Origin of the sequence: Ancylobacter sp. VNQ12, from assembly GCF_049445835.1 — a bacterium.
In the GTDB taxonomy this organism is placed as follows: Bacteria; Pseudomonadota; Alphaproteobacteria; order Rhizobiales; family Xanthobacteraceae; genus Ancylobacter.
On sequence record NZ_JBMSDU010000002.1, the window covers coordinates 222,450 to 329,613 of the forward strand.

Sequence of the window (107,164 nt, forward strand, 5' to 3'; positions counted from 1 at the left end):
GAGATAGTTGTTCTGGCCGTCCTTCAGCTTGCGCATCGCCGCCTGCGAGCCGCGATTGGTGTAGAGCTTGGCGCCCTGCCGGAAAGCAGAGGGAAGGTCATAGAAGAGGCTGAGAATCCCGTCGGCGGTAAGCGCGGCGGCGGCGCCGCTATTCACGACCGGGATCGCGCCCCAGGGGTGCTTGGCAGCATTCGTCCCGCCGGTGACGTAGGTCAGGATGCCGAAGGGCTTGTTGACGCCATCGCCCGAGAGGAAGGCGATGCCCTCCTGACGCGCGAACTCGGTGTCGACTTCGCCCGCAAGCCACTCCTCCAGATTGATCGCCGCATCGTCGAGCGAACCCTGCGAGATGGCCGGGTTGGCGTAGATTTCGCCGGGGGTGAAGTCGAGGATGGCGAAGGTCGGCGTGCTGGTCGCGGGACGCGCGGCGGTCTCGCCGACCCAGCCGGAGCCGACCGCACGATCCGTAAACAGCTTCTTGAAGCCCGCCGTGGTGATACTGATGACGCGCGCATTGGCCCGGATCGGCGAAATCAGCTTGAGCTTGCCGGTGATGGTGCGATCCCACTCCACGGGGGCGAGATAGCCACCTTCGGAGTCCGTCCCCTTCGTGATGGCTGCGGAAACATCACCCTTACGCATGTGCGCTTTGAAGGCCTTCACATACTCAGGGTCCGCCGGCAGATCGCCGATGACGCTGCCGCCAGCGGCCTGCGCTGCCATCTTGGCATTCAGGTCGTCGATCGCCTTCTGAAAGCCATCGACCGCCGCATCGATCTTCTGAACCTTCTCGTCCAGAACAACGTCGGCCTTGGCCTTCAGCTTCTCATCATTGGCGGCCTTGAATTCGTCGAACGCCTTCTGCAGCGCCGCGACCATGGCCTTGGGATCATTGGCGTCGGCACGCGGCGAAACGACGACCGCGCGCGGCGGCGTCAGCATGGTGGAGGTCAGATCGATGCGCGGCGGGCGCACCGAGTGAGCGGCGGGCATGGCAAAAATCGCCATGGCGACGCCGGAGGCGGGAAGCGCCTCGGCGGGAAGCAAATGGCCGAGCGCGATCACCGCGGCGAATGCGATCGCCGCATATACAAAAGTCCGCATTGGAAGCTCCTATGAGCGGAGGGTTGCGATAAGGCCGGCGATGCCGGACCAGTCTTCCCCAGCGCCCGGCGTGGGGTCCTTAAGGGCAGCGCCTGGCGTGCCCTTGATCTTGTTGATTCGGGCGCGCGCATCCGAGCGCGTCATGCCCGCGCAGACGAGACTAAGCTCCATCGCGCGCAGATCGTTGATCTGCCTGTCGCTGGTCTTCACCTCATCGTCGCTGACCATCCGGTCGGCGGAGAGCAGGGCTTCGGCGAAGCCACGCTCGATCGCCTGAGAGCCGGACATATAGGTTTCGGCATCCATCCACTTGATCACGTCGCCAGCTTTCTGGCCGGTACGTGCCGCGTACAGATCCACCATGGCCTGGTCGAACGGCTCCAGCCATTCGGACGTTTCGCGCAAGTCGTGCCGGTTGCCGATAGCCACGACCCAGCAATTATGGATCATCAGGAACGACGCCGCGCCGATCTCGATACGATCGCCGGCCATGGCGATGATGGATGCCGCCGAAGCGGCCATGCCCATGACCTTGATCGTGACGCTCTGCGAATGCTCGCGGAGCACGTTGAAGATTGCGATCCCCTCGAACATGTCCCCGCCGGGACTGTTGATTTGCACCTCGACGGGCCGGTCGCCGATGGCGCGCAGCTGCGAGGCGACCCTTTTCGCCGTCACGCCGCCACCCGACCAATAGTCATCGCCGATGACATCGAACATCGTGATGACGTTGTCGCCAACCTCCAGCGCGCGCACACCAGCAGCGTCGGCGGACCAGCGGTCAAAAACCTCGGGCTTCGTGAAAGCATGCACATCCTGGCGAACCGGAAGAGGCATGGCGCCAGGGCGCACGCCCGCCATGACGCGCGGATGGCTAGTCCTCATCGTCGTTTTCCTTCTTGGTGGAGCGCGCCGGCTTCCTCGCCGGGACATCTTCAGGATCATCGAGGGCAGGCCCGCCATTGTGGCCCATGGCGCCTTTTCCAAGCTCGTCGCCACCGTCAATTCGGGGCATGTCGAGCATGTCCCGCACCTCGTTCTGCGTCATGAAAGCGGCCTGGCCGCCCGAGCCGAGCGCCTTGGCGAAGAAATCGCCCTGATCCTTGACGCTGCCGCGCAGTAGCGCGCCGGCATTGAATTTGATCGTCAGAGCGTCCGCCTCGGTGTCCGAGAGGAGGGTTCTTTCGCAGGCTTGCTGCCACGCCTCGAACCACGGGTTTAGCGCGAACTGCACGAAGAAACGGCCAAGCTCGGCGATGCCGGAACCCCAGCTGGTGTCGTCCATCATGAGCAGCGGGCGAGGAACGCCCGTGGCACGGCCGATCTCCTCGATCTGCATTTTGCGGATCTCGATCAGCTGCGCGTCGCGGGCGGTCGAGGAATAGGCTTCGTACTTCATCCCCTCTTCAAGGATGAGATTCTTGCCGGCGTTATCGGCGCCTTCCTTTTCCGCGAGGCTGGCCTTGAGACGATCAAAGGCCGGATCGGACAGCTTGCCGGGGTGCGTGAGCGCACCGCCAACGAAAGAACCGTTCTTAAACATGCGGCCCGCCGCCAGTTGCGCGGCAAGCGCAAGGGCGATCGGCTCGGCCGCCTGCTTGACGGTCGACAGGCCGGAAATACCGTCGAGCGAGAGCCCGCGAAGATGGAGAATGTCGCGCGAGCTGTAGCGGATCCGTGCTCCATTCTTGGGCTGGTAGTCATAGACGACAGACCAGTCATCGAGCTGCTTGACCTCGGTGCGATCGGGATCAAGCGGGACGAGCCCGCTCACCTTCTCCACACCCCGGTTGCGAAGGTCGGTAGAGCGCAGCACCAAGGCGTACCCGTTGCCCTTCACCAAAGCCCGCAACTGCATGAGCGTGCGGAAGTCGAAGGCGGATTGCCAGCCGTTCGGACGCCTATGGAGAACGCGGTACAGGGGATGTTCCGTCGCCTTCTTTTTGGTCTCCTCATGGATCAGCTGAAGCGGAAGCATCCCGATGGCAAAGCTGATCACGCTCACGGCCCGGAACATCGCCGGGTTCTTCAGCGCGCGCTCGACGTTTACTGTGATGCCCGTCGCCGTCACATCGCCAAAGCGCAGGAACTCGACGACACGCGGGTCATCCATCGACAGAAACGACGCGCCCTCGGCATGCGGCGAGGCATGCGCGATCGACGCCGAAGCGGGCGCGCTGCGGCGGAACAGATCCATCAATCCCATCTGCTCACACCATCCGAATGCCACGGGTCTCATAGATGGACGGCCCGCCGCTTGCGGTCGGGTTCCAACTCATGAGGATCGCCGCGCAGAGCATGGCGATGAATGGATCGATTTTGGCCCGGCCGGCGGCCTGCTTGGTCGCCATGTTGCCGTTGCCCTTCACCTCGACTTTGACGTTGCCGACGCACCAGTTCATCAGCGCGTAGCCGGAATGGCTCATGGTGTCGTCGCTGAGCTTGTGTTCCAGCCCCCATAGCGCAGGAGACAGCGCCGGGCCTTGCAAGAGACGGCGAAGCGCCGGGCCTTCGATGCCCCTCTGGGCCAGCGCGTCGATAAATGCCGCGATGTTGTTCGGGTCGAACCCGACACCATCCTTAGCCGGCAGGAGCCCTGCGCTATGGAGGCGCTCGACCGTGCTGGCGATTTCATCGACGTAGGTGCTGACCTCGCAGAAGGTAAGCGACCCCTCTTCCTCGAAATCGGCAAGGCGTGAAGCGATATCTTTGCGTGTTTCCTTCACGCTCGGATGCGCATAGGCATGGTTCCACACCAACCAGCGGCGAGTTTCCTTCTCGCGGCCTATGACGCAGAGCCCGAAAAGATCATCCAGGCCGCCACCGTCACAGCCGACAACTGCAACCTCGCTTCGCGCGATCAGCTCGTCGAGGGTAAGCGTCTTATCGGCGCGGTCGGCCCAATAGTCGCGACCACGCCAGGTGTCGTCGCCCGTGCCAACGCCGATCTCAATATTGAGATGCTGAGACAGCCAGATGTGCTCGGCGTGCTGACTGGCACGACCATTATTCTCGTAGTCATCAATGAGCGCCTGCCGGTCGATTGAACGGTCAAGGTTCGGAAGAACCAGATCCCAGTTCTTCACGTCCCGCCAGAACGCCTGGTCAAGCTGCTGCTCACGGGGAAATTCGTACAGCACTGGCAACATGATCGGTGACAGGCCGCCGACGCCGTCGCGGATCTTGCGCGCCTTCTCCAGCTCCAGCTTCCAGATGCCCGCCGGCTGCTCATCGGACTGAGTGGTGATCATCAGCACCTGGCCGCGCTGCTTCGTGATGCCACCACCACGGATCTGCTGCATCACCGCCGCAGCCTTCGGCTTCTTACCCAGCTCGTGCAATTCGTCGATGATCGTCAGCAACGGGATTTCTCCCGTCACGATCGATGTGTCGAAGGTCTTCACGTCGAGGCGAGTGCCCGTCGTTTTCCGCGTAATGCGGTTCTCGCTGTCCTGCACCTGAAAGATATCGCGCAGGCGCGGATCGATGCGGATCATGCCCTGCGCCTGCTCGAAACATCGCACCGAGATGTTTTGGCTCGGCGCCACGATCATCATCTGCCGGTTGGGCGCATCCTCCATAAAGAGCGCAGTCAGGCCGAGTGCGGCGACATAGGTGGTCTTCGAATTCTTCTTCGGCACCATGCAGAGCAGCTCCCAGACGAGCCGCTGCTTGGTCTCCGCATCCTCGCTGGCGAGGAAAGCGCACAGAACGTCCCGAAACCAGTCGCCGCACGCTTCAGAAAGTGGCGGGTTGCCGGTCACGTCCGGCAAGCGCAGCCGGTTGAAAAACGCCTGCGCCTTGGCGGCGCGTGCAGAGTTGAGCGGCACATCAGCCATGGGCGTCATGCCGGCCTGCATCCGCTCCCACCAGTCCGGGCACGCAAAGCGCGGCAGGGCCTCAATGGCGGGCATTGTGGCTTGCCTCTCGCTCCAGCTCGGCGGTCAGCTCGGCGTCGGCATCCATGGCGCGTTGCTTGTCGACCACCTTTTTGCCCAGCCGCTCCGGCTGCGGCGGGGGTGGACGCTCCGCCATTTCGCGCTCGGCACGCATGGTGTCGTTCTTCTCCACCAGCCGTCCGAATTCACGCATGGCACCGACATTGCCGCCTTCGACCTGCCGCCACAGCAATTCGGCGCGCCGCATGTCGAGCCGGTCACGCGCCACGGCGCGGTACTTCAGCTCGGAAAAATAATGCTTGCGAAACGTCGGCAGAGTGATGCCGAGAGCACCGGCAATCCGGTCATTGGACCAGCCAAGGGCCAGTAACATGTTGACACGATTGCGGTTTTCGAGAGAGGCGGCATGCTTCGGCCTCCCCCGTGTTTCACCGCGAGGCAGGATGGGCATGCCGAAGAGGTCAAATTCCTCGGCCATCGAAAAAAAATCCTCTGAATGACGCCCAAGCCGGTCCGGGGCCCAAGGGGTGCCAGACTTTTGGTACCCCCCGGCCTGAAGGCGGCAACGGTCAGTGCCAGACGCCGCGCTGTTGCAGCGAACCCTGTTCCTCGGCCTGCTTGCGCTTGTCGTGGCACGGCTTGCAGAGCGTCTGCAGATTGTCCTCTGACCAGAACAGCCGCTCATCACCACGATGCGGGCGGACATGGTCGCACACCAGCATGCGCCGCTCGGTGATGAGCACGCTACATCCGGCCATCTTGCAGGTGAACAGGTCGCGGGCGAAGACGGACTGGCGGGTTTGCTCCCAGCGAGCCGTCTTGTACCAGCGCTTCCATGGTGGCGATGAGGGGCGCGCCGATGGCATCGCAACCCTCCAGAAACGACAATGCCCGGCCGCTTTTCAGCTCCGGGCACAGGACTTCATCGTGTATTTCGTACCCCTACCCGTGTTCGTAGAGAGCGTCAATCGTCGGTGTAGACGAAATGAACCTCTTTTTCCTCCCGACCCCACGCCTGCCGCTCCTGCGCCGTGCCCAGCACCCGCACCGGGCGCTTGTGGCCCGCCGCATCCTCCTGCATGTGCCAGAGGCCGCAAAGAGCACTCAGGCCCCGCTTGAGCAATGTCAGCTCTCCCTTGCGTATAATTCGCTCCGGCATGGCTACACCCGTACGCGGTCCCTGCCGGGAGACAAGCAAAGCGCGGCTGGAGCATGGTCGATCATCAATCACGATGGCATCCAACACGCGGCTAATCTCTCGTCCATCATCCAGTTCGCGCAGAACGCCTAGCACGCCGCCGTGCTGCTTGAGCACGCGCTTGCGCATCTCTTCGTCACTCTCCGGCCGCTCCGCCTTGCCGCTCTCGCCACGCCGCCATGCATCCTCATCCACAGGATTTGCGACGACATGACCGAGCGCCGTGCATGTCTGCATCGGCGTCGCCATCACCAGCCGGAACTGCGCCACGAGCGAGCGATAGCGATCCGCCGCCCAATACTGCGCTTCGGAGATCTGCTTGCTCAGATGCAGCCGCCCGATCTCACTCTCGGCCTGCTGGTCGCGCCGCTGCGCATCCGCCAGCCAGCGCCGGTGTGGCTGGTCGAACACCACGCTGCGAACGTCGTTCCGCTTCGTATCCGCCCGCACCTCAGAGTTACGCCGCCTCCCGCAGGGCTTGCGCTTGCCGGGCTTCCTCGGCCTTCCCGCTCGTGCCATGTCCGTTCCCCTCAATTCACAGATTGTCGGCAATGTCGTCGTCACTCGGCCGCTCCAAAGGCGGAGGATCGGCGCCATGCCCGCCGGGCCGTGGCAGCGGGAACATTCGCCCCGGCTCGCTGTAGCCAAACCCGCCGCCGGGCTGCGGCAGGAACTGAGGCTTGCCGCGCATGAACCGATGGCCGTAACCGGTCGCGATGAAGGCCCGGTGCCAGTCCCGCCACGCATCCGAGCCCTCGGCGACGAACACCCAGGACGCCCGATCCGCCTTGTCGCTCAGCGCCCATTCCACCACCCGCTTGAGCGGATCGGTTTCGACAGGACGCGGCGCCGCCTCAGGCTTAGGTGCGGGCGCCGGCAGATTGGCCGTGGTCTTCCAGCGCTCGTCGGCGAGATAGCTCGGCGGGTCCGGCAGGCGGCGCTTGTTCGCCCGGCAATGGTCGACGAAGCGCTGCGCGCCGGCGACGGCCTCCTGTCGGGCAGCCGGCGTCATCCGCCGCCAACGCCGCCGTGTAGCCTTCAGGTTGAACGTCGGGTCCGGCTGGAGGATCGCCAGCAGCGCGTCGAGCAGCGGGTCCGCTGCCCCTTCCTCTTCCCCAATCCCGGATTTGATCTTCCGCGCCACGCCCCCCTCGGGGGGGCTATGGGGGGTTATTTCTTCTTTAGGATCATCTTTAGGATCAGGCCTCGTCACAGTGACAAGGCCCCCTGCGCACTGTGACAAGGGGGCCTTGTCACTGTGAGGAGTACCCCCCTCATCACCATGACAAGGGGGGGTGGTCGGCGCGGGCACAAATCCGACATTGAGACGGATCATGTCCGTGGTGCGCGAGCCATTGTCGCGGGTGCGTTCCTCGCGCGCGATCAGCCCACGCTCCTCCAGCTCGCGCAGCGAGCGGGTGACCGTGGCGAGGCTCAGCTCGGTGTATTCGGCGATCCGGCGGCGAGCCACCCACGCCAGATCGTCGTCATTGGCATAGTTCGCCAGCGCCACGAGCACGAACCGCGTGCTCGGCCCCAGCCTGGTGTCAAGTTTCGACACCCATGTCTGCGCCTCGTGGCTCATTCCGCCGCCTCCAGTTCGGAGGCAGGTTGGCCCGGCCCGGCGCCGCTGTTCATGACCACAGGCGCGGTCATGACATGGCTGGCAAAGGCTGTGGTCCACTGCGCCGCCATCGCCGCAGCGATGCCTTCATAGGTCCGGCTGCGATCCTTCCACCGGTCGGGGCCGGGGCTGGCGCGATGCACCTGTGACCAAGCCTTATGCTCCTCTGTGCCGGCCTTCGGCGGCGTCAGTCGGTTCGTGGCCACAAGTTTCGGCAGGCCCCGCAGATAGAGCCCCGTCGCCTTGAACGCTGGCTCCCCGAACCACCACGGCTGCACCGTCTGAGGCTTGCGCCAGTCACGAACCCGCTCGCGGGCATGGCCGTGCATGACAGGGTTTTCGACACAGATGCGCTCGATCGGCGCATTCCAACACTCGGAGAAAAGTGCCGCACCCTCATCCAGCTTGCGCCACATGAAGGCAAGGCGCGCCTCCCGATCCATGCCTGCATATGCCTCAATCTCAGCAAGGCTATAGGTCTCATTGAGCTTGGTCGGCGGTTCGGTCAGCCAGCGAACGCCGCTGTTGCAGAGCCGCGTGCACGGCGGATGCATCACCGCGAGCAGATCCCAACCCTCGCCGAGAAGGTCGCGCACATCGCCGATGATATGCCGGTTGCTGCGGTCCTCGGCCGGCAGAAGATCGACCGACCACACGTCGTGACCGTAGGCCTCGAAGGCCCGGCGAACGACACCCGATGTCTCGCAGCCGACGAGAACGCGCATGGGAGAGGGGTTGTCCACCTATCCCTCCCCCCGTGCCACGAGGAGATCCACCACCACGCCGATCGGGCCGAGCGGGCGGCCTTCGCTGTCGCGCTGCATGGAGCGCGTGAAGGCCTCCGGCGGCACGCCATATTGCAGCGCGACGGAGAGGATGGCGGCGGCGTCAGAGCCGTTCGTCTCGGCGTCGGAGCCGGACTTTGGGCCGTCGACGAACACTTCGCCGACGCGGCCATCGTCGAAATAGCCGAGCGTGGCGGTGTAGCAGATGCCGCCCACCAGAAAGTCAAAGCTCGCCGCAGCGCGGCGGGAGGGAAGAAACTCGCGCGTCATTCTGCGGCGTCCGGTTTGGAGAAGAGAGGTCCGAAGTCGGGTGCCCTGCCCTCGGCCTCGGCACGGGCCAACGCCCCAGCACGGCGGCGGGCATGGCTGCCGGCGGTGCACAGCGCCATGCGGCGCCGTATATCGGCTTGGAATTTCGGCTCGCGCTCGATCAGCACCGCCTTGCAGCCCTCGCGCCACGCGGCCTCGCCCGTGGTGCCGGTGCCGGCAAAGGGATCGAGCACCGTGCCGCCGGGCGCGCACACCAGCCGCACCAGCCACTGCATCAGGTCGACCGGCTTAACGGTCGGGTGTTTGGAGCCGAGGCGATCATCCGCATCCGCCTTGGCGGAATAGAAGAAGCGCGCGGCCGAGCCGCCGTCGCCTCGCGGCACAGCCCTCCCGCCGCGCGCCGGCATGTCGCCGTAGACATTCGCGAAGGGTGAAGATGGCTCATTGCCGCTCACAACACCCAGCGCGCCGGGCGCAACCGGAAAAGCCGCCACCACCTCGTCGCTGCCGTCATGGATGATGTTGGCCGGGTGCCGGCCCAGCCCGGGGACAGCCTCACCGAAGCGGCCATTCAGTCCATTGCCGAGAATGCCGGCGCTAGGGCCGGCGTCGCAGCCCTTGGTGCCGCCCTCCGTGCCTATCCGGCACCCGTCAATATTCAGCGCGCCGGTGCGATGGGCGAGCACGTTCTCGGCGACAGTGCCGACGAGCGGCTTGCGCGCCAGCACGATCGGTTCCCAGGCCGGCTTCAGCGCCGTACCCCAGCCATCCCAAGCCGCCGAAGCCGCCGAAGTGATGGCGCGCACGAATCCGGGGCGCTCGCCATCATGAGCGACATCCAGCAGAGCCCCGCCGCGAATATCATTCGAGATCCGCTCGTGCCCGACCACCGGCCGCGCATCGCCATTCTGCCGGTCGATCGCCTTGCTGACATTGTGCGACTTGGGGAACCCGGTGCCGTAGACCCACGCCAGCAGCCCCTCGAAGCCGATCAGGTCGGCCAGCCGCAGGAAGGCGTCGAGCTGCGCCGCGTCGAGGCTGTCGACGAAGGCGCGCACGGTCGGGTCAAGGCTGCACGCCTCGGCGATGGAATCGCGCTTTTCAAAGCCCGCATCCTCGATCGCGGAGGCGAGCCGGTGATAGGCCCGCGTGCCGCCGAAGGCGATCACATGCCCGCCGGGCTTGAGCACGCGAAAAACCTTGCGCCAGAACGCGGCGGAGAAGGCCACCTCGCCGGTATCCCAGCTCTGGCCCATGAAGCCGGAGGAGGCGCGGGCATAAGCGTCATTGCCCTTGGCCGGCGCGGCGCCATCCTTGCCGAACCGCTTTCCGATCGACACCAGCGCATAGGGCGGGTCGCACACGCAATGGTCGATGCTGTCGGGCGCCAGCGTGTCGATCACGTCGCGGCTGTCGCCGCAAAACAGCGTCACGCGGCCGTCGAGGAAGGTCTCGCCGTTCATCGTACCGCCTCCGCAACGAACACGGCGCGCTTGCGCGCATGCGCCAGCTGCATGTTCCGCCGCTGAAACATCGGCTTGAGGTGCGCGGGGTTGCAGCAGCGCCGCACCCGGCACTCATGGTCCAGCTGCTCGCGCGGACGCAGCAGGCGCCCGCCGGAGAGCAGCCATGTCAGCTTGTGCGTCGCCCAGGTGGCGCCTCGCCACGTCAGGCGGCCATAGCCGCCGCCGCGCCCGGTCCCGCTGGTCGAGCCGGTCCACAGCCAGCACCCCTTGATCTGGCAAAGCTCGATCTTGCTGGCGATCTGCGCCGGAAGGTCGTGGAGGGAATAGCTCACGCCCCGCCCTCCCGCAGATCTGCCGCCAGCCCGCGCAACTCGGCGTCGAGAGCGGCATCGCTGGCCACCAGCCCGGCGATCTTGCGCACCGCATGCAGCACGGTGGTGTGGTCGCGCCCGCCGAAGCGCCGGCCGATCTCCGGCAGCGAGCGCAGGGTGAGCGTCTTGGCGAGATACATCGCGACCTGGCGCGGGAGCACCACAGTGGCGGTGCGCCGCTGCGACATCAGGTCGGCGCGGGTGACGCTGTAGTGCTTGGCCACGACACGCAGAATGTCGTCGATCCGCACCCGCCTCGGCTCGCGCGCGCGCAGCAGGGTGCCCAGCATCGCGTCGGCGTCGTCCAGCGCCAGCGGCGCGCCGGTCATCTCCGCATGCAGCAGCACGCGGTTCAGCACGGCCTCAAGATCGCGCCCGCTCAGGCCCGGCTGGCCGGCGATGAAGGAAAGCACCTCCGGCCGCACCTGGTGCACCGCCCCGCGCGCCGCGCAGCTCTGCGCAAGGATGGCGTGGCGTAGTTCCGCCTCCGGCGGCAGGATTTCCAGCACCAGCCCACTGCTGATGCGCGAGCGCTGCCAGCTGTCATAGCCCTCAAGCTCGTCCGGCGGCACGTTGGCGCTCAGCACCACATGCTTGCCGGCATCCACCATGGAGTTGAGCGCATTGCCCAAAGCGAGCCGCGCCATGGCGGCGGGGATCAGCTGCACGTCGTCGATCAGCAGCATGTCGACCGCGCGCAGCCGGTCGCGATACACGTCGCCCTGCCGCGCGGCCAGCGCCGCGAGATAGCCGGACTGGAACGCCTCGGCGGTCAGATACAGCGCGGACACGCCCGCCTGCGCCGCGATGGCGTGCAGGAGATGCGTCTTGCCCAAGCCGGCCGCGCTGTGGAGATAGAGCGGGGTATAGGCCCGCGCCGTCTCCGGCCGCTGGATCAGCGCCAGCGCGGCGGCATGCGCCATGCGGTTGCTGTCGCCGATGCAGAACTGCGCGAGGTTGTGGCGCGGGTCCAGCGGCGAGGGGACGACCACCGGGACGGCCGCGGCTGCCTGCGCCTGCGCCGGTGGCGGCGCGGCGCGGGCGGGCCTCGGCACTGCCAGCGGCACGATATTGGTGCGCGCGGTGCCGGTCCGCAGGCGTGTGCGGACCTCGGCATAATGCTGGAGCAAAGCCTCGCGGCTCAGAAAGTCCGGCGGATCGTCCGGCAAGGGGCCGCTCATGGCAACGCCTCCTGTGTTTTCAGGGTGTTACAGTGGGTGTTTCCCGTGGAGCCGGGCGGCGGAAACGGGCGCGCCGTATAGGCATGCGGGTGCTGGCCGACATAGGAGGCGAGCCGGGCGAGCGCGTCGAAGCTCAGCGCGCGCCCGTTCTCGCAGCGCGAGACGGTGGCGGCGGAAACCCCGGCGGTTGATGCCGCCTCGCGCACCGAATGCCCGTTCAGATGGCGCGCCACCCGCACCCCGGCGCCGAGTGTCGCCCAGCACGCCGGCCCGAGCCACGGCGCAAAGGTCGCCAGCGCGTGAAGGCTGACGGGGTCGATGAACAACACGGCGCAGATCGCCATATGCGCGTCGGCGCTGATCGGCCGCGCCAGGGTGGCATTGCGCCAGATGCGGAGATTGACACCGGCCTGCGCCGCGAGCCGCCGCTCGGCATCAAGGTCGAGCCGCAGCCCGGCAATGTGCTCGGCGAGCTTGGCGCGGCGGGCGTCGGGAGAGAGCATCGCCATCGCTCACCCCTCGCCGCGCATGTTCATGATCATCGCGCGAACGGTCGCGCGGGCGCTCTGTACCTGCGCATCGACATCGCCAAGCTCGCGCTCGATCGCGATCAGCTCGTTTGGCGTCAGTTGGTTGTCCGCCAGGGCGGCGGCGATATGGCTGATCGCTTCGCCGCTCTCGCGCGCCAGCCCCGACAGGTGCTGCGGCATGGTGGCGTGCGCGACCACGGCCTGCGTTTGCGGCACCAGATCGAAGCCCAGCCGCTCCGAGAGCGCCGAGGCGATGATCGGCTCCCCCGCGAGGCTGTCGAGGTCGAGCGCCACGTCGAGCGGGATCGACTGGTCGGAATTGATGTCGCCGAAGCGGGACAGCTGCGCCGGAGAAAGCCGCGTCTGGCTCGCCAGCCCGCGCAGCCCGCCGCCGGCCTGCTGGCAGGCGCGGCGCACGGCGTTCTTCAGCGATGCGTAGTCCGCTGCGGTAAAGATGCGCCCGGTCATCGCGACACCTCGATGTACGCGAGCGGGTAAAGATCCGGCCGAAGGTCGTGGCGGCGGCACCAGATATCGAGCGACCCCATAGGGATGCGTTCATTGGCGCTCGACGCACGCAGCATCAGCGTGGAAAGGTCGTTCTCGCCATCGTCTCGATGCCAGCGGCGGATGAAGTCTTCCGCCTCCGCAACACGCACGGAGATATCCGGATGTTCCCCGCCTATTCCTCCACCGAAGCCAACGCCTTCTTTCTCTGCTTCACGCGCGCTTACGAGGCGTACCGACTGCTCGCGATACGGGCACTTGAGGCAGGCGCCGTCAGCGATGCCGACCTGTTCGAGATCGAGCGCGAGGCCATCGCCTTTATCGACGGTCTGGCGCCGGAGAAGCTCGGGCGCGCCCATGTCGGCGAAGCGCGCAAGCTCGCTGCTGTCGAATTGCGGAAGGCGTTCTCGGAAGCGCGGGCACACCGCCGACGCGACGGCGTGCGCGAGCCTGAATAGCGATCGCCTGGCGGGGTTTCTCATACAACGCCCCTTCCGGAGGTTTCATGGTGTTGGAAGGCGGCCGGCCGCACTCTGCGGCGCATCACGCCGCAGGCTGGGGAGCCACCATGGAAGTCGATCAAACGAAGGCGCTGGCCTTCCTGCTGTTCGCCCTGCTCGCCGGCAGGCCGGACGCGGGCCGCATCCTGAACATTCTGGAAGCCGAAGCCGGCTATAGCGGCGTGCCGGTGCTGCTCGCCTTCGTGCAGGCGACCCGCGCCATGGTCGAGGAAAGCGGCGCGGTTCATTGAGCCGGCTCCAGCGTGTCGGAAGGAGCGAGCAGATGCGTCAGGCAGTCGAGCGAGGTCGGGCGGACGGGGCGGAAGGCGTTGACGTTCCACACCGTCCCGCCCGGAAGCTGGGCAAGCTCGATGAACATCAGGCCAAAAGGCCCCGGCGCCACGTCGGCAATGGTGTAGATGCAGCCCTTGACCGGGATCACGCCATCCAGTGTCACCCAGCAGCCGAGCAGGTCGAGGCCGATGGGTGGGATATCGCGGATACAGGCCACCATCTGGCCGGGGCGAAGCCAGTCCTTCATCCCCGCTCTCCCCGGTTTCCACTGGTAGGAGAGAGGTCAGGCCGACATGCATCGGCATCGCCATGCGCGCTAGAGTGGTGGGGATGGCCGTGGTCCAGACGACCATCCCCTTTCAACCCCGCGCGAACCACGCGCACGGAGTGAACGACATGAGCAGAGAACCTTCGCCAGAAGAACAGCGCGCGAACGACATGGCTGCGCAGATCGCGCTGGCGGCAATCACGCGCATCCTTATCGGCGAGATCGCTATGCATCCCGATCCCGCCGAATTCCACGCCCGGCTGCGCCGACTCGACGACGCTGTCACCGGCGACCTGCTGGGCCGGCACATCTGGCCGGACGGCGACGCCGTGGCAGAAACCTACGTCAAGGAAGCGGCCACACGCTGGGCATCGTCGCTCATCGCAGGCATCCGGCATCCCAAGGATCAGGCCCGCGACCGTGAAGCCTAAATCGGTGTCAATGGCGTACAGGCCAGACGCGTCGATAGGCTCGCTCATGGCGCGGCCTCGGCGGTGATGGTGGGGGAAGCGATGGGCGGGGGGGATGGCGCCGGATACAGATCCGGTCGCAGATCATGACGCGAGACGCCGGTAACGCGCTCGACATCCAGCACGCGCTCAGCGGGAACACCGCGCCGGGAATGGTTGAGCCAATACGAGATCAGCGACTGACCAACACCGAGCGCTTTTCCCAGCGCCTCTTGGCTTCCAATCGCCTCTATCGCGCGAACTAATCCGGGTGCGTGTGCCATGGTCGCATGTGAACATCAGAATTCTGATATCGTCAATCAGAACATTGATGGCGACCGCTTAGTCAGCGTTCGGCACATTGCCGGGATGACGGGGAAAGTTGTCAATAAACCGCTAGGTCAAAGAGTTAAGGCCGCGCGCGAGGGGGCGGGTCTCACGCAGGCGCAGCTCGCCGAATCCACCGGCGTCAAGCAGTCGGCTATTGCTGAGATCGAGGGTGGTCGGGTCCGCCGTCCCAAAGGGCTTCACGAGATCTCGATTATTACGGGCCGTTCGATGGAGTGGCTCCTCGGCAAAGAGGATGAACACATCCCTTCCGAGCACATTCTCGCGGACGGCAACAGAGAGCCAGATCACCCCGTCGATGTAGCTGGCAACACCGCAAGAAGGCGAGAGCGGCGCGAGCTTGGTCCGGGCGAATTGCTAGAATTGGATGTCAACGGGTCGGCCGGCCCCGGCGCCATGGGCGAGACAATCATGGTCGACGGCCGCGAGATTGATAGCGTGCGCGCCACTTGGCGGATGCCGGAAGCGTTCATCCACAACGAATTGCGGTCAACAGAAGCCGATATCGACATCTTAGCGGTCGATGGCGATTCCATGATCCCTACGTTGATGCCGGGGGACAGGGTGCTCATTAATCGGCGCCAGAATTCGCCGGCGACGGATGGGCTCTACGCCATCGGGTCAATGTATGGAGTGCAGATAAAGCGACTGGAACTTGTACCGGGCCGCAATGATCCGCCGAAGCTCCGCGTGATTTCAGACAACCAAGCTCACCGTTCATACGAGGTTACCGTCGAAGAAATCCACATTGTCGGCCGCGTTATCTGTCGCATATCGAGGATGTAATCATGAAATCTATCGCTATTGCTGGCGCGATGGGGATGCTCATGATTTCTCCTACCGCAGCCCAAACGGTTGATTGGGGCGGCTGGTATGTTGGTGGTTTTGGTGGCTATGGTCACGCTCGTGAGAATACCCAAGTCACATCTACCACCGCCTGGGCCAGCCCCATGTTCTTCGATGATGGATCGGGGCCGCAGTACGGGATACCTGATCCGATTACGAAGACAGGAAATTGGACATCTGAATCGGCCTACGGGCCACTTTGGGGCGGTCGCGCAGGATACAACTGGCAATCAACAAATGGCGTTGTGATAGGAATTGAGGCGGCAATCGGAAGTATCGATGCAGCCTATTCAATTCATACCCGCACCGATAATGGCCTTCTCGGCTCATTCTATGATCAAGAATTTACCATCGACTGGACCGCGTCTTTGCGTATCCGCACTGGAATAGCTAACGGTCGCTTTCTTACGTACATAACATCTGGCGTGACATTTGCTGATGTAAATTATCAGTTTGGTCGCGGCGAGTACGGCTTTAATTTCGAACGAATATCTTTTATCGACGCCAACGATTCGTATACGGGAATAGGCTTGTCTATCGGAGCAGGCGTCGAGTACGCGATCGACGATAATTGGTCTATTTCGACTGAGTTAACTTACACGAGATTTATATCAGAGAATACATACTCAGCACTTCGTGATTACTTTGGAACGGGCACGTACAATTATTCAGCAGCTGATACGACGATCAGCTTTCCCGACCTTAGGGTGGGGCTGAACTACCGTTTCTGATGCATATCAAAATTCTGATTGACTGATATCAGATTTCTGATTTAGCGTCCTCCCCCATCGCCACCCGATGGGAGAGACGCTCATGCGCCCCAGCACCTTCTTTCAGCCGCAGATGACCTCGCCGCTTTCGGCCGCCGAGGCTGGCGCCATCTGTGACCGCGCCCGCGAAGAAACCACGGCCCGCCTCGCCCGGTCCTATCCCGAGCGCCTGCAGGCCATGGCCCGCGATGTCGAGCACATCCTCGCCCGCCAGGACAGCGTCACCCCCGACGATCTCGCCACGCTCGGATGGACCTCGGCCGAGATCGTCGAGATGGGCACCGAGGCGGTGAACATCGTCCGCTCCCGCGCCACGCGCTACGCGCACTGATCCGTTTCCCGAGCGAGCCTCCTCCTGGAGCCGCCGACTTGCCGGGGCGCGCGTACCCCACTCCTGCCAGCGCGCGCCCCGGTCCTTCTTCCAGCCCATTCGCCGCAATGGCGTCCGGGAAGGTGGGCGGGGTCGCCGGTGCCTGCAGCGCCTTCGTCATGCGGAGAGAACCGGACGGGAACCGAGAGTGCGACCAGCGGTGACAGCCGGAGAGACGGCGCCTCATTCACTCCACGGGAGAGCCGGCATGCGTGCAAGTCGACCCAAGCTGTCAGGCAATGCCCGCATTGCCATCATCCTTTGGCTGATCGCCCTCGGCACCGCCTTCGCGATCATGCTGGCCGCGACCGCCAAGGCCAGCGCCGCCGTGTTGGCCGTGCGCGAGGCGCCGGAAATCCTGCTGATCCCGCCGACCGGCTACCTGCTCGCCGCGCTCATTCTCGCGTCGGCCTCCATCGTCCTGTCGGTGCTCGCCGTCGTCCTCGCCACCATGTCCGCGCGCGCGCCGCGCCGCGGCTTCTGAGGGGCGCGACGATGGCACGCGATCCTGTCGAGCGCTGGGGCACGGCGAGCAAGCCCAAGGCAGCCAAGGTCACCTCGACCAAGGCGAAGGAGACGACGCAGGCGCTGGCCGAGGAGGCCGTGCCCGAGATCCCCAATGACGAGCCCCTGTCGGATGCCGCCGCCGGCTTTGCCAAGGAGCAGCTCAAATCCTTCATCGAGCGTATCGAACGCCTCGAGGAGGAAAAGAAGACCATTGCCGAGGACATCAAGGATGTCTTCGCCGAGGCGAAGGGCACCGGCTTCGACGTGAAGGCCCTGCGCGCCATCCTGAAGATGCGCAGGGAAGACGCCGACCAGCGCGCCGAGCACGAAGCCATCGTCGATCTCTACATGCAGGCCCTCGGCATGATCCCGTTCGAGCACCTGCCGCTTGGCCAGTCGATGGGAGAGCGGTGATGCTGGCGCAAAGCACGCAGGAACTGCGTCGGCGGGTGCGCGACCGCACCGCAACGCTGGCCGATTTCCAGTCCACCAGCCTATGCGTCAACGGGCTTGAGCTTGATCTTGTCTACGAGGCCGAATCCCTGTTTCGCGACGGTCTGATCGATGAGGCGCATCGCCGCCTCAACCTATGGACGGCGCCCAAGTGGGGCCTCTCCGCCGACTGTCAGGAAGCCTACGTGCGCCACATGGCCGCGCAGCACGCCGCCCAATCCCCCGGAGCCACGTCATGAAGCTCATTGTCGAGCGCACCCATCTGCTCGCCGCCTTGAAGGCGGTCGGCCACCTCGCGGATTCCAAGGCCAAGGTGCTGGTGTTGAGCCATGTCCGGCTGCGCACCGAAGGAAGCCGGCTCTTCATCGCCGCCACGGACAACAATGCCTGGGCGGAAGCCGAGATCCCCGCCGAGGTGGAACGCCCCGGCGAAACCACCATCAATGCCGACACGCTGCAGCGCATGGTGACCAATTTCGCCGAGGGCGCGCAGATCTATATCGACGCCGGCGACACCCTCGCCACCGTCCGCGCCGGCCGCAGCCGCTACCAGCCCCATGTGCTGCCAGCCTCCGATTTCCCCGCCGCCTTCGCGCCGAAGGGCAAGGCGGCGACCTTTACCCTGCTGCCGGAGGAAGTGAAGCGCCTGTTTGCCCTGCCGAAATCCGCAGCGGCCAAGGGCCGGCAGGACCGCGCCTATCTTGAAGGCGTCTATCTCCACACCACGGCAGACGACGCCACCCTTTGGGGTGCGGCTTGTGATGGCTATGTGCTGCTCGCGGCCGACGTGCCGGCGCCGGAGGGCGCCGCAAACCTGCCGAAGCTGCTGGCGGCGGAGGCCGACCGTGCCGGTCGTCCGCGCGGCCTCATGGTGCCGCTGGAATCGGTCGGCCACCTCATCAAGCTCGGCGAAAGCGGGCTGGAGATCCGCGCCGACACCAACATCCTCGCCGCCTCGGCGGGCCTGCCCTCCAGCGCCGTCAAGATCAGCTACGCCACCCGGCTCATCGAGAACCGCTTCCCGGCCTATGAGCAGGCCGTGCCGCCGCTGGAAGGATCTGTGCTCACTGTCGAGGCCGGCGCCTTCAGCGCTGCGGTCAAGCGTCTGGCCGACATGGCCGGCAATGACGAGCGCGCCGTGGCGATCGAATGGGGCGAAGACGGCGACCTCTCGCTCTGGCTCGATGACCACGCGGACGGCATTTACGGCAGCGAGGCGATCGAGATCGAGAAGCGCTCCGGCGTCGGCCGCCTCGGCATCCGCAGCGGCTTCGTCATGAAGGCCGTCGATGCGGTCGGCCGCGGGCATCTGGAAATATGGTTCACCGGCGAGGACAAGCCGGTACGCATCCGCAACGTAGATGATCCGAGCCTCATCGCCGTCGTCTGGCTGCAGGTACTCCGCCGCCGCCCCGAACAGGGCGCCGTCCTCCCGCGCGAGGAAGCGGCATGAGCCTCGATCTCTCTGATGATCTGATGGAGCGGCTGGACGCTTGTGGCAAACGGACGGCCGCAAACGGGCTGGATACAGCGAACATTTTCTTCGAGGCGCGGGATCGCATCGCCCGCATGGAGCGTCGTGAGCAGGAGCTGATCAATGTGCTGGGTCCCTTCGCCGACGTGGCCGGCGAGGGTAACGAGGACTATCCCGACGACACCAAGTGCGTGGCGAAAGTTGGCCACTGCACCTACTACGCATTGACACTCGGCGATTTTCGTCGGGCGTCCTCCGTCGTGTCGACTGATCCGACTGCCCTCGCCGTCGATGCCGGGGCAGCTTCCCCGGGGAGCGAGCCCCTAATATGGCGACCGGCAAGCGAAGCCCCTTGCGGGCGCTGGCTGGTGACGTACCGGGCCGGCGAGAAGGGGTGGACCAGATCGCTCCGTGGCACGGAGCAGGATGGCAGCGCTTCTGATGAATGGTGCGCTCCGGACGGTCGGAGTACCATCACCCATCACAGCTACGCGGCGCCTACGCACTTCCTCGATGTCGAGATCCCCGAGCTTCCGGCGGGCGAGGATGCATGATGGCGAGCGCCACGATACCACCCGCAGTCGCCGCAACCGCTCCCCTGCGTCTCACCGTCGCCGCGAGCATCGCCTTTCCGGATGGCAGTATGTCGGCCTCCGGCCTCCGCCGTGAGGCCGCACAGGGCCGGCTTGCCATCATGCGCATTGCAGGCAAGGATTACACGACCCTCGCCGCGATCGAAGAGATGCTTGAACGATGCCGCGTCCATCCAAAGGCGCCCGCCTCTGGCTCCAGCCAGACGAGCTTAGCGGCGACGGCTCGATCCGGAAGCGCTCAGTCTGGGTTATCCGAGACGGCGCACGAAAGGTCAGCACTGGATGCGCTCCTGGCGATCGTGCGGGAGCCGAACAAGCCCTCGCCCAGTTCATCACCGCGAAGCACCAGGCGCCGCGCCTGCGCGGACGTCACCCCTCTGAGATCCTGATCGCCGACGTACTCACTATCTATGTCACCGATGTCGGGCCGCAGGTTGCGCGGTACTCCGAGCTTAAGCAGCGCGTGGCGCAGCTCGCGGAGTGGTGGCAGCTGCGCAAGCTGATCGATGTCAACGGCCGCTCGTGCCGCGACTATGTCGCGTGGCGCATCAAGCAGCCCGTTAGGTCCGCCAAGCCGGAGAAGACCGGAAACCCTGCACGTCTCGTGTCGCCGGCGGCGGCGCGGCGCGAGCTGGAAGACTTGCGCGCCGCGATCAATCATCACCGCAAAGAGGGGCTGTGCTCCGAGGTGGTGGAGGTCGTGTTGCCGGCGAAGCCCCTGCCGCGCGAGCGCTGGCTCACCCGCTCGGAGGCCGCCCGCCTGCTATGGGCGGCATGGCGCTATCGTGAAATACAGAAGGGCGTGCCGACGGATCGTCGCTCGCGGCGCCACGTCGCCCGCTTCATCCTCGTCGCGCTCTACACCGGCACCCGCTCGGCCGCCATCTGCGGCGCCGCGCTTGCGCCGGAACCTGGCCGCGGCTGGATTGACCTCGACGGCGGTGTGTTCTTCCGCCGCGCCATAGGCGTGCGCGAGACGAACAAGCGCCAGACTCCGGTGCGCCTGCCGACGCGCCTGGTCGCCCATATTCGTCGCTGGCAGGAATCGGGCGCGTCGCGTCATTCGGTCGTGGAGTGGAACGGCGAAGCCGTCACCAGCGTGAAAAAGTCCTTCGGCCGGGCAGTCGCGGACGCCGGGCTCGGGCCGGAGGTAACGCCCCATATCCTTCGGCACACCTGCGCCACATGGCTGATGCAGGCCGGCGTCGATCTATGGGACGCCGCAAGCTTCCTCGGCATGACCGTTCAGCAGCTCGAAGCCACCTACGGCCACCATCATCCCGACTTCCAATCTGCCGCCGCCGAAGCGCTAGGGGGACAGAATGGGGACAGAAACAACGGGAACAAAACGAGACGGCCGGCCTCGAACGTCACGCAGTTAAGCGCCTTTGCGAAGGCTTCCGGCTAGAGCAAAACGTTCGGGACGAGGGGGTCGCAGGTTCAAATCCTGCCACTCCGACCATTCAATTTCCCGAGACTTCCCAAAAACTTCATCGTCGCAGCGCCCACGGCCCCCACCGGGGGCGGCGTGCCGCATGGCAGCTTCCCTTACGTCTGGAAAATGCCGCAAGGCGACACCACATTACGCGGATGCGCTTGCCCCGGTCTTCCGCTTGAACCCATCCCCGTTCCGGCCGCTGCCCCGCGCCCTCGACGATGCCGGCCGGCCGCGCCGCGTCGGGCTCGAACTCGAATTCACCGCGCTTTCCGAACGGCGCGCCGCCGCCGTGCTGGCGCGCTCCTTTGGCGGGGAGGTCGAGGAGGAGGATCCGCACGCCTTCCACCTCGTCGGCTCCGCGCTCGGCAAGCTCAGCGTCGAACTCGACCTGCGCCACGTCCATCCCCATCGCAGGCTGGGGCATCCCGCGCCCTGGCTGCGCCCGCCGGCCTCGACCTGGCTCGGCGCGGCCGCCAGCATGATCGTGCCGCGCGAGCTGGTGACGGAACCGATCGAGCCGGCACGCTTCGGCGAGGTCGACCGCGCCGCCGGGCTGCTGCAGTCGGCAGGCGCGCAGGGAGCGGGCGTGACGGCGTTCGGCTCGCTCGGCCTGCACTTCAACGTCGCGCCGGCTTCCCTCGCGCCAGCGACGATCCTCGCCACGCTGCAGGCCTATCTCGTGCTGGAGGACTGGCTGCGCGCGCAGACGCTGAACAGCCGCGCGCTGCGCTTCTTCGCGCCGCCGGTGTTCCCCGCCGCCTATCGCGACCGCGTGCTGGCGCCGGACTACCGGCCCGACCTGCCGTTGCTGTGCGAGGACTATCTCGCGGCCAATCCCACCCGCCAGCGCGGGCTCGATCTGCTGCCGTTGTTCCTCGACCGCCTCGGCAGCCGAATCGCCGGCCGGATCGTCGACAAGGTGAAGCCGCGCGCCGTGCTGCATTACCGGCTGCCGGTCGCCTATGTCGGCGTTCCCGGCTGGAGCGCGGCGCAGGACTGGAACAACTGGATCGAGGTCGAGCGGCTGGCCGGCGATGCGGAACGGCTCGCCCGCCTCGCCGCACGCCGGCGCGAGGGCAAGCCCGTCGACGCCGCCGACGACTGAAGTCGTCGTCCTCGGCTCAGGCCGCGCTGAAGGTTCCGTCGGGCTGCAGGCGCTCCAGCACGCCGGTGGCGACGGCGAAATAGGCGCCGTGCAGTTCCAGCCGGCCGTCGTCGACGCGCTCCTTGAGCCAGGGGAAGGTCTCGAGATTGCGCAGCGACAGCTTCACGCACTGATGCTCGACGATGCGCCGGCGCTCGATCGGGTCGTCGCTCAGCTGGAGCGCGATGTCGCGCGCCGGCGCGGCGATGCTGATCCAGTCCGGCAGGAAGTCGCGCGCCAGTTCCGGCGTGCCGTCGATCAGCGCACCCGCGCCGCCGCACAAGGCGTGGCCCATCACCACCACCTGCTTGACCTCCAGCACGCGGACGGCGAACTCGATCGCCGCGCTGGTGCCGTGGTGATCATGATCGGGCTGCGTGTAGGGCGGCACCAGATTGGCGACGTTGCGCACCACGAACAATTCACCCGGCCCGGCGTCGAAAATCATGCTGGGATCGACCCGGCTGTCGGAACAGGCGATGACCAGCGTCTGCGGGCGCTGGCCGCGCGCCGCCAGTTTTTCGAACAGCGCCTTGCGGTCCGGCCAGGATGTGGCGCGAAACCGGCGGTAGCCTTCCAGAAGATCGTCCATGCGTTCCCTCTTGGCCGTCACATTCCTCGCCGCGCGCCTTGCTGAATAAACATCGCGGGCGACAGAGGCAATTCCTCCGGGAGCGACCGGGCGGCGCATGGGCCCGCTCCCGCCATCCGGCATGGCTCGACTTGCCGGGAGCCGTGCGATAGGCGGTAATCGCACAGGCCAAGGCGAGGCAGTCAAGATGGCGGACGACATCCCCTTCGACCGGAAGTTCGAGGCGGTCCCCGGCCGGGCGGAAGCGGTGACGCCGCTGGTGCGGCGCGTGCTGGCGCCCAATCCCGGCCCGTTCACCTTCACCGGCACCTGCAGCTACATACTCGGGCGCGGCGAGGTCGCCATTGTCGATCCCGGCCCGGATGACGCGGCCCATGTCGAGGCGCTGCTGGCGGCCGTGCAGGGCGAGCGCGTGACGCATATCCTGCTCACCCACACCCACCGCGACCATAGCGGCGCGCTGGAGGCGCTGAAGGCTCGCACCGGTGCGCCCACCTATGCGCAGGGCCCGCACCGCGCCGCCCGGCCGCTGCATGAGGGCGAGGCCAACACGCTCGACGCCGCCGCCGATCGCGGCTTCTTCCCCGACGTGGCGCTGGCCGACGGCGCGGCGATCGAGGGCGCCGGCTGGCGGCTCGAAGCGCTGGCGACGCCGGGCCATGCCGCCAACCACATGGCCTTCGTGCTGGCGCAGGACGGGCTGATCTTCGTCGGCGACCATGTCATGGCGTGGGCGACCACCGTCGTCGCCCCGCCGGATGGCTCGATGAGCGACTACATGGAGTCGCTGCGCCGGCTACAAGCGCGGCCCGAGCCGCTCTATCTCCCCGGCCATGGCGGGCCGGTGCGCGAGGGGCCGGCCTTCGTCGGGCGCTACATCCGCCACCGCGTGGCGCGCGAGACCGCGATCCTGCGGGCGCTTTCGCGCGGGCCGATGTCGATCCCGGAGATCGTGCGGGCGATCTATATCGGCCTCGATCCCCGGCTCAACGAGGCAGCCGGGCTCTCCACCCTGGCGCATCTGGAGGACCTCGCGGCGCGCGGCGAGGTGCTGACCGAGGGACCGGCCACGCTGGACGGCGTTTTCACGCTGGCCTGACGAGACGGGGCCCGATCAGCGGCGCTGGCGACCCTGCATCTCCGACAATTCGGTGACCAGCTGGTCGATGCGGCGGGCATTGGAGCCGAAATCCCGGTCGCTGTTGCGCGACACCGAGCGCATGTCGACGCGGGTGCCGTCGGCCGTGCGCCGCACCCTGATCACCACATCGTCGCGCAGCGCGAAGGGCAGGCCGCGCGCCACCGCCTCGATGCGCCCCTCGCGCTGGCCGCCGCGCGGGGGCACCGCGTCGACGATCAGCCATTTGTGCCGCGTCACCAGCGACAGCACCGCCTTGTAGATCTCGTCCGGCGGCACGTCGAACTCGATGGGCTTGATGCCGGGATAGGCATCGCGCTGCTCCGCCGCGGCGCTTTCCCCGGCATAGGCGAGGGAATTGGCGTCGCGCGAGCGCACCGCCCCCAGCGTCACGAAGGCGGGCGGGTCCTCGGTGTCGGTGGTCACGTCGTAGAGCACCGGCAGTCCGATGCTCAGCGCCGCCACGGTGGCGGTCGGCATGACCAGCAGCAGCGCCAGCGCCGCCGCGCCGATGACGCGCCCCAGCCCGCGCAAGCCCTCGTTCCAGATCACCACGAAGGCCGCGAGCGCAAGCAGCAGCGAGAACGCCGAAATGCCGACGCCGGCGAGCACGGTGTAGAGCGCACTGCGGAAATCCAGCGTTTCGGTGGCATAGAGCGCGAGGCCGATGAAGCTGACCGGCAGGGCGAACACCGCCGTGCGCAGGCTCCACACCGCGAGCCGCGACATGCGTTCCTCGACATAGAGGCGGCGGCGGATCATGGCGCCCTCACACCGTTGCCAGCAGAAGGTCGGCCAGTTCCTCGACGCTGTCGACCACGATGTCGGCCTCGTCGGCGAAGTCGTCCACCGGGCTCGGCCCGCAGCGCACCAGGATGGCGATAGCCCCGGCGCCGCGCGCGGTGTCGAGGTCATGGCGGGTGTCGCCGACCAGCGCGATCTCATGCGGGGCGAGGCCGGTGAGCCGGCTGAACGCCTGCACCATGCCGGGCGCCGGCTTCGAGCCATAGCCCGAATCATGGCCGTACACGGCGCTCAGCAGGTCGGTGAGGCCGAGCATCTGCGCCTGCAGGCGGGCATTGCCCTCGGCGTCGTTGGTGGCGATGCCGAGCGGCAGGCCGAGCGCATGGAAGCGCTCCAGCGTCGGCGCCGGGCGGCCGATCGGCGTCAGGTAGCGCCGGCCTTCCTCGATGAAGAGCCGGTCCACCTCGCGGAAGAACGCGGCATCGGCGTCGCGGCCCAGCGCCTGCGCCCAGCCGGGGCCGTACTGACGCGAGGAACCGGCGATCAGCGGCGAGGTCTGGAGGAAACGCTGCTCGCCGGGATGGTAGTGGCTGAAGGCATGCAGGGCGGCCAGCCCGGCGCTGTCCGCACCGGCCAGACGGCGCATCACCGCCCCGGCGGCGGGCCCCCAGGTGCGATCGAAATCGACGAGGGTGCCGTCCTTGTCGAACAGAATGGCGCGCGGCGCGTTCACTGTCAGTCGATGTCTCGTCGAAGTGCGGAGAAGGGGCTGATAGCATGGATTCTCGCCGTCTCCCATCCAGTCGCGTGCCCGCCCTCGCGGTGGGCTTCGCCCTCGCTTTGCTTTCCACGCCATTCGCGCACGCCGAGCCGCTGGCGGAAATCGGCTCGTCCTTCGATGAGGCGGGACGGGCGCTGAACCGGCAGATCGGCGACTGGGTCGGCGCGCCCGCCAAACCCCGTGCGGCCACGCGACGCCGCGTCCTGCCGGCCACGGCACCGCTGCCGCCGACCCGCCCGGCGGAGTTCGCGGCCGCGACGCCGGCCGAGACATCTGTGGCAGTTCCTGTGACCGCCGCCGCGCCCTTGCCGCCGCCCGAAGCCCCAGCAGAAGCGGAAGCGGAGGCCGCCGTCCCCGCGCCGCCCTCTGCGCGCGAGGAGATGCGCCTTGCCGCCCGCCCGACCGTGACGCCGGCTGAGAAGCCGGTCGCGGCGCCGGAACCTGCGGCGAAAACCGTGCGCGACGTCCCGCTGCCGCCGGTGCGGCCTTCTGGCGCACCGATGGAACAGGCCGAGGCGCCGCCCGCTGAGAAGCGGGTCGCCGCGCTTCCTCCCGCGGCTGAGGCGGAGAAGGCGCCCACCGAGAAGCCGGGCTCCGCCACCGAGGCCGTACCGACCATCTGCCCGGAGCTCTCCAATGGCGCTATCGGCGTGTTCGAGCCCTCCGTCGTCACCGCCACCGATCCGCTCTGCACGGTCGATCGCGGGGTGACCCTCTCCGCCGTGCGCATGAAGGACGGGCGCCTCGTCACGCTGAGCCCCGCCGCCACGCTTCGCTGTGAAATGGCCGCCTCCGTCGCCGTCTGGCTGCGCGAGAAGGTCGAGCCGGTCGTCGCGACGCTCGGCGCGCCGCTGGACAAGGTCGAGGTGGCCGCCTCGCAGCAGTGCCGCCCGCGCAACCGGGTGGCCGGGGCGAAGATCAGCGAGCATGGACGCGGCAATGCTCTGGATATTGGCGGCTTCGTGCTGAAGGACGGGCGCAGCTTCGTGATCGGCAAGCCCTCCGGCGGCGAACTGGCCATGCCGATCGATTTCCAGGAGAAGCTCAAGCTGAGCGCCTGCGCCGACTTCACAACCATTCTCGGCCCGGGCTCGGACGGCCATCACGAGACGCATCTTCATGTGGATCGGGCCGAGCGGCGCTCGGGCGCCGTGCTGTGCCAATGGACCACGGCACGCATCGAGGCCACGGTGCCGCGGCCCCCGGCCAGGCCGGCGGAGGGCGCGGCCGAGGCCGCCCCAGCCAAGACGCCTGCGGAACCGGCGAATGGTGCGGCCGGCGAGCCGCCACCGGCTACGACGAGTCAATAGCCGCGTTGCTCGACCAAGGGTGCGCTTCCGGCGGAGGCCGGCAGGCACTAGGGTGGTGGAACTCACCTTCCGTGGAGTTCCGGCTCATGCTCACCAATCTGCAGGCTCGCGACGTCGAGACCCTGGTCCACCCCTACACCAACCTTGTCGCCATCCGGGAGACCGGCCCGCTCATCCTGGAACGCGGCCAGGGCGTGTGGGTCCACGACGTCGACGGCAAGCCCTATCTCGAAGGCATGGCCGGCCTGTGGTGCACCGCGCTCGGCTATGGCAACGAGGAACTGGTGGAGGCCGCGGCGGCACAGATGCGCAAGCTGCCCTTCACCCATATCTTCGGCGGCAAGAGCCACGATCCCGCGATCGAACTGGCCGAGAAGCTGAAGGAGATGGCCCCGGTGCCGATCTCCAAGGTGTTCTTCACAAATTCCGGCTCCGAGGCCAACGACACCCAGATGAAGCTCGTCTGGTACATGAACAACGCGCTCGGCCGGCCGAAGAAGAAGAAGATCATCTCGCGCATGCGCGCCTATCACGGCGTGACCATCGCCTCGGCCTCGCTGACCGGCCTTGCCGGCAACCACAATGATTTCGACCTGCCGATCGCCGGCGTGCGGCACACCACCTGCCCGCATCACTACCGGCTGGCGGAAGCCGGCGAGAGCGAGGAGGATTTCGCCACCCGCCTCGCCGCCGACCTCGAGGCACTGATCATCGCCGAGGATCCCGACACCGTGGCGGCCTTCATCGCCGAGCCCGTGCTGGGCGCGGGCGGCGTCATCGTGCCGCCGAAGACCTACTACCCGAAGATCGAGGCCGTGCTGAAGAAGTACGACGTGTTCTTCATCGGCGACGAGGTCATCACCGGCTTCGGCCGCCTCGGCACCGCCTTCGGCTGCCAAGCGCTGGACATGAAGCCGAACTCGATCTCCATCGCCAAGGCGCTTTCCTCCGCCTACCAGCCGATCGGCGGCGTGATGATCCCCGAGGACATGTACCAGGCCATGCTGGAGGAGAGCAGCAAGCTCGGCAGCTTCGGCCATGGCTACACCTATTCGGGCCATCCGGTGGCGGCGGCGGTGGCGCTGAAGACGCTGGAGATCTACGAGCGCGAGAGCGTGTTCGAGCGCGTGCGCGCCAAGATCCCGCAGTTCGACGCCCGGCGCGCGGCGCTGGAGGATCACCCGCTCGTCGGTGAGGCGCGCGGCATGGGTCTGGTCGCCGGCATCGAGATCGTCGCCGACAAGAAGACCAAGCATCAGTTCGACCCGAAGAAGGGCGTGGCCGCCAAATGCGTCGCCTTCGCGCAGGCCGAGGGCCTGATCGTGCGCAACGTGTTCGGCGACGCGGTCACCATCTGCCCGCCGCTGGTGATCTCGCCGGCGGAGATCGACGAATTGTTCGACCGCCTCACCCGCGCGCTCGACAAGACGCTGGACTGGGCGGTGAGCGAGAAGCTGCTGGCGGCGTGAAGCTCGAAGAAGTCGTTATCCCGGCAGAAGCCGACGGAACAACATCATCCCCGGGCTCGGCCCGGGGATCCACGACGTACTCTACTCGTAGATTAGAGACTGATTTACCGATCAGCTTGTCTCAACCTGATCGGATCAGGCTCTAGCCAGCCTCTCGGTAGAGCGGCACGGGCTCGTAGCGCCCCCCGACGACCGTCATCCTTAGGTGCCCGGCGTCAGCCGGGCCTCGAAGGATGCTCGTCCGAGCGCACCGCAACGATCATCCTTCGAGGCTCGCTCCGCTCGCACCTCAGGATGACGGCCGCTTATGGGGCGTCCGCACAAACAAAAAGGGCGCTGCCGAGGCAGCGCCCTTTTTCATGTTCGGTGCGGCGTCGCTCAGAGCACGACGACTTCGGCGCCCTGCGGCACGCGGGTATAGAGGTCGATCACGTCCTCGTTGAGCATGCGGATGCAGCCCGAGGAGATGGCCTGGCCGATATATTCCGGCTGGTTGGTGCCGTGGATGCGGAACAGCGTGTCCTTGTTGCCCTGGTAGAGGTAGAGCGCGCGGGCACCCATCGGGTTGTGCGGGCCGGGACCGACGAAGTTCGGGATGCCGGCGAGACGCTGCTTGATCTCCGGGGTCGGCGTCCAGGTCGGCCATTCGGCCTTGCGGCCGACCTTGGCTTCGCCCTTGAAGGCGAGGCCTTCTTCGCCGACGGTCACGCCGTAGCGGATCGCCTTGCCGTTGTCCTGCACGAGATACAGGTACTTCTTGTCGGTATCGACGACGATCGTGCCCGGCTTCTGCGTGCCGGCATAGTCCACGATCGACCGCAGATACATCTCCGGCGGCAGCACCTTCTGGTACGGCGCGTTGGCAAGCAACTGCTTGTCCCGCGGCGTCAGCGACGCCTCTGGCGCCGCCTGGCGCTCCACACTGGTGCACGCTCCCAAAAGAAGCGCCAACAGGACAGCCCCCGCCCCGCGCACGATCATTTCCCGATGCTCCGAATCGCCTCGACGCGCCTCAGCGCGCGTCATTTCCATATGTCGATTAACCGAACTCCTTTCCGCCTTGAAGGGGCCATGTGTTCGACGCGTGTTTGTCACGCAGAAATGTTGCGCAAAAACATCAGTTCCCTTGGAAGAGGTCGAAAATGCCGGCCAAACACCGTTCCTTACGTCAACGGCCTTATCGACAACCCCGATTCTGCTTATTTTTGACGCAGTCGACGATCATTTCGTTGGCAACCGCTGGGAAAGCGGCCTGTAAAACGGAGGAAGTCATGTCTACCGAGGAAACGCCGGCCCCTGAGGGCCGCCCTAGCGAGCGTTGGGAACGTTCGCAACAAACCGCGCATTGGCGCGACATCGGCATCTCCGCGGTCGCCGCGGCGGCCCGCTACAACTACAGCAAGACCACGGTATCCGATGCCCCCGGCAAGGGCGCGGCGCGGACCGATGACACGGAAGCCAAAATCGTAACGCTTCGCGACGTGGAATATTTCGCGGCCTGATTGCCACCGGTCGCCCGACCGGGACGAGCTCGCCCGCATCCCCCCGAAACCACAGCACGATCCGACCGCCGCCTGCAGGCGCGCAAGCGCGCGCCGGGGCCACCGCCGAATTCGCGCTGGAGGCGTGACACGCGCGCCGGCCCTCCGCATTGTCGGGGGGCCGGCTTGAGTCGGTGCGCGGGCAGAGCCGGGGAGACTGCATGATCAACGCCTACAGCATCCGCAACGGCGCGCTGGCGCGCACGCCGGTCGGCCCCGGGGAATCGATCCCGGCCGATGCGACCTGGATCGACCTGTTCCAGCCGGCCGCCGACGAGGACTGCACGGTCGAGGCCACGCTCGGCATCGCCGTGCCGACGCAGGCGGAGATGGTCGAGATCGAACCGTCCAGCCGGCTACGCATCGAGCACGGCGCGCGCTACATGACCGCCTCGGTGGTCTGCCACAGCGAGACCGAGCAGCCGACCCTCTCCGACGTCACCTTCATCCTGACCAATGGCCGGCTCGCCACCGTCCGCTATGACGAATCGACGCCGTTCCGCATCGTCCTGCCCAAGCTCGACCGCGCCGCGGCCGGCACGCTGCGCGGCGACCGGGTGCTGCTGATCCTGCTCGACACCATCATCGACCGCGCCGCCGACATCATCGAGCGGCTCGGCGGCGACATCGACGCCATCTCGCGGCGCGTGTTCGAGCGCGACGAGGCGGGGGAAACCGGCAGCCAGCGCTTCCGCGTGCTGCTGCGCATGCTCGGGCGGCGCGGCGACCTCGGCTCCAAGGTGCGCGAGAGCCTGGTCTCGATCGGCCGCCTCGTCACCTTCCTCGGCACGGAGAGCGAGGCGCAGCGCTTCGACAAGGAACAGCGCGCCTGGCTCAAGAGCATGCAGCGCGACGTGACCTCGCTGAACGACCACGTTTCCTATCTCGGCAACAAGATCACCTTCCTGCTCGACGCCACGCTCGGCATGGTCTCGATCGAGCAGAACAACATCATCAAGATCTTCGCGGTGCTGTCGGTGGTGCTGATGCCGCCAACGCTGATCGCTTCGGTCTACGGCATGAACTTCCAGCACATGCCGGAGCTGGACGAGACCTGGGGCTACCCGGCCGCGCTCGCCGCCATGCTGGCGGCGGCGGTGGTGCCCTATCTGATCTTCAAGTGGAAGCGCTGGCTGTAGGCGCCCGGAACGCCGTCGGCACCGGGCGTGCCCCGGCCATCCCGTCAGACGTGCTGGCCGCCATTGATGTGGATTTCCGCCCCGTTCAGATAGGACGAGGTGTCGGTGCACAGCACATAGATGATCTTCGCCACCTCGTCGGGCGTGCCGAGGCGCTGCATCGGGATCTGCTCGACGATCTTCTCGGTGCCCGGCGACAGGATCGAGGTGTCGATCTCGCCCGGCGCGATGGCGTTCACGCGCACGCCGACGCGGCCGAAATCGGCCGCCATCTCGCGGGTGAGGCCCGCCAGCGCCGCCTTGGAGGTGGCATAGGCCGCTCCGGCGAAGGGATGCACCCGCGAGCCGGCGATGGAAGTGACGTTCACCACCGCGCCATGGGTGCGCTTGAGCTCCTCCAGGAGGCCGCGCGCCAAAAGGATCGGCGCGAAGAAATTCACCTGGAAGACCTTGTGCCAGGCCTCCTGCGGGGTGTTGAGCGTGCTCAGCCGCGCGCCACCCTCGCCCTTGGGCGAGATGCCGGCATTGTTGACGAGGGCGTGCAGCTCCCCGTCCGGCAGCCGGTTCTTGATCTCCTCCACCGCCCGCATCGTATCGGCGGGATCGGCAAGATCGACCTGGATATGGTCTTCCGGCCCCATCTCCCACGGACAATTCTCCGGGAAGGCGTGGCGCGAGCAGGTGATCACGCGCCATCCCGCGGCGGAGAACCGCTTGACGGTGGCGTGGCCGATCCCGCGCGAGGCGCCGGTGAGCAGCATGGTGCGGCGAGGCTGATTGGAACCCTTGGTCATGGATGCTGTCTTAGCTCGGGGTTGGCGCCATGTCAGGAAATCTGTGAAGCGGGAGGCCGGACGTCAGGGATAAAGCCGCGTCTTGCCCCAGTCGCCCGCCTCCGGCGTGTCGCGCCGGAACACGATGCGATCGTGCAGGCGGAACGGGCGGTCATGCCAGAACTCGATCTGCACCGGCCGGATGCGGTAGCCGGTCCAGTGCGAGGGACGCGGCACCTGGCTGAGCCCGTATTGCGCCGTGACCTTGGCCACCGCCGCCTCCAGCGCGAAGCGGCCCTCCAGCGGGCGCGACTGCTGGCTCGCCCAGGCGCCGATCTGCGACAGGCGCGGGCGGGTGGCGAAATAGGCGTCCGCCTCGGCATCGCTCACCGTCTCGACCGGCCCGCGCACGCGGACCTGCCGGCGCAGCGACTTCCAGTGGAACACCACGGCCGCCTTCGCCACCGCCGCCAGTTCGCGCCCCTTGGCGCTGCCAGTATTGGTGAAGAACACGAAGCCGCGCTCGTCGCGCTGGTTCAGCAGCACCATGCGCACATCCGGCAGCCCGTCGGCATCGACGGTGGCGAGCGCCATGGCGTTGGGATCGTTGGGCTCGCTTGCCTTCGCCTCGGCAAACCATTCCTCGAAAAGGCGAAATGGTTCGGCAGCGGCGGTGAAATCACCGGATGTTAACGCTTCTGAGGCTTCCATAGCGGCATCTTCGACGGCTGGACAAACCGGGGACGGGCCCCGGTTCTCCAGACAGGTTTCCACGGGCGGTACATGACGACAGGGCAGGACAAGGGACAACTCCCGAAGGGGTCGGTCCCCGGACATGCCGACGCTCCATATAAGCGCCTCACGTCCATCCGCACAGTCGGTTCAGTGCTGACCTTCGTCGCGATCGGCGCCGCGACCGGCGGCTGCTCGCTGCCGCCTTCGCTCAGTGCCTCCGGCATCGATCCGGTGACGACCGGCTCGATCGTGCAGCCGGTCGCCTATACCGAGCGTACACCCCCGGCCGGCGTCGCGCCGGACGACTGGGTCGCCGCGCGGCAGGCGCTCGCCACCGCCCTGCGCGACACGCAGGCCGCCCCGAGCGTTCCCTGGTCGAACCCGGCCCGGCAGTCCAGCGGCATGGTGACGCCCATCGGCGAGAGCCGCAGCACGCAGGATGGCACCTGCCGCGATTTCATGGTCACCTTCATCCACGCCAATGACAGCGAGAACGCCGACTGGCTGCAGGGCTCGGCCTGCCGTACCGCGCGCGGCAGCTGGCAGGTCGACGAGGCCCGCCTGCTCGAACGCAGCTGAGGACGGATCGCCGCGGCTTTCGCGCGCCACGCACCGTTGCATCGCGGCAACACCGTGCCTACATGGGCTTTGCCCCGGAACCGCCGGACGAGACGATCATCCATGCGCGATCCCTATGAAATCCTCGGCGTTGCCAAAACCGCCGACCAGGCCGACATCAAGCGGGCTTTCCGCAAGCTCGCCAAGAAACTGCACCCGGACGCCAACAAGGACGATCCGAAGGCGCAGGACCGATTCGCCGAGCTGAACTCCGCCAACGAGCTGCTCTCGGACCCCGAGAAGCGCGGCCAGTTCGACCGCGGCGAAATCGATGCCGAAGGCAAGCCGCGCGGCTTCGAAGGCTATCCCGGCGGCCCCGGCGGCTTTCGGCGCGGCGGCTTCCGCCAGGGCCCGCAGGACGAATCCATCTTCGAGAGCTTCTCCTTCGGGCCGGAAGGGGCGCGCCGCTCCGGCCACGGCCCGCATGACGCCGGCGGCTTCGACGACGTGATCGCCGACATACTCGGCGGTCTGGGCGGACGTGGACGCGCACGCGCCGGCGGCGCCGGTCGCGGCGAGACGCCGCGCGGCGGCGACATCGAGATCAGCGTACCGGTGCCACTGGAGCGCGTGGTCGAGGGCGGCCCGGTGAAGGTGCACCTGCCGAACGGCCGGGCGGTCGAGATCAAGATTCCCGCCCATGTCGCGGAAGGCCACCGCATGCGCCTCAAGGGCCAGGGCGAGCCGAGCCCGTTCGGCGGCGCGCCGGGCGACGCCTATGTCGTCGTCGCGTACAAGCAGCATCCGCTGTTCAAGGTGGACGGCGCGGACCTCAAGGCCGACGTGTCGCTGCCGCTCGCCCAGGCGGTGCTGGGCGGCAAGCTGCGGGTGCCCACGCTGAAGGGCGAGGTCGAGCTCTCCGTGCCGGCCTGGACCAATTCTGGCCGCACCTTCCGCCTGCGCGGCAAGGGGCTACCGAAGGCCGACGGCGCCGCCGGCGACCTGCTCGCGACCGTGCGGATCGTGCTGCCCGAATCGCACGATCCCGAACTCGAGGAGCTGATGCGCCGCCACCTCGAGCCCAAGGGCTGAGGCGGAACGGTCGTCCGGCACCGCGCCGCAGGTTCCCGAGCCCTCGCTTGAGCGGGTCGCTTGAGCGGGTCTTGCCGCTGTGCGATAGGAACCCATAGCCACCGCAAGGTGGAACGAGAGTTTTGGAGCACGGCGTGAACGGCATGGCATCGGGCGGCATCCCATCGGCAGGATTGATGAGCGGCAAGCGCGGCCTGGTGATGGGGGTGGCGAACAACCGCTCCATTGCCTGGGGCATCGCCAAGGCCTGCCATGCACATGGCGCGAAGCTCGCCTTCACCTATCAGGGCGAGCCGCTGCGCAAGCGCGTCGAGCCGCTGGCGGCCGAGCTTGACGCCGCGATCGTCGGCCATTGCGACGTGACCGATCCCGCCACCATCGACGCGGTCTTCGCCGAGACCCAGCGCCAGCTCGGCGGGCTGGATTTCCTCGTCCACGCCATCGCCTTCTCGGACAAGAACGAGCTGGACGGGCGCTATGTCGACACCACGGCGGACAATTTCAGCAAGACCATGCTGATCTCCTGCTACAGCTTCACCGCCGTCGCCCAGCGCGCCGAGAAGCTGATGACGGAAGGCGGCTCCATGCTGACGCTGACCTATTACGGCGCCGAGAAGTGGATGCCGCACTACAACGTCATGGGCGTCGCCAAGGCGGCGCTGGAGGCGAGCGTGCGCTATCTCGCCGCCGACCTCGGCCCGAAGAACATCCGCGTCAACGCCATCTCCGCCGGCCCGATCAAGACGCTGGCCGCCTCCGGCATCGGCGATTTCCGCTACATCCTGAAGTGGAACGAGCTGAACGCGCCGCTGCGCCGCACCGTCACCATCGACGAGGTGGGCGGCACCGGCATGTACCTGTTGTCCGACCTCGGACGCGGCGTGACCGGCGAAATCCATCATGTCGACGCCGGCTATCATGTCGTCGGCATGAAGAACCCCGAAGCGCCCGACCTCACGCTGGAGCGCGACTAGCCGTCCACGCCCACCGGCGCGGAGGCTGACGAGCAGGAGACAGGCAATGATCAAGGCTTCCGGCGGCAAGCGCGGCATGGCGCGGAACACCGCCCGCGCGGCGATGGCGGCAGCGATGCTTCTTCTCGGCAGTGGGGCGGCCATCGTCCCGGCCGAGGCGCAGTCGAGCATCACCGTCCGGCCGCCGCCGGGCTCCGGGCTGCCGAGCTGGGCCACGCCCGGCTCACCGGACCAGGACAGCGGCACCCCGCCGACCTTCCAGCAATACCCGTTCTGGGACCGCATCTTCGGCTCGGGCGGCCTGTTCTTCCCCGGCTACACTTCGCCGGTCTCCAACAGCAACAGCTACCAGCGCCTCGCGCTGCTGACCGGCGGCGGCGCGGGCTCCGTGGTCTTCGCCGCCGGCATGGCCGATACGCTGTGCCAGGCGGCCGACGCGCCGACCATCCGCGTCCTCAGCGCCCCGCCGGGCGTGAAGCTCACCACCGATTACGGCCAGTTCGTCGCCACCGGCAACGACGCCGGCTCGTCCTATTGCCGCGGCCGTGTCGTGCGCGGCACCCGCCTCGTGCTGGCGGGACGCGCCCCGCGCGGCGGCGGCAGCGTGACGCTCCGCGTGATCTGGCCGCGCGTCGGCCGCAATGGCGGCACCAGCTACACGCATACGGTCGCCCTGCCGTCGAAATGAAGAAGCGCCGCATCTTCGTCATCCGGCACGGCGAGACCGACTGGAATCTCGCCGGGCGCCTGCAGGGGCACCACGACATTCCCCTCAACGACCTCGGACGCGAACAGGCGGCGAAGGCCGCGCGCGTGGTCGAGCGGTTGAGCGGTGGCAGTGCGGGGCTGCATTATGTCGCCAGCCCGCTGTCGCGCACGTCGCAGACCATGGCGATCCTGCGCGCCGAGCTCGGCCTGCCGCCGGATGCGTTCCACCGCGACCCGCGCTTCATGGAACTCGCCTTCGGGCGCTGGGAAGGCTTTTCCTGGAAGGAACTGCGCCGGCGCGATCCGAACGCGCTCGCCGCGCGCCGGGCCGACCCGTGGAACTATGTGCCGCCCGGCGGGGAGAGCTACGCCATGCTGTCCGAGCGGGTGATGCCGGCCATCGGCGATCTCAGCGAGGATTCGGTGGTCGTCACCCATGGCGGCGTGGTGCGCGCCATGCTGCACGCGCTCGCCGGCATGCCGCCGCAGCAGGCGGTGGACCTGCCGGTGCGGCAGGGCGCCGTCTATCTCATCGAGGACGGCGCCTTCGAACTCGCCATGGCGTGAAGATCCCCAAAGAGGTGTTGTGATGGGCGCTCAACTGATCCGGGCCGACGAGGCCGCCAATTCCCGCCCCATCTGGTGCGTCACCGCGCAGAACTGGCGCGACGTGGCTTCCGAGCTGCCCGCGCCGGCCCTCGCTTTCGCCGAGGCGAGCGGCTTCAAGGCCGAGGCGGGCTCCCTGCTGGTGCTGCCTTCGGCGGACGGCGCCATCGCCGGGGTGCTGTTCGGCTGCGAGGAGGCCCCGCGCGACCCGCTGTCCTTCGGCAAGCTGGCGACCGCGCTGCCCTCCGGCGACTATCACCTCGCCCGCGCGCCGGCCAATCCACGCCTCGCCGCGCTCGGCTTCCTGCTCGGCGCCTACCGCTTCACCCGCTACCGCAAACGCAACCTCCGCGATCTGCGGCTCGTGGTGCCGGACGGCGTCGACCGCGCGGAGATCGAGCGTACGGCGGAGGCGGTCACGCTCGTCCGCGACCTCGTCAACACGCCGGCCAATGATTTCGGCCCGGCCGAGATCGAGGCGCAGGCGCGGGCCCTCGCCGCGCGCTTCGGCGCCGACATCACCGTGACCACTGGCGACGACCTGCTGGCGGCGAATTTCCCGCTGATACATGCCGTCGGGCGCGCCAGCGCGCGGGCGCCGCGCCTCATCGACCTTTCCTGGGGCGATCCGGACGCGCCCAAGGTGACGCTGGTCGGCAAGGGCGTCGCCTTCGACACCGGCGGGCTCGACATCAAGCCGCCGAGCGGCATGCTGCTGATGAAGAAGGACATGGGCGGGGCGGCGCACGCCATCGGCCTGGCGCAGATGATCATGGCGCGCGGCCTCAAGCTGCGGCTGCGCCTCATCATCCCGGCGGTGGAGAACTCCATCGACGGCACCGCCTTCCGCCCCGGCGACATCTTCCCCTCGCGCAAGGGCCTGTCCGTCGAGATCGGCAATACCGATGCCGAGGGCCGACTCATTCTCGCCGATGCGCTCACCCTCGCCGACGAGGAAGCGCCCGAGCTGCTGATCGACTTCGCCACGCTGACCGGGGCGGCGCGCGTCGCGCTCGGCCCGCAACTGCCGCCGGCCTATACCGACGACGAGACGCTGGCCGCCGACCTCGCGCGCTTTGCCAGCATTGAGGCCGATCCGCTCTGGCGCCTGCCGCTGTGGAAGCCCTATGCCTCCATGCTGGACAGCCCGATCGCCGATCTCAACAACGCGCCCGGCGGCGGCTTTGCCGGCTCCATCACCGCCGCGCTGTTCCTCGAACGCTTCGTCGAGCGGGCGGCGAGCTGGCTGCATCTCGACATCTATGCCTGGAACCCGTCCTCGCGCCCCGGTCGTCCGGAAGGCGGCGAAGCCCAGACCATCCGCGCCATCGATGCCCTGCTGACGGAGCGTTACCGGCATTAATGAATTGTTGGGGCGACAAACCCCATATTCCGGTGAACAATCCGCAGCCGTAACGATTGCGGCAAATGCCGCAAGCGCTGCGGATTGGAGCCGGAGAGCGGACCATGGCGGTCGAATTGCGCCCCTCACAGGCGCTGCGCCTGCTGCACGAGCTGTCGCTCGCGCAGGTGCGCGACGACGCCCCCGATCTCTCGCCGCGCCAGCTCGCCATCCTGCTCAGCGTCTATCTCGAAGCTCCGCCGCACACCGTGCGCGGCCTCGCCGCGCGGCTCGGCGTCACCAAGCCGGTGATCACCCGCGCGCTCGACACGATGGGCGCGCTCGGGCTGGTCTCGCGCCGGCGCGACGAGGCGGACAAGCGCAACGTGATCATTCAGCGTACGGTCGAAGGTGCGCTATATCTGGAGACACTGGGCGACCAGGCGGTGGCGGTCGCCCGCAACCTGCCGCGCTGATTCACCGTTGCCTGCGAGTTCGAACGTGACCCTGCACGACCCCCGCCTCACCCCGGCCCGGCCGGACCTCGCCGCCCTGCATCTGCGCGGCATCGTCGAGGCGTCCCGCTTCGTCGAGGGTCAGGCGCGGCGCGTCATCGCCACCTCGGCGCCGGTGCGCAAGGAGCCCTCGCCCGAGGCTTCGCTCACCACCGAGGCGCTGTTCGGCGAGACGGTGACGGTCTACGAGACCACCGAAGAAGGCTGGGCCTGGGGCCAGCTCGACGCCGACGGCTATGTCGGCTGGCTGCCGGCGGAGGCGCTCGGGGCACTCGGCCTGCCGGCAACCCACAAGGTGAGCGCGCTGCGCACCCCGGTGTTCCCCGGCCCGTCGATCAAGCTGCCGCCGCTCGAATTGCTGTCCTTCGGCGCGCGCGTCGCCATCGTCGAGATGCGCGAGCGCTTCGCGGTAACGCAGGAAGGCGGCTTCATCTTCGGCAACCATCTGGCGCCGCTCGACAGCGTCGAGCCGGATTTCGTCGCGGTCGCCGCCCATTTCCTCGGCGCCGCCTATCTCTGGGGCGGGCGCTCCAGCCTCGGGCTGGACTGTTCCGGTCTCGTGCAGGTCGCGCTCGCTGCCGCCGGCCTCAAAGCCCCGCGCGACAGCGACATGCAGGAGCACGCGCTCGGCGCGCCGGTCGCGTTCGACGGCGACCTTTCCGTGCTCCGGCGCGGCGATCTCATCTTCTGGCCCGGCCATGTCGGCATTGTCGAGGATCGCGACACGCTGCTGCACGCCACCGCCGCCTATATGAGCGTGGTGCGCGAACCGCTGGCCGCCGCGCTCAAGCGCATCGAGGCGGCGAGCGCCCCGGTGCGCAGCGTCCGGCGGCTTTAATCTCGCTCACATCTCGTCGGCGAACAGGCCGAGCCGGCGCAGCAGCGCCTTCTCGGCTTCCAGCACCACCATGAGCAGGGCGCCGACGCCGACGATCATCACCCCGTCGAGCAGGGCGACGGCGCGCGTGTCGAAGATCGCCTGCATCACCGGCAGATAGGTGAAGGCGAACTGCCCGACGATGACCGCAGCCAGTGCCACCAGCACCGCCTTCGTCCCCAGCACGCCGCGCCAGGTGAGCGAGGGCGCGTGCAGGAAGCGCACATTGAACAGATAGAAGATCTCCATCACCACGATGGTGTTCACCACGATGGTGCGCGCCATCGCCTCGCTTTGCCCGCGCCCGATCGACAGCGCGTACATGGCGAATACGGCGAGGGTGAACAGTAGCGAAACGAGGATCACGCGCCAGAGCATGAAACGGGTCAACAGCCCGGCCTGCGGCGGGCGCGGCGGACGCGCCATGATGCCGGGCTCGGTCGGCTCGAAGGCCAGCGCCAGGCCGAGCGTGATGCTCGTCGCGAGATTGATCCAGAGGATCTGCGTCGCCGACATCGGCATGGTGACGCCGAACAGGATCGCCCCGATCACCGCCAGCACCTCGCCGCCATTGGTCGGCAGCGTCCAGGCGATCATCTTGCAGATATTGTCGTAGACGGTGCGCCCCTCCTTCACCGCCGCGACGATGGAGGCGAAATTGTCGTCGAGCAGCACCACCTCGGCGGCCTGCTTGGCGGCTTCCGTGCCCTTGCGGCCCATGGCGATGCCCACATCCGCCTGCCGCAGCGAGGGGGCGTCGTTCACCCCGTCGCCGGTCATCGCCACCACCGCGCCGGTCGATTGCAGCGCGCGCACGATGCGCAGCTTGTTCTCCGGGCTGGTGCGGGCGAACACCGCCGTGTCGCGGGCCATGGTGACCAGATCTTCGTCGGAGACGGCATCCACCTGCGCGCCCGTGACCACCGCCGGGTTCTCGGCGATGCCGAGCTGGCGGGCGATGGCCTGCGCGGTGGCGCCGTGATCGCCGGTGATCATCTTCACGCCGATGCCGGCGGTGCGGCACTCGGCGACCGCGACCACCGCCTCCGGGCGCGGCGGATCGATGAAGCCGACGAGGCCGAGGAAATCGAGGCCGGAAAAGTCCGGCCCGCCTTCCAGCGTCTCGACGTCGAGCCGGCCGGGCGGCGTATCGAAGCGCCGCATCGCAAAGCCCAGCACGCGCTCGCCCTCGCCGGCCGCCGCCTCGATGGCCGGCGCCCAGCACGGAAGGCCGCCGCTCTCGGGGCTGCACATGGCGAGCACTGCCTCGGGCGCTCCCTTCACGAAGGCGAAGGTCTCCCCGCCCGGCCCCTCCGCCAGCACCGCCATGAAACGATGGGCGGCATCGAAGGGAATCTCGTCGCGCCGCGTCCAGCTGCCGCGCTCGCTGGCCGGCGCGAGGCCGGCCTTTAGCGCCAGCGCCACCAGCGCTCCCTCCATCGGGTCGCCCTCGCTGCGCCACTGGCCCTCGACCTGGCGCAGATGCGCGTCGTTGCACAGCAGCCCGCAGCGCAGCAGATCGTCCGCGGCCACGTTCGGGTCGCCCGGCAGCTTCCAGTCGAGGTCGCCCTCCGGGTCGTAGCCCGCGCCCCGCACGTCGATCTCGGCGAAGGGCGAATGCAGCGCCGGCAGGAACAGCCGGCGGGCGGTCATCTCGTTGCGGGTCAGCGTGCCGGTCTTGTCGGAGCAGATGACCGAGGTCGCGCCCAGTGTCTCCACCGCCGGCAGGCGGCGGATGACGGCATTGCGCCGCGCCATGCGCCGCACGCCGATGGCCAGCGTAATGGTGATGACCGCCGGCAGGCCCTCCGGCACCACGCCGACCGCCAGCGCCACCACCGCCATCAGCGCCTCGGTCCAGCCATAGCCGCGCGCCACCACGGCGAACAGGAAGATGACCGCCGCCGCCGCCAGCACGACCCAGGTGAAGCGGCGGGCGAAATCGTCGATCTGCCGCAGCAGCGGCGTCGCCAGCGGCTCGACCTCGGCGATCAGCTTGCCGATGCGGCCGATCTCGGTGTGCATGCCGGTGGAGACGACGATTCCCGCGCCCTGCCCGGCCGCCACGGTGGTGCCGGAGAACGCCATGGAATGACGGTCGCCCAGCGGAGCATCGGCGGCGGCGGGCCGCTCATGCTTGGAAGCAGCGACCGATTCGCCGGTGAGGATCGATTCGTCGATCAGCATGCCGCGCGCGCGCAGCAGCCGCGTATCGGCGGGCACGCGGTCGCCCGCCTCCAGGATGACGATGTCGCCCGGCACCAGCTCATGCGCGGCGATGCTGACCCGCTCATTGCCGCGAATGGCGCTGGCGTGCGGCGAAATCATGCTGCGGATGGCCCGCAGCGCCTCCTCCGCCTTGCCCTCCTGCACGAAGCCGACCACGGCGTTGGCCAGCACCACGGCGAGGATGACGCCGGCATCGACGTGATGGCCGAGCAGCAGCGCGGCGAGCGCCCCGGCGAGCAGGAAATAGATCAGCGCGTTGTTGAACTGGCTGAGGAAGCGCAGCAGCGGATGCCGGCCCGGCGCTTCCGGCAGGGCATTCGGCCCGTGCAGCTTCAGCCGCGCGCCGGCTTCCTCGGCGGTCAATCCCTGCGGCGAGGCGCCGAGATGGCCGGCGACCTCCTCATGGGGCAGAGCGTGCCAGTCGAACCGCGGCAGCGGGTTCCGGGGAGCGGGGGAGGTGCCGGGCGGCGGGACGGCGGCGTCTGTCATCGTTCAGGGGCGCTCTCTTTGCGTGACGACCGGCGGGATACCGGCACGCTAGCGGCACGCGGTCGAACGACCAACCGGAGTTTCCCTTACGCAACCCCATCAAGGACTTGCGGCCGGCCTTCGGAAGGAAAAAGGGCCGGCCAATGGCCGACCCTTGAGTTGCTCGAGCGGGGCGTTGATTGAGGGAGTGCCCCGCTCGAGACGGGATGCGCGATCAGATGCTGTCGTCGCCGCCGAACCACCCGCCGCCGTCGAACCAGCCGCCCCCGTCCGCGCCGGAGATGTCGTCGGCACCGGGATCGTTCGCGTTGTCATAATCTTGCGCCGGCTCGGCAGGCGGCTCGGCCGGGGCAGCCGCCGGAGCTTCCGTCGGCGCTTCCGCCGCCTTGGCCTCGCTGCCGCCGAACATGCCGGCCAGCGCATTGCCGAGCATCACGCCGCCGGCGACGCCGAGCGCAGTCTGCGCCGCGCCGGCAAGAAAACCGCCACCGCCGAAACCGCCACCGCCGAAGCCACCGCCACCGAAGCCGGGACGGCCGCCGGGCTGGCCGAAGGCGCCGGGCTGGCCCTGCGGCGGGAAACCCGCTTGCGGGGCGGACTGGCCACCCGATTGCCAGGCCGGGGACGTGCCCGCCGGGATGGCGGAGTTGCCCTCGGGCGCCCCGCTGCCGAAGGAGCCGCCGCTACGCGGCACCGACGGCACCGGGCCACGGCGCACCGGGGGCTGGCCGGAGCCGAACAGGCTGCCGAACAGACCGCCGGACGCCGCGGGCTGGGCGGCCGGCTGCGCGTCCTGCGACGCCGCTTCCTGCGCCTGCCGCTCCAGTTCCTCGATGCGGGCCTGCGCCTGCTGCAGCGCGTAGTCCTGCATCACGATGGTCTGCGCCATCAGGTAGGGCGCGGCCGGCTGCCGGGCGATGCACTGGGCGATGTAGCCTTCCGCCTGCGCATCGCGCGGACCGGTACGGCGCTCCACCTCGTCGAGCTTGGCGAAGAGGCCATCAATGGCCTGACGGTCCTGGTCGTTCATGTCGGGATCCCTCCGTTCGGGAACGTCACTCCCGCTCGCCGGTGAAGTTGAGCAGCAGCTGGAAGATGTTCACGAAGTTCAGATAGAGAGAGAAGGCGCCGAAAACAGCGAGCTTCTGTTGCGATTCCGCATCAAAATTCTCGGCGTACTGCTCCTTGATGCTCTGCGTGTCCCAGGCGGTCAGGCCGACGAAGACCAGGATGCCGACCACCGAGACGATGAACTGCAGCATGGTCGAGCCGAGGAAGATGTTCACCAGGCTGGCGATCACCACGCCGATCAGGCCCATGATCAGGAACGAGCCGAACTGCGAGAGGTCGCGCTTCGTCGTGTAGCCGTACAGGCTGGTCGCGCCGAACATGGTGGCGGCGATGAAGAAGGTGCGGGCGATCGAGGTGCCGGTGAACACCAGGAAGATGGACGCCATGGACAGGCCCATCACCGCGCAGAACGCCCAGAACATGGTCTGCGCCGCGCTCGCCGACATCGACTGGATGCGGAACGAGAAGAACAGCACGAAGGCGAGCGGGGCCAGCATCACCACCCATTTCAGCGGGCTGGAGAAGATCGGCACATAGAGCGCCGGCGTGGTGCCGACGATGAAGGCCACAGCGCCGGTCAGCACGAGGCCGATCGCCATGTAGTTGTAGACGCGCAGCATGTGGCGGCGCAGGCCCTCGTCGAAGACGGCCCGGTCGACGCCGCGGGCGCCTGTCTGCCACTGGAAGCCGGTGTTCGGCGTGTTCATGTCTGTCTCCTGTCAAAAGAAGCTAGCGAAAGCGGATGTCAGTAAAGTGAGCGTGCGAGCCGCGCCGCCGCGCGGTCGAGCGCACGGCTCTCGGCCTTTGCCACCAGCGCATAGGCGACCTCGCCGACCTGCCAATAGGCTGCGTTGAGATCGCCGGTCGGCACGGTGGTCGCCGGCACCACGTCGAAGCTGCCGGGACGGACGGCGAACAGCGACACCGCGCCGAAGTCTTTCGTCTTCACCGACATTTCGACACTGGGGCCGAAAGCCGAGGGGAAGACCTGCACGTCGCTCACCTGCCAGTCCTCCGGCAAGGCCGGCATGACGATGGCGGTGGCGGCGCGGATTTCCGCCGGATCGTAGGCCGGCGCGCCGGCCTGCGAGCTCATGCCGGCGCGCAGCGCCGTGGTGCGGTGGGCGCGCACGGCCTCTTCCAGATAGGCCGGCGGCAGGTCGGAGGCGACCACGCGGCTGACCCCGAGCGGGCCGAACTGGCCGTGCGCCAGCCAGCCGGCGCCGAGGAGCAGCGCCACCGAGGCGGCGATGCGCAGCCGGCGCAGCCAGCTCTGGCGCGACAGCCCGCCCTCCAGCCGCCGCGCCGCCTCCATGGTGGCGAGCCCCGCCCCGGACGCCGCCGGGCGCGGTGCGTCGGCGAGCGCGAGGCGCAACTCGTCACGGATGCGCAAATCCGCCATCACTCGCGAGGCTTCCACGGGGTGGGCGCTGAGATGGGCCTCGACATCGATGCGGCGGGCCACCGAAAGCTCGTCGTCGACATAGGCCTGTAGATCGGCATCGGAGACCGGATCAACGGGACGGGTCATCCTGACCTCCTACGATGCGCAGATGGGTGGGAGCGGCGAGCGCGGCGCCATCCTCGATGGCGCGCAGCGCGGCGCGGGCACGCGACAGGCGCGACATCAGCGTGCCCTGCGGGATGCCGAGCGCGGCGGCGGCCTCGGCATAGCCGAGCCCCTCTATGGTCACGAGATGCAGCGCGGCGCGCTGCTCCTCGGGAAGGCTCATGAAGGCCTCGCGCACCTGCGCCAGCCGGACGTGATGCTCCTGCGCCGGCGGCTGGGCGCCGCTGGCGGTTTCCATCGTCTGCGCGATGCGGCGCTGCTCCGAGCGGCGCGCGCGCCGGCCGTCGACGAACACATTGTGCAGGATCGACAGCAGCCAGCCGCGCAGGCCGTTGCCGGCCGGGCCGCGCGCGGCGTCGAAGCTGCCGCGGCGCTCATAGGCGCGCAGCAGCGCGTCATGCACGAGATCCTCGGCGTCCGCGTCGTCGCGCGTCAGCGAGCGGGCATAGCGCCGCATCGCCGCGAGCTGGGCCGGAACGTCGAAGGTGGATGTCTCACGCTTCATGACACGTATACGGAGCCGCCCTCCCGCCTATTCCCGCCGGCCGATGAATTTCGTCTTCCCTGCAGATGGGAACGCCGGCGCGCCTTCGCTCGTTCTCCCCCGACGGAACCAGACAGGACGCTCTCCCAGATCATGGCCTCTCCCTCATGAACTCATCGCCTCCCGACCCGCGGAAGGCGCCGCTGGCGCCCTTCCGGCTGCTCTATCAGGAACCGCGCACGCCCCCGCCCGGCCTGTGCCCGATGATGCAGTCCGAGACCTTCAACCGGCTGGACGAGGCCGAGCAGCGCGCGAGCGCGATGCAGACCGACCGCGCGCGTCGGCCGGTGCAGATCCTCGACGCCAATCGCCGCGTCGTATGGGACGATTATGATGGCCATCACTGAAAAGACCGCCCGCAAGGCGGAGACGGCAAAGGCGAAAAGCGGCGACAAGAACGGCAAGGCTCCGCCCGGCCCGCCCGCCCTCGCCGCGCATGGCGCCGCCACGCTGGCGGCGGTCACCGTCGATGCCTGCAACAGCCAACTCAAGGAGGAGGACGGCTTCGTCGGCGACCGCGCCCGCCGCGCCGCCTTCTTCGAGATCCTCGACCGCTGGCGCGACATTGCCGACGCCAAGGCGCCGCTCGGCGACAAGCCGGCGGCGGAATTCTCCAAGAAGGACCTGGACGCCGCGCTGTTGGAGGGCGAGCCGCAGGAACAGGCGCTGATCCTCAGCGCCATCGAGGACTATGCCGGCGAACTGGCGACGGTGATCCGCCGCCTGCTGCGCACCCGCGACTGGCGCGGCACCCAGCGCATCGCCATCGGCGGGGGCCTGCGCGAGGCGCGTTTCGCCGAGATCGCCATCGCCCGCGCCGAGTTGATCTCCCGCGCCAATGACGTCGCCATCGAGCTTACCCCGATCCGTCACCACCCGGACGAAGCCGGGCTGATCGGCGCGGTGCACCTCGCGCCGAGCTGGATGTTCGCCAGTTTCGACGACATTCTCGCCGTCGATATCGGCGGCACCAATATCCGCGCCGGCATCGTGCGGCTGAACCTGGACAAGGCGGAAGACCTCTCCAAGGCACGGGTGCGCACGATGGAGCTGTGGCGCCATGGCGACGACGACACCGGCCGCGACGACGCGGTCGAGCGGCTTGTCGGCATGCTGGAGAAGCTGATCGACCAGGCGGAGAAGGACGAACTGAAGCTCGCCCCGTTCATCGGCATAGGCTGCCCCGGCGAGATCAGCACCGACGGCTTCATCGAGACCGGCGCGCAGAACCTGCCGGGCAACTGGGAAAGCTCGCGCTTCAACCTGCCGGCGGCGCTATGGCAGGCGATCCCCACCATTGGCGGGCGCGAGAGCGCGATCCTCATGCACAATGACGCGGTGGTGCAGGGCCTGAGCCAGGCGCCGTTCATGCGCGATGTCGAGCGCTGGGGTGTGCTCACCGTCGGCACCGGGCTCGGCAATGCCCGCTTCACCAACCGCCCGCATCCCAATGACGAGGAAAAGGCCGCCGGCCGGCGCAAGGAGGGGAAGAAGGACTGAGGGCGCTCCCCTCACGCCTTCGCGTCGGCCTTCGACGTGCGGGAGGGACGGCGCCTGGCCTCGGACGGGGCGCTGCGCTGGCCGCCCTCCCGCTCGGCGCGGGCCATGTCCTCATATTCGGCGCGGATCAGCTCCAGCTCGCTGTCGTCGAGTTCCTCGAGGTCGAGCAGGATGTTGCGCGTGCGCTCGTTCCTGGCGATCAGCTCGTCGAGCTTGATGTGCAGCGCCACGGTGTCGCGGTTCTGGCTGTTCTGGATGACGAACACCATGAGGAAGGTGACGATGGTGGTCGAGGTGTTGATCACCAGCTGCCAGGTGTCGCCGAAGCCGAACAGCGGGCCGCTCAGCCCCCACAGCGCGATGAGGGCGACCGCTCCGACAAAGGTGATCGGCTTGCCGGCCTGAAGCGAGATCCACTGGGAAAAGCGGGTGAACAGGGATCGCCTGGGCTTCCCGCCGCGCGTGCTCGACGCCATCTGGTGCTCCGCTCTTGCCGGGCTTCAACGTCAGGCGGGCCGCCTTCGTTCCAGGTCAGCGACGCGCCTCGGACACGCGCGCGGGCTTGCCCTTGCGCTTGGTGGCGGCGAGGTCTTCCAGCTCCTTCTCGGTCATGGACTTCTCCATCGACTTCGAGGCGCCCTTCAGCTCGGAGGTGCGGGTCTCGCCACGCTTGGCGGAAAGCGCTGCGCCGGCGGCCATCTGCTGGGCCTTCGATTTGGCAGGCATGGGATGTCTCCTTGGATTGTGCGGGAGTACGCCGACGCCGGCAGAGGGGGAGACCTCGCCGCCGGCGCCGGCGATCTGCGGGTGGCCTATTCGGCCGCCTGCAGATTCACTTTCGATTCCGCCAGCTTGGTCAGCTTGGAATCGGCGTTCTTCTCCTCGGTGAGGTTCTTCGCCAGCACGCTGGCGCAGTCCGGCCGGCCGAGGCGCTTGGCCCAGGCGACCAGCGTGCCGTAGCGGGTCATCTCATAGTGCTCGACCGCCTGCGCGGCGGCGATCAGAGCCGCGTCCAGCACATGCGGGTCGGCGACGTCGCCGGCGATTTCGTCGGCCTCGTCGATGATGCCGTCAATGGCCGGGCACTTCGTCGTCTTCGGCTTCGCCCCGTGCATCTTGAACACTTCCTCGACGCGCAGGATGTGGTTCTCGGTCTCGCCGAGATGGTGCTTGAAATCCGCCTTCAGCTGCGGATCGCTCGCTTTCTCGATCATCGTCGGCAGCGACTTGGCGATCTTCTTCTCCGCATAATAAATGTCCTGCAGCGTGTGTACGAAGAGATCGTCAAACGTCTTGATGTCCTTCGAGAACAGACCCATGGTATTTTCCTCCTGGAAAAGCCGGTATCACTTTGATGATTGTGGTATTCCGGAGCGCCGATGGCGTTTCAGCGCTCTCCGTGGAGATAAATTCACTGCGACGGACAACGTTCCACCTGTCGTTCAGCACATCTTGCAGCACCTTCAAGACGAGAGCGGGCGCGGCCGACCTGCCTGCAGGCGAAGCCGCCCCGTGCCCTCGACACGCCTGCGCGCTTGCCTCCGCTTCACCCCGGCGCCTATACAGCGGCGATGTTCCCACACAGCCTTGAGGCGGGCCGACCCGTGCAGCACGAGACGCAGATCGGCGACAGCGCGGGCGTGGAGGGCGGCGTCCTGCCCGCCCTCCACGCCCGCAAGGGCGAACTGGCGCATTGGCGGCGCACGCTGCACGCCATGCCCGAGACCGCCTTCGAGGAGCACCGCACCTCGGCCTTCGTCGCGGAAAAGCTGGAGAGCTTCGGCCTCAGCGTGCATCGCGGCCTCGCCGGCACCGGGCTGGTGGCGACGCTTCACGGCGCGCGCGGCGAGGGCCCGGCCATCGGCCTGCGCGCCGACATGGACGCGCTCGATATCCATGAGGCGACCAACCTGCCCTGGCGCTCGGACACGCCGGGCAAGATGCACGCCTGCGGCCATGACGGGCACATGACCATGCTGCTCGCGGCCGCCCGCCACCTAGCCGAGAATCCCGATTTCGCCGGCACGGTGCATTTCATCTTCCAGCCGGCCGAGGAGAACGAGGGCGGCGGCAAGGTGATGGTCGAGCAGGGGCTGTTCGACCTGTTCCCGATGCAGGGGGTCTACGGCCTGCACAACTGGCCGAACGCGCCCTTCGGCAGCTTTCTCGGCCGGCCGGGGCCGATGTTCGCCTCCTTCGACATCTTCGAGGTGAAGGTGATCGGCCGCGGCGCCCATGCCGCCATGCCCCAGCGCGGCATCGATCCCGTGGTGACGGCCGCCCACATCGTCGCGCAGCTGCAATCCATCGTGGCGCGCTCGGTGAGCCCGCAGGAGGCGGCGGTGGTCACCGTCACCCAGATCCATGGCGGCGACACCTGGAACGTCATCCCCGACGAGGTGGTGCTGCGCGGCACGGTGCGCAGCTTCACGCGTGAGGTGCGCGACCTCGTCGAGCAGCGCTTCCGCGCCGTGGTCGCCGGGGTCTGCGCCGCGCAGGGGGCAGGGAGCGAGATCCGCTATGAGCGCCGCTATCCCGCGCTGGCGAACCATGACGGCGAATTCGGGCACGCGCTCGCTGCCGCCGGCGCCACCGTGGGCGCGGGACAGGTGGTGCCGGACTTCGAGCCGATCATGGCGGCGGAGGATTTCGCCTACATGCTGGAGGCGGTGCCGGGGGCCTATCTGTGCCTGGCCAGCGGGCCCGGGGCCAACCTGCACAACGCGCAATACGACTTCAACGACGAGCTGATCCCGGTCGGCGCCAGCTATTGGGTCAATCTCGTCCACGGCCTGCTGCGGTCGGCGGAGGCATAGGCCGCCATCGCTCAGAAGCCGGTGAGTTCGCGAAAGCCGTCATAGACCAGCTTCAGCGACAGGAGGAACAGCGCGCCGACCACCAGCCGGTAGAAATGCCGCTCGGGGATCACCCGCGTCACATGCACGCCGGCATAGGTGCCGACGATCGCCACCGGCATCAGCGCCAGCGTGACCTTGAGATTGGCGGGATTGAGCTGGCCCAGCGACCAGTAGGGCACCAGCTTGATGGCGTTGATGGCGGCGAAGGCGATGGTGGTGGTGCCGGCATAGACCATCTTGGGCAGCTTCAGCGGCACCGCATACATCTGGTAGGGCGGGCCGCCGCCATGGGTGACGAAGCTGGTGAAGCCCGACACCGTGCCCCAGAACACGCCGCGCGGCACATCCGCCGGCCGCGCCTCCCGGCCCGCGCCGCCGAGCCAGCGGGCGAGGCAGAAGGCGATGCCGATGACGCCGACAATGGCCATCACCATCGCGTCGGTGACGAAGGAGGCGGTGCCCCAGCCGATGGCGATGCCGAACGTGGCGGCGGGAATGACGATGGCGAGCACGCGGCGCGAATATTCGCGCCGGTAGGCCCAGACGCCGAACATGTCGCTGACCACATAGACCGGCAGCAGCAGCCCCGCGGCGGCGATGGGCGACATCACCAGCGCCATGACTGGCACCGCCAGCGTGCCGATCATCGGCACGCCGCCCTTGCCCATGCCGACGCAGAACGCCGCCACGCCGGCGGCGAGCGCGAAGGCAAGCTCGGGAGTGATCATCACGGAGAAGGCCGGTGACGGGACGAGACGAAGGGAGGGCGAGGCCCTCCCTCTATCAGGCCGCCTGCGCGCCTTCCAGACGCTTGGCGACGAGGCCGCGCAGCGTACGCAGATCCTTGACGAAGAGGCGAATACCCTCGGAGAGCTTCTCCGTGGCCATCTGGTCCTCGTTGAGGGCGAAGCGGAACGCCTTCTCGTCGAGCTCGATCCTTGCCGGAGCGTCGGTGAAATTCGTCGGGTCGAGCTTGCGCTCCAGCACGCCCTGGTCGGCGGCGAGCTGGTCGAGCAGCGCCGGGCCGATGGTCAGACGGTCGCAGCCGGCCAGCGCCTCGATCTCGCCGGTGTTGCGGAAGGACGCACCCATCACCACGGTCGAGATGCCGTACTTCTTGTAGTAGGCGTAGATCTGCCGCACCGACTTCACGCCCGGATCGGTTTCGGAGGTGAACGGGCCCTCGCCGGCCTTGACGTGCCAGTCGAGGATGCGCCCGACGAAGGGCGAGATCAGGAACGCGCCCGCATCCGCCGCCGCCACCGCCTGGGTGAGCGAGAACAGCAGGGTCAGGTTGCAGTCGATGCCTTCCTTCTGCAGCACCTCGGCGGCGCGGATGCCCTCCCAGGTGGAAGCCACCTTGATGAGGATGCGCTCGCGGCCGACGCCGCGCGCCTCATAGGCCTTGATGAAGGCACGGGCCTTGGCCAGCGTCGCCTGCGTGTCGAAGGACAGATCGGCGTCGACCTCGGTGGAGACGCGGCCGGGCACGATCTTGGCCAGCTCGGCGCCGAAGTTCAGCGCCAGCCGGTCGCAGGTGGCGTGCACCGCGCCGGCGCCGCCCTGCCGGCGGCCCCAGTCGATCGCCTCGTCGACCAGGGGGGCATAGGCCGGCATCTCCGCCGCCTTGAGCAGCAGCGTCGGATTGGTGGTGCAATCCTGCGGCTTGAGCCGACGGACCGTCTCGATGTCGCCGGTATCGGAGACGACGACGGTCATGGAACGCAATTGGTCGAGCTTGGAAGACATGGTGGCTCTCTCTTCTTGCGGACATCCGGCGAGCTTGGTCCGCGGCGGGCGCTAGGCCGCCCGGTTGGACCATAATTCGGCCGTCACGTTCAAGCCACCACCCGCATCGGCCTGTCCATGATGATGCCCTTGTGACAATCTCGCGGTAAGCGTAAACCCTAATACGACCTCGCGACAGGCGCCTTCGAGACATCCATGGACGATATTCACTACCGTGAATACAAGATCCTGCTCCGTCCGGAGCGGTTCTTCGACCCCCGTCAATTCGAAGTGTACTGGCACAAGCTGTGTCTCATCGCGCCCGAATTCAAGGTCGCCGTGACGACGAACAAGGACGGCTTCAAGCGCCAGGTGCGCGAGGTGCTGTTCTACGACACGCCCGACTACGAGCTCTATCGCAACGCTTTCATCCTGCGCAAACGCACCTTCTACACCGATGGCTGGCCCGAGCCCGAGCACGAGCTGACCTTCAAGTTCCGTCATCCCGACCTCGAGACGGCGGCGGCGATCGACGTGACGCCGCATCTGAGCGGCACCGCCAACATCAAGTTCAAGGAAGAGCTGCTGCCGCTGAAGGACCAGGTCGGCGGCATACGCTCGCTGTTCTCGCATAATTGCGTGCTGCTCACGCCGGGCCTCGTGCTCGACGAGGGGCTGGAGCGCATCTCCACCGTCTTCCCCACGCTGAAGGAGCACTGCCCGGCGCAGCAGGACCAGAAGGTTTCCCTGGTCAACAACCTGCCGGTCGAGGAAGTGCAGGTGAATGTCGGCTCGTTCGATTTCGGCCACGGCCTCGTCGCCAAGGCGACCATCGCCGTCTGGCGCGACCGGCCGACCGAGAGCTCGATCATCGGCGAGTTCGCCTTCCAGGCCAAGTTCGACCGCTACGACGCGCTGCACGCCAAGGCGCGCACCCGCTCGGAGGAGTTCTTCAAGGCGATCCAGCTGCGGGCGCCCGAATGGGTGCAGCTCGGCGCCACCAAGACGGCGCTGGTGTATAATTTCGGCAAGCAGCTCGTCGCGAACCACGAGTGACCCCCTCATGAGCTCCCCGGCGGAACCCGGCGCGGCGGATGACGGCGCCTCCTACGCCATCCCGCGTGACGTCCCCCTGTGGGAGATCTTCGTCACCTTCCTCGTCATCGGTGCCACCAGCTTCGGCGGCGGCGTCGTCGCCTATCTCCGCTCGGGGCTGGTACTGAAGAAGCGCTGGCTCGACGAGGAGCACTTCATGTCGGCGCTGGAAATCTCGCAGGCACTGCCGGGGCTTAACGCGACGAATATGAGCATCATCGTCGGCGACCGGCTGCGCGGCATCCTCGGCTCGGTCATCGCCTTCCTCGGCATCACCCTGCCCGGCGCGGCGCTGGTGATGGTGCTCGGCGTGCTCTACGCCTCCAACGCGCACAATCCTTACGTCAACGCCGCGCTGGTCGGCGTCGGTTCGGCGGCGGTGGGCATGCTGACGGCGGTCACGGTGCAGATCGGCCGCAAGCAGTTCGGCGGGCTCATCGACTTCGCCATCATCGTCGTCACCGTGACCATGGTGAGCTTCCTGCACATCTCGCTGGTCTGGGTGCTGCTCACCGTCGGCCCGGCCGCCGTGTTCATCTACCGGCCGCGCAAGCAGGCCGGCGATAACCCGGTGGCGCCGGAATGAACGCGAATCTCTCCGTCCTCGCCGTGTTCTCGCTGCTCTCCGTGCTCGCGGTGGGCGGCGGCGCCGCCGTGCTGCCAGAGACCAAGGCGCTGGTGGTGAACGAATATCACTGGCTGACCGACGACCAGTTCCGCGACATTTATGGCCTCGGCCAGGTGGTGCCGGGGCCGAACATGCTGATGGTGATGGTGATCGGCTATCACGTCACCGGCTATCTCGGTGCATTGCTGGCCTATCTCGGCTTCTTCGTGCCGGCGGGCGTCATTTCCTGGGGCGCCTCGCGGGTGTGGGACCATTTCGAGGGCTCGCCCTGGCGGGTCTCGCTGCAAAAGGGCATGGCGCCGCTGGTGATCGGGCTGATGGCGGCAGGCGCCATCGCCATCGCCCGCACCGCCATCGACGGCCAGCTCACCGTCGCCATCGCGGTGGGCGCCTTCATCGGCGTCTATTTCATCAAGCGGGTGAACCCGGCCTTCTTCGTGCTGGGCGGCGGGCTGATCGGCCTCGTCCTGCTCAGCGGCACCGGCGCGGGGACGCCGTGATCTAACCGATCGCCACCATGGAGGGGCGGGCCGCCATGCGCTCCCACCATGCCGCCAGCCGGCCGTGTTCGCGCATCATCGCCTCGCCTTCCGGCGCCCTGACGAAATAGTCGAGCATCGAAGCGAGATAGAGATCCGCCAGCGACAGTTCTGGACCCGCAAGCCAGGGATGCCCGCCCATCAGCTCCGAGATCGCCGCCAGGCAGGTCCGTGCCATCGGCAGCGCGGCGGCGATCCTTTCCTCGTCGGGGAAGCTCCCATCCGCCGGCCGCTCCACCCGCTCGACATAGATGTCCCAGACGAGACTGCGATAGGCATAGGCATCCGCCAGGCTGATCAACTGGTTGCAGCGGGCGCGTTCGAACAGGTCGGCGGGCTGGAGGCGTGGCCCCGGAAAGGCCTCGTCGACATACCGCGCGATCGCACCCGTCTCGTAGAGAGCGAAATCCCCGTGCTCGAAGACGGGGATTCGGCCGAAGGGGTGCCTGCCGACATGCTCCGGCGGCGGCCCGCCCGTGGCGAAGACGTCGACCGGCACGAGTTGATAGTCGATCCCCTTCTCGGCCAGCGCGAGCCGGACGATGCGCACATAGACGCTGTAGGTCGCGCCGTAGAGCCGCACCCGCTCGCCCATCGGCTCACCCCTGCTTGGGCGGCAGATAGTGGCTGATCGTGTGGGCGAGGCCCGGCGCGGTGAGCGTCTGCAGCCAGACCTTGCCGGGCCCCGACAGCTTGACCAGGAACAGCCCGTCGCCGCCGAACAGCGCGTTCTTCACCCCGCGCATCGTCGTCAGCTCGAAGGAGACGCTCTCCTCGAACAGTCCGACATGGCCGGGATGCACCAGCAGGAACTGTCCGGGCTTCAGCTCATAGGTGACGATCTCGCCGCCGACCTCCACCCAGGCACTGGCGCTGCCGGACAGCTTCTGCAGGACGAACCCCTCGCCGCCGAACACCGCGCCGCCCAGCGTCTGCTGGAAGGCGGTCGCCACCTCGATGCCCGGCGTGCCGCAGACGAAACCGTGGCGGTGCACGAGATAGCCGCGTCCCGGCGCGACCTGCAGCTCGACGAGGTTGCCGGGCAGCTTGGCGGCGAAGGCGACATTGCCGGGACCGCGCTCGGCCTTGAACTCGGTCATGAACAGGCCGCCGCCGGACACCGCGCGGCTGACCAGCCCGAACAGCCCCCCGCCGGCGCCGCCCCCGGCGAGCGAGGTGGTCAGCGTGACGTCGCCGGACATCCAGGAGAGCTGGTCCGGCACGCCGACGACCGCCTCGCCGGCCTCGAGATGGATGTCGAGCACGGGGAGCGTGGTGCCGATGATGTTCGAGCGCATGGATGGACCTCCTGCCGGCCAATGCCGGAGAGCGAATTAGGGCGTCGCCGAGCTTAGGCGAGAGGGGGTGGTCATATCCAGCCGGGCCGGCAGAAATTTCCATGCCGGCAGGGGGTTAGGCGTGGCGCGCCATCGTCCGCGTGCTATCGTGAGCGGTGTCTGGCAAACCGCTCGGGAGTGTCCCATGCATCGTCTCAGCCTGCCGTTCGCCTCATGCCGTCTTCGCAGCCTCGTCTTTGGCGCCGCTCTGGCGCTCGCCGCTCTGGCGGCACCCGGCCTCGGCGGCTCTTCCGCCGAAGCCGCCGTCGCCGGTCCCGCCCTCGGCAGCGTCGCCGCCACCGTGCCGGCCGCCGCGCCGCTCACCGAGAATGTCCGGTGGGTCTGCGGGCCGTGGCGCTGCGTCTGGCGCCCCAATTACAATTACTGGTACGTGCCGCCCTATGCCCGCGGCTGGGGACCGCCCGTCGCGCCGAACTGCTACTGGCGCCGCGGCTGGGGCGGCGGTTGGGCGCATGTCTGCCCCTGAGGCGCCCCTGGCGGCCAAATCCGGCCGCCATGACCGTGGCCAATGGAAAGGGCGCCCTGCGGCGCCCTTTCTTCACCGGACCCGCCTGACTATCGTACCGGCATGCCCACGCAGTTTCGCCCCTTCGTCTTTGCGACCTTCGCCACCCTGATCGCCGGCTTCGTCGATGCGGTGGGCTATGCCCATCTCGGCGGCCTGTTCCTCTCCTTCATGAGCGGCAACTCGACCCGCCTCGGCATCCAGCTGGCCAATGAGCAGTGGCAGGTGGCGGCGCTGGCGGCGACGGTGGTCGGCTGCTTCCTGGCCGGCGCCTTTCTCGGCACGCTGATCGCCGACGCCGCCGGCGACTGGAAGCTCGTCGCCATATTGAGCGGCGAAGTGGCGCTGTTCGCTCTGGCGGTAGGCCTGACCGTGGACGGCGCCGGCTTCATTGACATGCTCCCCGTCGCGGTGGCGATGGGCATGCAGAACAGCGTGCACCAGGTCATCGCCGGCGCGGATATCGGCAAGAGCTTCGTCACCGGCGCGCTGTTCGGGCTCGGCCAGTCGCTGGCGCGGATGCGGTCCGGCAAGTCCACGCCGCGCGAGGCCGCGGCCTATGCCTCTTCCTGGGCGTCCTTCGTGCTGGGGGCGCTGGTCGGCACGCTGCTGCTGGCACGGGCCGGACTGCCCGCCGCCGTGGCCGGCGGCTGCGTATTGCTGGCGGCGCTGGCGGCGACCGCCTACGCCTTTCACGGCCACCTCATCCGCCCGGTCGGCGAATCCGGCGGCGACTGAGCCACGGCAGGGTCGTTGGGATTATTGCAGGCCGAGCGCGTCGCGCGCGGCGGCGACGTCCTTCTGGCACTTCTCCTCGTCCCCCGCCGCCGCGGCGGCACGGGCGCTGTCGAGCGCCTTCTGCGCCTTTTCCGGCGCCACGCCGTCGCCGATCTCCGCCTCGACATCGGCAATGCCGCCCGGCGTCGGTTCGTGGCTCAGCAGCGCGTCGTCGCTTTCCGGCGCCGTCGGCCCGGTCGCGGCGAGGTCGGCGAGCAGGCGGTCGAGCGCCTCCTGCGTGTCCTTGACCGCCTGCTCGCAGGAGCTGGCGAGCGCCGCCGGCGCCGAGGCGAGCAGGAAGGCGGCGAAAAGGAGGGACGGCGCGTACTTCATGGGGCTTCTCTGACAAGGTCGAACGCGGCGAAACGCAGCGGGCGACGCCTACTATAGGGATGCGCCGCGCAATTTCGAGCCCGAGCGCCGCGATAAGGCGGGCTCAGTCGCGGGCGATGAGCTCCCGCTCACCGCGATGCACCGGCGCTCCGGCCACCGGGCGCCCGGCGGCACGGCGGCGGAACACCGTCGGCCGGCGATGCTTCAGCGCGCCGCGACGGCGGCGCCGGCCCAGCGCCGCGCCGACGGACAGCCGGCCGATCATCGGATAGGCCGGGCGCCGGGTGCCGTCCGGCTCGGTCAGCAGCATCGGCACGCCGAGCTCGGCGCTCCAAAAGCGCCATTCGGCGACGACGTCGTCGATATGGGGCGCCGAGTAGAGCGTCACCGACAGAGCCGGATCGGCATGGACGAGCACGATGGCCACGCCCTCGCCGTCGCCTTCCGGGTCGAGCAGCGCCACCGCCAGCCCCTCATAATCGGCATAGGCGAGGCGCAGCTTCATCGGGCAGCCGGCCATGCGCCGGCGCAGCACGAGATGGTCGCGGCCAAGCTCGATCCGCCGCACGCCGTCCTCGGCGCCGGGATCGATCGACTGGAACACGATCGGCCACGCGTCGGGCGGCGACGGCGTCCATGCCTGCGGCGCCGCGGACCGCCCGAGCTCGACATAGGGATAGGCGGGCGCGGACGGCCACACCTCCGCTCTGGATTGACGCATCATGGTTCTCCCTGCCGGTTTTCAGGCTCTGACGGCCCCGGTCATGGGAGGCACCCTAGGCCCGCCCCTCTCGCCTCCGGCTTAAGGGAAATGGTTGATCGTTGGTTGAACGCCCCCTGACGCAGCCCTGCGGCGGCATTCCTGCTGCCATGCTTGACGAAACCTTGCCGCCGGCCCGCCGATGGACGATATGTCCGCGATGATCGACCACACCCAACCCGCACCTGACCTTGCCGCCGACCAAGGGGCCAACCCTTTGGTCGATCCGCTTGCCGATCCCGCCATCGCCGCCCGCCATCTGGCGGACGCGGTCGTGGCCGCCGGCGCGGTGGCGGTGGCGATGTTCCGCGCCGGGGTGAAGTCCTGGTCGAAGCACAACGACTCGCCCGTCACCGAGGCGGACCTCGCCGTCGACCTGATGCTGCGCGAGCGCCTCAGCCTCATCGGCCCCGACTATGGCTGGCTGTCCGAGGAGACGGTGGACGAGCCCTCCCGGCTGTCGCGCCGCCGGGTGTGGATCGTCGATCCCATCGACGGCACGCGCGCCTACATGTCCGGCGGGCACGACTGGTGCGTCGAGGCGGCGCTGGTCGAGGACGGCCGTCCCATCGCCGGCGCGCTGTTCGCCCCGGTCACCGACGAATTGTTCATCGCCGTGCGGGGCGGCGGAGCGACCCGCAACGGCCAGCCGATCCAGGTCTCGCAGGCGCCCGCCGTCGCCGGTGCGCTGACCGACGGTCCGGCGGTCTGGCTGGACAGCATCGACCGCCAGCACGGGCCGCTCAGACGGGTCACGCGCATCCGTTCGCTGGCCCTGCGCATCGCCCGCGTGGCGACCGGCGAGCTGGATGCGGCATTTGCGTCCCCGAATGGACATGACTGGGACCTTGCCGCCGCCGACCTTTTGGTGCACGAAGCAGGCGGACGCCTGACGACGCTCGACGGCCTTCCGCTCGCCTATAACGCGCCCGTGCCGCGACACGGAGCCCTGGTTTCGGCCGGCACCCGGCTGTACCCGTCCATCATGGACGCGGCGCGCTGAGGCCGGGCGGCGGCGTGGAAGAGCCGGTTCGTAACCAACGGAAGCAGACCGAGACCATGACCAGCCCTCAGCTCCTCCATCTCGTTTTCGGCGGCGAGCTCGAAAAGCTCGATGGCGTGACGTTCAAGGACCTCGACAAGCTCGACATCGTCGGCGTCTTCCCGAACTACGCCACCGCCCACGCCGCCTGGAAGGCCAAGGCGCAGCAGACGGTGGACAGCGCCCAGACACGCTACTTCATCGTCCATCTGCATCGGCTGCTGGACCCGGAAGCCAATCCGGCTTCACGCTGACGTTCCGGCATCAATCTTATGTGGCGTAGGCTGCGCACTTCGCAGACGGTGCGAACCATGCTCGGGCGCAGCATGGCCGCCTATCTGCGCTTCGTCTGGCGCACCCAGCGCGTGGTGATGGAGCCGGCGGACCTGTACGCTCTCGCGGAAGTCCAGCTGCCGATGATCCTCACCTTCTGGCATGGGCAGCATTTCCTGACGCCGTTCCTGGTCAAGCCGCACCACAAGGCACGGGTGATGATCTCGCGCAGCGCCGACGCCGACGTGAACGCCATCGCCGCCGAGGCGCTGGGCATCGGCACGGTGCGCGGTTCCGGCGCGCAGGGTCGCGACTTCCGCACCAAGGGCGGCTTCAACGCGACGCTGGAGATGATCCGCCACCTGTCGGAAGGCACCAATGTGGCGATGACCGCCGACGTGCCGAAGATCTCCCGGCTGGTCGGGCTGGGCGTCGTCACCATCGCCCGGCATTCCGGCCGGCCGATCTATCCGGTCGCCATCGCCACATCGAACCGCATCCTCGCCCGGAGCTGGGACCGGGCGGCGATCCACCTGCCGTTCGGCCGGGCCGCCGTCGTCGCCGGCGATGGCGTCCTGGTGCCGGCGGAGGCCACTCCCGAGGAGATGGAGGCGGCCCGCCGCGAGGTGCAGCGCCAGCTCGAGGTCGCCACCGCCCGCGCCGAGGAACTGGTCGGCCGCCCGCCCGCGCGACAGCCGGCCATACCCCCTGCGGCGACGCCCGACGGGCGCGCGCATGGCTGAACCGCGCTCCACCCTGCTCATCCGCCTCTACCGCCTGGCGACCTGGCTGGCGACGCCTTTCGTGCGGCTGATGCTGATCGGGCGGATCAAGCGCGGCAAGGAAGACCCGGCGCGCCTGAAGGAGCGCTTCGGCCGCACCGGCGCGTCGCGGCCGAAGGGGCCGCTGGTCTGGCTACACGGCGCGAGCGTCGGCGAAATGCTGGCGGTGCTGCCGCTGATCGACCGGCTGCGGGCGCGGGGCTTCAAGGTGCTGCTGACCTCCGGCACCGTCACTTCGGCACGGCTGGCGGCGACGCGGCTGCCGCCGGACATCGTGCACCAGTTCGTGCCGCTGGATTCGCCGCTGTTCCTGCGCCGCTTTCTCAAACACTGGCGGCCCGACCTCGCTTTGCTGGTCGAATCCGAACTGTGGCCGAACCTGCTGATCGAGGTGAACGCCCGACGCATCCCGCTGGTGCTGGTGAATGCGCGCATGTCGCCGCGATCCTTCGCCAGCTGGCAGAGGGTCGGCTCCAGCGTCGCGGCGCTGCTCGGACGGGTAGATCTGTGCCTCGCCCAGGCGCCGGACGATGCCGAACGGCTGAAGGCGCTCGGCGCGCCGCGCGTCGCCGTCACCGGCAATCTGAAATTCGACTCGCCCCCGCCGCCCGTCGACCTCGTCGCCTTCGACCATCTGCGCGCCGCCTCGGCCGGACGCACGGTGTTCGTCGCCGCCTCGACCCATCCGGGCGAGGACGAGATCATCGTCGAGGCGCATCAGCGGCTGGCGAAGGAAATACCGGACCTGCTCACCATCATCGCGCCGCGCCACCCCGAGCGCGGCCTGGAAGTGGCCCGCATCGCCAATGAGGCCGGCTGCCCGGCCGTGCTGCGCAGCGACGGCTACCTGCCGGACAAGGGCACGCAGATCTACATCGCCAACACGATCGGCGAGCTCGGCCTGTTCTACCGGCTCGGCACGGTGGCGCTGCTCGGCGGCTCGCTGGTGCGCAAGGGCGGGCAGAACCCGATCGAGCCGATCAAGCTCGACATGGCGATCCTGCACGGGCCGCATACCACCAATTTCAGCGACCTCTATGCCGATCTCGATGCCGATCGCGGCGCCGCGCCGGTCACCGACGCCCGTTCGCTGGCCGCCACCGCCTTCATGCTGCTGAAGGACCACGCCGCCCGCCGGCGCATGGTGGAGGCCGGGCAGATCACCGTCGACCGGCTCGGCGGCGCGCTCGAACGGACTCTCGTCGCAATCGGTCCCTATCTCGTACAGATACGTCTGGAGAGGCGCTGAGAGCCATGCACGCGCCCGATTTCTGGTGGCAGCCCAAGCCGAGCGGCACCGCCCGGCTGCTGTCGCCGCTCGGCGCGATGGTCGGCGCGGTCACGCTGGCGCGGATGAAGAGCGCGGGCACCGGGGTCGGCGTGCCGGTGATCTGCGTCGGCAACCCGACCGTGGGCGGCGCCGGCAAGACCCCGACGGTGATCCAGCTCGCCCGCCGCCTGATGGCGCAGAAGCATCGCCCCTCGATCCTCACCCGCGGCTATGGCGGAAGCGAGCGCGGGCCGGTGCAGGTCGACCCGCTGCTTCACCATGCCGAACAGGTCGGCGACGAGCCGCTGCTGCTCGCCCGCGCCGCGCCGACCTATGTGGCGCGCGACCGGCTCGCCGGCGCGCAGATCGCGGCGCAGGACGGCGCCGACGTGATCCTGATGGATGACGGCTTCCAGAATCCGGCGCTCGCCAAGGCCCTGTCGATCCTCGTGGTCGATGCCGGGGTCGGCATCGGCAACGGGCTGTGCCTGCCCGCCGGCCCGCTGCGCGCGCCGCTGGCGCCGCAATTCGAGCGCGCGCAGGCGCTTCTCGTGGTCGGCGAGGGCACGCCGGGCGAGCGGGTGGCGCGCGAGGGCTATGCCGCCGGCATCGTCGTGCTGCGCGGGCGCCTCGCCCCCGACGCGCAGGCGGTGGCGAGGCTGCTGGGCCGGCGCGTGCTGGCCTATGCCGGCATCGGCCGGCCGGCGAAATTCTTCGAGACGCTGCGCTCGCTCGGCGTGCTGCCGGCGATCACCCGCGCCTTCCCCGACCACCACGTCTTCACGCTGGCCGAGGCGGCCGAACTGCTGGCAACGGCGGAGGCCAACGACCTCTTGCTGGTCACCACCGAAAAGGACGCGGTGCGGCTGGCGGGAACCGATGTCGGCGAAACGCTGCTGGAAGCGTCGGAGGTGCTGCCGGTGCGGCTCGCGCTGGAGCCGCAGAGCGCCAAGGCGCTCGACCGCATGCTGGCGGGCGTGCTGGGCCGCGGCGCGTAGACGGAACGGCGGCGGCGTTCAGCCCGCCTTGACGCGCTCGGGATGCAGCCGGGCCAGCACCGCCTGCGGGGTGGCATAGGCCTCCTGCAGGTCGACGCTCCAATAGCGCAGCTCGTCGAGCGGGATGGCCTGGCCGGTCACCGCGCAGCGCACGAAGGTGCCCGGGCGCACGACGCGGAAATCGCCGTCGAGATAGCGCACCTCGGCTTCGCCGGACGCGGAGAAACGTTCGAAGCGGTTCATGGCGCCGCTCATCCTATTGTTTGTTCGGCCATAACAATTCGGCCCCGAGGATACTGAACCGGAGGGGCCTTCGGCAAGTTCCGTCGTCGACGGGGCACCGAGGGCCGGCTCAGCTCCCGAACAAGGTGGGTTGCGCGGCGTCGTCGGACAAGGTCTTCGCCTTGCGCGCGGGCCGGGCCGGCGACTTCGGCGCGGGTGGCGGCGGGGTGCCCTCGCCCACGGCGACCGCCGCGACGCGCCCGTCATGGAACTCGATCTCCAGCCCCTGCCCGGCCGCCACGTCGCGGGCGGCGTGCAGCGGCTCGCCGGAAGCGTCGCGCACCAGCGCATAGCCGCGCGCGAGCACCCCCTTATAGGACAGCGCCTGCATCAGCTGCTCGACCGAGCGCAGCCGGCGGCGGCGCTCCTCGCTGGCGCGGCGCAGGCTCGGCAGCAGGCGCCCATGCAGACTGCCCAGCCGCTCCCGCGCCCGCTCGATGCGCTCGCGATGCGCGCCGGCATTCATTCTCAGCGCACTGGCCAGCCGGCCGGCGAACAGGTCGAAGCGCTCGCGCCGGCGCTCGATCAGGCCGGTGAGGCGATCCGGCGCCAGCCTTCCCTCGATGCGGGTCAGCGCCAGCCGATGCGCCGAGGCATTGGCCTTCAGCGCGCGCGGCAGGCGCTGGGCGGCGACGTCGAGCCGCTGGCGCGGCACGGCAAGCAGCGCATCCGCGCTCGGCAGCAGCCGGCCGAGCGCGCGCAGATCCGTGCGCCGGCGCTCGGTGGCGCGCGTCAGCGCCCCGCCGAGGCGGGCATGCAGGCTGCCGACCTCGGCGATCAGCTCGCCGCGCACCGGCACCGCCATCTCGGCGGCGGCGGTCGGGGTGGGCGCGCGCACATCGGCGGCGAAATCGATCAGCGTCACATCGGTCTCGTGGCCGACGGCGGAGATGAGCGGAATGCCGCTCTCCGCCGCCGCGCGCACCACGATCTCCTCGGAGAAGCCGAGCAGGTCCTCCAGCGAGCCGCCGCCGCGCGCCACGATCAGCACGTCCGGGCGAGGGATCGGCCCGCCGGCCGGCAAGGCATTGAAGCCGCGTATCGCGGCGGCTACCTCCGCCCCGCTGGTGTCGCCCTGCACCCGCACCGGCCACACCAGCACATGGCGCGGAAAGCGGTCGGCAAGGCGATGCAGTATGTCGCGGATCACCGCGCCGGTCGGCGAGGTCACGACGCCGATCACGCGCGGCAGGAAGGGCGGGCGGCGCTTGCGCGCCCCGTCGAACAGCCCCTCGGCGGCGAGGCGGCGCTTCCTCTCCTCCAGCATCGCCATGATCGCGCCGGCGCCGGCGAATTCCAGCTGCTCGATGACGATCTGGTAGGAGGACTTGCCGGGAAAGGTGGTGATGCGTCCGATGGCGACCACTTCCAGCCCCTCCTCGGGGCGGATCTTCAGCCGTCCGAGATTGCCCTTCCACACCACGGCGTCGAGCCGGGCACTGCTGTCCTTCAGCGAGAAATAGGCATGGCCGGAGGAATGCGGCCCGCGATAGCCGGAAATCTCGCCCCGCACCCGCACATGGCCGAAGGCGTCCTCCACCGTGCGCTTCAGCGCGCCGGAGAGTTCGGAGACGCTCCAGTCGGGTGCATTGGAGACGGGCGATTCGGGAGCGAGATCGGGCATGGGGGAGTGATAGTCGGATTTGACCGACTCGGGAACCGGCTGGCTCTCGCACCCCCATGAGCGCCGTCATCCTGAGGTGCGAGCGCAGCGAGCCTCGAAGGATGTCGCCCTGGAGCGCCCGGACGCGCATCCTTCGAGGCCCGGCCTATGGCCGGGCACCTCAGGATGACGGCGATCTGATGATCAGGCCGAGTCGGCCCCCCACCTTGATCCCCGCCCCCTCCCAGCCTAGGTTGCGCGCGATTTTTCCCGCCAACTGCCGGCCGTCCCGATGATCGATCCCAAGCTGCCGCCCCATATGCGCCCCGACAAGTCGTTCCAGGGGCTCATCCTCGCGCTCCATGCCTTCTGGGCGGACAAGGGCTGCGTCGTGCTGCAACCCTACGACATGGAGGTCGGCGCCGGCACCTTCCATCCCGCCACCACGCTGCGCGCGCTCGGGCCGCTGCCGTGGAAGGCCGCCTATGTGCAGCCCTCGCGCCGGCCCAAGGACGGGCGCTATGGCGAGAACCCCAACCGCCTCCAGCATTATTACCAGTACCAGGTCATCCTGAAGCCCTCGCCGCCGGACCTGCAGGCGCTCTACCTCGCCTCGCTGGAGGCGATCGGCATCGACCTGCATCTGCACGATGTGCGCTTCGTCGAGGACGACTGGGAGAGCCCGACGCTCGGCGCCTGGGGGCTGGGCTGGGAGTGCTGGTGCGACGGCATGGAAGTCTCGCAGTTCACCTATTTCCAGCAGGTGGCGGGCTTCGAATGCGCCCCGGTGGCGGGCGAGCTGACCTACGGCCTCGAACGCCTCGCCATGTATGTGCAGGGCGTCGAGAACGTCTACGATCTCAATTTCAACGGCCGCGAGGGCGACGAGAAGGTCACCTATGGCGACGTGTTCCTTCAGGCCGAGAAGGAATATTCGCGGCACAATTTCGAACATGCCGACACCGACATGCTGTTCGAGCAGTTCCGCATGGCCGAGAGCGCGGCGGCGAAATATCTCGAGGCCGGCTGGGAAGACGGCACAAAGGCCCGCCATCTGATGGCGCAGCCGGCCTATGACCAGTGCATCAAGGCCAGCCACGTCTTCAACCTGCTGGACGCGCGCGGGGTGATCTCGGTCACCGAGCGGCAGAGCTACATCCTGCGGGTGCGCGAACTCGCCAAGGCCTGCGGCGCCGCCTGGCTCGCCACGGAAGCGGGCGGCACGCCGGCCGCCTGAAACCAAAGCGCCGCTCGCGGGTTCAGGGAGTCCCTCCCCTGACACTCGACCCCGCGAGAACTCTGCCCGATGTTCGATCCCGAAACGACGGAACAGGGAGACCTGCGCGAAGGCCGGCCGCCCTGGCGCAAGGCTGGTGCCACACCGGACTTCCGTTCGCCGGCGCGCAACCTGCGCTGCGATGTCCTGGTTGTGGGGGCCGGAATCAGCGGCGCGCTGATGGCCGATCATCTCACCGCGCGCGGCCATCAGGTCTGCGTCATCGAGCGCGAACAGGCCGGCTTCGGCAGCACCCTCGCCAGTACGGCGATGCTGCTGTGGGAGATCGACCGCCGGCTCGGCTTCCTGACCGAACGCTTCGGCTTCGAGCGCGCCGCCAACATCTATTCCCACAGCCTGCGCTCGGTCGCCGGCCTCGCCGCGCTGGTGCGGGATCGGGGCCTCGACTGCGCCCTGCGTGCCCGCCCCTCGCTTTACCTGGCCGCGGGCGACATCGGCGCCGCCGAACTGCGGCACGAGCTGGCGCTGCGCCAGCGCGCCGGGCTTCCCGGCGTCTTCCTCGACCATGCCGCGCTGCGGCGCGACTGGGGCATCGAGCGCGAGGCGGCGCTGCTCTCGCCCGGCGCCGCCGAGGCGGACCCGCTGCTGCTCGCCCAGGGCGTGCTCCACGCGGCAGCGCAGGGCGGCGCCACTTTCTTCAAGGCCGAAGCGGTGCGCTATGAGAGCCTCGGCCGCCGCGCCGGCGTCGTGCTCGCCAGCGGCCATGAGATCGAGGCGGGCGCGGTGGTGCTGGCCACCGGCTATGTCCTGCCCGACATCGTCACTTCCAACCTTCACAACACCGGCGCGAGCTGGGCCGTGGCGACGCCGCCGCAGCCGCCATCCAGCCTATGGCGCGACAGGGCGCTGATCTGGGAGGCCTCGGAGAACTATCTCTACGCCCGCACCACGAGCGAGGGCCGCATCATCATCGGCGGCGAGGACGAGGACGGCATGGGGAAACGCGAGGATCGCGCCGCCTGCGCGCCGGCAAAGGCCGCCGCGCTGATCGCCAAACTGGCCGCGCTCTACTCGCGGGCCGAGGCACGGGCGGAAACGATCTGGTCCGGCGCCTTCGGCACGACGCAGGACGGCCTGCCGCTGATCGGCGAGGTGCCTGGCCATCCCCGGATCTTCGCCGCCTATGGCTATGGCGGCAACGGCATCACCTTCAGCTACATGGCCTCCCGGCTTGTCGCGCGGATGATCGCCGGCGAGCGCGAGGCCTGGTACGACGACGTCGCCATCGACCGCGCCGCGCCGTAATGCGAGCAGATCGGCGGGGCGGGTGGCTTCCGCCGCCGCGCGGTGCCGCTATACTCGACCAATGCGCGCGTTCGCCGGGCCTGTGGGGCGGCTCCGGCCGGCCCGTGCCGCCGGCGGTTGCCGCCGGGCTGAGCCAGATTCCGCGCCCTTCCGGGAAATGATGTCCGTGTCGGTGACCAGCCTTGAGGATGCGGCCTACCCGGACACCAGACCCCCGCTGCGCCGGACGGCGCCGTCGACGCTCGCGGCGGGCGCGCTCGGCAATGCGCTGGAGTGGTACGACTTCGCGGCCTATGGCTTTCTCGCCGCCATCTTCGCCAAGAACTTCTTCCCCGAGAGCGACGCGTTTGTCGGGCTGATCTCGGCCTTCGGCATCTTCGCCGCCTCCTTCCTGATGCGCCCGATCGGCGGTGTGGTGTTCGGCCATATCGGCGACCGCCTCGGTCGCCGGCAGGCGCTGTTCGTCTCCGCCTTCATGATGACCGGCTCCACCGTCGCCATCGGGCTCCTGCCGACCTATGCCAGCATCGGCGCGCTGGCACCGGTGCTGCTCCTGCTGCTGCGGCTGCTGCAGGGGCTTTCCATCGGCGGCGAATACACCACCTCCGCCATCTTCCTCGCCGAGAGCGCCACGCCGCGCCGGCGCGGGCTGATCGCCTCCTTCGCCGGCTGCGGCGCCTCGGGCGGCACGCTGCTCGGCTCGCTGGTCGGGGCGGTGACGGCGATGGCGATGAGCACGGACGACCTCATCGCCTGGGGCTGGCGCATCCCGTTCCTGCTCGGCATCCTGCTCGGCGGCTTCACGCTCTATCTGCGCGGCAGCGCGGCCGAGGACGAGGCCGCCGGAAAAATGCCGCACGGCGCGAAGCCGGCAAACCGGCCGAAGGGCGAGCTGCCGCTCATCCTCGCCTTTCGCAGCGACGGGCCCGACATGCTGCGCGCGGCGGCGCTGAACCTGACGCTGGGCGCCGGCTTCTACCTGCTGTTCGTGTATCTGACGACCTATATGCAGCAGGTGGACGGGCTCACCGCGCGGCTGTCGCTGCAGATCAACACGATCAGCATGATCGTCGTTCTGGTGCTCGCCCCGGTCTTCGCCGCGCTGTCGGACAAAATCGGCCGTAAGCCGGTGGTCTGCACCGGCCTCACCGGCCTGGTGCTGTTCTCCTGGCCGCTGTTCCGCCTGCTGGACAGCGGCGATGCGGAACAGGCGTTTCTCGGCCAGCTGGGCTTTGCCGTGCTCGTCGCCTGCTATGCCGGGCCGATCCCCTGCGTGCTGGCGGAGATGTTCCGCCCGGCGACGCGCTGCACCGCCTTCTCGCTGAGCTACAACCTCGCCATCGGCCTCGCCGGCGGCACGGCGCCGATGGTGGCGGTGTATCTGGTCAATCGCGAGCAGTACGACATGGGGCCGGCGGTGTATCTCATCGTCATCGCCGCCATCTCGCTCCTCGCCGCCGTGACGATGAAGGAGCGGCGCGGCGTCGCGTTGGACTGAGGGCGCGGCAAATCCGTGTTCCCGTCGGGCGTCGTCCCGTGCTAGGGCGTCCGGCGATCCTTCCACCGAGGCGGGTGCGCGCCGCGCCCGCCCTCAGCGCATCGAACCGCCATGCCCGATCTCCTGCTCGAACTGTTCTGCGAAGAAATCCCCGCCCGCATGCAGGCGGCCGCTGCGGATGCGCTCCGCAAGCTGGTCACCGACGCGCTGGTGGAGCGCGGCCTGGTCTATGAGGGCGCCAAGGCGTTCGTCACCCCGCGCCGGCTGGCGCTGGCGGTGCATGGCCTGCCGGCGCACCAGCCCGACACGCATGAGGAACGCAAGGGTCCACGCGTCGGCGCGCCCGACGGCGCCATTCAGGGCTTCCTCAAGGCGGCGGGCCTCGCCTCCATCGATCAGGCGAGCATCGAGAGCGACCCGAAGAAGGGTGAGTTCTACGTCGCGCGCATTCACAAGCACGGCCGCACCACACCGGAAGTGATCGCCGAGATCGTCCCCGAAATCGTGCGTTCCTTCCCCTGGCCGAAGTCGATGCGCTGGGGCAAGGCCTCGGTCAATCCCGGCGCGCTACGCTGGGTGCGGCCGCTGCAATCCATCGTCTGCACCTTCGGCCCGGAGACCGAGGAGCCGGAGGTGGTGCCGTTCGAGATCGACGGGCTGAAATCCGGCGATGTGACGCGCGGCCACCGCTTCCTCGCGCCGGCTGAGATCCGCGTGCGACGGCTCGACGACTGGATGACCAAGCTCGAAGCCGCCTTCGTCGTCGCCGACCGCGAGCGGCGCAAGGACATCATCCTCAATGACGCCAAGGACCTTGCACTGGCGCAAGGGCTGGAGCTGGTCGAGGATGCCGGCCTGCTGGAAGAGATCTGCGGTCTCGTCGAATGGCCCGTCGTGCTGATGGGTTCGTTCGAGGAGGGTTTCCTCGACGTGCCAGACGAGGTGATCCGCGCCACCATCCGCGCCAACCAGAAGTGCTTCGTGCTCAAGAACCCGTCGACCGGGCGCTTGGCCAACCGCTTCATCCTGGTGTCGAACCTGAGGGCGAGCGACGACGGCAAGGCGATCATCGCCGGCAATGAGCGTGTTATCCGCGCCCGCCTGTCGGACGCCAAGTTCTTCTGGGAAACCGACAAGCGCACCAACGCGACCGTGCCGCTGGACGAGCGGCTGGCGAAGTTCGGCAACGTCACCTTCCACGAGAAGCTCGGCTCGCAGCTGGAGCGCATCCAGCGCATCGCCGCGCTGGCGGAAACGCTGGCGCCACTGGTCGGGGCCAACCCGGCGCTGGCGCGGCAGGCGGCGCTCTACGCCAAGAGCGACCTGCGCACGGAAGTCGTCGGCGAATTCCCCGAAGTGCAGGGCCTGATGGGGCGCTATTACGCCCGGCTCGAAGGGCTGCCGGAGGAAATCGCGGCGGCAGCCGAGGAACACTACAAGCCGCAGGGCCCGGCCGACACCGTGCCGACCGCGCCGGTCTCGGTTGCCGTGGCGCTGGCCGACAAGCTCGACACGCTGGTCGGCTTCTGGGCCATCGACGAGAAGCCGACGGGCTCGAAGGACCCCTATGCGCTGCGCCGCGCCGCGCTGGGCGTGGTACGGCTGGTGCTGGAGAACGGGCTCACCGTGAAGCTCGCCGAGTTCGTCGAGCCCGACCTCCTCACCTTCTTCGCCGATCGCCTGAAGGTCCACCTTCGCGAGAGCGGTGCGCGCCACGATCTCGTGGACGCGGTGTTCGCGCTGCCGGGGCAGGACGACCTCCTGCTGGTGGTGAAGCGGGTGGAGGCCCTCGGGCGGTTCCTCGGCACGCAGGACGGCAAGACGCTGCTCGCCGGCACCAAGCGCGCGGCGAATATTCTGCGCATCGAGGAGAAGAAGGACGGCGTCGCCTATGAAGGCGGTGTCGACATGGTGCTGCTGCACGAGCCGGAGGAGCGCGCGCTGGCCGAGGCCATCGCCCATCTCGGCCCGCAGATCGAGGCGGCGCTGGAGCGCGAGGATTTCGAGGCCGCCATGGCGCTGATCGCGACCCTGCGTGCGCCGGTCGACGCCTTCTTCGACAAGGTGACGGTGAACGCCGAGGACAAGGCCCTGCGCGCCAACCGGCTGCGCCTGCTCGCCGACATCCGCGCTATTACCCGCGCCATCGCCGATTTCGACCGGATCGAGGGCTGAGCGCCCTCGCCTGCGGCCGGGACGGACGGTATCCTATGCCCGTTCGGTGGAGCGACAAGCGCCTCCGGCGCGGAACCATCCGTGCCCAGGCGGCTTATGTCGTTACCACTCCGGGGAGATTCGCATGGAAATCAACATCGTCACCATCCAGCCCATCGTGGCGCTGATCGCCGGCATCCTCATCCTGGTGATGCCGCGCCTGCTCAACTACATCGTGGCGATCTATCTCATCTTCATCGGCGTCATGGGCCTGCTCGGCCGCACCGGCCACCTGCCGTTGTGAGCGGCACGGCCGAATAAGACGTAGTGCCCGGGCAAAGCCCGGGCACTGACGCACTGAGACCCTCAGGCCTTGTCGGCGCCGCGCAGCGCATCGACGCTCCACGGACCGGGACCGGCGAAGACGAGATAGAAGAACACGAAGCAGTACAGCGCCGCCAGCTCGCCGCCATTGTTGATGGGGTAGAAGTCCCGCGGCGCGTGGACGAGGAAATAGGCCACCGCCGTCATGCCCGAGACGATGAAGGCGGTCGGGCGCGTGAACAGGCCGATCAGCAGCAGCACGCCGCCCACCAGTTCGATGATGCCGGCGATGCCCGGCAGCGTGACAAGGCTGACACCGGTCATCTGTGTGGCGGGAAGGCCGAGGATCTTGGTAGCGCCATGCTGCAACAGCAGCAGGGCGGAGGCGACGCGCAGCAGGCTGAGGGTATGCGGCGCGAGACGGTTCAGAACGGCGATCATGGAAGGCCCCTTGCGATAGTTCGGTTTCCGGCCCGCAATATCAGCATCATGCGGGCGCGTGTCACAATCCATCTTTCCGGTCACGTTCCGGTGCGCGGCAACAAACCATGCCGCACTGCAAATGATGGATTGAATGAAAGACCTCAAACCGCTAGATCATCGGGTGGGAAAAGGCGCGGAACGACTGTCTCAAAGCGACCGAACCCATTGTAGGTGCTTAATTTTCGACCTCGGTTGAATTTCCATCACGGCGATGAGGGTGCCTTTGCACCTCACACCAACAGGGCTTCCGAAATGACGAAATGGGTCTACACCTTCGGCGACGGCACTGCAGAAGGTGCGGCGGAACTGCGCAATTTGCTCGGCGGCAAGGGCGCAAACCTCGCGGAAATGTCCAATCTCGGCCTGCCGGTGCCCCCCGGCTTTACCATCTCGACCGAGGTGTGCACCTATTACTACGCCAACGGCAACGTCTATCCGGCCTCGCTGAAGGCCGATGTGGAAGCCGCGCTCGCCCATGTCGGCAAGCTCGCCGGCCGCACCTTCGGCGACCCGGCCAACCCGCTGCTCGTCTCCGTGCGCTCGGGCGCCCGCGCCTCCATGCCGGGCATGATGGACACGGTGCTGAACCTCGGCCTCAACGACGTCACCGTCGAGGCGGTCGCCGCCTCCTCCGGCGATGCGCGTTTCGCCTATGACAGCTATCGCCGCTTCATCCAGATGTACTCGAACGTGGTGCTCGACTTCCCGCACCACCATTTCGAGGAAGTGCTGGACGGCTTCAAGGGTGACCAGGGCTACAATCTCGACACCGACCTTACGGCCGACGACTGGAAGGAAATCGTCACGCGCTACAAGGCACTGGTGGTGCACGAACTGGGCCGCCCGTTCCCGCAGGACCCTCACGACCAGCTCTGGGGCGCCATTGGTGCCGTGTTCGGCTCGTGGATGAACCAGCGCGCCATCGTCTATCGCCGCCTGCACGCCATCCCCGAGAGCTGGGGCACGGCGGTCAACGTCCAGGCCATGGTGTTCGGCAATATGGGCGAGACCTCGGCCACCGGCGTCGCCTTCACCCGCAATCCCTCCACCGGCGAGAACGCGCTCTATGGCGAGTTCCTGATCAACGCCCAGGGCGAGGACGTGGTGGCAGGCATCCGCACGCCGCAGAACATCACTGAAGTGGCGCGCATCGCCGCCGGCTCCGACAAGCCCTCCATGGAGAAGGCGCTGCCGGAGGTGTTCACCGAGTTCCAGCGCATCGCCGGCGTTCTGGAGTCGCACTATCGCGACATGCAGGATCTCGAATTCACCGTCGAGCGCGGTAAGCTGTGGATGCTGCAGACCCGTTCGGGCAAGCGCACCGCCAAGGCCTCGCTGCGCATCGCGGTCGAGCTCGCCAATGACGGCGTGATCACCCGCGAGGAAGCCATCGCCCGCGTCGACCCCGCCGCGCTCGACCAGCTGCTGCACCCGATGCTCGACCCCAAGGCCGACAAGAAGGTTATCGGCACCGGCCTGCCGGCTTCGCCGGGCGCCGCCTCGGGCGAGATCGTGTTCTCCGCCGACGACGCCGAGCTCTTGAAGACGCAGGGCCGCAAGGTCATCCTCGTGCGCATCGAGACCTCGCCGGAAGACATTCACGGCATGCACGCGGCCGAGGGCATCCTCACCACCCGGGGCGGCATGACCTCGCACGCGGCAGTGGTCGCGCGCGGCATGGGCAAGCCCTGCGTCTGCGGCGCCGGCACCATCCGCGTCGACTATGCCGCCGGCACGCTCACCTCCGGCGGCGTGACGCTGAAGAAGGGCGAGATCCTCACCATCGACGGCGCCACCGGCCAGGTGATCGCCGGCCCGGTGCCTACCCTTCAGCCCGAACTCTCCGGCGAGTTCGCCACCCTGATGGGCTGGGCCGACGGCGTGCGCCGCCTGAAGGTGCGCGCCAATGCGGAAACCCCGCTGGATGCTCGCACCGCCAAGAACTTCGGCGCCGAGGGTATCGGCCTCTCGCGCACCGAGCACATGTTCTTCGACGGCGACCGCATTCGTTCCGTACGCGAAATGATCCTCGCGGATGACGAGAAGGGCCGCCGCGCCGCGCTCGCCAAGCTGCTCGCCGCACAGCGTTCCGACTTCCAGGAGCTGTTCGAGATCATGGACGGCCTGCCGGTCACCATCCGCCTGCTCGACCCGCCGCTGCACGAGTTCCTGCCGCACACCGATGCGGAGATCGCGGAAGTCGCCGAAGGTCTCGGAGTGAGCGCCGCCAAGCTCGCCGCCCGCAAGCGCGAGTTCGACGAATTCAACCCGATGCTCGGCTTCCGCGGCTGTCGTCTGGCGATCGCCTTCCCGGAGATCGCCGAGATGCAGGCGCGTGCCATCTTCGAGGCGGCGGCGGCGGCGCAGAAGTCGACCGGCAAGCCGGTGGTGCCGGAGGTGATGGTCCCCCTCATCACCGGCAAGAAGGAGTTCGACCTGGTCAAGGAGGTCATCGACGCCGCGGCCAAGAAGGTCGAGGCGGAGACCGGTGCCAAGCTGGAGTACCAGGTCGGCACCATGATCGAATTGCCGCGCGCGGCGCTGAAGGCGGGTGAGATCGCCGAGACGGCGGAGTTCTTCTCCTACGGCACCAACGACCTCACCCAGACCACCTACGGCATTTCGCGCGACGATGCCGGCACCTTCCTCGGCACCTACATCAACAAGGGCATCTTCGAGGTCGACCCCTTCGTGTCGATCGACGTCGAGGGCGTCGGCGAGCTGGTGAAGCTCGCCACCGAGCGCGGCCGCGCGGTGCGCCCCAAGCTCAAGCTCGGCATCTGTGGCGAGCATGGCGGCGATCCCGCCTCGGTCGCCTTCTGCGAGGAAGTCGGCCTTGACTATGTGTCGTGCTCGCCCTTCCGCGTGCCGATCGCCCGCCTTGCCGCGGCCCAGGCGGCGCTGAAGACGCAGGCCGCCAGCCAGGCGTGATCTGCAAAGGCGTGACGCATCGCCGATACTGAACCAGAATGGCCGGGCCTCCCCCGGCCATTTTGCGTTGGGGGCCGACAGGAGGCCTCCACATGCTGCCCGCCAACGCCGCGCTGGTGATCATCGACCTGCAAAGGGCCATCGACCATCCCCGGTGGGCGGCGTCCGGTCCGCGCAACAATCCAGAGGCCGAGCGCGCCATCGCCCGTCTGATCGCCGTCTGGCGCGAGGCCGGACGGCCGATCTTTCACATCCGCCATGAATCGACCCATCCGGGCTCGACCTACGCCAAGGACGGGCCGGGCAGCGCCTTCAAGCCGGAGGCAATGCCGCTGCCCGGCGAGCCGGTCCTCGCCAAGCAGGTGCACAGTGCCTTCATCGGTACCGACTTCGAACGACGCCTGCGCGCGGCCGGCATCGGCACCCTCGTCATCGCCGGGGTGATCACCAACAACTCGGTCGAGGCGACGGTACGGATGGCGTCCGATCTCGGCTTCGACGTGCGCCTTGTCGAGGACGCCTGCTTCACCTTTGCACGTGCCGACCATGCCGGGCGGCTGCGTAGCGCCGAGGAGGTGCACGCCATGTCGCTGGCGAATATGGACGGCGAATATTGCATCGTCACGCGGGCCGCAGCGCTGCTCTAGGACTACCGCGCGCGGCTCTATTTCGAGAATTCCGTAACGGCACTCGGCCAGGTAGAAAAATAAAATTGGCGCGGGGTTGAATTATGGTCTTTGAATCTATAAGTTATCCACATCGATCTTGCACGTTGAACTTTGTTTTGCGCTCACCGCGCGGCGGCGAACTTCCTCTCAAATCGATGACGGCGTGACGATCACCACGAGGTGATCGAACGATTTTCTATGTCGAATGGAAGGACTTCGTCATGACGACGGGCACCGTAAAGTGGTTCAACAGCCAGAAGGGCTATGGTTTCATTCAGCCCGACAATGGCGGGTCGGACATTTTCGTCCACATCTCCGCTGTACAGCGGGCCGGCTGGACCGAGCTGCGCGACGGGCAGAAGATCTCTTATGAGGTCGAGTCCGACGCCCGCACCGGCAAGCAGACCGCCGGCAGCCTGCAGGCGGCGTGATTTGTGCCGTCGGCTCCTGACCACGGATGTACTGGCACGAGCCAACGAGCACTAGGGAAGGCCGGGATCAACCCCGGCCTTTTTCATTTTGAGGAGTAGCGGAGATGGCAAGCGCCAATCACGACGGGATCTTCAAGCCCAATCTCACCAAAACCGAGAGCAAGGCCGAGGCGGTGTCGCGCATCGCTCGATCCATGATCGACCAGGAGATCGCCAAGCGCGACGCCAAGACCGCGCGGCTTCGCGAAGCCCGCATGGCCCGCGACGCGGCGGTACCCGCCGCCCCCACGCGCAAGACCGGCGCGCGCGGCGCGAAATAGCCCCCCCCTGGGCCGCACGAAACCACGCGGGCGGCGGACGGCCCCTCCGGCCTCATCCCGCGCGGCAGAGCTGCCGTAGCGCCGGCTACCCGCCCTTCGCCGCCGCCTTCAGCCGGTACAGCGCCTCCAACGCCTCCCGCGGTGTCATCTCGTCGGGATCGATCCCGGCCAGCGCCGTCTTCACCGCCTCGGCCACTGGGTCCGCCTTCGCGGCGTGACCTGCCGGCACCGCCGCAGGCGCCCGGTTGATGGCGGCGAACAGTGGCAGATCGTCGAGAATGCGCTGCGCCGGGGCCGCACGGTCGGCATTCTCCAATTCGGTCAGCACCGCCCGCGCCCGCGCCACCACGGCCGGCGGCAGGCCGGCGAGCTTGGCGACCTGGATGCCATAGGAGCGGTCCGCCGCACCGGGCACCACCTCGTGCAGGAAGATCACCTCACCCTCCCACTCCTTCACCTTCACCGTCGCGTTGACGAGGCGGGGCAGGCGTTGGGACAGCGCGGTCAGTTCGTGGAAATGCGTGGCGAACAGGCCGCGGCAGCGATTGACCTCATGCAGGTTCTCAAGGCTCGCCCAGGCGATGGACAGGCCGTCAAAGGTCGCCGTGCCGCGGCCAATCTCGTCGAGGATGACCAGCGAGCGCTCGGTCGCCTGGTTGAGGATGGCGGCGGTCTCCACCATCTCGACCATGAAGGTCGAGCGCCCGCGCGCCAGATCGTCCGCCGCGCCGACGCGCGAGAACAGCCGGTCGACCACGCCGATGTGCGCCAGCTTCGCCGGCACGAAGGCGCCCGCCTGCGCCAATATGGCGATCAGCGCGTTCTGCCGGAGGAAAGTGGACTTACCCGCCATGTTCGGGCCGGTGACGAGCCAGATGCGGCCGGAATGGGCGCCCTCGGGCGGGGATAATTCGCAATCATTGGCGACGAACGGCCCGCCGTCCCGGCGCAGCGCCTGCTCCACCACCGGATGGCGCCCGCCCTCGATGCGGAAATCCAGCCCGCCATCGACCTCGGGCCGCACATGGCCCTCATCCACCGCGAGGCGGGCGAGGCCGGCGGTGACGTCGATCACCGCCAGCGCTTCGGCGCAGGCGCGGATCGCCTCGGCCTGCGCCAACACCGCGACCACCAGCTCGTCGAAGATGCGCTGCTCCAGGGCGAGCGCGCGCTCGCCGGCGCTGGCGATCTTCGCTTCGAGCTCGGCGAGTTCCGTCGAGGTGAAGCGCATCGCCCCGGCCATGGTCTGGCGGTGGACGAAAATGACGTCGAAAGGCGGCTCGCGCAGCTTGTCGGCGTTCTGCTGGCTGACCTCGACGAAATAGCCCAGCACCGCGTTGTGCCGGATCTTCAGCGCACGGACGCCGGTTTCCTCGACATAGCGCCGTTCCAGCGCCGCCACCACGCGCCGGCTTTCGTCGCGCATGGCGCGGGTGGCGTCGAGCTCGTCGGCATAGCCCGCCCGCACAAAGCCGCCGTCGCGGCGGTTGAGCGGCAGTTCGTCACCGAGTGCGGCCTGAAGCGTCGCCGCCAGTGCCGGATCGACGCTACCCAGCACGCGCGCGGCCTGCGTCAGTTCGGCCGGGGCCGGGGAGGCGGCGATCAGCCGGGCGATCTCCAGCCCCTCGCCGAGGCCGCGGCCGATGGCGGCGAGGTCGCGCGGACCCGAGCGCCCCAGTGCGACGCGCGAGAGCGCGCGGGCAAGGTCCGGCGCCCCGGCGAGCCGCTCGCGCAAGGCGGCGCGCAGGCCGGTCTCATCGACCAGGTGTTCGACCGCGTCGAGCCGCGCGGCGATGCGGGAAGGATCGGTCAGCGGCTCGGCGAGACGGCGGGACAGGAGGCGCGCGCCGGCCGAGGTGACGGTGCGGTCCACCGAGGCGCACAGGCTGCCGGCCCGGTCGCCCGTGGTGGTGCGAAGGATCTCGAGGTTGGCCCGCGTCGCCGGGTCGATCACCATCGCCTCGGTGGAAGCCTCGCGCTGCGGCCGGCTCAAAGGCGGACGGGCGCCCAGCTGGGTGCGTTCGACATAGGCGACGATGGCGGCGGCCGCCGTGAGCTCCGCGCGGGAGAAGCTGCCGAACGAATCCAGCGTCGCCACCTGGAAGAAGCCGGCGATGCGGCGCTCGGCGCCCGCCCCGTCGAAGCTCTCCTTGGGCAGCGGCGTCACCGCTGGCAGCGCGCGCCACAGCGCCTTGAACGCCGGCTCGTCATAAACCGCGTCCGCCACCAGCAGCTCGGCCGGCTCGATGCGGGCGAGATCGGCGGGCAGACGCAGCGCATCGGTCTCGGCGACGCGGAACGAACCGGTGGAGATGTCGGCGAAGGCGAGGGCGTAGACATAACCGTCCTCGCCTTCCCCGCTCCGTACCCGCGCGACCGCCGCCAGTACGTTCTCGCGCCGGGCGTCGAGCAGGGCGTCCTCGGTCAGCGTGCCGGGCGTGACGAGGCGCACCACGTCGCGCTTCACCACGCTCTTGGGGCCGCGCTTCTTGGCTTCCGAGGGGTCCTCGGTCTGCTCGCACACCGAGACGCGATGGCCGGCGGCGATCAGCTTATGCAGATATTCCTCGGCGCGCTCCACTGGCACGCCGCACATCGGGATGTCCTCGCCCTGATGCTTGCCGCGCTTGGTCAGCACGATGCCGAGCGTGCGCGAGGCGAGCTCGGCGTCCTCGAAGAACAGTTCGTAGAAATCGCCCATCCGGTAGAACAGCAGGCTGCCGGGATTGGCGGTCTTGATCTCGATGAACTGCGCCATCATCGGCGTGACGCGCTCAGTGTCGCCGCCCGCCCGCACGGTGGCGGGCGCGCTCGTCGCCTCGTCGGGTTCAGCTTTCTTCACGGGAGCATCCATGGCGAAGACGCTGGCAGAGGGAAGGGGCGCCTATCAAGCTTCGCGGTCGGTTATCCCCTCTAAAGCTCGATGCCGCGCAGCGCTTCGGGGTCCATCAGCCCCATCAGCCGGCTGGCGGCGGTGCGGGCGAGGCGCAGGGTGAGTGCCTTGCGGGTCGCGCCCGGCATCGGATGGTGCGGCGCCTCGCGGATCATTCCGGCTCCGAACTGATCAGCTACAAGCACGCCGGCATCCTCGGGCAGGATGTCCAGCGGGAAATCCGCGCCGACGGCGAAGAACAGCCGGTCGCAATGCAGCCGGTAGTCGGTCCATTTGCGGTCGGTGCGGAAATCGATGACCGAGGACTTGATCTCGATCACCCACACCTCGCCGCGCGCATCGATCGCGGCGATGTCGGCGCGCCGGCCGGAGGCCAGCGAGAATTCCGCCACACCCATCAGCCCACGCGCCGCGAGATAGCGCAGCGCGCCGCGCTGGATGGCGCGGGCGGTCTCGGACTGGCGTCCGTCGAGGGGCATGACGAGAGCGGCCGGGGGCATGGACGTACTCTATCCGTTCTCATCCGGCGACGGAAGTGCCGCGTGCCGCCGCCGGCACGAGGCGGGCCTTATCGCGCGGTCGCGACTCGTCTATAGGCAGAAGACCTGCCGCATTCGACGCCATGGTCTCCCCATGCCCGCGCCACCCCCCGCGCCCCTTGCCACAGATCAACCCCTCAGCCCGCCGCCCGGGCTGGTACAGCTTTTCCTAGGATTCCTGTCGGTCGCGGTTGTGGCGTTCGGTGGCGTGCTGCCCATCGCCCGCCGTGCGCTGGTCGAGCGGTATCGCTGGATCAGCGCGGACGAGTTCACCGAGCTGATGGGGCTGGCGCAGTTCCTGCCGGGGCCGAACATCGTCAACCTCGCCGTCGTGGTGGGCGGCCGCTTCCAGGGCCCGCTGGGCTCAGTGGCGGCGTTTCTCGGCCTCACTCTGGTGCCGGCCGGCGTCGTTGTGACGGCGAGCACCGTCTTCACCCGCTACGCCGACATCACTGCCGTGTCGGACATGCTGGCCGGGCTCGCCGCCGCCGCCGCAGGCATGGTCATCGCCATGGCCGCGCGCATGGCTGAGCCGCTGTGGCGGCGGCCACGCCCGCACACCATCTTCATTGCCCTCGCCGCCTTCGCCGCCATGGCGCTGCTGCGCATGCCGATGCTGCTGGTCATGGCGACTCTGGTGCCGCTCGCGCTGGCGCTCTCCTGGTGGGCGCACCGGCGATGAGGGACGACAGCCCGATCACCCCGCTGATCCTGCACTTCCTGCTGCTCTCGCTGCTGGCCATTGGCGGCGCGAATGCGGTGCTGCCGGAGATGCACCGCCAGGTCGTCGACATCGAGGGGTGGATGACCGACGCGCAGTTCGCGCAGACCTACGCGATCGCGCAGTCCGCGCCCGGCCCCAACATGCTGGTGGTGACGCTGATCGGCTGGCATGTCGCCGGCTTCTGGGGGGCGCTGGCGGCGACGCTGGCCATGTGCGGGCCAACCTGCATCCTGGCCTATGTGATCGGAGGCATCTGGCATCGCTTCCGCGAGGCGCGCTGGCGCCGCATCGTGCAGGGCGCGCTCATTCCCCTCGCCGTCGGCCTCATCGCCGCCTCGGGCGTCGTGCTGGCCATGGGCGCGGCGCGCTCGCCGTCCACGGCCCTGCTCACGGCGGCAACGGCGGCGGTCCTGTACGCGACCCGCATCAGCCCGCTCTGGATGATGGCGCTGGGCGCGGTCCTCGGCGCGCTCGGCCTAGTCTGACAGCGGCGCGGTCTCTATGGCAGTGGCATCTTCGCCGCGCGAGAACGCGGGAAGCTGCGCGCCCGCCAGCGGCGTCCCGGCCGGCGGGGGACGGTTGCCGGCATCGAGCCGGGCCACCACCGCGAAGGCGCAGGCGAGCGCCGCCACCCCGAACGCCACCGAGCCGAGCGCCTGCCCGGCGATCACGCCCTCCGCACCGTACCAGCGTCCGCCCAACCAGACGAAGGGGATGGTGCCGAGCGTCGCCCGGCCCCAGTTGAACACGGTGGAGAAGATCGGCGCGCCGAGATTGTTGAAGGCGGCATTGGCGACGAACAGCGCGCCGAAGAAGATGTAGCTTCCCGCCGCGTAGAGACAGAAGAACTCGACCAGCGCCTCGCCCTCCGGGGAAAGCCCGAACGCGCTCGCCAGTCCGTGGCGCGCCAGCGCCAGTGCGAGCCACACCAGCGTGACATAGCCAAGCGTGAGCACGAGACTATCGCGGATCGCCTGCCGCACGCGGTCATAGCGCAGGGCGCCGACATTCTGCCCGACCACCGGGCCGATGGCGCCGGTGAGCGCGAAGATCGGCCCGAAGGCGACGGGGATCAGTCGCCCGATCACCGCCCACGCCGCCACCGCCGCGTCGCCATGTACCGCCAGCGCATGGGTGATGTAGGCATTGCCGACCGGGGTGGCGATATTGGTGAGGATTGCCGGCACGGCGATCGCCGAGATCGGGCCGACATCACGCAGGAAGCCGGTCACGCTCGGCATCTCCGCCAGCCGATGCACGCGCACCACGGCGTAGAGCCCGTACGCCGCCATCACCATGCGGGCCAGCACCGAGGCGATGGCCGCGCCCTCGACGCCGAGGCCGAGCGCGAGGATCAGCAGCGGGTCGAGCACGGCGGTGGCGAGCCCACCCGACAGCGTCACCCACATGGAGCGGCGCGCATCACCGACCCCGCGCAGCGTGCCCGAGGTCGCCATGCCGATGCCGAGCAACGGTGTCGAGGGCAGCACGATGAGGAGGAAGTCCCTCGCCAGATCCAGCGTGCGCCCGCTCGCCCCGAGCAGCGCCAGGAGCGGCGTGATGAACGGCAGCATGAGGCCGGACAGCAGAGCGGTGAGCAGCGTCATATAGACCAGCGAGGAAGTGGAGAGCCGCCGCCCTTCTTCCGCCCGGCCGCTGCCCACGGCGCGCGAGACCACGGCGGAGCCGGCGATCATGACGCCGATCCCAACCGAGGTTACGAAGAACATCACCGTCCCGGCATAGCCGATGGCGGCGGCCAGCTCCTCCTCGCCGAGCAGCGAAATGTAGAACAGGTTGAGCAGGTCGACGACGAACACCGCGACGAGGCCGATCGAGCCGGTGGCGGTCATCACCGCGACATGGCGCATCGTCGAGCCCTCAACGAAACGGGCTCTGATCGGGCGGGGGGCAGTGGCGGGAGACTGGTCGGCGGCGCTCATGGGCGGGAGTTATGCCACGCCACAACACTGTCCAGATAGGCGGGTTGGCGCAACACTGCATTTGCGCAACGGCCCGCACCACGCGAAGCGTGATTGAGAAACTTCATGGAAATCGGCTAGAAGGGCTCGCCTTCAACCTCGCCGCCAGACGGATCCGCCATGAGCGCCGAACCAATCGACGACCACGCCAAGGCCCGCGTCCTCGTTCAGGCGCTGCCGCACATGCAGCGCTATGACGACGCCATCATCGTGGTGAAATATGGCGGCCACGCCATGGGCGACGAGCAGGTGGCGCGCGATTTCGCCCAAGACATCGTCCTGCTCGAACAGTCCGGCGTGAACCCGGTGGTGGTGCATGGCGGCGGGCCGCAGATCGGCGCCATGCTGGCCAAGCTCGGCATCAAGTCGGAATTCGCCGCCGGCCTGCGCATCACCGACAAGGCCACTGTCGAGATCGTCGAGATGGTGCTCGCCGGCTCGATCAACAAATCCCTCGTCGGCTTCATCAACGAAGCGGGCGGCAAGGCGCTCGGCCTCTCGGGCAAGGACGGCAACATGGTCGTCGCCTCGAAGGTCACGCGCTCGGTGCGCGACCCGGATTCGAACATCGAGCAGGTGATCGACCTCGGCTTCGTCGGCGAGCCCGAGACGGTCGACACCACCGTGCTCGACCAGATCCTCGGCCGCGAGCTGATCCCGGTGCTGGCCCCGGTCGCCACCGGCAAGGATGGCGGCACCTTCAACGTCAACGCCGACACCTTCGCCGGCGCCATCGCCGGGGCGCTGGGCGCCAAGCGGCTGCTGCTGCTGACCGATGTGCCGGGCGTGCTCGACCGCAACAAGGAGCTCATCAAGGAGCTCACCATCTCCCAGGCCCGCGCACTGATCGCCGACGGCACCATCTCGGGCGGCATGATCCCGAAGGTGGAAACCTGCATCTATGCGCTGGAGCAGGGCGTCGAGGGGGTCGTCATCCTCGACGGCAAGGTGCCGCATTCGGTGCTGCTGGAGCTCCTGACCGACCACGGCGCCGGCACGCTGATCACGCGCTGAGACCATGCCTCTGGCCCCCTCTCCCCAGTGGGGAGAGGGTGGGGGTGAGGCGGAAGACCGATCGGTGACTGTTCACCGGCCGGCACCTCACCCGGCGCTGCGCGCCGATCTCTTCCCGGCGGGGGGGGAGGTTGAGAAGCGTCCAGGCTCGGAACCGCTTGCGAGCAATTCCCGCCTCGCCTCGCCGCCCGCTCTTCGCTATGGATGGGCGCATGCCGACCTCATCGCGCGCCGCCGCCGACTTTTCCCATGTCGACACCTGGGTGTTCGACCTCGACAACACGCTCTACCCGCCGGGGCTCGATCTCTGGCGGCAGATCGACGAGAAGATGCGGGCCTACATCGCCGATTTTCTCAGCCTCTCGCTGGACGAGGCCTTCGCACTGCAGAAGGGCTATTACCGCAAATACGGCACCTCGCTGCGCGGGCTGATGATCGAGCACGCCATGGACCCGGACGATTTCCTCGCCCATGTGCACGACATAGATCTCGCCTCGCTCGACCCTGCGCCGGAACTCGGCGAAGCGCTCGGTGCGCTGCCCGGCCGCAAGCTGGTCTACACCAACGGCTCGCGCCGCCATGCCGAGCAGATCCTCGCCAAGCTCGGCATCTCCGGCCATTTCGCCGATGTGCACGACATCGTCGCCGCCGAGTTCCATCCCAAGCCGCACGAGACCGCCTATAAGGGCTTCCTCAAGCGCTTCGACGTCGACCCGCTACGCGCCGCCATGTTCGAGGATCTCGCGCGCAATCTGGAAGTGCCGGCGGAGCTCGGCATGCGCACCGTGCTGGTGGTGCCGCCGGGCCTCGTCGTCCCGCCCTCCGACCGCGAGGCGTGGGAGCATGAGGGCCAGGACGCCGACCATATCGACGTGGTGACGGATGACCTCACCGCCTTCCTCAATTCGCTGCGGGCGGCCTGACCTCATTCAGCCGTTGACAGAACCCGCAGGCGACCGGACAAGACGCGCCGAACATCAGGAGCCTGCCAGAGCATGTCGAGCGAACTTCAGAGCACCATCGAGGCGGCCTTCGAGAACCGGGCCGAGGTGAATTTCGAGACCGGCGGCACCGTGCGCCACGCGGTGAACGAAGCGCTCGCCTTGCTCGATGCCGGCAAGGCGCGCGTCGCCGAGCCCGGCACGGATGGAACCTGGACCGTCAACCAGTGGCTCAAAAAGGCGGTACTGCTCTCCTTCCGCCTCAACGACATGACCACCATTCCCGGCGCCCCCGGCGGCGCCCATTGGTGGGACAAGGTGCCCTCCAAGTTCGAGGGCTGGGGCGAGGCTGAATTCCGCGCTGCCGGCTTCCGCGCCGTGCCCGGCGCCATCGTGCGCCGCTCGGCCTTCATCGCGCCGAACGTCGTGCTGATGCCGTCCTTCGTCAATCTCGGCGCACGCGTCGATTCCGGCACCATGGTCGACACCTGGGCCACCGTCGGCTCCTGCGCGCAGATCGGCAAGAACGTGCACCTATCGGGCGGCGTCGGCATTGGCGGCGTGCTGGAGCCCTTGCAGGCCGGCCCGGTCATCATCGAGGATGACTGCTTCATCGGCGCGCGCTCGGAAGTCGTGGAAGGCGTCATCGTCCGCAGGGGCGCGGTGCTCTCCATGGGCGTGTTCATCTCCGCCACCACCAAGATCGTCGATCGCGCCACCGGCGAGGTCTTCGTCGGCGAGGTGCCGGCCTATTCGGTGGTGGTGCCCGGCGCGCTGCCCGGCAAGCCGCTGCCCAACGGCCAGCCTGGCCCGTCTCTGTATTGTGCGGTGATCGTGAAGCGGGTCGATGAACAGACCCGCTCGAAGACCTCGATCAACGATCTGCTCAGGGACTGATCCCGAGGGAAGCTGCCATGACGTCGCCGAAAGCCGACCCGGTCGATATCCTGCGCAGCCTGATCCGCTGCCCCTCGGTGACGCCCGAGGAAGGCGGCGCGCTGGCCTATCTCGACGCCCTGCTCGGCGCCGCCGGCTTCACCACCCACCGGGTGAAGCTGACCAGCCCCGACACGCCGGACATCGAGAACCTCTATGCCCGCTTCGGCGACAAGGGTCCCAATCTCTGCTTCGCCGGCCACACCGACGTGGTGCCGCCCGGCGACGCGGCGCAGTGGCGCTTTCCACCCTTCGAGGGCGCCATCCATGGCGGGCTGATCTATGGCCGCGGCGCGGTCGACATGAAAGGCGGCGTGGCCGCCTTCATCGCCGCCGGGCTCGACTTCGCCCGTGCCCATGGCAACGACCCCGGTCATCCCGAGCTTCCCGGCTCCATCTCCTTCCTCCTTACCGGCGACGAGGAAGGCCCGGCGATCAACGGCACCGAGAAGCTGCTGCGCTGGCTCGCCGACCGCGACGAGCGCCTCGAGCATTGCGTGCTGGGCGAGCCTTCCTCGCGCGCCGTGCTCGGCGACATGGTGAAGATCGGCCGGCGCGGCTCGCTCTCCTGCACGCTCACCGTGCACGGCAAACAGGGCCATGTCGGCTACCCGCACCTCGCGGAGAACCCCATTCCCGGCATGGTGAGGCTGCTGGCCGCGCTCAATGCCGAGCCGCTCGACCGCGGCAACGCGCATTTCCAGGCCTCGAATCTGGAAGTGGTCTCGGTCGACACCGGCAACCCCGCGTTCAATGTCATCCCGGCGCAGGCGCGGGCGCGCTTCAATATCCGTTTCAATGATTTATGGACCCCGGCGACGCTGCAAGCCGAGATCGAGCGCCGGCTGAGGGCGGGGGCCGGCAACGAGGTGCGCTGGAGTACCGAATTCGAGTCCCGCTCCTCCGACAGCTTCCTCACCGCGCCGGGCGCCTTCGTCGACCTCGTGGTCGCCTCGATCGAGCAGTCCACCGGGCACCGGCCGGAATTGTCCACCACCGGCGGCACCTCCGATGCCCGCTTCATCAAGGATTATTGCCCGGTGGTCGAGTTCGGCCTTGTCGGCACCACCATGCATGCGGTGGACGAATCGACGCCGGTCGACGAGGTGCAGGCGCTCACCCGCGTCTATGCCGGCATCATCACCCGCTACTTCGCCGAATTCGGCCGCTGAAGCCTCACTTGCTCCGCAGCGCCGGCTGTAGCGCGCCGGGATTGCCCCCGCCGGAAGAAGACTGGCCATAGCTGTCCACCTGCAAGTCACCGCTGATCTTCAGGCAGGTCGACGAACCGGCCAGCCGGGTGAAGCCGGCGCCATAGCTGGCGCAGACCGGGTCGGGCTTGGCTTCGCCGTCATTGGCAGGCGGCGGAGCGGGCGTGGCCTTGCTTGCGCTGCCGGCGAGCGCGGGCGACGACAAAGCGAGGGTCAGCACAACCGCCGCCCTCGCAACCGAACTGGCTGCGTTCATCGTCTCCACTCCGGTCCACGCGGGGCGATCCCCATCGCCGGCGCGGAATTTCTGCCGCGATTGCGGCCCAATGCAGGCGGCGTTCGGCTAGCATCGCCGCGATTCGTCATTGCCGGAGCACAGTACATGACCAGCCCGGTCGAGCGCCCCATCCTCGCCACCAGCGCCGCCGTCTTTCAAGACGGGCGCGTGCTGCTGGCCAAGCGCGGCGCGCCGCCCGCCCACGGACTGTGGACCCTGCCGGGCGGACGCGTCGAGCCGGGCGAGACGCTGGCGCAGGCCGCCGCGCGCGAGGTGCTGGAGGAGGTCGCCGTCACCTGCGAGATCGTCGGCGTTGCCGGCGCGGTCGATGTGATCCGGCACGACGCGGCCGGCGCGATCACGGCGCATTTCGTGGTCGTCGCTCATGCCGCGCGCTGGCGGGCCGGCGAGCCGACCACCGGGCCGGAGGCCGCCGCGGTCGGCTGGTTCGATCCCGACGCGCTGCCGGAAGAGACCACACCGGGTCTTGCCGGCATCATCGCCGCAGCCAGACTCCTCATCCTCGCCGCCGATGATCCGGCGCCGACCATCTGACCGGCACTTGACGCCCGCGCGCGTCGGGGCCATCCCATCGCCATGAAGACAACCGCGCCCCTCGCTCTGCTGCTGCTCGGCCTCGTCTGGCTCGGCATGCCTGCACCCGCTGCCGCGCAGGCGACGGAAGGCGCGCCGCCGCCCTATGAAGCGGACCTGATGCGGCTCTCGGAAATCCTCGGCGCGCTGCACTATATCCGCCCGCTCTGCGGCGCGGCGGAAGCCACGCGCTGGCGCGACGAGATGGGCGCGCTGCTGGAGGCCGAATCCCCCTCCGACGCGCGGCGCGGGCGGCTGGTGGCGGCGTTCAATCGCGGCTATGAAAGCTACGCGCAGGTCTATCGCAGCTGCACACCCTCGGCGGAACTGGCCAGCCAGCGCTATCTGGAGACCGGCGCCAAGCTCTCCCGCGACATTGCGGCGCGCTACGGCAGCAACTGAACCGCGTAGGATGCGCTGCAATACCAGCGTGTGTCACATTTTTGCCACGCCATATTAACCGTCCTTCAATTCTCAGGCGGAACGGCCGAGAGGCCGTGCTAAGGTCGAATCAGGCGCGGCACTCGCACGCGGAGGAACAAGATTGTCCCAGCTTCCGGAAACGCAAGACATCGACGGCAAGGCCGACCAGGCGCGCGAAGACGAGCGCCATGCCGCGCTCGCCTATCTCGATGAGGCGTGGAACGAGGCGGTCTATGACGGTCTCGACGAAGACTGCCTTGCCCAAGCGGCGCTGTTCACCGCCATCCGCTCGATGGTCGCCACCTATGGCGAGGAAGCCGCCGCAGGCTTTGCCGAGCGCCTCGCCGGCCGCATCCGCGCGGGCGAATACACTGTCCCGGAGAACCGGCAGTAAGGTTCAGGCTTCGGGTTCCAGCACGAAGATGTCGAGCCCGTCGACGTCAGCTTCGATCCGGGTCCAGCCAAGCTTGAGATAATAGGGCGCGTTCGCCGCGCTCGCGCAGAGATACACCCGTTCGTGCCCTGCCGCGAACGCCGCCTTCGCGGCGTGGGCGACCAGTGTCGCCCCAATCCCCTGCCCCCTCTCTCCCGCCTCCACCCAGAGCGCCGCGACCCACGGCGTCAGCTCCGGCCTCGCCTCCACGTCACTAGCGATCAATGCCGCCGTGCCGAGAAAGGCTCCGTCGCGATGGGCGACAAAGCTGGAGGGAACGCGCGCCACCGCCGGCCCAAGGCTCTCGTCGAGGCGCGCACGTAGCGCGGCAAGCGGCACGCCATTCGGCTTCCACCAAGCACGCCATACGCGATCGGCGGCGGTCGCCGCGAAGCCGGGCATCTCGCGCAGATCGGAGATGAGGCAGGTCGCCTTCACGGCTGCTCCTTACGGTAGGTAGACCACCGGCGAAACGACGAAAGCGCGGCGACCTGCGTCACCGCGCTTTTTCGTATTCTGGATGCGGCGGGCCTCGATGAGGCCGCGCGAGGCGAAGGCCTCAGCGCGCGCCCATGACCGGCTTCGGCTTGGAAGGCAGCAGACCCTCGCGCTGGGCGCGCTTGCGGGCCAGCTTGCGGGCGCGACGGACGGCCTCAGCCTCCTCGCGGGCGCGCTTCTCGGAAGGCTTCTCGTAATGGCCGCGCAGCTTCATCTCGCGGAAAATGCCTTCGCGCTGCATCTTCTTCTTCAGGGCCTTCAGCGCCTGATCGACATTATTGTCCCGAACGAGAACCTGCACGTGTAACCCTCTTCGTGCTTCGCTTTCGCGCCTGCGTTGAATTTCATCAGACCGCTGCGGGCGCCGCGCGCAAGGCGGAGGCGACGGGCACGGCGATCAAGGTGTGCGCACATAGCAGAACGCTCCCGGCTTGTCCACTGGCTGTCGCCGAACTTGCCGGGAGCGCCGTCGAAATCCGGCATCCCGCTAACCGATTCCACCGACTCGGCTTTTGCGCCCCGGCCGGCGGCCGGGACTCAGGCGCCGTGGATGGCGATTACCTCGGCGACCGCCGCCTTGAGGCGGAAGGCCAGCGCCGCCTGGTACTCCGGCGAGCGATAGGCGGCGAGGGCGGTCTCGTAATCCTTGAAGGCGAGCAGCACGTTGCGCGAGCGCGCGGTGCCGTGCACCGCCTCGTGGCGGCCGCCACGCACCACGAACCAGCCCTGCGCCTTCTCGACGGCGATGGCGTCGGCGGCGATGTAGGACTTGTAGGTCTCGAGGTCGTGCACGTCGATGCGCATGATCCAGTAAGCCGTGCCGGGACCCTCGGACGGACCGGAGATCACCTTGGCCGCCGGCTGGTCGCCCTCATAGCCCTCGATGATCAGGTGCTCGCCCTCGGACGATGCGACGCGGTGCTTGTAGGCGGCCTGATAGACCGGGGAATGGAAGCAGGCGAGCGCGGTGTCGTAATCCCTAAACTCGACCACGACATTGCGCGAGCGCGAGGTGCCCTCCAGCGTCTCGAAGGCACCGCCGCGCACCAGGAAGCGCCCGCCATGGGCGGCGATCGCCTCCTCGGCGCCCGGCAGATAGGGCTTGTAGCCCTCAGTGTCGTGCACATCGAGCCGGCTGATCCAGTAGCCCTTGGCCATTGTTCTTAGCTCCTTGCTGGGAATGTCGTGTCGAGAGCGTCTCAGGCCGGCTCGAGCGCGCGGGCGATTTCCGCCTGCACGGCGCGGGCAGCGGCCGCGGGATCGGGCGAGGCGACGATCGGGCGGCCGACCACGAGATGGTCGGCGCCATTGCGGATGGCGGCGAAGGGCGTGGCGACGCGCTTCTGGTCGCCGGTGGCGGCGCCGTCCGGGCGCACGCCGGGCGTGACGATGGCGCCCCTGGGGCCGAGCGCGGCGCGCACGCTCTGGGCATCGGTTGGCGCGCAAACGATGCCGTCTATGCCGATCTCGCGCGCCTGCGCGACACGGCGCGCTACGGTCTCGCTGACGCTGGCGGCATAGCCCGCCTCGACGAGGTCCGTCTCGTCATAGGAGGTGAGCACGGTGACGGCGAGGATGCGCAGCGGGCTGGCGCCCTTGCCTTCCATCGCCGCGCGCATGGTCTGGGGATAGGCGTGCACGGTGGCGAAGCTGGCGCCGAGCGCGGCGAGGCTGGCGACGCCGCGCGCCACGGTGTTGCCGATGTCGTGCAGCTTGAAGTCGATGAACACCTTCTTGCGCGCGGCGATCAGCTCGCGGGCGAAGCCGAGACCGCCGGCGAAGCCGAGCTCATAGCCGATCTTGTAGAAGGTGACGGAGTCGCCGAGGCGCGCCACCAGGCTCTCGGCCGCGCCGACCGACGGAAGGTCGAGCGCCACGATGAGCCTGTCCTTCGGGTCGGGTATCGGCACACTCATCGGCGAGGCTCTCCGCGGCATTCAGGCGCGCAGACCTGCCCTGAGCGCCGCCTGCTCGATAAGCGTAGAGAGCAGCGCACGCAACCTCTGCTGCGCGCGTTCATCCTTCAGATCGCCATTCTCGGCGAAGGCGCCGGCCGCGCCCGCCAGCATCGCCTGCTCCGCCAGCACCAGCGCACCGAGACCGAGCGCCAGCACCTGGCGCAGCATCATCGAGGCGCGGTAGCCGCCGAGCGCGCCCGGCGAGGTCGAGCCGATGGCGAAGACCGGCTTCTTGAAGGGGTCGCCCTCGCCTTTCGCGCGGCTCGCCCAGTCGATGGCGTTCTTCAGGAGCGGCGGCACGCCGGCATTGTATTCCGGGGTGACGATGAACACGCCATCGGCCATCACCAACTGGTCGCGCAGATGCTGCGCCGGCACCGGCACGCCGTCGGACGCCTCAAGGTCGGCGTCGTAGATCGGCAGAGGATAGTCGGCCAGCGAAATCAGCACCGGCTCGCAGGCGAGCAGCGAGAGCTCCCTGGCCGCCAGCGCGGCATAGGCTGCGGAGTAGGAGCCGGTCCGGATCGACCCGGCGAAGGTGAGGATTCTTGGCGCGCGCATTCCGCTCTCCGCTGCAAGGCGAGCCACGCGGCCCGGTTATGTCCCCTATCTAGGCCGCCGGGCGCGCGGCGCCAGATGCGGCGCCTGCCGGCTGCGACGATCAGGCGGCGGCGCGCTGTTCGCGCGAGCGATAGACCCAGACGCGGGCCGGCGGCAGATTGGCCCAGACGCGCGGGCTGACATGGGCCTCGAAGCGCGCCGGTTGCAGCGGCATGGGCGAGACCACCGCATAGGTGAACTGGATGAAGGGCGCGCGTGGGCGCGACAGCTCGAATGCCTGGTCGAGCAGCCCGTTGCGCTCCTCGACCGGCCGGGTGAACAGCGGCAGGCTCGACACCACCGCGGTCGCCGGCAGGTCGACCAGGCCGTCCAGCGTCGCCTTCATCGCATAGGCATCGCCGCGAATGACGGTGGCGCGCGGAAAGCGGGCCTTGAGCAGGTTGCAGAATTCCGGATTGTACTCGATCAGCACCAGCCGCTCCTCAGCGATGCCGCGCTTGAGCAGCGCCGCCGTCACCGGCCCGGTGCCGGGCCCAAGCTCGATGACCGGCCCGTCCTGGTTCGGATCCACGTAATTCGCCATGGTCCGGGCCAAAGCGCGCCCCGAGGGCGAGACCGCTCCGGTACGCAGCGGGTTTTGCAGCCAGGACTGGAGGAAGCGAACTTCGTCAGGACGGGCCTTGCCGTCGCTGTGGCAGGATTTCGAAGCGAACGCCTTGGAAGCACGGGAGAGGGAGCGTTGGAGCATGCCACGAATGTTCCGATAAGCCGGGTAGGTCGGCCGCGAGGGGAGCGGTGCGGATCAGGCCAGACGAAGCTTAGAGCCAAATCCGTTCACCTCGAATCGCCCCTGCGTTTCAAGGTGAACGATGAATCCGTCTCTCTTTAAATATTAGAGCACAATGCACCGAACGGATTGAAACAGTTGCTGTTTCCAGCCGCCCGGATCGCACTCTAGAGGGCTTATCGAAACATGTTAAGCCCCCCTGATGACGCCCCGATTACGCGCGCATGAACCTATTCGGCGTCGCCGGCGAAGAAATCCCGCACCTTGGCGAAGAAGCCGCTGGATTCGGGATGCGTCTCCTTTGAACATTCCGCATCGAATTCGGCGAGAAGTTCACGTTGCCGGCGCGTCAGGTTCTGCGGGGTCTCGACAACGACCTGCACATACATGTCGCCGCGGTTGCGGGTGCGCAGCACCGGCATGCCCTTGCCGGCGAGGCGGAAGCGCTTGCCCGACTGCGACCCCTCGGGGACTTTCACCTTGGTGGTGTCGCCGTCGATGGTCGGCACCTCGAAGGTACCGCCGAGCGCGGCCGTGACCATGGAAATCGGCGCGCGGCAGAACAGGTCGGCGCCGTCGCGCTGGAAGAACTCGTGCGGGGCGAGCGACAGGAAGATGTAGAGGTCGCCCGGCGGGCCGCCGCGCACCCCGGCTTCGCCCTCATTGGCGAGGCGGATGCGCGTGCCGTCCTCGACACCGGCGGGAATGGCGACTTCCAGCGTGCGCTCGCGGGTGGTGCGGCCGGCGCCGGCGCAGGCCGGGCAGGGATCCTCGATCACCTGGCCGCGGCCCTGGCAGGTCGGGCAGGTACGCTCCAGCGTGAAGAAACCCTGCGCCTGGCGGATGCGCCCCGACCCGGAGCAGGTGCGGCAGCTGGTCGGCTGGGTGCCGGCCTTGGCACCGGTGCCCGAGCAGGTTTCGCAGACGATGGAGGTCGGCAGGCGCACGGTCGCCGCCTTGCCGGAGAACGCCTCCTCCAGCGTGATGTCCATGTTGTAACGCAGGTCCGCCCCGCGCTCGCGCCCGCCGCGGCCACCGCCGCCGCCGCGCCGCTGGCCGCCCATGCCGAACAGGTCGTCGAAGATGTCGGAGAAGGTCGACGCGAAGTCGTTGCCGAAGCCCGCCCCCGCGCCGCCCCCGCCCATGCCGCCATCGAAGGCCGCATGGCCGAAACGGTCATAGGCCGCGCGCCGCTGCGGGTCCTTGAGGATGTCGTAGGCCTCGCTGATCTCCTTGAAGCGCGCTTCCGCCTCGGCATTGCCGGGGTTCTTGTCGGGGTGCCACTTCATGGCCAGCTTGCGATAGGAGCTCTTCAGCTCGCCGTCGCTGCAGGTCTTGGTGACTTCGAGGAGTTCGTAATAGTCGGTCTTGGACATGAGCAGAGAGGCCTGGGCGGATGGACCGTCGCACGGTTGGACCCGGACGGCGCCTCACATCGAGACGCGCACGGCCCACGGCAGCGGCAGCATGCAGGATTCCTGCCGTGAACGGCACGGCGAGGCCCGCAGCCCACTACTGCCAGACAGAACTCCGCCCCCGGAACGGATCCCGGGGGCGGCGCGAAATCGTCGAGCCGATCAGGCCGACTTCTTCTTGTCGTCGTCGACCTCGGTGAACTCCGCGTCGACCACATCGTCCTTCGGCGCGGAGCCGGCATCGCCCTCGCCCTGCTGCGCGGCGTACATCGCCTCGCCGAGCTTCAGGCTGGCCTGCGCCAGCGTGTTGGTCTTGGTGGTGATCGCCTCGGCGTCATCACCCTCGATCGCGGACTTCAGCTCGGCGAGCGCGGTCTCGATCGCCGCCTTCTCCGGCGCGCCGACCTTGTCGCCGTGCTCGGAGAGCGCCTTCTCGGTCGAGTGGATCAGCGCCTCGGCGTGGTTCTTTGCTTCCACCGCCGCACGACGCTTCTTGTCCTCCTCGGCATGCGCCTCGGCATCCTTCACCATCTTGTCGATGTCGGTCTCGGACAGGCCGCCCGAAGCCTGGATGCGGATCTGCTGCTCCTTGCCGGTGCCCTTGTCCTTGGCCGACACGTTGACCAGGCCATTGGCGTCGATATCGAAGGCGACCTCGATCTGCGGCACGCCACGCGGCGCCGGAGGAATGCCCACGAGGTCGAACTGGCCGAGGATCTTGTTGTCCGCCGCCATTTCGCGCTCGCCCTGGAACACGCGGATGGTGACCGCGGTCTGGCCGTCCTCGGCGGTGGAGAAGGTCTGGCTCTTCTTGGTCGGGATGGTGGTGTTGCGGTCGATCAGGCGCGTGAACACGCCGCCCAGCGTCTCGATGCCGAGCGAAAGCGGGGTCACGTCGAGCAGCAGCACGTCCTTCACGTCGCCCTGGAGCACGCCGGCCTGGATGGCGGCGCCGATGGCGACCACTTCATCCGGGTTGACGCCCTTGTGGGGCTCCTTGCCGAAGAACTGCTTCACCACTTCCTGCACCTTGGGCATCCGGGTCATGCCGCCGACGAGCACGACCTCGTCGATCTGCCCGGCGGTCAGGCCGGCATCCTTGAGCGCCTTCTTGCACGGCTCGACGGTGCGCTGGATGAGGTCATCGACCAGCGCCTCGAACTTGGCGCGGGTGAGCTTCAGCGTGAGATGCTTCGGGCCAGTGGCATCGGCGGTGATGAAGGGCAGGTTGATCTCGGTCTGCGTCGCGGAGGACAGCTCGATCTTGGCCTTCTCGGCCGCTTCCTTCAGGCGCTGAAGGGCGAGCTTGTCGTTGCGCAGGTCGATGCCCTGCTCCTTCTTGAACTCGTCGGCGAGATAGCCGACGAGGCGCATGTCGAAATCCTCGCCGCCGAGGAAGGTGTCGCCATTGGTGGACTTCACCTCGAACACGCCGTCGCCGATCTCCAGCACCGACACGTCGAAGGTGCCGCCGCCGAGGTCATAGACCGCGATGGTGCCGGCCTGCTTCTTGTCGAGGCCGTAGGCGAGCGCCGCCGCCGTCGGCTCGTTGATGATGCGCAGCACTTCGAGGCCGGCGATCTTGCCGGCGTCCTTGGTGGCCTGGCGCTGGGCGTCGTTGAAATAGGCCGGAACGGTGATGACGGCCTGCGTCACCTTCGCGCCGAGATACGACTCCGCGGTCTCCTTCATCTTCTGCAGCGTGAAGGCGGAGATCTGCGAGGGCGAATACTTCTTGCCGTCGGCCTCGACCCAGGCGTCGCCATTGTCGGCGCGCACGATCTGGTAGGGCACCAGCCCCTTGTCCTTGGCCACGGTCGGATCGTCGTAGCGGCGGCCGATCAGGCGCTTCACCGCGAAGAAGGTGCGCTCGGGGTTCGTCACCGCCTGGCGCTTGGCCGGCTGGCCGACGAGGCGCTCGCCATCTTCGGTGAAGGCGACGATGGAGGGCGTGGTGCGCGCACCTTCCGCGTTCTCGATCACCTTCGGCGTGGTGCCTTCCATGACCGCGACGCAGCTGTTGGTCGTGCCGAGGTCGATGCCGATAACTTTAGACATATTGCTCTCCTTCTGGCAGGCCGGCCGGGCCTTCGTGAAGCACCCGGAGAGGGATGGAGCGGGCTCGCGCCTCGCCGTCCCCCCGGATCGGCCCCCAAACAATAGGGTACGACGCTATCCGCGCCGTTCGTGGCCGATATAGGGGGCTGCCGTTTCCGCCGCAAGAAGGTGCGTCGGGTGAAAATCAAGCGCCTGCGCGCAATGCGTGCCGTCCGTTCAGGCGGGGATGGTGCCGAACGCGCGGAAGCGGGCGGCAAGCGCCTTCAGCACCGGGATCTGGTCGTCCAGCTCGCGCCAGTGGCGCGGTTCCAGTTCCATGATGGCGATGGCGCCCTCGCGCGGCTGCACCGCCCCGACCACGGCGTCCCAGTCGATGCCGCCCCAGCCGATCGGCAGGTGCAGGTCACCCTCGCCCAGCGCTACCGCCTCGGCGGGATGATAGGTCCACAATTCGCTCGGACGGCCGAAGGAATCGTGCAGGTGGAAATGCGCGACATGGGGCGCCAGCGCCGCAATCTCGGCGATCGGGTCGATGCGCGCATCGGTGCAGCGGATGAAAGCATGGCTGACGTCGAGCGTCGCCTTGACCGCCGCGTGGTCGATAGCGGCGAGTTCCCCCGCCAGCTTGGATGGCGTCGCCGTCTCGCGCGCGCCGCCATAGCGGAAGATGTTCTCGACGCAGAGCGTGACGCCGAGCGAGGCGGCATGGTCGCCGGCACGGTCCAGCGCGTCGCGCTGGCGCGAATAGGCCACCTCGACATCGTCGTCGGGCGCGCGCACCACACCGGTGTGCATGACGAGGTGCTGCGCGCCGAGCGCGGCGGTGAGCTCGATATTGGCGGCCAGCAGCTTCTCGTGGCGGGCGAGGCGCTCGGGGATGTCCATCAGGTTGATGGCGAGCGTGCCGTGCACGGTGTAGCCGAGCTTGCGGCCGGTGAGCGCGCGCTGGAGATCCTTCACCCGGTTCGCCAGCAGTCGCCCTTCGACCATGAGATGCCATGCATAAACCGGCAGCTCCACCACATCGACGCCGAGCGCCTCCGCCTCGTCGAGACTGGCGCCGAGATCATCGAACTCGGGACTGCCTTCGCGGATGGAATAGCCGACGGCGCGGATAGGGGAGACCGGGATGTGCATCTGCATCGTATCGTGTTTCCTTGACGGTTCGCGGTGAACAGCGAAGCGGCACGCGCCGGCATCGGCGGCGCATGCATGAGTGTGGGCGCCGCATTGGCGACGCTCCTGCGCCGCCAACATGACACGCAAATGTCCGATCGGCCTAATCCCCTAACGTCAGATTACCGCCGCGCCGTCACCTGCACGGGCTGATCCAGCCGCTCACCGCGCCTTGCGGGTCCTGCACGATGGCGATGCGCCCGACGCCCGGCACATCGAAGGGCGGCCGCAGCGCCCGGCCACCGGCGCGGGCAACTTCGACGAGGCGCGCGTCAACGTCATCCACCGCGATGTAGGAGAACCAGTGATCGGGTATGTCGGCGAATGCCGGCCCGGCCAGTTCGAAGACGCCGCCGACGCGCTGGTCGCCAAGCCTGATCACACAGTAGTCGGGCTCGCCCTCTATCGGCATGGGCTCGAACTGCCAGCCCAGCGTCGCCGCGTAGAAGGCCTTCGCCGCCTCCGGATCGTGGCTGTTCAACTCATTCCATACGAAGATACCATGTGCCGGCTCGCCAGCCATGAACGCCTCCCTTGGCCCTTGTTAACCCTCTGGATACGCTACCGCGAAAAAACGGCGGACACCGCCCTGCGCAGGGGCCGCACACAGTGCCATGTTGACGCCGTGATGGCTTGCGATGAGGCGTGAACCCTTCTAGATCGGTCCTTCAGGCGACGCCCTCTGGCGTGCCGCGGCTTTCCCGGACAATGCAACTTTATCATCATCCCTTCTGCGCACATTCGCGTCTCGTCCGTCTCGCCCTTGGCGAGATGGGGATCGAACCCGAGCTTGTCGAAGAGCGCGTGTGGGAGCGACGACCCGAATTCCTCATGCTTGATCCTGCCGGCGCCACCCCGGTGCTGGTCGAGGATGACGGCTTCGTCGTGCCGGGTGTCGACACCATCACCGAATATATCGACGAAACCCGCGGGACCGAGATGGGCGACCGCCGGCTGCTGCCGGGCGACAGCTATTCGCGTGTCGAGGTGCGGCGGCTGGCGGCGTGGTTCAACCACAAATTCTACGCCGAGGTCTCCGAGCCGCTGGTCCGCGAGAAGGTCTACAAGCGCTACATGCCGCGCGAACTCGGCGGCGGTCCGCCGGACATGGCGGTCATCCGTGCCGCGCGCGCCAATATCCGCTATCATCTGCAATATATCGGCTGGTTGCTGAAGGCGCGGAACTGGCTCGGCGGCGAGCGCATGAGCTATGCCGACCTTGCCGCCGCCGCGCATATTTCCTGCGTCGACTATCTCGGCGACGTGCCGTGGGAAGAGGATGAGGGAGCGAAGATCTGGTACGCGCGCATCAAGTCGCGTCCGGCCTTCCGGCCGCTGCTCGCGTTGAGCATGGCGGGCATGCCGCCGGCCCCGTGCTACGCGGATCTCGACTTCTGAGTCCTGAGGCGGCCAAGGCCCTCCTCTTCGCGCTCGCCCGCGAGGAAGGCTTCGACGCCATGGGCGTCGCCGCCCCGGACGCCATCCCCCAGGCCGGCCCGCGCCTCCATCAATGGATCGCGACCGGCGCCCATGGCGACATGGACTGGATGCCCGAGACCGCCGAGCGGCGCTCGTCGCCGCAACGTCTCTGGCCGGAGGTCGGCGCCGTGCTCATGCTCGGGCTGAACTACGGCCCGGACGAGGATCCCCGACGCGCGCTCTCGCAGACGAGCCGGGGCACCATCTCGGTCTATGCGCGCGGCGACGACTATCATGAACTGATCAAAGGCAAGCTCAAGCGCATCTGCTCGCGCTTCGTGCCGCGTGCGGGCGGCCAGGAAAACGTCCAAGTGAAAGTGTTCGTCGACACCGCCCCGCTGATGGAGAAGCCACTGGCGGCGGCCGCCGGGCTCGGCTGGCAGGGCAAGCACACCAACCTCGTCTCGCGCGACAAGGGCTCGTGGCTGTTCCTCGGCGCCATCGCCACCACGCTCGCCTTGCCTCCGGATGCCCCCGAGCCCGACCATTGCGGCTCCTGCCGCGCCTGCCTGGATGCCTGCCCGACCAAGGCTTTCCCCGCGCCCTACCGGATCGATGCGCGACGCTGCATCTCCTACCTCACCATCGAGCACAAAGGCCCGATCCCGCGGGAACTCAGGCCGCTGATCGGCAACCGCATCTATGGCTGCGACGACTGCCTCGCCGCCTGCCCGTGGAACAAGTTCGCCGAACGCGGCCGCGAGGCCCGCCTCGCCGCGCGGGCGGAGAACCAGGCGCCATCGCTCGGTGAATTGGCGCGATTGAACGATGCCGAATTCCGCGCCCGCTTCACCAAGAGCCCGATCAAGCGTACGGGACGCACACGCTTCCTCCGCAACGTCTTGATCGCCATCGGTAATTCCGGCGACGCTTCACTCGTTCCGGATGCGGAACGGCTGCTCGTCGAGGCCGATCCGCTGGTACGCGGCGCGGCGGTGTGGGCGCTGGCGCGCCTCCTTGATGCGGAGAGTTTCGCCCAGCTGGCCGATGCCCACGCCGGCGAGAGCGATAGGGATGTACGCGACGAATGGCGGCTTGGCGCCGGGGCGCGAAACGCGGCATGAACCTGTCCCCATGACCACACTGCTCTGCCTCGGCCTCGGCTATTGCGCCCAGCGCTTCGTCGCGCGGCATGGCGACACCTTCTCGCGCATCGTCGGCACCAGCCGGAGCGGGACGCCGCATCCGCGCGTCGAAATGATGCGCTTCACCGTCGATGCCTCGGACGACCTCATCGCCGCGGCCCGTACCGCCGACGTCATCCTTGCCTCCGCCGCGCCGGGCGAGGCGGGCGACCCGTTCCTCGGCCCGCTCGGCGCTGCCATCGGCGGCGGATCGGGGAAAGGTCCGCTCGTCTATCTCTCCACCATCGGCGTCTATGGCGACAGCGGCGGGTCGTGGATCGACGAGACGGCGCCGCTCGCCTCCACCGCACCGCGCGGCCGGCAGCGCATCGCCGCCGAACAGGCGTGGCAGGCGCTGGGGGATGCGAGCGGCCGCCCTGTCGCGGTGCTGCGGCTCGGCGGCATTTATGGCCCCGGCCGCAATGTGCTGGTCGATGTGGCGGACGGTTCGGCGCGCTGCGTCGAGCGCGCGGGCCAGGTGTTCAACCGCATCCATGTCGACGACATCGCCGACGCCATTCACGCGGCCGGCGCGGCCGGGTTCGATGGGGCGGTGAACCTGGTCGACGACGAGCCCTCGCCCTCCTGCGCGCCGGTGCGTTTCGCCGCCGGGCTGCTGGGACGGCCGGCGCCGGAGGCGGTGCCGTTCGCCGAGGCTGCCACCCGCATGTCGGCGATGGCGCTGTCGTTCTGGGCCGATAATCGCCGGGTGCGCAATGACCGGCTGCACGCGCTGCTCGGCGGCCCTCTGCGCCATCCCACCTATCGCGAGGGGCTGGCCGCGCTGTTCGCCGCCGGGGAGGGCGTTCCCGCCCACTAGCCGCGCGCGGCGCCCCCAAGCCCCGGCCCGGCATAGGCCCGCAGGAAGGAATCGACCGCGTGGCTCACCACCCGGTCGACGGTGGCAGCGTCGGGCTCGGGCGAGTCGCCGAACAGCATCGGCATGACGATGAGCGCGTGGCAGCCGACGAGGAACTGCCAGGCCGCCAGTTCGAGATCATCGATGACCAGCTCGCCACGCGCGCATTTGGCGCGCAGCCAGCCACAGAGTTGCTCGACCCCGGCATTCGGGCCGGCGGCAAGATAGGTGCGGCCGATCTCCGGCAGCTTCTCGGCGATGCCGATCACCATGCGCACCGTGGCAATATGCTCGGGGCGGATCATCGCCTGCACGTAGAGATGACCAGTGCGGGTGAGCGCCTCACGCACATCGCTCTCCACGTCCAGCGCGAAGCTCTGCTCGGCGGTCTGCCGGCACACCTCGCTCACCAGCGCGGCGAACAGATCCTCCTTGGAGGCGAAATAGAAATACAGCGTACCCTTGGACACGCCGGCCGCGCGGGCGATCTCGCCCATGCTGGCGCCGTCGAAACCGCTGGCCAGGAATACCTCACGGGCGCCGCCGAGGATCTGCCGGCGCTTTTCCGCGCTGCCGGCGACCTGGGCACCGGCCTCGCCCCCCGGAACCGTGGTGGCGTCCGATCCGGGATCGTCCGACGGATCGAGGGCGGAAGGATCGCGCGGGGAACTCATCACAAACGACGGCAGCCTGAGGGTATGAAGGACGAACCGGAACGGAACATCCGGTCCACCATGCCATGGCAAGCCTTGATTCCCAAAGGGAATATCGCCGCAACGACAAGTTTTTGACCAAACCGTTCAGTTTGGATTGATTCACCCGAGCGATTGCATTAGGACTCTGTCAGCCTCGGTTGGCAGCTCGAAGGCCCCGCAAACTTTCGAGGCGCCTGCCCCCGACGGTCGAGGGAGGAGGATTAATCCGCCCCCCAATCCTCCTCCCTCAGCTCTCGCGCCCGGTCGGCAATGGCCCGACTGCGGCTTGCCGGCCACGACATCCGGCTTTCGCGATCCTCTCCGGCCTACCGAAAGTGCCGGATGGGGAGACTCCGCTTGGCGGGATCACGCGCTCGGGTTAATGCTGCGGTGCCGGCCTTCGCCGGTTCTCGCTGTGCGAATTCGGACCGCCATGACCCGATCAGACGTTCTCGGCCTTGCGCCTCGCGCTTTTCCGCGCCCGGCACAGGAAGCGCCAGCCCGGACGAAACATGGCTAAGGTCGCGTCGGTCGGGAGCCGCTCGGTGCCCTTCGCGGCGGAGATCGCCGCGCTCGGGGTCGTGTTCGGCGACATTGGCACAAGTCCGCTCTACGCCTTCAAGCAGGGCCTGCTCGCCGTTGGCGGCCCGGCGGTGACCGACGCGGACGTGCTCGGCCTGCTCTCGCTCATCACCTGGGCGATCATTCTTTCCATCACCATCAAATATGTCTCGCTGGTGCTGCGCGCCGACAATGACGGCGAAGGTGGCATCCTGGCCCTTGTCACGCTGCTCGACCTGCACCGCAGCGCGTCCGGCCGCCGCCTATGGCTGCTGGTTGCCGGCCTCGTCGGCGCCGCCATGCTGATCGGCGACGGCGTGCTCACCCCGGCGATCTCGGTGCTGTCGGCAATCGAGGGGCTGGAGGTCATCGCGCCCGCGCTCGATCACTGGATCGTCGCCGTCACCGTGCTGGTCATCCTGCTGGTGTTCTTCTCCCAGCGCGCCGGCACCGACCGCATCGGCGCCCTTTACGGGCCGGTCATGCTGGTCTGGTTCGCCTCGCTCGGCGCACTGGGCGTCTACGGTATCGTGCAGGCGCCGCAAGTGCTGTGGGCATTCGATCCGCGCCACGGGCTGATGCTGATTGCCGATCATGCCTGGCTCGCCGGCGCCGTGCTTGGGGCCACCTTCCTCGCCATCACCGGAGGCGAGGCGCTCTACGCCGATCTCGGCCATTTCGGCCGCCCGGTCATCACCCGCGCCTGGCTGTTCGTCGCGATGCCGGCACTGCTGCTGAACTATTACGGGCAGGGCGCCAATGTGCTGGTGAATCGGGAGGCCATCCGCAACCCGTTCTACGACCTGTCGCCGGACACGTTCGACCTGCCGCTGCTGATCCTGGCCGCTGCCGCCACGGTGATCGCCTCGCAGGCCATCATCACCGGCGTGTTCTCGCTGGCCAAGCAGGCCATCGAACTCGGCTACCTGCCGCCGATGCGTATCGGCTACACCAGCGAGCACAACGACCAGCACATCTATATCGGCCGTCTCAACTGGATCATGATGCTGGCCTGCACCGCCATCGTCGTTTCCTTCGGCTCCTCCGACCGTCTAGCCTCGGCGTATGGCATCGCGGTCGCCATGGCGATGGTGGCGACCACGATCCTGTTCGTCGCCTATGTCCGGCGCAGCTGGAACTGGCCGCTGCCGGCACTGATCGGCCTTGCCGGCGGCCTCGCGGTCGTCGACGTCTCCTTCGCCGCCGCCAACCTGACCAAACTGCATGATGGCGGCTGGCTGCCGGTCGCCATCGCCAGCATCGTCCTCGTCATCATGGTTTCCTGGCGGCGCGGGCTCGAGGGTCTCGGCATCCAGCAGCGCCGCTTCACCGAGCCGCTCGACGACTTCATTACCCGCGGCAAGCCGCCGGCCTGCGCGGTGAGCCCGCGCACCGCGATCTTCCTGTCGCGCGGCAGCGCCGTGACGCCGGTGGCGCTCGGGCGCCTGTCGGACCTCCTCAACATCCAGTTCAGCAAGGCGGTCATCGTCTCGGTATGGATCGCCTCACGCCCGCGCGTGGCGGTGGACGAGCGGGTGCGCGTCACCGCCCTCGATCCTGTCCACGTCCGGGTGGATGTGCGCTTCGGCTACATGCAGCAGATCGACGTCCCCTCGGTGCTGGGACCGGCGCTCTACGCGCAGGGCATCGATCCGGACGAGGCTGTCTACGTCATCGGCCATGAGCGCATCATTCCGCCCGAAGACATACGCGGCGTGCGCGACGTGCTGGCGCATGTCTTCGCCTTCCTCGCGCGCAACGCCGAGCGTTCCGTCGACCGTTTCGGCCTGCCCCGCCCGCGCACCATCGAGATCGGCTACCCGGTCCGGCTGTGAGCCGCGCGCCGTCGCGGACGATCACGCCAGCGCGAGCGTCTAACGCTTGTCATGCCGCTGCCCATATCTGGGCAAAAGAAGCCGCCCGGCGCGTCTGGCGGCGCGGTCTGTCCGTGTCGTGCGGTAATGCGCCGCCCTGATGCGGAAGCGGTTCCGCAAGGCCGCAAGGTCTGATAGGGCTGCCCCGAGCCGAACGAGGTCAAAGGGCAGCGCGGGGACGACGACGGTGAGTGTACGATGAACGCGCTGAGGGTGATTACCGGCTGGCTGCGCGAGCGGATCGGTTGGCACACGCTTGGTCTGCTGGCCAGCTTGATCATCATCGGCATCGCGGCCGTCGTGCTCTTCAAGATGCTGCGCACCATCAATCCCGGCGAGGTGTTCGACGCGCTGGCCGGTACCTCGCCCTGGCGCGTCGCGCTGGCCGGCCTGTTCGTGGCCTGCGCCTATTTCACCCTCACCTTCTATGACTGGTTCGCCCTGCGCACCATCGGCAAGGGCTACGTGCCCTACCGCACGGCTGCGCTGGCCTCGTTCACCTCCTATGCCATCGGCCACAATATCGGCTTTTCCGCCTTCACCGGCGGCACCGTGCGCTACCGGATCTATTCGGCGCACGGCCTCGGCGCGATCGACGTCGCCAAGCTCTGCTTCATCACCGGCCTCACCTTCTGGCTCGGCAACATCGCCATTCTCGGCATCGGCGTCACCATCGAACCCTGGGCGGCGAGCGCGGTCGACCAGCTGCCGCCCTGGATCAACCGGCTGATCGGCATCGCCCTGCTGGCCGGGCTTGCCGCCTATGTCGTCTGGGTCGGGCTGAAACCGCGGCGGATCGGCGTCGGCCAGGGCCACTGGACGGTGACGCTGCCGGGCTCGAGGCTGACGCTGATGCAGATGGTCATCGGCATCATCGATCTCTCCTTCTGCGCCGCGGCCATGTATGTGCTGATGCCGCAGGCGCCGTTCATCGACCCGATCGCGCTCGGCGTCGTCTTCATCTCGGCGACGCTGCTCGGCTTCGCCAGCCACGCGCCGGGCGGGCTCGGCGTGTTCGACGCCGCCATGCTGCTGGCGCTGCCGCAGTTCGACAAGGAGCCGCTGCTCGGCGCACTGCTGCTGCTACGCCTGCTGTACTATGTGACACCCTTCGCCATCGCCCTCGTCATCATGGGCGTGCGCGAATTCATCCTCAGCCGCAACCGGCGCCGCACCGCGCTGGTGCCGCCCGAGCCCGAAGTGTCGCTCGAGCCGCTGGCCGCCGCCCCGGTGCTGGAGCCGGACGAGGTGCGCCCCGCCAACGACGCCGCCGAGGAAGCCTCGCGCCGCCGCGCGTAAGGCGCCGGGGGCTGCCGAGGGAACCTTGCCAAGGAGCCTCGCGCTGGATCCCGGATCGGCCAGGGTGCAATCAAGGCAGCAGGCTCGGTAGAAAGCTCTTCATCGCCGAAGGCAGCTTGGTCACCTTGACCCCCTTGGGCAGCTCGAACAGCGCCGGGTCCTGCACGCCGCGGGCAACATCCAGCGCCTCGAACACCATCGTCCGCGTGCCATTCACGTCCGCCACCGCGCGCAAGGTGATGCCGTCCGGGGTGATGCACGAATCGATCAGCGTGCCGGAGCGCTTCTCCTGCGTGCGCCACACGTCGCAGGGCTCGCCGGCGACGATGTCGGCGCCGGTCCGGATCCCCTCGCCACCGAGGTCGACGACGGCGAAATCCGCCGGCAGCTCCATGTCGACGGCGCGCCCTTCCATGCCGGGAAAGGCCACGATCATCAGCATGCGGTTGCGCGGGAGGTCGATGAGCCCGGTCATGCTGCCGAAGGTGCCGGAGCGGCTGAGCTCCACCCGCATCCGCCCGCCCTCGCCGCGGGCAACGCTCATCCGCCCCTCGTCCAAGGTGCGGGCGTTCAGGTGAAAATCCACCTGCGGCCGAGGCAGCGGCTCAGCCGCAAGCCCCTCACAGACCGACATTCCCGCCAAAAACGTGAACGTCGTCAAATCACGCCAGCGCATGGCCCATTTCCAGTTTCATCACGAGCCGCGCGCAAGAAAGCGGCGCCCCTCCAGCACGATGGCCGGATCGGGGATGCCGACCACCCGGTCGTCGCGGCCCTCATAGGGCAGCTTGACCAGAATCTGTCGTATCACACCGAGGCGAGCCCGCATCTTGTCGTTGGCCAGCACCGCTGTCCATGGCGCAAGCGGCGTATCGCTCGCCTCGATCATGGCGTCGCGCGCCTGCGAGATCGCGTCCCACCGCGCCGGGGCGGCGAGATCGACCGGCGACAGCTTCCATTGCTTCAGCGGGTCGCGGAAGCGGTCATGCAGGCGCTTCAGCTGCATTTCCCGTCCCACATCGAGCCAGATCTTGAACAGGCGGATGCCGTCTTCCACCAGCATCTTCTCGAAAGTCGGCACCTGTTCGAGGAAATGGACGGTCTCCGTCGGCGTGCAGAACCCCATTACCGGCTCGACCACGGCCCGATTGTACCAGGAGCGGTCGAACAGCACGATCTCGCCGCGATAAGGCAGGTGCGCGACATAGCGCTGAAAATACCATTGCGCCGATTCGACGTCGGTCGGCTTATCGAGCGCGACCACACGCACGAAGCGCGGGTTGAGGTGCTGAACCAGTCGATGGATGGTGCCGCCCTTGCCGGCAGCGTCGCGCCCCTCGAAGACGATGACGACCCGCTCGCGCGATTTCTTGACCCATTCCTGCAGCTTCAGCAGTTCGATCTGCAGTGCCCTGAGCTCCTTCGCATAAGCCTTGCGCTTCGGCCGGTCCTCATAGGGGTAGTCGCCGCTGCCATAGGCGCGCTTGGCAATAATGGCCGGCAACTCCGGCGTCTCGATGGAAAAGCCGGCAAGCGCGGCGGCGATTTCCGCCTCCGGGCCGGGCACGGAACCGACCCGGCTGGCCTTCGGCAGCTTCTTCGCCTTCTTCGTCCCGGCAGACTTGTTGGTCTTCGTCAGCGGCGCGGGAGATCCTGCGCTGATATCCTTCGGCTTCTTCGTCATATGGAAGCCTCTCACCTGTATCATAAGGAAGGGATTCGCCCTTCCGTTCAGACGCCGCGAATCCATATCGGATATCGGACGACGCAGGGACAGCATACAGAAACGCGAGAGTGGCAGGAAACGATCCGGCATGGCTTTGGGCGATAGCGGCAGCTTCAACGAAGATACGCTCCGCGAGCGGCTCGTAGGCGCGCGGTGGATTCTTGCGGCGGCCGCGCTGGGGCTTGGCGTGGGGGTCTGGGCCGACGTCATCGCGCCGGTTCCGGCACTCGGCATCGCCGCGCTGGCGCTGGCGGGCGCGGCAATCCCGGCCCGACGCCGACCCATGGTCGCCGCCCTCGCTGCCCGGCTCGGCGCCGAGCCCAAACCGATGCGGCTCGGCATGGGCGAGGAGCGCCTGACCGCACTGGTGCGCGCTCTTCCCGACGCGGCTCTGCTGCTCGATCCGCGCGGCACCGTCCTGGTGGCGAACGAGCGGGCCGCCGGCATCGTTGCCAGTGCGCGCGTCGGCGATCCGGTTTCCTTCGCCGTGCGCGTGCCCGAAGTGCTGGAGGCGCTGCGGGCCGCCATCGCCGACGGGGTCGCCCGCCGCATCGAGTTCTCCGAGCGCGTGCCGGTCGAGCGCTGGCTGCGCGCCGACATCGTGCCGATCCGGAGCGGCGAGGGGCGGGCAGCAACCACTGAGGCGGTACTGATCGGCTTCGTCGACCTCAGTGCGCAGCGGCGGGTCGAGCAGATGCGGGTCGACTTCATCGCAAATGCGAGCCACGAGCTGCGCACCCCGCTCGCCTCGCTCTCCGGCTTCATCGAGACGCTGCAGGGACCCGCTCGCAACGACACCGGCGCGCGCGAGCGCTTCCTCAAGATCATGGGCGAGCAGGCGAGGCGCATGTCGCGCCTCATCGACGACCTGCTGTCGCTGTCGCGCATCGAGCTGAACGCGCATCTGCGCCCCGAGACACAGCTCGACCTCGTCGCCATCCTCGGCCATGTGCGCGATACGCTCACCCCGCTGGGACAGGAACGCGGCGTGGAGATCGGCTTCGAGCACCCGCGCACGCCCGCCACCGTGCAGGGCGACCGCGACGAGCTGATCCGCGTGTTCGAGAACCTGGTCGAGAACGCGCTGAAATATGGCGGCTCGGGCGGGCGCATCGACATCGTCATCGCCCGCGAGGGCGGCGACATCGTCGTCTCGGTACGTGATTATGGTCCCGGCATCGCGCCCGAACACGTGCCGCGCCTGACCGAACGCTTCTACCGCGTCGACACCGCCCATTCGCGCGAGCAGGGCGGCACCGGGCTCGGCCTCGCCATCGTCAAACACATCGTCGCCCGCCACCGCGGACGGCTTGGGATCGAAAGTGTGCCCGGCGAAGGATCGACCTTTTCGGTGCGGCTGGCGGCATGCGCCGTGGACGAGCGAGAAACATCAATTAATTCAGCGGCTTGAAGCGTCATCAAGATGTCACCCACGCGTCATAGAACCGTGGCGCCGCGGCGTTAAACAACCCGTGCAAGCCCTTTTTTCCGCCGCCTCCGGCCCATCGAGCTTCCGGGTAGAGCGACCCGGCCGCAGCCGGTCTCCCGAGCTAAGGAGAAGACCCTTGAAACTGACCCACATTCTCGGCGCCGCCGCGCTGACCTTCGGCCTTTCGAGCACCGCCTTCGCCGCCGACATCAACGGTGCCGGCGCGTCCTTCCCGGCGCCGGTCTATCAGGCCTGGGCCGCCGCCTATAAGGAGAAGACCGGCACGGGCCTGAACTATCAGTCCATCGGCTCGGGCGGCGGTCAGAACCAGATCGTCAACCGCACCGTCGACTTCGGCGCCTCCGACGCGCCGATGAAGGACGACAAGCTGGAAGCCGCCAACCTGCTGCAGTTCCCGACCGTGATCGGCTCGGTGGTCGCCATCGTCAATCTCGACGGCGTCGAAGGTCTGGTGCTCAACGGCGCGGTGCTCGCCGACATCTACCAGGGCAAGATCGCCAAGTGGAACGACCCGAAGATCGAGGCGCTGAACAAGGGCAAGAAGCTGCCCGACGTCGCGGTCGTCCCGGTCTACCGCTCGGATTCCTCGGGCACCTCCTTCGTCTTCACCTCCTATCTCGCCGCCACCAGCGCGGACTGGAAGTCCAGCGTCGGCGCCGCCACCTCCGTGCAGTGGCCCACCGGCGCGGGCGCCAAGGGCAATGAAGGCGTTGCGGGCACCGTGAAGAACACCAAGGGCGCGGTCGGCTACGTCGAGTTCATCTACGCCGCCGCCAACAAGCTGGCCACCACCGACCTCGTCAACAAGG

At 68.1% G+C, this 107,164-nt stretch carries 122 protein-coding genes (2 of these 122 only partly in view); 64 read left to right on the top strand and 58 right to left on the bottom strand.

Features of this window, described 5'->3' with window-relative positions; translation table 11 throughout:
* From ACO2RV_RS04590 to ACO2RV_RS04665, 16 genes are all read right to left on the bottom strand, one after another.
* Positions 1-1,104: the 5' portion of a phage major capsid protein gene (locus tag ACO2RV_RS04590; protein WP_423290286.1), read on the bottom strand. Its footprint begins 270 nt before the window's first position; 1,104 of the gene's 1,374 nt are visible here — the first part of the coding sequence; the start codon lies at positions 1,102-1,104; its stop codon lies off the left edge, out of view.
* Between the two features lie 9 nt (positions 1,105-1,113).
* The gene (locus ACO2RV_RS04595; protein WP_423290288.1) at positions 1,114-1,989 is read right to left on the bottom strand and encodes a head maturation protease, ClpP-related; all 876 of its coding nucleotides are present in this window, start codon (positions 1,987-1,989) and stop codon (positions 1,114-1,116) included.
* Complete coding sequence (locus ACO2RV_RS04600) at positions 1,979-3,301, bottom strand: phage portal protein (protein WP_423290290.1); 1,323 nt, start codon at positions 3,299-3,301, stop codon at positions 1,979-1,981. Before ACO2RV_RS04600 ends, ACO2RV_RS04595 begins: the two co-directional genes overlap by 11 nt.
* Positions 3,302-3,314: 13 nt before the next feature.
* On the bottom strand, positions 3,315-5,018 hold the full coding sequence (locus ACO2RV_RS04605) for a terminase TerL endonuclease subunit (RefSeq protein WP_423290292.1): 1,704 nt from the start codon (positions 5,016-5,018) through the stop codon (positions 3,315-3,317).
* On the bottom strand, positions 5,005-5,481 hold the full coding sequence (locus ACO2RV_RS04610; RefSeq protein ID WP_423290294.1) for a hypothetical protein: 477 nt from the start codon (positions 5,479-5,481) through the stop codon (positions 5,005-5,007). The genes ACO2RV_RS04605 and ACO2RV_RS04610 overlap by 14 nt, the downstream gene beginning before the upstream one ends.
* A gap of 91 nt (positions 5,482-5,572) precedes the next feature.
* Positions 5,573-5,869, bottom strand: coding sequence for an HNH endonuclease (locus ACO2RV_RS04615; protein WP_423290296.1), 297 nt, complete (start codon positions 5,867-5,869; stop codon positions 5,573-5,575).
* Between the two features lie 98 nt (positions 5,870-5,967).
* Entirely contained in the window at positions 5,968-6,615 is a 648-nt protein-coding gene (locus ACO2RV_RS04620) for a hypothetical protein (RefSeq protein ID WP_423290298.1), read from the bottom strand.
* A gap of 121 nt (positions 6,616-6,736) precedes the next feature.
* On the bottom strand, positions 6,737-7,786 hold the full coding sequence (locus ACO2RV_RS04625; protein ID WP_423290300.1) for a helix-turn-helix domain-containing protein: 1,050 nt from the start codon (positions 7,784-7,786) through the stop codon (positions 6,737-6,739).
* Positions 7,783-8,550, bottom strand: a complete 768-nt coding sequence (locus tag ACO2RV_RS04630) for a hypothetical protein (protein ID WP_423290302.1) — start codon at positions 8,548-8,550, stop codon at positions 7,783-7,785. The genes ACO2RV_RS04625 and ACO2RV_RS04630 overlap by 4 nt, the downstream gene beginning before the upstream one ends.
* Positions 8,551-8,568: 18 nt before the next feature.
* Positions 8,569-8,880: a hypothetical protein gene (locus tag ACO2RV_RS04635; protein ID WP_423290304.1), complete on the bottom strand. Its 312-nt coding sequence runs from the start codon at positions 8,878-8,880 to the stop codon at positions 8,569-8,571.
* The gene (locus ACO2RV_RS04640; RefSeq protein WP_423290306.1) at positions 8,877-10,343 is read right to left on the bottom strand and encodes a DNA methyltransferase; all 1,467 of its coding nucleotides are present in this window, start codon (positions 10,341-10,343) and stop codon (positions 8,877-8,879) included. Before ACO2RV_RS04640 ends, ACO2RV_RS04635 begins: the two co-directional genes overlap by 4 nt.
* On the bottom strand, positions 10,340-10,678 hold the full coding sequence (locus tag ACO2RV_RS04645; protein WP_423290308.1) for a hypothetical protein: 339 nt from the start codon (positions 10,676-10,678) through the stop codon (positions 10,340-10,342). The genes ACO2RV_RS04640 and ACO2RV_RS04645 overlap by 4 nt, the downstream gene beginning before the upstream one ends.
* Complete coding sequence (locus ACO2RV_RS04650; RefSeq protein WP_423290310.1) at positions 10,675-11,898, bottom strand: chromosomal replication initiator protein DnaA; 1,224 nt, start codon at positions 11,896-11,898, stop codon at positions 10,675-10,677. Before ACO2RV_RS04650 ends, ACO2RV_RS04645 begins: the two co-directional genes overlap by 4 nt.
* Positions 11,895-12,407, bottom strand: coding sequence for a helix-turn-helix domain-containing protein (locus ACO2RV_RS04655; RefSeq protein WP_423290312.1), 513 nt, complete (start codon positions 12,405-12,407; stop codon positions 11,895-11,897). The genes ACO2RV_RS04650 and ACO2RV_RS04655 overlap by 4 nt, the downstream gene beginning before the upstream one ends.
* 3 nt (positions 12,408-12,410) lie before the next feature.
* Positions 12,411-12,896, bottom strand: a complete 486-nt coding sequence (locus ACO2RV_RS04660) for a phage regulatory CII family protein (protein WP_423290314.1) — start codon at positions 12,894-12,896, stop codon at positions 12,411-12,413.
* Entirely contained in the window at positions 12,893-13,087 is a 195-nt protein-coding gene (locus ACO2RV_RS04665; protein WP_423290316.1) for a hypothetical protein, read from the bottom strand. The genes ACO2RV_RS04660 and ACO2RV_RS04665 overlap by 4 nt, the downstream gene beginning before the upstream one ends.
* A gap of 12 nt (positions 13,088-13,099) precedes the next feature.
* Here ACO2RV_RS04665 and ACO2RV_RS04670 point away from each other — a divergent pair, with 12 nt between their 5' ends.
* Positions 13,100-13,393 carry a hypothetical protein gene (locus ACO2RV_RS04670; protein WP_423290318.1) on the top strand — a complete coding sequence of 98 codons (294 nt, stop codon included), beginning with the start codon at positions 13,100-13,102 and terminating at the stop codon, positions 13,391-13,393.
* A 110-nt stretch (positions 13,394-13,503) separates the two neighbouring features.
* Positions 13,504-13,686: a hypothetical protein gene (locus ACO2RV_RS04675; RefSeq protein WP_423290320.1), complete on the top strand. Its 183-nt coding sequence runs from the start codon at positions 13,504-13,506 to the stop codon at positions 13,684-13,686.
* Here the strand turns inward: ACO2RV_RS04675 and ACO2RV_RS04680 are convergent.
* Complete coding sequence (locus ACO2RV_RS04680) at positions 13,680-13,976, bottom strand: hypothetical protein (RefSeq protein ID WP_423290322.1); 297 nt, start codon at positions 13,974-13,976, stop codon at positions 13,680-13,682. The genes ACO2RV_RS04675 and ACO2RV_RS04680 overlap by 7 nt on opposite strands.
* A gap of 149 nt (positions 13,977-14,125) precedes the next feature.
* Between ACO2RV_RS04680 and ACO2RV_RS04685 the strand changes: the two genes are divergently transcribed.
* On the top strand, positions 14,126-14,428 hold the full coding sequence (locus tag ACO2RV_RS04685) for a hypothetical protein (protein ID WP_423290324.1): 303 nt from the start codon (positions 14,126-14,128) through the stop codon (positions 14,426-14,428).
* Between the two features lie 44 nt (positions 14,429-14,472).
* Here ACO2RV_RS04685 and ACO2RV_RS04690 read toward each other — a convergent pair whose 3' ends face one another.
* Complete coding sequence (locus ACO2RV_RS04690) at positions 14,473-14,730, bottom strand: transcriptional regulator (RefSeq protein WP_423290326.1); 258 nt, start codon at positions 14,728-14,730, stop codon at positions 14,473-14,475.
* Between ACO2RV_RS04690 and ACO2RV_RS04695 the strand changes: the two genes are divergently transcribed.
* The 10 genes from ACO2RV_RS04695 (at position 14,729) to ACO2RV_RS04740 (ending at position 22,350) form a co-directional block, all read left to right on the top strand.
* Positions 14,729-15,580, top strand: coding sequence for an XRE family transcriptional regulator (locus tag ACO2RV_RS04695; RefSeq protein WP_423290328.1), 852 nt, complete (start codon positions 14,729-14,731; stop codon positions 15,578-15,580). The genes ACO2RV_RS04690 and ACO2RV_RS04695 overlap by 2 nt on opposite strands.
* Before the next feature lie 2 nt (positions 15,581-15,582).
* On the top strand, positions 15,583-16,371 hold the full coding sequence (locus tag ACO2RV_RS04700; RefSeq protein WP_423290330.1) for an outer membrane protein: 789 nt from the start codon (positions 15,583-15,585) through the stop codon (positions 16,369-16,371).
* A gap of 82 nt (positions 16,372-16,453) precedes the next feature.
* Positions 16,454-16,741 (top strand): hypothetical protein, encoded by a 288-nt coding sequence (locus ACO2RV_RS04705; RefSeq protein ID WP_423290332.1) that lies wholly within the window; start codon positions 16,454-16,456, stop codon positions 16,739-16,741.
* 247 nt (positions 16,742-16,988) lie between these two features.
* Positions 16,989-17,264 (top strand): hypothetical protein, encoded by a 276-nt coding sequence (locus ACO2RV_RS04710; protein ID WP_423290334.1) that lies wholly within the window; start codon positions 16,989-16,991, stop codon positions 17,262-17,264.
* A 119-nt stretch (positions 17,265-17,383) separates the two neighbouring features.
* Positions 17,384-17,701: a DUF2312 domain-containing protein gene (locus ACO2RV_RS04715; RefSeq protein ID WP_423291036.1), complete on the top strand. Its 318-nt coding sequence runs from the start codon at positions 17,384-17,386 to the stop codon at positions 17,699-17,701.
* On the top strand, positions 17,701-17,979 hold the full coding sequence (locus ACO2RV_RS04720; RefSeq protein WP_423290336.1) for a hypothetical protein: 279 nt from the start codon (positions 17,701-17,703) through the stop codon (positions 17,977-17,979). Before ACO2RV_RS04715 ends, ACO2RV_RS04720 begins: the two co-directional genes overlap by 1 nt.
* Entirely contained in the window at positions 17,976-19,193 is a 1,218-nt protein-coding gene (locus tag ACO2RV_RS04725; protein WP_423290338.1) for a DNA polymerase III subunit beta, read from the top strand. Before ACO2RV_RS04720 ends, ACO2RV_RS04725 begins: the two co-directional genes overlap by 4 nt.
* A complete protein-coding gene (locus ACO2RV_RS04730; RefSeq protein WP_423290340.1) occupies positions 19,190-19,768 on the top strand; it encodes a hypothetical protein in 579 nt (192 codons plus the stop codon). The genes ACO2RV_RS04725 and ACO2RV_RS04730 overlap by 4 nt, the downstream gene beginning before the upstream one ends.
* A 199-nt stretch (positions 19,769-19,967) precedes the next feature.
* Positions 19,968-21,215, top strand: coding sequence for a site-specific integrase (locus ACO2RV_RS04735; protein WP_423290342.1), 1,248 nt, complete (start codon positions 19,968-19,970; stop codon positions 21,213-21,215).
* Between the two features lie 127 nt (positions 21,216-21,342).
* Positions 21,343-22,350, top strand: a complete 1,008-nt coding sequence (locus ACO2RV_RS04740; RefSeq protein WP_423290344.1) for an amidoligase family protein — start codon at positions 21,343-21,345, stop codon at positions 22,348-22,350.
* Positions 22,351-22,366: 16 nt separating this feature from the next.
* Here ACO2RV_RS04740 and ACO2RV_RS04745 read toward each other — a convergent pair whose 3' ends face one another.
* Entirely contained in the window at positions 22,367-22,981 is a 615-nt protein-coding gene (locus ACO2RV_RS04745) for a carbonic anhydrase (protein WP_423290346.1), read from the bottom strand.
* 187 nt (positions 22,982-23,168) lie between these two features.
* Here ACO2RV_RS04745 and ACO2RV_RS04750 point away from each other — a divergent pair, with 187 nt between their 5' ends.
* A complete protein-coding gene (locus tag ACO2RV_RS04750; RefSeq protein ID WP_423290348.1) occupies positions 23,169-24,080 on the top strand; it encodes an MBL fold metallo-hydrolase in 912 nt (303 codons plus the stop codon).
* Positions 24,081-24,095: 15 nt separating this feature from the next.
* On the opposite strand, the gene ACO2RV_RS04755 is transcribed toward ACO2RV_RS04750, so the two are convergent.
* Positions 24,096-24,881: a DUF1499 domain-containing protein gene (locus tag ACO2RV_RS04755; protein ID WP_423290350.1), complete on the bottom strand. Its 786-nt coding sequence runs from the start codon at positions 24,879-24,881 to the stop codon at positions 24,096-24,098.
* 7 nt (positions 24,882-24,888) lie between these two features.
* Positions 24,889-25,596, bottom strand: coding sequence for an HAD family hydrolase (locus ACO2RV_RS04760; protein ID WP_423290352.1), 708 nt, complete (start codon positions 25,594-25,596; stop codon positions 24,889-24,891).
* Positions 25,597-25,640: 44 nt separating this feature from the next.
* Here ACO2RV_RS04760 and ACO2RV_RS04765 point away from each other — a divergent pair, with 44 nt between their 5' ends.
* Together ACO2RV_RS04765 and ACO2RV_RS04770 are read left to right on the top strand one after the other, a co-directional pair.
* Entirely contained in the window at positions 25,641-26,954 is a 1,314-nt protein-coding gene (locus ACO2RV_RS04765; protein WP_423290354.1) for an extensin family protein, read from the top strand.
* Positions 26,955-27,040: 86 nt separating this feature from the next.
* Positions 27,041-28,423, top strand: coding sequence for an aminotransferase (locus ACO2RV_RS04770; RefSeq protein WP_423290356.1), 1,383 nt, complete (start codon positions 27,041-27,043; stop codon positions 28,421-28,423).
* 378 nt (positions 28,424-28,801) lie between these two features.
* Here ACO2RV_RS04770 and ACO2RV_RS04775 read toward each other — a convergent pair whose 3' ends face one another.
* Entirely contained in the window at positions 28,802-29,404 is a 603-nt protein-coding gene (locus ACO2RV_RS04775) for a L,D-transpeptidase (RefSeq protein ID WP_423290358.1), read from the bottom strand.
* Positions 29,405-29,694: 290 nt separating this feature from the next.
* Here ACO2RV_RS04775 and ACO2RV_RS04780 point away from each other — a divergent pair, with 290 nt between their 5' ends.
* Entirely contained in the window at positions 29,695-29,925 is a 231-nt protein-coding gene (locus ACO2RV_RS04780; RefSeq protein ID WP_423290360.1) for a hypothetical protein, read from the top strand.
* Positions 29,926-30,125: 200 nt separating this feature from the next.
* Positions 30,126-31,103 carry a magnesium transporter CorA family protein gene (locus ACO2RV_RS04785; protein ID WP_423290362.1) on the top strand — a complete coding sequence of 326 codons (978 nt, stop codon included), beginning with the start codon at positions 30,126-30,128 and terminating at the stop codon, positions 31,101-31,103.
* Between the two features lie 44 nt (positions 31,104-31,147).
* Here the strand turns inward: ACO2RV_RS04785 and ACO2RV_RS04790 are convergent, their stop codons facing one another.
* Complete coding sequence (locus ACO2RV_RS04790) at positions 31,148-31,897, bottom strand: SDR family NAD(P)-dependent oxidoreductase (protein ID WP_423290364.1); 750 nt, start codon at positions 31,895-31,897, stop codon at positions 31,148-31,150.
* 63 nt (positions 31,898-31,960) lie between these two features.
* Entirely contained in the window at positions 31,961-32,587 is a 627-nt protein-coding gene (gene pdxH / locus ACO2RV_RS04795; RefSeq protein WP_423290366.1) for a pyridoxamine 5'-phosphate oxidase, read from the bottom strand.
* A 174-nt stretch (positions 32,588-32,761) separates the two neighbouring features.
* Here pdxH and ACO2RV_RS04800 point away from each other — a divergent pair, with 174 nt between their 5' ends.
* From ACO2RV_RS04800 to ACO2RV_RS04835, 8 genes are all read left to right on the top strand, one after another.
* Positions 32,762-33,190 (top strand): RT0821/Lpp0805 family surface protein, encoded by a 429-nt coding sequence (locus tag ACO2RV_RS04800; protein ID WP_423290368.1) that lies wholly within the window; start codon positions 32,762-32,764, stop codon positions 33,188-33,190.
* 102 nt (positions 33,191-33,292) lie between these two features.
* Positions 33,293-34,261, top strand: a complete 969-nt coding sequence (locus ACO2RV_RS04805) for a DnaJ C-terminal domain-containing protein (RefSeq protein WP_423290370.1) — start codon at positions 33,293-33,295, stop codon at positions 34,259-34,261.
* A gap of 176 nt (positions 34,262-34,437) precedes the next feature.
* Complete coding sequence (gene fabI, locus ACO2RV_RS04810) at positions 34,438-35,235, top strand: enoyl-ACP reductase FabI (protein ID WP_423291038.1); 798 nt, start codon at positions 34,438-34,440, stop codon at positions 35,233-35,235.
* A 46-nt stretch (positions 35,236-35,281) separates the two neighbouring features.
* Positions 35,282-35,923 carry a hypothetical protein gene (locus ACO2RV_RS04815; protein ID WP_423290372.1) on the top strand — a complete coding sequence of 214 codons (642 nt, stop codon included), beginning with the start codon at positions 35,282-35,284 and terminating at the stop codon, positions 35,921-35,923.
* Entirely contained in the window at positions 35,920-36,510 is a 591-nt protein-coding gene (locus ACO2RV_RS04820) for a histidine phosphatase family protein (protein WP_423290374.1), read from the top strand. Before ACO2RV_RS04815 ends, ACO2RV_RS04820 begins: the two co-directional genes overlap by 4 nt.
* 22 nt (positions 36,511-36,532) lie before the next feature.
* Positions 36,533-37,912: a leucyl aminopeptidase family protein gene (locus ACO2RV_RS04825; RefSeq protein ID WP_423290376.1), complete on the top strand. Its 1,380-nt coding sequence runs from the start codon at positions 36,533-36,535 to the stop codon at positions 37,910-37,912.
* A gap of 104 nt (positions 37,913-38,016) precedes the next feature.
* A complete protein-coding gene (locus ACO2RV_RS04830; RefSeq protein ID WP_423290378.1) occupies positions 38,017-38,367 on the top strand; it encodes a MarR family transcriptional regulator in 351 nt (116 codons plus the stop codon).
* A gap of 25 nt (positions 38,368-38,392) precedes the next feature.
* A complete protein-coding gene (locus ACO2RV_RS04835) occupies positions 38,393-39,244 on the top strand; it encodes a C40 family peptidase (RefSeq protein ID WP_423290380.1) in 852 nt (283 codons plus the stop codon).
* 6 nt (positions 39,245-39,250) lie between these two features.
* On the opposite strand, the gene ACO2RV_RS04840 is transcribed toward ACO2RV_RS04835, so the two are convergent.
* The 5 genes from ACO2RV_RS04840 to ACO2RV_RS04860 form a co-directional block, all read right to left on the bottom strand.
* Positions 39,251-42,001: an HAD-IC family P-type ATPase gene (locus ACO2RV_RS04840; RefSeq protein WP_423290382.1), complete on the bottom strand. Its 2,751-nt coding sequence runs from the start codon at positions 41,999-42,001 to the stop codon at positions 39,251-39,253.
* 214 nt (positions 42,002-42,215) lie between these two features.
* Complete coding sequence (locus ACO2RV_RS04845; RefSeq protein WP_423290384.1) at positions 42,216-43,031, bottom strand: DUF2076 domain-containing protein; 816 nt, start codon at positions 43,029-43,031, stop codon at positions 42,216-42,218.
* 25 nt (positions 43,032-43,056) lie between these two features.
* Positions 43,057-43,779 (bottom strand): Bax inhibitor-1/YccA family protein, encoded by a 723-nt coding sequence (locus ACO2RV_RS04850; RefSeq protein WP_423290386.1) that lies wholly within the window; start codon positions 43,777-43,779, stop codon positions 43,057-43,059.
* Between the two features lie 38 nt (positions 43,780-43,817).
* Positions 43,818-44,603 (bottom strand): anti-sigma factor family protein, encoded by a 786-nt coding sequence (locus ACO2RV_RS04855; RefSeq protein ID WP_423290388.1) that lies wholly within the window; start codon positions 44,601-44,603, stop codon positions 43,818-43,820.
* Positions 44,587-45,147 (bottom strand): sigma-70 family RNA polymerase sigma factor, encoded by a 561-nt coding sequence (locus ACO2RV_RS04860; protein ID WP_423290390.1) that lies wholly within the window; start codon positions 45,145-45,147, stop codon positions 44,587-44,589. Before ACO2RV_RS04860 ends, ACO2RV_RS04855 begins: the two co-directional genes overlap by 17 nt.
* Positions 45,148-45,293: 146 nt before the next feature.
* Here ACO2RV_RS04860 and ACO2RV_RS04865 point away from each other — a divergent pair, with 146 nt between their 5' ends.
* Positions 45,294-45,533 (top strand): hypothetical protein, encoded by a 240-nt coding sequence (locus ACO2RV_RS04865; RefSeq protein ID WP_423290392.1) that lies wholly within the window; start codon positions 45,294-45,296, stop codon positions 45,531-45,533.
* Positions 45,520-46,686: an ROK family protein gene (locus tag ACO2RV_RS04870; protein WP_423290394.1), complete on the top strand. Its 1,167-nt coding sequence runs from the start codon at positions 45,520-45,522 to the stop codon at positions 46,684-46,686. The genes ACO2RV_RS04865 and ACO2RV_RS04870 overlap by 14 nt, the downstream gene beginning before the upstream one ends.
* Before the next feature lie 11 nt (positions 46,687-46,697).
* On the opposite strand, the gene ACO2RV_RS04875 is transcribed toward ACO2RV_RS04870, so the two are convergent.
* The 3 genes from ACO2RV_RS04875 to ACO2RV_RS04885 form a co-directional block, all read right to left on the bottom strand.
* On the bottom strand, positions 46,698-47,162 hold the full coding sequence (locus ACO2RV_RS04875) for a low affinity iron permease family protein (protein ID WP_423290396.1): 465 nt from the start codon (positions 47,160-47,162) through the stop codon (positions 46,698-46,700).
* A 55-nt stretch (positions 47,163-47,217) separates the two neighbouring features.
* Positions 47,218-47,412 (bottom strand): DUF3008 family protein, encoded by a 195-nt coding sequence (locus ACO2RV_RS04880; protein WP_423290398.1) that lies wholly within the window; start codon positions 47,410-47,412, stop codon positions 47,218-47,220.
* A gap of 86 nt (positions 47,413-47,498) precedes the next feature.
* On the bottom strand, positions 47,499-48,005 hold the full coding sequence (locus ACO2RV_RS04885; protein ID WP_423290400.1) for a ferritin-like domain-containing protein: 507 nt from the start codon (positions 48,003-48,005) through the stop codon (positions 47,499-47,501).
* Between the two features lie 336 nt (positions 48,006-48,341).
* Between ACO2RV_RS04885 and ACO2RV_RS04890 the strand changes: the two genes are divergently transcribed.
* Positions 48,342-49,502, top strand: coding sequence for a M20 aminoacylase family protein (locus ACO2RV_RS04890; RefSeq protein ID WP_423291040.1), 1,161 nt, complete (start codon positions 48,342-48,344; stop codon positions 49,500-49,502).
* Positions 49,503-49,513: 11 nt separating this feature from the next.
* On the opposite strand, the gene ACO2RV_RS04895 is transcribed toward ACO2RV_RS04890, so the two are convergent.
* Positions 49,514-50,272 (bottom strand): sulfite exporter TauE/SafE family protein, encoded by a 759-nt coding sequence (locus ACO2RV_RS04895; protein ID WP_423291042.1) that lies wholly within the window; start codon positions 50,270-50,272, stop codon positions 49,514-49,516.
* Between the two features lie 55 nt (positions 50,273-50,327).
* Complete coding sequence (tal, locus tag ACO2RV_RS04900; protein ID WP_423290402.1) at positions 50,328-51,293, bottom strand: transaldolase; 966 nt, start codon at positions 51,291-51,293, stop codon at positions 50,328-50,330.
* Between the two features lie 195 nt (positions 51,294-51,488).
* Between tal and ACO2RV_RS04905 the strand changes: the two genes are divergently transcribed.
* The 3 genes from ACO2RV_RS04905 to ACO2RV_RS04915 are packed head-to-tail and all read left to right on the top strand — an operon-like array spanning position 51,489 to position 53,495.
* Positions 51,489-52,328 carry a hypothetical protein gene (locus tag ACO2RV_RS04905; protein ID WP_423290404.1) on the top strand — a complete coding sequence of 280 codons (840 nt, stop codon included), beginning with the start codon at positions 51,489-51,491 and terminating at the stop codon, positions 52,326-52,328.
* A 7-nt stretch (positions 52,329-52,335) separates the two neighbouring features.
* Complete coding sequence (locus tag ACO2RV_RS04910) at positions 52,336-52,953, top strand: chromate transporter (protein ID WP_423290406.1); 618 nt, start codon at positions 52,336-52,338, stop codon at positions 52,951-52,953.
* The gene (locus tag ACO2RV_RS04915) at positions 52,950-53,495 is read left to right on the top strand and encodes a chromate transporter (protein WP_423290408.1); all 546 of its coding nucleotides are present in this window, start codon (positions 52,950-52,952) and stop codon (positions 53,493-53,495) included. The genes ACO2RV_RS04910 and ACO2RV_RS04915 overlap by 4 nt, the downstream gene beginning before the upstream one ends.
* A 1-nt stretch (position 53,496) precedes the next feature.
* Here the strand turns inward: ACO2RV_RS04915 and ACO2RV_RS04920 are convergent, their stop codons facing one another.
* Together ACO2RV_RS04920 and ACO2RV_RS04925 are read right to left on the bottom strand one after the other, a co-directional pair.
* A complete protein-coding gene (locus tag ACO2RV_RS04920; RefSeq protein ID WP_423290410.1) occupies positions 53,497-54,129 on the bottom strand; it encodes a glutathione S-transferase family protein in 633 nt (210 codons plus the stop codon).
* 4 nt (positions 54,130-54,133) lie between these two features.
* Entirely contained in the window at positions 54,134-54,832 is a 699-nt protein-coding gene (locus tag ACO2RV_RS04925; RefSeq protein WP_423290412.1) for a TIGR00266 family protein, read from the bottom strand.
* A 184-nt stretch (positions 54,833-55,016) separates the two neighbouring features.
* Between ACO2RV_RS04925 and ACO2RV_RS04930 the strand changes: the two genes are divergently transcribed.
* On the top strand, positions 55,017-55,358 hold the full coding sequence (locus ACO2RV_RS04930) for a hypothetical protein (protein ID WP_423290414.1): 342 nt from the start codon (positions 55,017-55,019) through the stop codon (positions 55,356-55,358).
* 102 nt (positions 55,359-55,460) lie between these two features.
* A complete protein-coding gene (locus ACO2RV_RS04935) occupies positions 55,461-56,135 on the top strand; it encodes a YoaK family protein (RefSeq protein WP_423290416.1) in 675 nt (224 codons plus the stop codon).
* A gap of 21 nt (positions 56,136-56,156) precedes the next feature.
* Here ACO2RV_RS04935 and ACO2RV_RS04940 read toward each other — a convergent pair whose 3' ends face one another.
* Together ACO2RV_RS04940 and ACO2RV_RS04945 are read right to left on the bottom strand one after the other, a co-directional pair.
* Entirely contained in the window at positions 56,157-56,507 is a 351-nt protein-coding gene (locus tag ACO2RV_RS04940; RefSeq protein ID WP_423290418.1) for a hypothetical protein, read from the bottom strand.
* A gap of 103 nt (positions 56,508-56,610) precedes the next feature.
* Entirely contained in the window at positions 56,611-57,228 is a 618-nt protein-coding gene (locus tag ACO2RV_RS04945; RefSeq protein WP_423290420.1) for a DUF6101 family protein, read from the bottom strand.
* Positions 57,229-57,427: 199 nt separating this feature from the next.
* On the opposite strand from ACO2RV_RS04945, the gene ACO2RV_RS04950 reads away from it, so the two are divergent.
* From ACO2RV_RS04950 to lpxK, 5 genes are read left to right on the top strand one after another with little or no spacing between them, the layout of a single operon-like run.
* Complete coding sequence (locus ACO2RV_RS04950) at positions 57,428-58,270, top strand: 3'(2'),5'-bisphosphate nucleotidase CysQ (RefSeq protein WP_423290422.1); 843 nt, start codon at positions 57,428-57,430, stop codon at positions 58,268-58,270.
* 56 nt (positions 58,271-58,326) lie between these two features.
* Complete coding sequence (locus ACO2RV_RS04955) at positions 58,327-58,563, top strand: DUF4170 domain-containing protein (protein WP_423290424.1); 237 nt, start codon at positions 58,327-58,329, stop codon at positions 58,561-58,563.
* A gap of 18 nt (positions 58,564-58,581) precedes the next feature.
* Positions 58,582-59,325, top strand: a complete 744-nt coding sequence (locus tag ACO2RV_RS04960) for a lysophospholipid acyltransferase family protein (RefSeq protein WP_423290426.1) — start codon at positions 58,582-58,584, stop codon at positions 59,323-59,325.
* The gene (locus ACO2RV_RS04965; protein ID WP_423290428.1) at positions 59,318-60,613 is read left to right on the top strand and encodes a 3-deoxy-D-manno-octulosonic acid transferase; all 1,296 of its coding nucleotides are present in this window, start codon (positions 59,318-59,320) and stop codon (positions 60,611-60,613) included. Before ACO2RV_RS04960 ends, ACO2RV_RS04965 begins: the two co-directional genes overlap by 8 nt.
* A gap of 5 nt (positions 60,614-60,618) precedes the next feature.
* Positions 60,619-61,632 (top strand): tetraacyldisaccharide 4'-kinase, encoded by a 1,014-nt coding sequence (lpxK, locus tag ACO2RV_RS04970; protein WP_423290430.1) that lies wholly within the window; start codon positions 60,619-60,621, stop codon positions 61,630-61,632.
* Positions 61,633-61,650: 18 nt separating this feature from the next.
* On the opposite strand, the gene ACO2RV_RS04975 is transcribed toward lpxK, so the two are convergent.
* Together ACO2RV_RS04975 and xseA are read right to left on the bottom strand one after the other, a co-directional pair.
* The gene (locus tag ACO2RV_RS04975; RefSeq protein WP_423290432.1) at positions 61,651-61,875 is read right to left on the bottom strand and encodes a DUF2093 domain-containing protein; all 225 of its coding nucleotides are present in this window, start codon (positions 61,873-61,875) and stop codon (positions 61,651-61,653) included.
* A gap of 109 nt (positions 61,876-61,984) precedes the next feature.
* Positions 61,985-63,538 carry an exodeoxyribonuclease VII large subunit gene (gene xseA, locus ACO2RV_RS04980; RefSeq protein ID WP_423290434.1) on the bottom strand — a complete coding sequence of 518 codons (1,554 nt, stop codon included), beginning with the start codon at positions 63,536-63,538 and terminating at the stop codon, positions 61,985-61,987.
* Between the two features lie 271 nt (positions 63,539-63,809).
* On the opposite strand from xseA, the gene ACO2RV_RS04985 reads away from it, so the two are divergent.
* From ACO2RV_RS04985 to ACO2RV_RS05005, 5 genes are all read left to right on the top strand, one after another.
* On the top strand, positions 63,810-64,754 hold the full coding sequence (locus ACO2RV_RS04985; protein WP_423290436.1) for a glycine--tRNA ligase subunit alpha: 945 nt from the start codon (positions 63,810-63,812) through the stop codon (positions 64,752-64,754).
* A gap of 69 nt (positions 64,755-64,823) precedes the next feature.
* Entirely contained in the window at positions 64,824-66,059 is a 1,236-nt protein-coding gene (locus tag ACO2RV_RS04990) for an NAD(P)/FAD-dependent oxidoreductase (protein WP_423290438.1), read from the top strand.
* 166 nt (positions 66,060-66,225) lie between these two features.
* Positions 66,226-67,557: an MFS transporter gene (locus tag ACO2RV_RS04995; protein ID WP_423290440.1), complete on the top strand. Its 1,332-nt coding sequence runs from the start codon at positions 66,226-66,228 to the stop codon at positions 67,555-67,557.
* A gap of 111 nt (positions 67,558-67,668) precedes the next feature.
* Positions 67,669-69,732 (top strand): glycine--tRNA ligase subunit beta, encoded by a 2,064-nt coding sequence (gene glyS, locus ACO2RV_RS05000; protein ID WP_423290442.1) that lies wholly within the window; start codon positions 67,669-67,671, stop codon positions 69,730-69,732.
* A gap of 124 nt (positions 69,733-69,856) precedes the next feature.
* Positions 69,857-70,015, top strand: a complete 159-nt coding sequence (locus ACO2RV_RS05005) for a DUF3096 domain-containing protein (RefSeq protein ID WP_423290444.1) — start codon at positions 69,857-69,859, stop codon at positions 70,013-70,015.
* A gap of 62 nt (positions 70,016-70,077) precedes the next feature.
* Here the strand turns inward: ACO2RV_RS05005 and ACO2RV_RS05010 are convergent, their stop codons facing one another.
* Positions 70,078-70,476: a DoxX family protein gene (locus ACO2RV_RS05010; RefSeq protein ID WP_423290446.1), complete on the bottom strand. Its 399-nt coding sequence runs from the start codon at positions 70,474-70,476 to the stop codon at positions 70,078-70,080.
* A gap of 294 nt (positions 70,477-70,770) precedes the next feature.
* Here ACO2RV_RS05010 and ppdK point away from each other — a divergent pair, with 294 nt between their 5' ends.
* The 4 genes from ppdK to ACO2RV_RS05030 all read left to right on the top strand — a co-directional run bounded on the left by ppdK (position 70,771) and on the right by ACO2RV_RS05030 (position 74,868).
* Entirely contained in the window at positions 70,771-73,449 is a 2,679-nt protein-coding gene (gene ppdK, locus ACO2RV_RS05015; RefSeq protein WP_423290448.1) for a pyruvate, phosphate dikinase, read from the top strand.
* Between the two features lie 92 nt (positions 73,450-73,541).
* On the top strand, positions 73,542-74,096 hold the full coding sequence (locus ACO2RV_RS05020) for a cysteine hydrolase family protein (protein WP_423290450.1): 555 nt from the start codon (positions 73,542-73,544) through the stop codon (positions 74,094-74,096).
* Between the two features lie 242 nt (positions 74,097-74,338).
* Positions 74,339-74,548, top strand: a complete 210-nt coding sequence (locus ACO2RV_RS05025; RefSeq protein WP_423290452.1) for a cold-shock protein — start codon at positions 74,339-74,341, stop codon at positions 74,546-74,548.
* A 104-nt stretch (positions 74,549-74,652) separates the two neighbouring features.
* Positions 74,653-74,868, top strand: a complete 216-nt coding sequence (locus tag ACO2RV_RS05030) for a hypothetical protein (protein WP_423290454.1) — start codon at positions 74,653-74,655, stop codon at positions 74,866-74,868.
* An 85-nt stretch (positions 74,869-74,953) separates the two neighbouring features.
* Here the strand turns inward: ACO2RV_RS05030 and mutS are convergent, their stop codons facing one another.
* Entirely contained in the window at positions 74,954-77,722 is a 2,769-nt protein-coding gene (gene mutS / locus ACO2RV_RS05035) for a DNA mismatch repair protein MutS (protein WP_423290456.1), read from the bottom strand.
* A gap of 59 nt (positions 77,723-77,781) precedes the next feature.
* Positions 77,782-78,261, bottom strand: coding sequence for an MmcB family DNA repair protein (locus ACO2RV_RS05040; RefSeq protein WP_423290458.1), 480 nt, complete (start codon positions 78,259-78,261; stop codon positions 77,782-77,784).
* 133 nt (positions 78,262-78,394) lie between these two features.
* Between ACO2RV_RS05040 and ACO2RV_RS05045 the strand changes: the two genes are divergently transcribed.
* Together ACO2RV_RS05045 and ACO2RV_RS05050 are read left to right on the top strand one after the other, a co-directional pair.
* Entirely contained in the window at positions 78,395-78,982 is a 588-nt protein-coding gene (locus ACO2RV_RS05045; protein WP_423290460.1) for a chromate transporter, read from the top strand.
* Positions 78,979-79,509, top strand: coding sequence for a chromate transporter (locus ACO2RV_RS05050; RefSeq protein ID WP_423290462.1), 531 nt, complete (start codon positions 78,979-78,981; stop codon positions 79,507-79,509). The genes ACO2RV_RS05045 and ACO2RV_RS05050 overlap by 4 nt, the downstream gene beginning before the upstream one ends.
* Here the strand turns inward: ACO2RV_RS05050 and ACO2RV_RS05055 are convergent.
* Entirely contained in the window at positions 79,501-80,967 is a 1,467-nt protein-coding gene (locus tag ACO2RV_RS05055; RefSeq protein WP_423290464.1) for an MATE family efflux transporter, read from the bottom strand. The two genes, ACO2RV_RS05050 and ACO2RV_RS05055, sit on opposite strands and share 9 nt — an antisense overlap.
* Before the next feature lie 159 nt (positions 80,968-81,126).
* Between ACO2RV_RS05055 and argB the strand changes: the two genes are divergently transcribed.
* From argB to dapE, 4 genes are all read left to right on the top strand, one after another.
* A complete protein-coding gene (gene argB, locus ACO2RV_RS05060) occupies positions 81,127-82,020 on the top strand; it encodes an acetylglutamate kinase (RefSeq protein WP_423290466.1) in 894 nt (297 codons plus the stop codon).
* A 212-nt stretch (positions 82,021-82,232) separates the two neighbouring features.
* Positions 82,233-82,943: a pyrimidine 5'-nucleotidase gene (locus tag ACO2RV_RS05065; RefSeq protein WP_423290468.1), complete on the top strand. Its 711-nt coding sequence runs from the start codon at positions 82,233-82,235 to the stop codon at positions 82,941-82,943.
* A 72-nt stretch (positions 82,944-83,015) separates the two neighbouring features.
* Positions 83,016-83,858 carry a 2,3,4,5-tetrahydropyridine-2,6-dicarboxylate N-succinyltransferase gene (gene dapD / locus ACO2RV_RS05070; protein ID WP_423290470.1) on the top strand — a complete coding sequence of 281 codons (843 nt, stop codon included), beginning with the start codon at positions 83,016-83,018 and terminating at the stop codon, positions 83,856-83,858.
* A gap of 17 nt (positions 83,859-83,875) precedes the next feature.
* Positions 83,876-85,069, top strand: coding sequence for a succinyl-diaminopimelate desuccinylase (gene dapE, locus ACO2RV_RS05075; RefSeq protein WP_423290472.1), 1,194 nt, complete (start codon positions 83,876-83,878; stop codon positions 85,067-85,069).
* A 4-nt stretch (positions 85,070-85,073) separates the two neighbouring features.
* Here the strand turns inward: dapE and ACO2RV_RS05080 are convergent, their stop codons facing one another.
* The gene (locus tag ACO2RV_RS05080; protein WP_423290474.1) at positions 85,074-85,364 is read right to left on the bottom strand and encodes a hypothetical protein; all 291 of its coding nucleotides are present in this window, start codon (positions 85,362-85,364) and stop codon (positions 85,074-85,076) included.
* A gap of 126 nt (positions 85,365-85,490) precedes the next feature.
* Here ACO2RV_RS05080 and ACO2RV_RS05085 point away from each other — a divergent pair, with 126 nt between their 5' ends.
* From ACO2RV_RS05085 to ACO2RV_RS05095, 3 genes are all read left to right on the top strand, one after another.
* Positions 85,491-85,940, top strand: coding sequence for an NUDIX hydrolase (locus ACO2RV_RS05085; RefSeq protein WP_423290476.1), 450 nt, complete (start codon positions 85,491-85,493; stop codon positions 85,938-85,940).
* A 42-nt stretch (positions 85,941-85,982) separates the two neighbouring features.
* Positions 85,983-86,381, top strand: a complete 399-nt coding sequence (locus ACO2RV_RS05090) for a TIGR02301 family protein (protein WP_423290478.1) — start codon at positions 85,983-85,985, stop codon at positions 86,379-86,381.
* 142 nt (positions 86,382-86,523) lie between these two features.
* Positions 86,524-86,796, top strand: a complete 273-nt coding sequence (locus ACO2RV_RS05095; protein WP_423290480.1) for a hypothetical protein — start codon at positions 86,524-86,526, stop codon at positions 86,794-86,796.
* Positions 86,797-86,799: 3 nt separating this feature from the next.
* Here ACO2RV_RS05095 and ACO2RV_RS05100 read toward each other — a convergent pair whose 3' ends face one another.
* The 10 genes from ACO2RV_RS05100 to ACO2RV_RS05145 all read right to left on the bottom strand — a co-directional run bounded on the left by ACO2RV_RS05100 (position 86,800) and on the right by ACO2RV_RS05145 (position 95,811).
* Positions 86,800-87,273 carry a GNAT family N-acetyltransferase gene (locus ACO2RV_RS05100; RefSeq protein ID WP_423290482.1) on the bottom strand — a complete coding sequence of 158 codons (474 nt, stop codon included), beginning with the start codon at positions 87,271-87,273 and terminating at the stop codon, positions 86,800-86,802.
* 121 nt (positions 87,274-87,394) lie between these two features.
* Positions 87,395-87,634: a 30S ribosomal protein S21 gene (gene rpsU, locus ACO2RV_RS05105; RefSeq protein ID WP_423290484.1), complete on the bottom strand. Its 240-nt coding sequence runs from the start codon at positions 87,632-87,634 to the stop codon at positions 87,395-87,397.
* Between the two features lie 236 nt (positions 87,635-87,870).
* On the bottom strand, positions 87,871-88,491 hold the full coding sequence (locus ACO2RV_RS05110) for a DUF1330 domain-containing protein (protein WP_423290486.1): 621 nt from the start codon (positions 88,489-88,491) through the stop codon (positions 87,871-87,873).
* Between the two features lie 41 nt (positions 88,492-88,532).
* The gene (pyrF, locus tag ACO2RV_RS05115; protein WP_423290488.1) at positions 88,533-89,249 is read right to left on the bottom strand and encodes an orotidine-5'-phosphate decarboxylase; all 717 of its coding nucleotides are present in this window, start codon (positions 89,247-89,249) and stop codon (positions 88,533-88,535) included.
* A 21-nt stretch (positions 89,250-89,270) separates the two neighbouring features.
* Positions 89,271-89,852, bottom strand: coding sequence for an NADPH-dependent FMN reductase (locus tag ACO2RV_RS05120; protein WP_423290490.1), 582 nt, complete (start codon positions 89,850-89,852; stop codon positions 89,271-89,273).
* 100 nt (positions 89,853-89,952) lie between these two features.
* Positions 89,953-90,600, bottom strand: coding sequence for a class I SAM-dependent methyltransferase (locus tag ACO2RV_RS05125; protein ID WP_423290492.1), 648 nt, complete (start codon positions 90,598-90,600; stop codon positions 89,953-89,955).
* Positions 90,601-90,869: 269 nt separating this feature from the next.
* Positions 90,870-92,015: a molecular chaperone DnaJ gene (dnaJ, locus tag ACO2RV_RS05130; RefSeq protein WP_423290494.1), complete on the bottom strand. Its 1,146-nt coding sequence runs from the start codon at positions 92,013-92,015 to the stop codon at positions 90,870-90,872.
* A gap of 201 nt (positions 92,016-92,216) precedes the next feature.
* Positions 92,217-94,112, bottom strand: a complete 1,896-nt coding sequence (dnaK, locus tag ACO2RV_RS05135; RefSeq protein ID WP_423290496.1) for a molecular chaperone DnaK — start codon at positions 94,110-94,112, stop codon at positions 92,217-92,219.
* Between the two features lie 216 nt (positions 94,113-94,328).
* Complete coding sequence (locus ACO2RV_RS05140) at positions 94,329-95,255, bottom strand: sugar phosphate isomerase/epimerase family protein (protein WP_423290498.1); 927 nt, start codon at positions 95,253-95,255, stop codon at positions 94,329-94,331.
* A 169-nt stretch (positions 95,256-95,424) separates the two neighbouring features.
* Positions 95,425-95,811: a VOC family protein gene (locus tag ACO2RV_RS05145; protein ID WP_423290500.1), complete on the bottom strand. Its 387-nt coding sequence runs from the start codon at positions 95,809-95,811 to the stop codon at positions 95,425-95,427.
* Positions 95,812-95,996: 185 nt separating this feature from the next.
* Between ACO2RV_RS05145 and ACO2RV_RS05150 the strand changes: the two genes are divergently transcribed.
* From ACO2RV_RS05150 to ACO2RV_RS05160, 3 genes are read left to right on the top strand one after another with little or no spacing between them, the layout of a single operon-like run.
* Positions 95,997-96,686: a glutathione S-transferase family protein gene (locus tag ACO2RV_RS05150; RefSeq protein WP_423290502.1), complete on the top strand. Its 690-nt coding sequence runs from the start codon at positions 95,997-95,999 to the stop codon at positions 96,684-96,686.
* On the top strand, positions 96,662-97,831 hold the full coding sequence (gene queG / locus ACO2RV_RS05155; protein WP_423290504.1) for a tRNA epoxyqueuosine(34) reductase QueG: 1,170 nt from the start codon (positions 96,662-96,664) through the stop codon (positions 97,829-97,831). Before ACO2RV_RS05150 ends, queG begins: the two co-directional genes overlap by 25 nt.
* Positions 97,832-97,841: 10 nt before the next feature.
* Positions 97,842-98,711: an NAD-dependent epimerase/dehydratase family protein gene (locus tag ACO2RV_RS05160; RefSeq protein WP_423290506.1), complete on the top strand. Its 870-nt coding sequence runs from the start codon at positions 97,842-97,844 to the stop codon at positions 98,709-98,711.
* Here ACO2RV_RS05160 and ACO2RV_RS05165 read toward each other — a convergent pair.
* Entirely contained in the window at positions 98,708-99,424 is a 717-nt protein-coding gene (locus ACO2RV_RS05165; protein ID WP_423290508.1) for a TetR/AcrR family transcriptional regulator, read from the bottom strand. The two genes, ACO2RV_RS05160 and ACO2RV_RS05165, sit on opposite strands and share 4 nt — an antisense overlap.
* A gap of 533 nt (positions 99,425-99,957) precedes the next feature.
* On the opposite strand from ACO2RV_RS05165, the gene ACO2RV_RS05170 reads away from it, so the two are divergent.
* Positions 99,958-101,841 carry a potassium transporter Kup gene (locus tag ACO2RV_RS05170; RefSeq protein ID WP_423290510.1) on the top strand — a complete coding sequence of 628 codons (1,884 nt, stop codon included), beginning with the start codon at positions 99,958-99,960 and terminating at the stop codon, positions 101,839-101,841.
* Between the two features lie 237 nt (positions 101,842-102,078).
* Positions 102,079-103,179, top strand: coding sequence for a UPF0104 family protein (locus ACO2RV_RS05175; RefSeq protein WP_423290512.1), 1,101 nt, complete (start codon positions 102,079-102,081; stop codon positions 103,177-103,179).
* A gap of 70 nt (positions 103,180-103,249) precedes the next feature.
* Here ACO2RV_RS05175 and ACO2RV_RS05180 read toward each other — a convergent pair whose 3' ends face one another.
* Positions 103,250-103,723 (bottom strand): hypothetical protein, encoded by a 474-nt coding sequence (locus tag ACO2RV_RS05180; RefSeq protein ID WP_423290514.1) that lies wholly within the window; start codon positions 103,721-103,723, stop codon positions 103,250-103,252.
* A gap of 150 nt (positions 103,724-103,873) precedes the next feature.
* Positions 103,874-104,818 (bottom strand): polyphosphate kinase 2, encoded by a 945-nt coding sequence (ppk2, locus tag ACO2RV_RS05185; RefSeq protein WP_423291044.1) that lies wholly within the window; start codon positions 104,816-104,818, stop codon positions 103,874-103,876.
* A 175-nt stretch (positions 104,819-104,993) separates the two neighbouring features.
* Here ppk2 and ACO2RV_RS05190 point away from each other — a divergent pair, with 175 nt between their 5' ends.
* Together ACO2RV_RS05190 and pstS are read left to right on the top strand one after the other, a co-directional pair.
* Positions 104,994-106,316, top strand: coding sequence for an ATP-binding protein (locus ACO2RV_RS05190; RefSeq protein WP_423290516.1), 1,323 nt, complete (start codon positions 104,994-104,996; stop codon positions 106,314-106,316).
* A gap of 154 nt (positions 106,317-106,470) precedes the next feature.
* Positions 106,471-107,164: the 5' portion of a phosphate ABC transporter substrate-binding protein PstS gene (pstS, locus tag ACO2RV_RS05195; protein ID WP_423290518.1), read on the top strand. 341 nt of this gene lie beyond the right edge of the window; only the first 694 of its 1,035 coding nucleotides appear in the window; its start codon is at positions 106,471-106,473; its stop codon lies beyond the right edge, outside the window.

What these genes read in the sequence shown, in the direction of transcription:
- ACO2RV_RS04595 (WP_423290288.1), bottom strand. Translation starts at nt 1,989, where the DNA reads ATGAGGACTAGCCATCCGCGCGTCATGGCGGGCGTGCGCCCTGGCGCC.
- ACO2RV_RS04600 (WP_423290290.1), bottom strand. Translation starts at nt 3,301, where the DNA reads ATGGATCTGTTCCGCCGCAGCGCGCCCGCTTCGGCGTCGATCGCGCAT.
- ACO2RV_RS04605 (WP_423290292.1), bottom strand. Translation starts at nt 5,018, where the DNA reads ATGCCCGCCATTGAGGCCCTGCCGCGCTTTGCGTGCCCGGACTGGTGG.
- ACO2RV_RS04610 (WP_423290294.1), bottom strand. Translation starts at nt 5,481, where the DNA reads ATGGCCGAGGAATTTGACCTCTTCGGCATGCCCATCCTGCCTCGCGGT.
- ACO2RV_RS04615 (WP_423290296.1), bottom strand. Translation starts at nt 5,869, where the DNA reads ATGCCATCGGCGCGCCCCTCATCGCCACCATGGAAGCGCTGGTACAAG.
- ACO2RV_RS04625 (WP_423290300.1), bottom strand. Translation starts at nt 7,786, where the DNA reads ATGAGCCACGAGGCGCAGACATGGGTGTCGAAACTTGACACCAGGCTG.
- ACO2RV_RS04630 (WP_423290302.1), bottom strand. Translation starts at nt 8,550, where the DNA reads ATGCGCGTTCTCGTCGGCTGCGAGACATCGGGTGTCGTTCGCCGGGCC.
- ACO2RV_RS04635 (WP_423290304.1), bottom strand. Translation starts at nt 8,880, where the DNA reads ATGACGCGCGAGTTTCTTCCCTCCCGCCGCGCTGCGGCGAGCTTTGAC.
- ACO2RV_RS04640 (WP_423290306.1), bottom strand. Translation starts at nt 10,343, where the DNA reads ATGAACGGCGAGACCTTCCTCGACGGCCGCGTGACGCTGTTTTGCGGC.
- ACO2RV_RS04650 (WP_423290310.1), bottom strand. Translation starts at nt 11,898, where the DNA reads ATGAGCGGCCCCTTGCCGGACGATCCGCCGGACTTTCTGAGCCGCGAG.
- ACO2RV_RS04655 (WP_423290312.1), bottom strand. Translation starts at nt 12,407, where the DNA reads ATGGCGATGCTCTCTCCCGACGCCCGCCGCGCCAAGCTCGCCGAGCAC.
- ACO2RV_RS04660 (WP_423290314.1), bottom strand. Translation starts at nt 12,896, where the DNA reads ATGACCGGGCGCATCTTTACCGCAGCGGACTACGCATCGCTGAAGAAC.
- ACO2RV_RS04670 (WP_423290318.1), top strand. Translation starts at nt 13,100, where the DNA reads ATGTTCCCCGCCTATTCCTCCACCGAAGCCAACGCCTTCTTTCTCTGC.
- ACO2RV_RS04675 (WP_423290320.1), top strand. Translation starts at nt 13,504, where the DNA reads ATGGAAGTCGATCAAACGAAGGCGCTGGCCTTCCTGCTGTTCGCCCTG.
- ACO2RV_RS04680 (WP_423290322.1), bottom strand. Translation starts at nt 13,976, where the DNA reads ATGAAGGACTGGCTTCGCCCCGGCCAGATGGTGGCCTGTATCCGCGAT.
- ACO2RV_RS04685 (WP_423290324.1), top strand. Translation starts at nt 14,126, where the DNA reads ATGAGCAGAGAACCTTCGCCAGAAGAACAGCGCGCGAACGACATGGCT.
- ACO2RV_RS04695 (WP_423290328.1), top strand. Translation starts at nt 14,729, where the DNA reads ATGGTCGCATGTGAACATCAGAATTCTGATATCGTCAATCAGAACATT.
- ACO2RV_RS04690 (WP_423290326.1), bottom strand. Translation starts at nt 14,730, where the DNA reads ATGGCACACGCACCCGGATTAGTTCGCGCGATAGAGGCGATTGGAAGC.
- ACO2RV_RS04700 (WP_423290330.1), top strand. Translation starts at nt 15,583, where the DNA reads ATGAAATCTATCGCTATTGCTGGCGCGATGGGGATGCTCATGATTTCT.
- ACO2RV_RS04705 (WP_423290332.1), top strand. Translation starts at nt 16,454, where the DNA reads ATGCGCCCCAGCACCTTCTTTCAGCCGCAGATGACCTCGCCGCTTTCG.
- ACO2RV_RS04710 (WP_423290334.1), top strand. Translation starts at nt 16,989, where the DNA reads ATGCGTGCAAGTCGACCCAAGCTGTCAGGCAATGCCCGCATTGCCATC.
- ACO2RV_RS04720 (WP_423290336.1), top strand. Translation starts at nt 17,701, where the DNA reads ATGCTGGCGCAAAGCACGCAGGAACTGCGTCGGCGGGTGCGCGACCGC.
- ACO2RV_RS04725 (WP_423290338.1), top strand. Translation starts at nt 17,976, where the DNA reads ATGAAGCTCATTGTCGAGCGCACCCATCTGCTCGCCGCCTTGAAGGCG.
- ACO2RV_RS04730 (WP_423290340.1), top strand. Translation starts at nt 19,190, where the DNA reads ATGAGCCTCGATCTCTCTGATGATCTGATGGAGCGGCTGGACGCTTGT.
- ACO2RV_RS04735 (WP_423290342.1), top strand. Translation starts at nt 19,968, where the DNA reads ATGCCGCGTCCATCCAAAGGCGCCCGCCTCTGGCTCCAGCCAGACGAG.
- ACO2RV_RS04740 (WP_423290344.1), top strand. Translation starts at nt 21,343, where the DNA reads ATGGCAGCTTCCCTTACGTCTGGAAAATGCCGCAAGGCGACACCACAT.
- ACO2RV_RS04745 (WP_423290346.1), bottom strand. Translation starts at nt 22,981, where the DNA reads ATGGACGATCTTCTGGAAGGCTACCGCCGGTTTCGCGCCACATCCTGG.
- ACO2RV_RS04750 (WP_423290348.1), top strand. Translation starts at nt 23,169, where the DNA reads ATGGCGGACGACATCCCCTTCGACCGGAAGTTCGAGGCGGTCCCCGGC.
- ACO2RV_RS04755 (WP_423290350.1), bottom strand. Translation starts at nt 24,881, where the DNA reads ATGATCCGCCGCCGCCTCTATGTCGAGGAACGCATGTCGCGGCTCGCG.
- ACO2RV_RS04765 (WP_423290354.1), top strand. Translation starts at nt 25,641, where the DNA reads ATGGATTCTCGCCGTCTCCCATCCAGTCGCGTGCCCGCCCTCGCGGTG.
- ACO2RV_RS04770 (WP_423290356.1), top strand. Translation starts at nt 27,041, where the DNA reads ATGCTCACCAATCTGCAGGCTCGCGACGTCGAGACCCTGGTCCACCCC.
- ACO2RV_RS04775 (WP_423290358.1), bottom strand. Translation starts at nt 29,404, where the DNA reads ATGATCGTGCGCGGGGCGGGGGCTGTCCTGTTGGCGCTTCTTTTGGGA.
- ACO2RV_RS04780 (WP_423290360.1), top strand. Translation starts at nt 29,695, where the DNA reads ATGTCTACCGAGGAAACGCCGGCCCCTGAGGGCCGCCCTAGCGAGCGT.
- ACO2RV_RS04785 (WP_423290362.1), top strand. Translation starts at nt 30,126, where the DNA reads ATGATCAACGCCTACAGCATCCGCAACGGCGCGCTGGCGCGCACGCCG.
- ACO2RV_RS04790 (WP_423290364.1), bottom strand. Translation starts at nt 31,897, where the DNA reads ATGACCAAGGGTTCCAATCAGCCTCGCCGCACCATGCTGCTCACCGGC.
- pdxH (WP_423290366.1), bottom strand. Translation starts at nt 32,587, where the DNA reads ATGGAAGCCTCAGAAGCGTTAACATCCGGTGATTTCACCGCCGCTGCC.
- ACO2RV_RS04805 (WP_423290370.1), top strand. Translation starts at nt 33,293, where the DNA reads ATGCGCGATCCCTATGAAATCCTCGGCGTTGCCAAAACCGCCGACCAG.
- fabI (WP_423291038.1), top strand. Translation starts at nt 34,438, where the DNA reads ATGAGCGGCAAGCGCGGCCTGGTGATGGGGGTGGCGAACAACCGCTCC.
- ACO2RV_RS04815 (WP_423290372.1), top strand. Translation starts at nt 35,282, where the DNA reads ATGATCAAGGCTTCCGGCGGCAAGCGCGGCATGGCGCGGAACACCGCC.
- ACO2RV_RS04820 (WP_423290374.1), top strand. Translation starts at nt 35,920, where the DNA reads ATGAAGAAGCGCCGCATCTTCGTCATCCGGCACGGCGAGACCGACTGG.
- ACO2RV_RS04825 (WP_423290376.1), top strand. Translation starts at nt 36,533, where the DNA reads ATGGGCGCTCAACTGATCCGGGCCGACGAGGCCGCCAATTCCCGCCCC.
- ACO2RV_RS04830 (WP_423290378.1), top strand. Translation starts at nt 38,017, where the DNA reads ATGGCGGTCGAATTGCGCCCCTCACAGGCGCTGCGCCTGCTGCACGAG.
- ACO2RV_RS04840 (WP_423290382.1), bottom strand. Translation starts at nt 42,001, where the DNA reads ATGACAGACGCCGCCGTCCCGCCGCCCGGCACCTCCCCCGCTCCCCGG.
- ACO2RV_RS04845 (WP_423290384.1), bottom strand. Translation starts at nt 43,031, where the DNA reads ATGAACGACCAGGACCGTCAGGCCATTGATGGCCTCTTCGCCAAGCTC.
- ACO2RV_RS04850 (WP_423290386.1), bottom strand. Translation starts at nt 43,779, where the DNA reads ATGAACACGCCGAACACCGGCTTCCAGTGGCAGACAGGCGCCCGCGGC.
- ACO2RV_RS04855 (WP_423290388.1), bottom strand. Translation starts at nt 44,603, where the DNA reads ATGACCCGTCCCGTTGATCCGGTCTCCGATGCCGATCTACAGGCCTAT.
- ACO2RV_RS04860 (WP_423290390.1), bottom strand. Translation starts at nt 45,147, where the DNA reads ATGAAGCGTGAGACATCCACCTTCGACGTTCCGGCCCAGCTCGCGGCG.
- ACO2RV_RS04865 (WP_423290392.1), top strand. Translation starts at nt 45,294, where the DNA reads ATGAACTCATCGCCTCCCGACCCGCGGAAGGCGCCGCTGGCGCCCTTC.
- ACO2RV_RS04870 (WP_423290394.1), top strand. Translation starts at nt 45,520, where the DNA reads ATGGCCATCACTGAAAAGACCGCCCGCAAGGCGGAGACGGCAAAGGCG.
- ACO2RV_RS04875 (WP_423290396.1), bottom strand. Translation starts at nt 47,162, where the DNA reads ATGGCGTCGAGCACGCGCGGCGGGAAGCCCAGGCGATCCCTGTTCACC.
- ACO2RV_RS04880 (WP_423290398.1), bottom strand. Translation starts at nt 47,412, where the DNA reads ATGCCTGCCAAATCGAAGGCCCAGCAGATGGCCGCCGGCGCAGCGCTT.
- ACO2RV_RS04885 (WP_423290400.1), bottom strand. Translation starts at nt 48,005, where the DNA reads ATGGGTCTGTTCTCGAAGGACATCAAGACGTTTGACGATCTCTTCGTA.
- ACO2RV_RS04895 (WP_423291042.1), bottom strand. Translation starts at nt 50,272, where the DNA reads ATGATCACTCCCGAGCTTGCCTTCGCGCTCGCCGCCGGCGTGGCGGCG.
- tal (WP_423290402.1), bottom strand. Translation starts at nt 51,293, where the DNA reads ATGTCTTCCAAGCTCGACCAATTGCGTTCCATGACCGTCGTCGTCTCC.
- ACO2RV_RS04905 (WP_423290404.1), top strand. Translation starts at nt 51,489, where the DNA reads ATGGACGATATTCACTACCGTGAATACAAGATCCTGCTCCGTCCGGAG.
- ACO2RV_RS04910 (WP_423290406.1), top strand. Translation starts at nt 52,336, where the DNA reads ATGAGCTCCCCGGCGGAACCCGGCGCGGCGGATGACGGCGCCTCCTAC.
- ACO2RV_RS04915 (WP_423290408.1), top strand. Translation starts at nt 52,950, where the DNA reads ATGAACGCGAATCTCTCCGTCCTCGCCGTGTTCTCGCTGCTCTCCGTG.
- ACO2RV_RS04920 (WP_423290410.1), bottom strand. Translation starts at nt 54,129, where the DNA reads ATGGGCGAGCGGGTGCGGCTCTACGGCGCGACCTACAGCGTCTATGTG.
- ACO2RV_RS04925 (WP_423290412.1), bottom strand. Translation starts at nt 54,832, where the DNA reads ATGCGCTCGAACATCATCGGCACCACGCTCCCCGTGCTCGACATCCAT.
- ACO2RV_RS04930 (WP_423290414.1), top strand. Translation starts at nt 55,017, where the DNA reads ATGCATCGTCTCAGCCTGCCGTTCGCCTCATGCCGTCTTCGCAGCCTC.
- ACO2RV_RS04935 (WP_423290416.1), top strand. Translation starts at nt 55,461, where the DNA reads ATGCCCACGCAGTTTCGCCCCTTCGTCTTTGCGACCTTCGCCACCCTG.
- ACO2RV_RS04940 (WP_423290418.1), bottom strand. Translation starts at nt 56,507, where the DNA reads ATGAAGTACGCGCCGTCCCTCCTTTTCGCCGCCTTCCTGCTCGCCTCG.
- ACO2RV_RS04945 (WP_423290420.1), bottom strand. Translation starts at nt 57,228, where the DNA reads ATGCGTCAATCCAGAGCGGAGGTGTGGCCGTCCGCGCCCGCCTATCCC.
- ACO2RV_RS04950 (WP_423290422.1), top strand. Translation starts at nt 57,428, where the DNA reads ATGATCGACCACACCCAACCCGCACCTGACCTTGCCGCCGACCAAGGG.
- ACO2RV_RS04955 (WP_423290424.1), top strand. Translation starts at nt 58,327, where the DNA reads ATGACCAGCCCTCAGCTCCTCCATCTCGTTTTCGGCGGCGAGCTCGAA.
- ACO2RV_RS04960 (WP_423290426.1), top strand. Translation starts at nt 58,582, where the DNA reads ATGTGGCGTAGGCTGCGCACTTCGCAGACGGTGCGAACCATGCTCGGG.
- ACO2RV_RS04965 (WP_423290428.1), top strand. Translation starts at nt 59,318, where the DNA reads ATGGCTGAACCGCGCTCCACCCTGCTCATCCGCCTCTACCGCCTGGCG.
- lpxK (WP_423290430.1), top strand. Translation starts at nt 60,619, where the DNA reads ATGCACGCGCCCGATTTCTGGTGGCAGCCCAAGCCGAGCGGCACCGCC.
- ACO2RV_RS04975 (WP_423290432.1), bottom strand. Translation starts at nt 61,875, where the DNA reads ATGAACCGCTTCGAACGTTTCTCCGCGTCCGGCGAAGCCGAGGTGCGC.
- xseA (WP_423290434.1), bottom strand. Translation starts at nt 63,538, where the DNA reads ATGCCCGATCTCGCTCCCGAATCGCCCGTCTCCAATGCACCCGACTGG.
- ACO2RV_RS04985 (WP_423290436.1), top strand. Translation starts at nt 63,810, where the DNA reads ATGATCGATCCCAAGCTGCCGCCCCATATGCGCCCCGACAAGTCGTTC.
- ACO2RV_RS04990 (WP_423290438.1), top strand. Translation starts at nt 64,824, where the DNA reads ATGTTCGATCCCGAAACGACGGAACAGGGAGACCTGCGCGAAGGCCGG.
- glyS (WP_423290442.1), top strand. Translation starts at nt 67,669, where the DNA reads ATGCCCGATCTCCTGCTCGAACTGTTCTGCGAAGAAATCCCCGCCCGC.
- ACO2RV_RS05005 (WP_423290444.1), top strand. Translation starts at nt 69,857, where the DNA reads ATGGAAATCAACATCGTCACCATCCAGCCCATCGTGGCGCTGATCGCC.
- ACO2RV_RS05010 (WP_423290446.1), bottom strand. Translation starts at nt 70,476, where the DNA reads ATGATCGCCGTTCTGAACCGTCTCGCGCCGCATACCCTCAGCCTGCTG.
- ppdK (WP_423290448.1), top strand. Translation starts at nt 70,771, where the DNA reads ATGACGAAATGGGTCTACACCTTCGGCGACGGCACTGCAGAAGGTGCG.
- ACO2RV_RS05020 (WP_423290450.1), top strand. Translation starts at nt 73,542, where the DNA reads ATGCTGCCCGCCAACGCCGCGCTGGTGATCATCGACCTGCAAAGGGCC.
- ACO2RV_RS05025 (WP_423290452.1), top strand. Translation starts at nt 74,339, where the DNA reads ATGACGACGGGCACCGTAAAGTGGTTCAACAGCCAGAAGGGCTATGGT.
- ACO2RV_RS05030 (WP_423290454.1), top strand. Translation starts at nt 74,653, where the DNA reads ATGGCAAGCGCCAATCACGACGGGATCTTCAAGCCCAATCTCACCAAA.
- mutS (WP_423290456.1), bottom strand. Translation starts at nt 77,722, where the DNA reads ATGGATGCTCCCGTGAAGAAAGCTGAACCCGACGAGGCGACGAGCGCG.
- ACO2RV_RS05040 (WP_423290458.1), bottom strand. Translation starts at nt 78,261, where the DNA reads ATGCCCCCGGCCGCTCTCGTCATGCCCCTCGACGGACGCCAGTCCGAG.
- ACO2RV_RS05045 (WP_423290460.1), top strand. Translation starts at nt 78,395, where the DNA reads ATGCCCGCGCCACCCCCCGCGCCCCTTGCCACAGATCAACCCCTCAGC.
- ACO2RV_RS05050 (WP_423290462.1), top strand. Translation starts at nt 78,979, where the DNA reads ATGAGGGACGACAGCCCGATCACCCCGCTGATCCTGCACTTCCTGCTG.
- ACO2RV_RS05055 (WP_423290464.1), bottom strand. Translation starts at nt 80,967, where the DNA reads ATGAGCGCCGCCGACCAGTCTCCCGCCACTGCCCCCCGCCCGATCAGA.
- argB (WP_423290466.1), top strand. Translation starts at nt 81,127, where the DNA reads ATGAGCGCCGAACCAATCGACGACCACGCCAAGGCCCGCGTCCTCGTT.
- ACO2RV_RS05065 (WP_423290468.1), top strand. Translation starts at nt 82,233, where the DNA reads ATGCCGACCTCATCGCGCGCCGCCGCCGACTTTTCCCATGTCGACACC.
- dapD (WP_423290470.1), top strand. Translation starts at nt 83,016, where the DNA reads ATGTCGAGCGAACTTCAGAGCACCATCGAGGCGGCCTTCGAGAACCGG.
- dapE (WP_423290472.1), top strand. Translation starts at nt 83,876, where the DNA reads ATGACGTCGCCGAAAGCCGACCCGGTCGATATCCTGCGCAGCCTGATC.
- ACO2RV_RS05080 (WP_423290474.1), bottom strand. Translation starts at nt 85,364, where the DNA reads ATGAACGCAGCCAGTTCGGTTGCGAGGGCGGCGGTTGTGCTGACCCTC.
- ACO2RV_RS05085 (WP_423290476.1), top strand. Translation starts at nt 85,491, where the DNA reads ATGACCAGCCCGGTCGAGCGCCCCATCCTCGCCACCAGCGCCGCCGTC.
- ACO2RV_RS05090 (WP_423290478.1), top strand. Translation starts at nt 85,983, where the DNA reads ATGAAGACAACCGCGCCCCTCGCTCTGCTGCTGCTCGGCCTCGTCTGG.
- ACO2RV_RS05110 (WP_423290486.1), bottom strand. Translation starts at nt 88,491, where the DNA reads ATGGCCAAGGGCTACTGGATCAGCCGGCTCGATGTGCACGACACTGAG.
- pyrF (WP_423290488.1), bottom strand. Translation starts at nt 89,249, where the DNA reads ATGAGTGTGCCGATACCCGACCCGAAGGACAGGCTCATCGTGGCGCTC.
- ACO2RV_RS05120 (WP_423290490.1), bottom strand. Translation starts at nt 89,852, where the DNA reads ATGCGCGCGCCAAGAATCCTCACCTTCGCCGGGTCGATCCGGACCGGC.
- ACO2RV_RS05125 (WP_423290492.1), bottom strand. Translation starts at nt 90,600, where the DNA reads ATGCTCCAACGCTCCCTCTCCCGTGCTTCCAAGGCGTTCGCTTCGAAA.
- dnaJ (WP_423290494.1), bottom strand. Translation starts at nt 92,015, where the DNA reads ATGTCCAAGACCGACTATTACGAACTCCTCGAAGTCACCAAGACCTGC.
- dnaK (WP_423290496.1), bottom strand. Translation starts at nt 94,112, where the DNA reads ATGTCTAAAGTTATCGGCATCGACCTCGGCACGACCAACAGCTGCGTC.
- ACO2RV_RS05140 (WP_423290498.1), bottom strand. Translation starts at nt 95,255, where the DNA reads ATGCAGATGCACATCCCGGTCTCCCCTATCCGCGCCGTCGGCTATTCC.
- ACO2RV_RS05145 (WP_423290500.1), bottom strand. Translation starts at nt 95,811, where the DNA reads ATGGCTGGCGAGCCGGCACATGGTATCTTCGTATGGAATGAGTTGAAC.
- ACO2RV_RS05150 (WP_423290502.1), top strand. Translation starts at nt 95,997, where the DNA reads ATGCAACTTTATCATCATCCCTTCTGCGCACATTCGCGTCTCGTCCGT.
- ACO2RV_RS05160 (WP_423290506.1), top strand. Translation starts at nt 97,842, where the DNA reads ATGACCACACTGCTCTGCCTCGGCCTCGGCTATTGCGCCCAGCGCTTC.
- ACO2RV_RS05165 (WP_423290508.1), bottom strand. Translation starts at nt 99,424, where the DNA reads ATGAGTTCCCCGCGCGATCCTTCCGCCCTCGATCCGTCGGACGATCCC.
- ACO2RV_RS05170 (WP_423290510.1), top strand. Translation starts at nt 99,958, where the DNA reads ATGGCTAAGGTCGCGTCGGTCGGGAGCCGCTCGGTGCCCTTCGCGGCG.
- ACO2RV_RS05175 (WP_423290512.1), top strand. Translation starts at nt 102,079, where the DNA reads ATGAACGCGCTGAGGGTGATTACCGGCTGGCTGCGCGAGCGGATCGGT.
- ACO2RV_RS05180 (WP_423290514.1), bottom strand. Translation starts at nt 103,723, where the DNA reads ATGAGCGTTGCCCGCGGCGAGGGCGGGCGGATGCGGGTGGAGCTCAGC.
- ACO2RV_RS05190 (WP_423290516.1), top strand. Translation starts at nt 104,994, where the DNA reads ATGGCTTTGGGCGATAGCGGCAGCTTCAACGAAGATACGCTCCGCGAG.